Below are 115,343 nucleotides of genomic sequence, written 5' to 3'. Positions count from 1 at the left end.
ATTGAAGCTACGTTCATACCTCCTTTAATACCAAACTGTTGAGCGAATGTTAGTGAACTAACTGCGATTGCCGCTCCTAAAAATAACTTTTTCATAATTTTTAAATTTTAATTAATTTCTTTATCAAATTTTACTGTCTGGATAGTGACAAGGACTGTGCCAAAAATGACTTTTAAGACAAAAAAAATGGCCGAATTTGAAAAATTTAATTGATAAAAAATAGGAAAAATCCTTTATTCATCGGGGTTTGCGTCTTTGTAAAAATTTAAACATTTGTTTATATTTTCTACATTGCATTGGTAGTCAAAGACAGAATGTCCTATAGAATTCAATAGAGAAAACTTGATTTCTCCTGTCGTATTTTTCTTGTCATTCCTCATCACACTCAGAATTTCGGAATTGGAAAATGCAGAGATATTGAGTTCAGGATAAAACCTTCTGAGATGTTGGATGATAATTTTTGAAGTGTTTTCATCAATCAGACCTTCATAAAAAGAAAGCTTTGTTTCGCAGATCATTCCCAATGCAACACACTCACCATGAGGAACAATCTTCCCTGACTTTAAAAACAGGCTTTCTACCGCATGCCCGATCGTGTGGCCAAAATTCAGGCTTTTACGTATATTTTCCTCTTTGAAATCTTTCTCCACCACAGTTTCCTTGATCTGCATCGACCTTGTAATGTAGGGCGATATTGTTATTGGCGTAAGTTTTACAATGCTGATTAAATCATGCCAGTGCTTTGCATCAGCAATCAGGCCGTGTTTCAGCATTTCTGCGAAACCGCTCCTCAATTCCTCAAAAGGCAGCGTTTTAAGGAAGGGGGGGAACACAAATATTTTTTCCGGCTGCGCAAAGGTCCCTACAATGTTTTTCAGAAACTGGTGATCGATTCCGGTTTTGCCCCCAATTGAAGCATCGCACATTCCTAAAAGTGTCGTCGGGATATTGATAAATTTTATTCCTCTTTTATATGTTGAAGCCACAAATCCGCCCAAATCGGTAATAACCCCGCCACCGAGATTGATTAAAAGAGATTTTCTATCAGTTTCAAATTCTGATAATATTTCCCAGAGCTGCACTGCAGTTTCTATATTTTTAAGCTCTTCGCCGGCTTCAATCTCAATAATTTCAAAGGGAACATCGGTTTCCATATTTCCCAGTAGCGTGGGAAGGCAGTATTGATGGGTGTTTTCATCAACCAGAATCAGAATTTTTCCTGGTTTTAAATCAAATATATAATCGTTAAGTGAAGTGAAACTTTCGTCGAGCAGTGAAATCATTTGAAATTATATTTATACAAAAGTAGTAATATGTTATTTTAATATTTTAAGGATTCATCAACTATTAGTAATTTTGATTTTTCAATTTTTTCTAATCAATTATAATGTCAATTTTCAACGATACTCAAATCGCTTTTAAGGATAAATCTACTGACCAACTGAAAAAAGCGCAATGGATGTTCAGAGCCATTGAAAATCCAGCCCTTACCAACATCGGAATTAATCTTTTGAATTTTACAGTTAAGAACAATTTTCCTTTTGTGGAAGGAGTAGTCCGCAAAACTTTGTTTGAGCAGTTTGTAGGCGGCGAAACCCGTGAGAAAAGCATGGAAGTGGTGAAAAAACTTTTCAAGAACCACATTGGGAGCATTTTCGATTACGCGATCGAGGGAAAGGAAGAGGAAGCGACTTTTGATCATACCTGCCAGGAAATTCAGCAGAACATCAAGTTTGCTGAAGGAAATCCTGCCATTCCATTTGTGGTTTTCAAACCAACCGGTTTCGGAAGGCTGGATCTTTATGCAGAAGTGCAACGCGGAAAAGAATTGACCAGCAGTGAAAAAGAAGAGTGGAACCGCGTGGTAAAAAGGTATGATGATGTCTGCAAACTCGCCTACGAAAAAAATGTGGTGGTGATGGTTGATGCTGAGGAATCCTGGATACAGACGGCAGTAGATAACCTGGTAAACGAAATGAAGGCCAGATATAACCGCGAAAAAGCCATCGTGTGGAACACCATCCAGATGTACAGAACCGGCCGTTTGGAATATCTGGCTGAAGATCTGAAACGTGCTGCTGAAAAAGGATATTTCCTTGGCTATAAATTCGTTCGCGGTGCCTATATGGAAAAGGAGCGTGAGCGGGCGGCGGAGATGAATTATCCGGATCCCATACAACCGAACAAGCAGGCGACAGACGATAATTATAACGCTGCGATTGCATTTGTGATCGATAATCTTGACAAAGTTTCAGGATATTTTGGAACTCATAATGAGAAATCTACCGAATTGGTGATGGATAAAATGCGTGAGAAAAATCTTGTAAATGACCATCCGCAGATTTATTTCGGCCAGCTCTACGGTATGAGTGATAATATTACTTATTTCCTCGGCAGTAAAAAATACAACGCATCGAAATATCTTCCGTACGGACCTGTAAAAGATGTGGTACCATATCTTACCAGAAGAGCGCAGGAGAACACTTCAGTAGCGGGACAAACCGGTCGGGAATTAGGTTTGATACAGAAAGAACTGAAGCGCCGCAGAGGTATTAACTGACAATTTTTTTTTTTAGATCATACCAGGAATGCGGGCTTTAGCCCGTTTTCTGTTTTGTTGATGTTGTTGGGCTTTTAATAAGTTCTGGTAAACCCAGAATTAATTCATTATTTTTGTTAAAACAATCAAACCGTTCCATTTCAGTGAGTTTTGCTCAGATCATTTTACCGTTGAATCTTACGGGGACTTTTACCTACAAAGTACCGGAAGAGTTACAGGGCAAAATTGAAGTAGGAATGAGGGTTTTGGTTTCGTTTGGGGGAAAGAAAATTTACACCGGCATCGTGGCTGAACTGCACGACAGAGCACCGGACACCTTTGCTCCAAAAGAAATCATAAATATTCTGGACGATTTTCCGATCTTGCCGAAAGAGCAAATTGATTTCTGGAATTGGCTTTCGGACTATTACTTCTGCAATATCGGTGAGATTTACCGCTTTTCCTTTCCGGGTTCTTTGAAATTGGAAAGCGAAACCTATCTCAAACTGAAACCGCACGCCGTCATCGATTTTCAGAATCTGGATGTGAATGAAATGTACCTCATCCAGGCCTTGGAAGTACGCCAGCTTATCAGTTTATCGGAGATTGAAGCTTTCATTCCAAAAAAGGAAATCGTAAAAACCATCAATTCGCTCATAGATCTGCAGTACATTGAAATTGATGAAAAAATTGCGGAGAAGTACAAAGCTAAAGAAATCGCCTTTTTAAAAATTAATAATGAGAAATCAGTTCTGAATAATCTGCCGGAAATCCTTTTGAAGCTGAAGCGTTCGCCAAAGCAGCAGGAGCTTTTTCTTTTAATTCTTGGAAAACAAACTGAAAATCCAGAACAGCAAATCAGAAAATCTGATATTTTTGAGGAAGGTGATTTTGCACATTCGCAATTGAAATCTCTGATGGATAAAGGTTTAATTGAGGAATATTACCTCCAGAAAGACCGTCTCGAAAGCTATGAAGGTGAAACTGAAGGAATTGAAGAACTTACCGACGCGCAAAAACAGGCAAAAACTGAGATTGACGCAGCTTTTAATGAAGAAAAAAATGTTCTTTTGCATGGGGTCACTTCTTCCGGTAAAACCCATATTTATTTAGAGAAGATTGAAGAAACGATCAATTCTGGGAAAAACGTATTATTCCTGCTTCCGGAGATTTCACTCACCAAGCAAATTACCAAAAGATTAGAAAGAAAATACGGCAAACAACTCGGCTTTTACCACCAAAAATTAACGGATTTTGAAAGGGTAGAAGTCTGGAGGAGAATTCGTAAGAATGAAATAAAAATCCTGATTGGAACCCGGATCGCACTTTTTTTACCCTTCCAAAATTTAGGATTAATCGTGGTTGACGAAGAGCACGACAGTGCCTATAAACCCCGTGAAGTTTCTCCATATTTCAATGCTAAGGACGCCGCTTTGGTATTGGCCAATTTTTATAATGCCAAAGTGATTCTCGGTTCTGCCACGCCTTCTGTAGAAAGCTATTGGCTGGCCAAAACAGATAAGCTGAAATATGTACAGCTCAACGAACGCTTCGGAAAGGTAAAATTACCTGAATTTGAGCTTGTGGATTTCAAGGAAGCACAGGATACCAAGAATGTAAACGGAAATTTTTCTGTAAAAACTCTTGAACAAATCCGCACAGTTGTAGATGAAAAAAAACAGGTGATTGTGCTGCACAACCGCCGCGGCTACGCCAATGTTGTGGAATGTGAAAGCTGCGGATACGTCGCATACTGCTCCAACTGCGATGTAGTGATGACTTATCATAAATTTTCAAACGAACTGAAATGCCATTACTGTGGGCATAAAGCTGCAAAGCCTAAAACCTGCCCCAAATGTTTCTCGGAAAACTTGAATACAAGAGGCGTTGGCGTAGAGCAGATACATGAGGAAGTATCCAGGATTTTCCCGGAATCGGAAGTTGACCGGATGGATGTGGACAGTATGCGCAAAAAATTTGCTTACGAAAAACTTTATGAGAAAATAGAATCCGGCGAAACCGATATCATTGTGGGCACACAAATGATTTCCAAAGGTCTGGATTTTGACCATATAGAGCTGGTGACAATTCCGCGAGCGGATCAGATGCTTTATGTTCAGGACTTCCGGGCAGAGGAACGGGCTTACCAGCTCATCACCCAGGTTTCCGGCAGGGCAGGGCGGGTTTCCGGAAAAGGGAAAATTATGATCCAGACTTTTAATCCGCATCATTCGGTTTTTCAGTTGATTAAAGAAAATGAGGTGGAAAAAATTTATCAGTATTTTTTGGATGAAAGAAAGAAATTTCATTATCCGCCTTATACCAGGACGATATTAATCGAGCTTAAACACCGAAAGGAAGATAAGGTGGACCGCGCCTCTAAATTTTTAAGTTCAATCCTTAGAAAATATCTTCCTCAGGAATGTGTTTTGGGCCCTGAAAAGTCACCGATAGGCAAGATCAATCTGCTTTATCAATACCAGATTTTACTCAAATTTCCGCGTGGTAAAAATTATACATCATATAAAAATTTTGTAACGAAAAGTTTACAGGAATTTGAGGATGTTGCCGCTTACAGGAGTATCAAAAAACTGATTTTTGTTGATTTTTAACTTTTTTTAACACATTTTTGGTAATTTTAAATGAGTCTAAGGCATTGGTTTTCACCAATAATCTTTACATTTGACCGTTTGATTATTCTTTTGATAAAATCTGTTTTAACTTTCACGCAACACAGATCATCAAAAAAGTAAAAGAATTTGAATGAAAAGAGTTAAAAATTATATTTCTGCCCTTGCTGTAATGGTCTCGGGGTTTACCATCGCGCAGTCGAGCAACATACCTTCTCACTACACTTCGATGTACGAGAACCAGGCAAGAACCTATGCTTCCGCGGAACCAGAAAAAATTGCTTTAAGTGTAAAAGACGAGATCGACATCAATATCAACCGGTTAATGAACGATCCTGTTCTACGCAACGCCAGCTGGGGATTTGTGGTGTATGATCCTAAAACACAGAAGATTGTAAGCTCATATAACGAGAATAGTGCTTTCGTTCCGGCATCTACCACCAAACTTCTTACGACGGATACCGCCCTTTCGCTTCTTGGCCCGAAATTCAGATGGATGACGCAGCTTGAGTACACAGGCGATATCGATGCGGACGGTACACTGAACGGAAACCTGTACATTGTTGGCAGCGGCGACCCCTCACTGGGAACGAGAAAAGCAGGAGCCAGTTCGTACACTGATATTGTGACGGATTTTATTTACGCTATGGCCGACAAAGGCATCAGAAAAGTTACCGGCGATATCATCATCCAAACTGCAGTTTTCAAAGAAAACAAAATGGCCTCTTTACCTGCAAACATCGTGTGGATGGAGCACAACAACTACTATCTGCCGGTGGGAACCACACAGGGTGTAGATCCAAGAAACGAAAAACTGACGGTAAAACAGAACAATCCTTTCGAGCAAACCAAAAAATATTTCTACATTTCGCCATATATCAACAAACTGGTTTATGCTGATACTTTTGAAGGTAACTGGATTACGACATCATTACCGGATGCACCGAATTACCTAGCGACAGCTCTAAGGAATTCGATGATAAAAAGCGGAATTCCGGTTACAGGGAAAGTGACTGCCAAAATGGTAGACCGCCAGCCGGAAACCAGAAAAATTATCACAGCTTATAAATCTCCCACGTTGAAAGATATCGTTTACGAAACCAATCAGGTGAGCGATAATGCCCTTGCAGAATCACTTTTGCGTATGGTTGGATTTCAGAAATGGGGTGATCAAACCTTGGAAAGCGGCAGAGCTGCTGTAGTAGATAATTTGAAAGGTAAAAATTTTGATACCTCATCTCTGGTTTATATCGATGGCAGCGGCCTTTCAAGAAGCCACCGGGTGACTCCCATCTCTCAGGCTAAATTTTTGGCTAATGAAATGAATGAGCCTTATTTCAAGGATTTTATGGAATCATTGCCAATTGCAGGTCAGTCAGGAACTTTGAAAAGAATGTTTTTTGGTGAATCTTACGGGCAGATATTTGCAAAAACCGGAACCCTGAACAAAGTAAAAACTTTAGCTGGGTACATTAAAACCAGAACCGGGAGAACATTGACTTTTTCGCTGCTAATCAATAATTACGCAGGATCAGTGGACCAGGTAAAAGACAGAATGGAACAGCTTCTGAATCCCACTGTAAATTTGTAAAGATAAATTTTTGTATATTGAAACTCTCATCATCAGATGGGAGTTTTTTTTTGTTCAATTTCGTAAATTAGCCATCAATAAAAATAAATCTATGATATCTAATAATTTCCTCACAACACTTCAGAACGAACTTCAGAATATTGAAAATGACGGACTTTATAAAAGAGAAAGAATTATTACCTCTCAGCAATCGGCAGAAATCGTGGCCAACGGCAGGACTTTGCTGAACTTTTGCGCGAACAATTATCTCGGTCTCTCAAATAATAAGGAAGTGATAAAAGCGTCTCAGGATGTAATCGAATCGCACGGATACGGGATGTCTTCGGTACGTTTCATCTGCGGTACGCAGGATATTCACAAAGAATTGGAGGCTAAAATTTCCGAATTCCTTGGTATGGAGGACACAATTCTTTATGCCGCGTGTTTTGATGCCAATGGCGGTGTTTTCGAGCCCTTGTTTACGGATCAGGATGCCATTATTTCAGACGAACTCAACCATGCTTCGATTATCGATGGAGTAAGGCTTTGCAAAGCTGCGAGATACCGCTACAAAAACAATAATATGGAAGATTTGGAAGCGCAGTTGATTGAAGCCTCCAAACAGAATCACCGTTTTAAAATTATTGTAACCGACGGCGTTTTCTCCATGGATGGGATTGTTGCCAACCTCAAAGGTGTTTGCGATCTGGCAGAAAAGTACGATGCCTTAGTAATGGTTGATGATTCGCACGCTACCGGATTTATCGGAAAAACCGGTCGCGGAACTCATGAAGCCAATGAGGTGATGGGCAGAGTAGATATTATCACTTCTACGCTGGGTAAAGCTCTGGGCGGCGCTATGGGTGGATTTACTTCTGGTAAAAAAGAAATTATAGATATGCTGAGACAGCGTTCCAGACCATATTTGTTTTCTAACTCACTGGCTCCGGGAATTGTCGGAGCGGCCCTAAAGGTGTTGGATATGCTTTCTGCCGATACCTCACTTCGTGATAAAGTGATGGAGAATGCAGAATATTTCAGGACTGAAATGAAAGCCAAAGGGTTTGATATTCCGGACGGCGACGCTGCGATTGTCCCGGTGATGCTGTACGATGCGCCGCTGGCACAGAAAATGGCAGAAAAAATGATGGATGAAGGTATTTACGTGATCGGATTTTTTTACCCGGTTGTACCAAAAGGCAAAGCAAGGATTAGAGTTCAGCTTTCTGCGGCACATACAAGAGAACACCTCGATAAAGCGATTGCAGCTTTTGAGAAAGTTGGAAAGGAATTGGGTGTAATTTCTTAGATAAAATTTAAACCTTCTTTAACCGGAACGTTTTCCTTTTACAAATTATTTCAACATATGTAGAGTGAGTTTTGAAACTATGAAAAATTCTATATTAATTCTTTTCATGTTTTTTATGATTTGCTGCACACCGAAAAAGGTAAATCAATACGTTAAAATAAACGGTGCACAGCTACGGGATGGGCTTTGGTTAGAGAGCTACGATTCCGACATCGGGAAACTGCAGGCTAAAGGAAGGTACTATAAAGGTGAAAAAGTCGGAATCTGGAAAACGAGTTTTCAAGGTAAGAAATATCAAAAGGATGTGATAAAAGATGGAATTATAAAAACCAAAATATATCATGCGAACGGGAAAATTATGCAGAAGGGTCAAAGCAGAACTGATATTTCGTCAAATGAAAGGCACTGGTATTATTTCGGCGACTGGAAATATTATGATGATAAGGGAAAGATTTTATTCATCAGGAAATATGTTTTGGGAAAGAAAGTTGACAGTATTAATATGAAAAAATGAATATCTGTTGATTTACTTTTTTTAATTTCATAAAATTCTCCAAGATCTCATTACGGAGGTCTCAAAGTTTCTTCGATGTCGAAGGCTTTTGCAGATATTCGTGAGTTGTACGTCATTTTAAAACCACCCTCAAATCTAAATAAGTGACAAAATTTCAAAAAAGCGTAACATTTATTACTTCAATAATTGCGACTATAGGATTTTCGATCTGGTTGTATAATGAGAGAACTTATGAACCAGCTATTGGACTAATAATAAGTTTAGGTGGAATAATAAGTTCACTGACAGTAAATAAAAAATACAAAAACCGTAGAATTAAGGGAGAGATAAAATTTGATTACAGCAACAATAATGGAATATACATAATTGGTGAAAACGAATTAACTTTTGAAACAAAATGGTCAAAAGCAAGCGACCAATCTATACATTTATATAACGACCCTAATGTTATTTCAGGAATTGCTATTGCCAATAGCGTGTATGATATCGAAAATATAAAAGATGCGAGTCAATACGACTTTTCTTCCCGAAGTAGAACCGTAGAAAAACACGGAATTGCTGTTCTAAAAAATAAATATGGAAATTACGCGGTTATTAAAATTTTAGAGATAAAAGATAATTCTCGTGGGGCTCTAAAAGATGAATTGCATTTTAAATATCTGATTAATCCCGATGGTAAAACCGACTTTTCTTAAAATTAATTTGAAAAAATGACGTACAACATAGTATTTCTATATGCGGGGGTGAATGTTAGCAATAGAACTATTTTTAGAAAATTGCTCTAAAAATTGTTACAGAGCTCATGATTATTACGAGGGATCCAACAACGATAAACATTTTTCGTACGGGAAGTTTTGCGGTAAGCATTGCTGAGAAAGGTGCAGTAACAATCCCGCCGATCAGAAGCCCCAGAACTATATTCCAGTGCTGAATTCCTAGGGTGAATACAAAGGTTACGGCACTCGTCACAGTGAGTAAACATTTTGAAAGAGTAGAGCTTCCAACAACATACCGTGGAGTTCTGCCATCCTTCATTAATGTGCCGGTAACCAAAGGTCCCCAGCCACCGCCTGCGAAAGAATCGATAAAACCGCCTGAAAATCCGAGCACACTAAGTTTTTTAGCAGATTTCTGTTTCCTGATATTTTTAGTTTTATTTTTAAAAGCGTTCCGAAGTATATTGATCCCCAGATAAAACGTATAGCAGGAAATAATCGGTTTTACAACTTCGCTGTAATGCTTACCAAAATAGGTGAGTGCCAAAGCACCGATGATGGCTCCGAGAATGGCAGCCGGTGCAAGAGCTTTCACCAGTTTCATATTAACGTTTTTCAATTTATAATGGCTTATACTACCTGCAGCGGACGTAAAGGTTTCAGCAGAATGAATACTGGCACTCACCACCGGAGGCGCAACATTCAGCATTAGGAGAATTGTGGTGCATATTACGCCGTATCCCATACCCATACTGCCTGCCACTACTTCGGCGAAGAATCCTGCTGCAAGCATTTTATAAAAAATGTGATTGTCTTCGCTGAGGAAAGCTTTAATATCGGGCCATAGCTGGAAATTCACAATGATAAACGAGAAGATTGCAAGAAAGACCAAAACGCCAATAATCCCCAGATAGATATTGGCCCGGCGCTGAACTGCTTTGTTTACTTTTGCGAGGTTCTCCAATTCAGCTGCTGAGTCTTTTGGCTTTTGTTTCTGATCGAGATATTCTGCGGTAATCCGGTCTAGTTCCCTAAGCTCATCATCAATATTATTCATCAGAGGGTTTTTCTGAACAAACTTCAGTCTTTCAATCAACCCGTCAATATCGTTGGGAATACTGTTTTCAATAATTCTGTGAAGCCGTGAAGTAACTTCGGGAGAAATATCGTTAGATAAAATGCCGAGGTTAAAACTGCTGGTTTCGATTACCGAAACAGGAGAGAAATCGCTGATTTGTGGTTTACCTGTCACGCAGACCAGAATACTCCTTTGTCGAGAGAGACTCAGTACATATTGCTCATATTCATCATCATTGGTGGCAATGATCAGTAATGAAAGATCATGAAGGTCTTTGGCTTCGATGTTTCTATTGTACAGCTTTATCTGAGGATACTTTTCAGCATACTTTTTCAGCGCCTCTGAGATTTCTAAATCAAAAACCCTGATTATGCTCTCTTCAGAAGTGGTACAGACAGATGTAACAACGTCCAAAACCGTTTTATTGCTACCCACAATAACCAGCGGTAATCTTTCCACATTCAGAAAGAACGGAGGTATTCTATTTAGACGGTGTTCGTTCATAAGATTTAAACAATCATTACTGCGCCAACGGTCGAATTGCCCGTTTCGTCAACTAAAATAGCTGTACCCGTTGCGATATTTTTGTCGTAGGAATCAAAAACTATGGGAGAAGCAGTTTTTATGCGAACGCGAACCACCTCGTTCAGTTTTACAGAATCTGTTACCGCAGTTTTTTCAAGGGTATTAACGTCGATACGGTATTCTATTTCACGAATGACGGCTTTAACCAAACGGCTTTTATGCTGAAGGAAATATTTGTTTCCCACATTCAATTCCTTTTTATCAAGCCAGCATACCACTGCATCAAGTTCATTTTCCACGTTAGGCAGATTATCCGGTTTTACAAAATAATCGCCACGTGATATGTCAATATCGTCGTTAATATGAATCACCGCCGGCTGATGAGCAAATACTTCATCCACTTCTTTACCGCCGGTTTCCACTTTAGAAATGATGGTCTCAATATTCTGTGGAAGAATGGTAATCTTGTCCCCCTTTTTGTATGTTCCGGAAACCACGTGGCCCGCATATCCTCTGTAATCGTGCAGTTCTTCGGTTTGGGGACGGATTACAAACTGAACCTGAAATCTCGGATTTTCGTAATCAATGTCTTCGCTTACTTCAACGTTTTCCAGAAATTCCAATAAGGACGGTCCGTTATACCAATCCATTTTATCAGATTTTTCAACGATATTATCTCCGTTAAAAGCAGAAATAGGAATGTAATTGACATTTTCCAGTCCAAGTGTTGCAGCTGCTTTGGAATAGTCATCTTTAATTTTATTGAAAACTTCTTCGGAATAATCGGCCAAATCCATTTTGTTGACGGCCACCACCACGTGCTTCATTTTCAACAGAGAAGCAATGATGGAATGCCTTCTGGTTTGCTCGATAACGCCGTTTCGGGCGTCCACCAGAATAATGATCAGCTGTGAATTTGATGCGCCCGTAATCATATTTCTGGTATACTGAACGTGTCCCGGAGCGTCTGCTATGATGAATTTTCTTTTCGGAGTGGAGAAATATCTGTACGCAACATCGATGGTGATACCCTGTTCACGTTCGGCCCGCAGTCCGTCAGTCAAGATGGCAAGGTCGATGCCGTCTGCATTTTTATTTTTTGACTGCTTTTCCAGTGCTTCCAGCTGATCCACCAGGATGCTTTTGCTGTCGTAGAGCAGTCTTCCAATCAGTGTGCTTTTGCCGTCATCCACGCTTCCGGCGGTAATAAATCTTAAAATATCCATATTATGGTAGAAAATTTTTCAGAATGAGTTATCAGAGAAACAGCGATTAACCCACCAGATTTTAAATTAAAAATATCCGCCTTTTTTGCGGTCTTCCATTGCGGCTTCGGTTACCTTATCGTCTATTCTGGTTTCACCGCGTTCTGAAATTCTGGATGTGGTAATTTCATGGATTACATCATCCAAAGTTGTGGCGCTGCTTTCCACAGCTGCAGTACAGGTCATATCGCCAACAGTTCTGTAACGGACTTTGCGTGTGGAAATACGGTCGTTTTCATCGATCTGGATGAAATCCGAAACTGCGATCAGCTGGCCTTCGTGCTCGAGGACTTCCCGTTCGTGTGCAAAATAGATAGATGGCAGCGAAATATTTTCTTTTCTGATATAATTCCAGACATCAAGCTCCGTCCAGTTTGAAATCGGAAAAACCCGTACATTTTCACCTTTATGAATTCTTCCGTTATAAATATTCCAAAGTTCCGGCCGCTGCAGTTTTGGTTCCCACTGTCCGAATTCGTCACGTACCGAGAAAAATCTTTCTTTTGAGCGTGCTTTTTCCTCGTCCCGGCGGGCGCCTCCAATACAGGCATCAAAATTAAATTCTTCGATAGTATCCAAAAGGGTGTGAGTCTGAAGCCAGTTTCTTGAAGCAAATTTGCCTTTGGGCTGTGTGAGTTTTTTCTCGCGGATGGTGTCTTCAACTTTTCTCACAATCAGTTCCGCTCCGATTTCTTTGGCGAGATGATCTCTGAAGATTAATGCTTCCTTAAAATTATGCCCGGTGTCGATATGCACCAGCGGAAATGGAATTTTCATTGGTGCAAATGCCTTTTGGGCAAGATGTACCAAAGTGATTGAATCTTTTCCGCCACTGAAAAGCAGCGCAGGGTTTTCAAACTGTGCCGCCACTTCGCGCATAATATAAATGCTTTCGGCTTCGAGCTGTTCCAGATAGTCCAGTTTATATTTTTTCATTGTAAAATTTCAGGGTTTTTAAGGGCTTAATACTGTGCTCTGCAATAAAAATTTACTGCTTACTTTGAATGCAGGCCACATTCTTTCTGAGATTCTTCCCACCACCATCTTCCGGCTCTTGGATTTTCTCCAGGCTCTATGGGTCGGGTACATGGCTTGCAGCCAATGCTGATATACCCCTGCCGGTGAAGTGGCAGTTCCTGCACTTTATTTTCCTCAATATAGTTCAGTACATCGTTGTAAGACCAATTTATCAGAGGATTAAATTTGTACAGGTTTCTCTGCTCATCAAACGCCAGCATTGGCATGTGTTCCCGGTTTTCCGACTGCTCGGCACGTAAACCCGTAATCCATACCTTTGCACCTTCCAAAGCACGGTTCAGCGGTTTTACCTTCCGGATGTAACAGCATTCCTTTCTGTTTTCCAGAGAGTGATAAAAGGCGTTGATACCTTTTTCGTTCACATATTTCTCTACATCATCACTGTTGGGGAAATAAACTTCGGTCTTGATTTTATATTTTGAATTATTGTTTGCCAGGAGTTCATAATGTTCATAAAAAAGACGTCCGGTATCTAAAGTGAACACCTTTACCGGCAGTTCATTCCTGAAAATGACATCCGTAATGACCTGATCTTCCTGACTAAGCGAAGTGGAAAAAACAACACCTTCCGGCAAGAGTTCTGTAATTTGTTTCAAGCCTTCAAGAAGTGAACTTTCCTCGATTTTTCTTATGGTATCAGCTGTGAACATTATAATTTTTTTGCGCAACAAATGTAGGATAAAATTAATAATCCACAAAATTAGTAGACTATTGCGGCAAAAAAAAGGTCAGTCGGTTAAATCCAAAAGAGTTTTCTTTTCTAAAATCGCCAAAGAAGCATCTCTAACCTCAATAAGAACGTCGTGCAAGCCGCAGTGGTCTTCGTTACAGTTTTCACATTTTTCGTAGAAATTAAGGCTCACGCAGGGAATCAGTGCGATAGGACCGTTGCTGATTCTTATGACTTTTGCCAAACTTACATCTTCCGGATTCTGCTTCAGGAAATAGCCGCCGCCTTTACCTTTCTTGCTGTCGAGAATATTGGCTTTTTTGAGTTCAAGAAGAATATTTTCAAGAAATTTTATCGGAATGTTTTTCAGCTGTGCGATTTCCGAAATCAAAACAGGACCTTTGTTTTTATGCTCTGCGAGATAAGAAAGCGCCTTGAGCGCATACTGTGATTTTTTGGAAAGCATTATTTAGAGTACTTTTGCAGGAACCAAATTTAGCAAATGTTTTCAAAACAAGAGGCGCAGCAGCTGAAAAAGGAATTCTGGACGGCTTTCGGGAAATCGTTTCCCAGGAAATGGATTTTGTATGATACCAAGATCAAGGATTTTTCATTTAAATTTTCAGCCGACAACAAAAAAGCCGAAGTTTCACTCGATATCGAGATGAAGGATGAGCTCTTCCGTAATGCCTACTACGAGAAGATTTGGTCGCTGGAAGACATGCTGAAAGATTATGTAGGTGAATTCAGCAAAGATGAATTTTACACTTTAGAAAACGGTAAAATCATCAGCAGGATATGGGTTGAAAAGAGCGGTGTCTCAATCTTCAATAAAAATACCTGGCAGGAAATCTTCGAATTTTTTGTTGAAAAAATGGACGGTTTTGAAAGATTTTATTTTGATTTTGAGGATTTTATTAAAGATGTTTAAAAAGCTCAGCATGACAAAAACTGAAAACCACAACGAGCTTATAAAGTCTTAAAATTATTTACTGAATCTTCTCTTCCTCAACCAGAAAAATAACGCACCTAAAAACCCGATAATCGCCAAAGGCAGAAGGAGATTCAGCCATTGCCATTGCGCTTTTTCTTCGTTAATCCGTTGTCGGTCGAGGAGTCTTGCTTCGATATTCCGGTTCCGGAGTTCCATCAGGTTGCTGTCGTCCAGCAAATAGTCCAGAGCATTTTTTAGAAACTGCTCATTGCCAAACTGCTGGTTTGTAAGCAAATCAAAACCCAATGGCAGCGGTTCGCCTTTCAAAACTTTGTTTCTGCCCACATCGCCGTCGGCGATCACAATCATTTTATTGTTTTCGCTTTCGGGCTTGAAGTTTGGAAACGTATTTCGTTCAGATCTCGCGGCATAACCGGAGCTGAATTTTCCTTCCAGTGAAACTGCAAAAATTTTCGGCGTGGTTGGTTTTTCATTTTGTCCCAGGCTGTCCACGGAAGCTATTTCCTTTAAGTCCACATAGTTAGGGACTTGTTTCAGCAGGGTTTTCTTACTGGATTCATAAAGCACATTCGTTTTGATTCCGGGTCTTCCCAATGTGTCGATAGAGGTAGGAAACTCGAATTTTACGGGATTGATGTTGTTGGTAACCGGATTTTTACTTTCAGCAATACCCAAAGGAAAATACGGCCACGGCAGACTTGTAAACTGCGGATTTCCCTGAACTTCCCCCGTGACCAAACGTAAAAGTGCGAATTTCTGTACATCTTTTACCAGCGCAGGATTGATCCTGAGACCAAAATTGAAAAAGAAATCAGTAAGGTTATTATCAATCGGATACGCCATTATTTTCTTATTTTCGGAAACGTTCAGCGTGTCCATTTCCGCATTCACGGCGTCAATCATCCAAAGGGTTTTGCCGCCATTCATGATGTATTGGTCCAGAATCACTTTTTCGCCGTCGGTAAAAGGCTTTCTGGGTTTCGCGATAACGAGGGCATCAAATTTCTTAAGTTTTGGAATGTCTGGTAAGGTAAGCTCCCCAGTCGTTGTCGGAATTACGGGCCCCACATTGTAATTTTCGAGCGCCATATTGACAAATCCCCGGAATTCGTCGGGCCTCAGTTCTTCCTGATTTACGAGGATTCCAATACTTTTTTTATGTTCCTGGGTAATTGATTTTATGTTTGAAACCAGATTGTATTCAAGACTCTCAATTGATCTGTTAATCTGCTGATCCAAATCTGAACCGGTTTGCTGAGAGATCAGCGAATGCGAGGAACCATAACCGTCGTATTTAAGGACTGCATAAGGAAAAATGATGATTTCTGAAATTTTACCGTCCTTCATATCAGACAGTTTTGAAGGCTGCATACCCATCGCCACCAGCGTGTCCTGAGACATTTTGGTTTTTAAAGGATCAATAAATTTATAATCGATTTTCGGATTAATTTTTCTGAATTCTTCCAGCATGAATTTCGCTTCATTCCTCAACTGTTTGAAGTTTGCCGGGAAGTCGCCTTCAAGATAAACTTCAATGGTCAAAGGTTTTTTGACGGCTTTTAAAACTTTTACCGAAGAATCGGAGAGTGTGTAGCGCTTTTCTTTGGTCAAATCGAAACGTGTAGAAAACAGTCCGGCCGCTCCTAGTAAAAGGACTGCAAATAAAATGATATATGGCAAATGTTTCTTGTTCATTCGTAAAATTCAGAAGTTATTTTTTCTTCTTTACAAAATAGGTTGCCAGGCACAGGCAGATGAAAATGACCAAAGCGAAGTAGAAAACATCCTTCGTATCAATCAAACCACGGGAAAAACCTATGAAATGCTGGTAAAACCCAAGATTTGAAAGCCAGAAATCTGCGCCGCCCAAAAGTTTGTAGCTCGCCAATTGTTCCACCCCAAAGTAAAGAATGAAACACATAAACACGCCCAGCAAATAAGCCATAATTTGGTTCTGTGATAATGCTGAAGCCAGGATTCCGATGGCTGCAAAAGCTGCAATAAGTAAAACCACGCCAAAATAGCTTCCTAAGGTTGCGCCCATATCCATATTGCCGGCGGGCACGCCCAAAACATAAATAGTATAAATGTAAACGAGTGACGGAATAATGCAGAATATCCCCACAATGCAAACCGAGAGAAATTTCCCGGCAACGATTTCAGAAATTTTCAAGGGTTGAGAGAAAAGCCAGTGCAGTGTGCCGGTTTGCTGTTCCTCAGCGAAAGATCTCATCGACAGGGCAGGGATGATGAACATCAGCAGCCACGGACAAAGTGCAAAATAACTTTGCAGCGAGGCAATCCCAATATCGAAAATATTGGAATCGTTATCAAAGAAAAAGATAAAAAGCGTTCCAATAAGGCTGAATGCCCCGATGATGATCCACGCGCTCCAGTTCCCAAAATAGCTCCACAGTTCTTTTTTTAGTATAGCAGTCATTATTTAATCACTCTTTTAATTCCATTTTTCAGGATACTTTCATTAAAATTAAAAATCAACCCCGGTTCTTAATTGCCAAACTTAAGATATATCAGTGTTTTTGTAATATGATTGCTGGTGCTGCTTCAACGGTTTTTGATACTAAAACAATCTTTTCTACAACTAAAACATCAAACCTCTGTCGATGGTATAACCTTCATTCTTTAAAGCGAGGATTTCTTGAGAATTCTGCGGTCTTTGTGCTAATCTTTGCGGCCTTTGTGTGGGTTCTTAGCATTTACAAGTTTTACAATCATCATAACCGTAATCACCAAAACGACAAATCCTAGAATTAATTGCCACCAATATGCAATGACCGCTGATTTTAAAATGACCGTGAAAACCACTAAAAACAAAAGGAAGGTTGCAATCTCATTCGCCTGGCGAAGTTTGATATTGGCACTGTTCAGTGTGCTGCCATTCAGATCTCTGATCTCAATTACTTTTTTCCAGCACCAGTGATGATAGATGAAAAGAGCGGTCAGAAAAGTCAGTTTCAAATGAAACCAAGGCATTTTCAGCAGTCCTGTATTTAAAAATATCAAAGTAAGCCCCGACGCGAGCATAATTACAAACGCCGGTACCGTGATGATATTCCACAACCTTCTGGCCATAAAAACATATTGCCCGCGAAGTACTTTTTGCTTTGTTTCATCAAACTCGTCCGTATCTTTGTAATACACGAAAAGCCTTACCAGATAAAAGATTCCGGCAAAATAACTGACCATGAAAATGATGTGAACCGCTTTTAAGATCGTGTAAAGCATCTTTAAAAATTAGTGATGCAAATATAAGGTTTATTGAAGAAGGTGCTAATCCTCGAATTCCACGTAAACTTTTTCGCCAACATTCATTCCGAAAAGCGTTTTGGCGCCGTTGTTTTTATTGCCTTTGTAAATGCAGAGCTCCAGCAGTGCCGCTTCATTGAATGCTGCAACGGCTTTACCGTGGTAATCCCGTTCTTCTTCCCAGATTTTCACGAAATCGGTGTGGTTGTTATACACATTCGACATCACGTAATTTCTGAATTTTACGGTAAAAGCACTGTGATTGGATTTTATTTTCTCGAAAAATTTCCTGCTGATGTTGGAGACCAGATTTCCAAAATTATCGATATACATAACCTCGCCGATAATCATTTTTTCGCTTTCATTGTGAACCGCCCGGGGGAAGGAAAGATCTTTGGCTGTCGTAATTTTCCTGCCGATAACTTCCGGAACGCCGCCATTCGAAAGGTGAACTGCTGACGGAACGAAGATGTCGATGGTCGTGGAATTCACTTCATCATCAAAACGGTTATTAAGAGTGATTTCGTAAATAGCCTCAGGATTCATATCAAAAAAAATCAGACTCAGCAGTCCATTGTCAGCAGCGATGAAATAGTGGCCGTCCGTTTTATAAATAATACTTTTTACCTCTTTTCTGTAGAAGCTGTCTACGGAAATAATGTGCACGCTGCCCTGGGGAAAATATTTGTAAGCATTCCTTACAATATAAGCGGTTTGCAGCAGGTTGTAGGCCTCAATCTCGTGAGAGATATCGGCAATTACCGCAGTGCTTTTTTGGGTAAGTATACTTCCTTTGATAGCAGCAACACGGTAATCGGTAAGTCCATAATCGGATGTTAGGGTAATCACGGGCATTGGGCAAAAATAACAAATAAAACGCTTTTCTGAAAATCAGAATTTGTGGAAAACTATTTGCTGCAAATTGTGTAAAATATCATAATTTTAAAAACCAAATAACAGAACGGAATATATGTTTGAACTGAATTACGAACTTTCGGGTATTGATACCAAAATTTTCTACGGTGTACAGAACCAAAATTTTAATCTGATAAAATCGAGTTTTCCAACTTTAAAAATAACCGGACGCGACAATTATATTTTTGCAATGGGCAACCAGGAAGCGCTCGATGTGCTGAAGCAAAGACTGGAAGACATTGCAGCCTTCATCTCCACAAACAACTCCATCACAATAAAAGATGTAGAAAATATCCTTAAAATAAAAGACGAAACCGAAAAACAGCTGGTTTTTGATCAGGATATTATCGTAAAAGGCGTAAACGGGAAAGTGATCAAAGCCAAAACGACCAACCTTAAGAAACTGGTAAAAGAAGTTGAAAAGAAGGATATGGTTTTCGCCATTGGTCCTGCCGGAACAGGAAAAACTTATACCAGTGTGGCCTTAGCTGCAAAAGCACTGCGCGACAAGGAGGTTAAAAGAATCATTCTCACACGTCCCGCCGTGGAAGCCGGCGAGAGCCTCGGATTTCTTCCTGGAGATTTAAAAGAAAAGCTTGACCCTTATTTACAGCCGCTTTATGATGCGCTCCGTGACATGATTCCGCACGAAAAACTTGAAGGTTTTATCGAGAAAAAAGTGATTGAAGTGGCGCCTTTGGCATTTATGCGGGGCAGAACGCTGGATGAAGCCTTCGTAATTCTGGATGAAGCTCAAAATACAACGCATTCCCAAATGAAAATGTTCTTAACCAGAATGGGAATGAATGCGAAATTCATCATCACCGGTGATCCAAGCCAGGTCGATTTGCCATTAAAACAAAAATCTGGCTTGAAAGAAGCGATGAGAATCCTGAAAGATGTCAATGAAATTGGATTTGTACACCTCACAGAAGAGGATGTTGTAAGGCACCCGGTTGTGAAAAAGATTATCTTAGCATACAACAACGAAGAAAAAAGGATGCGGGAGGAGTAATTATCAAATCCTCAAAATCTGGAGATTTCAGACCCTGAATCTTTAGTTTAAACGTAGGCGCTCAATAGTCTGTTAGCTAAATTTTTACATCAATTACTTGCTTTTTGTGTTTAATAATGATTAATAGTTTATTATAATCAAAAGCCATATTTTATTATAAAATTCACAATAAAAAGTTGGCTGGTATCACATTAAGTGTTATTTTTGTTTTGTTAACAAGAAAAAATTAACCATTATGAAAAAATTATTTTTAGCCGGTGCCTTTGCACTTTTAGGCGCTGTTTCCTTGAATGCACAGGCTTCAGGATATCCTAAATTGGGATTCCATGTGGGATTGATAACTGGTGACGCTGCTGATGTGTCTAGCTTTAATGCTGGAGCTGATGTTGCTTACCTGTGGAATATGGGTTCAGGGTTTGACCTTGGTCTTACATCGGGTTATTCACATTATTTCGTAAAATCAGATTACAGCGATTATGTTGATGGCGCAGGAGTAATTCCTATTGCTGCTACTGCAAAATACACGGTTGCACCAAATTTCTTCCTTGGAGCAGATTTGGGTTACGCACTGGAGACCGCAAAAGATTCTGATGGCGGATTCTATTATCAGCCAAAAGTTGGTTACGAGAGCGGAAATACAGAATTTTATCTTGCTTACAAAGGAATCAGCAATAACGGATCGATAGGTTCTGTAAATGTTGGAGTAGCATTCAAACTTGGACAATAACTTATCCAAAAAACATGTCATTGAAATCCCGGTTAATCCCGGGATTTTTTATTGAGTTATGTGCTGTTGGCATAAAAAATCCCGAATCAAAGATTCAGGATTTTTCATGTCAGTAAGTTAATTTTCATCTTCCGAAAAGATTGCCGCCCATTCCCGGCATTCCGCCAGGTCCGCCCATTTTCTGCATCATCTGCATCATTTGTCTGCCTTGTGGCCCCTGCATCATTTTCATCATTTTACCCATTTGGTCAAACTGCTTCATCAACTGATTTACATCTTCAAGTTTTCTTCCGGAACCTCTTGCGATTCTTTTCTTGCGGCTCATATCGATGAGGGATGGCTTTCTTCGCTCTTCCGGCGTCATGGAGTGGATGATGGCTTCGATATGTTTGAATGCGTCATCATTGATGTCTACATCTTTAATTGCTTTTCCGACTCCAGGAATCATGCCCATGAGATCTTTCATATTTCCCATTTTTTTGATCTGGTTGATCTGCTTTAGGAAATCATCAAAGCCGAATTCGTTTTTAGCAATTTTCTTGTGGAGTTTTTTTGCTTCTTCTTCATCAAACTGCTCCTGGGCTCTTTCAACAAGGGAAACTACGTCACCCATCCCCAGAATTCTGTCGGCCATCCTTTCCGGATAGAACAGGTCGAGCGCTTCCATTTTTTCTCCTGTGGAAATAAATTTAATCGGTTTTTCCACTACGGAACGGATGGTTAGTGCGGCACCACCACGGGTATCACCGTCTAATTTTGTAAGTACAACGCCGTCAAAATTTAGTGCATCATTGAAGGCTTTAGCGGTGTTCACGGCGTCCTGACCGGTCATGGAATCCACTACGAAAAGCGTTTCCTGCGGCTTGATGAAATAATGCACGGATCTGATCTCGTTCATCATCTGCTCATCAATTGCCAAACGGCCGGCGGTATCTACAATTACGACATCGTGATTGTTTTGTGTCGCGAATTTCACAGCATTTTCTGCAATCGCAGAAGGATTGGTGGCGCCTTCTTCGGTATAAACAGGAACATTCACTTGGCTTCCGAGAACTTTCAGCTGCTCGATTGCAGCTGGCCTGTAAACGTCGCAGGCAACAAGTAAGGGTTTTTTGCCTCTTTTTGTCTTTAAATAGTTCGCAAGCTTACCGGAGAAGGTTGTTTTACCTGAACCCTGCAAACCGGCGATAAGAATGACCGTTGGTTTCCCGGAAAGGTTGATGCCTTCCTGCGAGCCGCCCATCAGGTCAACCAATTCATCATGAACGATTTTGGTCATCAGCTGGCCCGGCGTTAAACTGGTAAGAACGTTCTGTCCCAAAGCTTTGTCCTGAACGCGTTTGGTGAGGTCTTTGGCAACCTTGTAATTCACGTCGGCATCAACCAAGGCACGGCGGATTTCCTTCACGGTTTCTGCTACGTTGATCTCGGTAATTTTGCCGCGGCCGGCAATATTGTGTAATGCTTTATCTAGTTTTTCCTGTAAACTGTTGAACATATAATTTATTTAAGGACTGCAAAAATAAGGAAATATTTGTGTTTTTAAAATGTTCATAGCTAATCCTTTCCGAAGATTGAAGATTTTTCTGTATTTTAAAATATTTGGATTTAAGTTATCTTTGCATAAATCAAATTTAATGTCTGAAAAAGATTTAAAAAAAGACGGTTCTTCAGAAAAAGACATGGCAGATTTTGCCAAAAGCGGAATCCGTCAGTATGGAATTTACTCAGCAATCGTTTTCCAGATGCTGGGAACGATGGGGCTGGCGTTTTGGGGCGGCAAAAAACTCAACGACCATTATGGGATTGAAAATAACCTGCTTACGATTGCCATTGGTTTTATAGGAATGGGTCTGGCTTTTTATAACCTTTTGAGGCAACTGAAAAACGTACAGAAATGAAGCTGAATTTTACAAATAATAACCTGCTGATTGCCTTGTATTTTATAATGTTTGCGGTGCATTTTCTGTTGTGGCAGTGTTTGGGAATCGGTTTTGAAACCACCCTGATCCGCTATTATTTTTTTCTGACCATTCTGTTTATGATGGTGCTTACCATTGTTTCCATCTTTAAAAAAATATATCCTGAGTATCTTGGTTTTGTATTTTTGGGATTGGTAATGTTCAAGCTGGCGATGGTTTTCATCATCCGCAAAAAGCTCAATATCACGGAGATTCCGAACTATAAATTCCACTTTATTCTGCCTTATCTTTTTTCGCTTTTTCTGGAAACTGTTTTCACCGTAAATATGATCCGATCGGCAGACAAAAAAGACCCTGAAAAAGATGAAAAAAATCAGTAAATATTAGTTTTTATATTAGGATTATTTATCCTATTTTTGCAAAACTTTAAAAAGAGATACAGCAATGCTGAAAAGAGTAATACTTTTAGCCGGATTTTTATCCATTTTTTCACCTTCTTTTGCGCAGGATCACGCGGTTGCCACAACCACCACGGCCACAGTTGTCAAAACTGAAACTGCTGCTCCGATGGATGAGAGAGAAATCACCAAGCAGGAAAACAAAGACTTCATCAGCCATCACCTTTTAGATGCGCACAGCTTCGACATCATGGTCGAGAAAAAAGCAGACGGTACGGAACATCACATCGGTTTCCCACTGCCTGTTATTTTTTATGATAAAGCAAACGGGCTGCACTCTTTTATGAGTTCTAAATTTCACCACGGGCAGCAAATGAAAGATGCTCACGGTAAAAAATACAGTGTAGTAGAGAGTAAAGGCCAGAAATATGCGCTTTACCACGAAAAAATCTATAAGACTGATGCCAGCGGTACCATCAATTTAGATGACAAAGACCACGCGACCAATGAAAAGGTTCTTGACCTTTCTATCACCAAAAGTGTGATGATGATCCTGATCACAGGCTTGCTGATGATTTTGATCTTCGGCGGTATGGCAAAAAGCTACAGGAAATCTCTTGTTCCAAGCGGCGCAGCAAAACTTTTCGAACCTTTGATTATCTTCATCAGAGATGAAATCGCTAAACCGAACATCGGCCCGAAATACAAGAAGTACGTCGGTTACCTTTTAACGATTTTCTTCTTTATTTTATTTCTGAATATTTTTGGTTTGATGCCTTTCGGAATCAACGTGACAGGACAGCTTGCGGTAACTGCAGCTCTAGCAATCTTTACGTTCATTCTTACACAGTTCACAGCCAACAGGAATTACTGGCAGCACATTTTCTGGATGCCGGGCCTGCCGTTGCCAATGAAACTGGTAATGATGCCAATTGAGATTATCGGGATGTTCATCAAGCCGTTTGCGCTTCTTATCCGTCTCTTTGCGAACATGACCGCGGGACACATTGTAATTATGTCGCTGATCGCGATGATCTATTTCTTCAAGAATGTCATCGCCGGTATAGCGTTCCCGTTCCTTACTTTCGTTCTTTATTTACTTGAAATACTGGTAGCATTCCTTCAGGCTTATATCTTCACGATGCTTTCTGCGGTTTACTTCGGTATGGCAAATGAAGAACACCACCACGAAGGCGAGGCAGCTCACCATTAAGAAAAAGATTTTAAACAAAAACAAAAAACAAATTTTTTAAATTTTTATATTATGGAAATTCCAAAATTAGTAGGTGCAGGTTTAGTAGTAATTGGTGCTGGTATCGGTATCGGTAAAATTGGTGCTGCCGCTTTAGAAGGTATGGCACGCCAGCCAGAGCAGTCTGGTAAACTACAGACAGCGATGCTTATTGCTGCTGCACTTGTTGAAGGTCTTGCATTTGCTGCTCTTTTCGCAGTTTAATTTTAAGACATTCTTAAAAAACTTCACCTGCCGCAACGGTTGGTTCCGGCAGGTGATTTTTAAAAATTTAAATTAAAACAACTATTTATATCTTATGGGATTATTAGAAAATTTTTCGTCAGGATTATTTATCATCCAATCAGTAGTTTTCCTGATTTTACTATTTGTTCTTGGTAAATTCGCCTGGAAGCCCATTCTTAATGCAATCAACGAGAGAGAAGTTTCTATTCAGGATGCCCTGAACCAGGCTCAGCTTGCAAGAGATGAAATGAAGAACCTGAAGGCTGAGAACGAAAATATCATCCGCGAGGCAAAAGCTGAAAGAGATGCTATCTTGAAAGAGGCAAGAGAGATAAAGGAAAAAATCGTAGCTGAAGCTAAAGACGCTGCAAAAACTGAAGGCGACAAAATGATTGACCAGGCAAGACAGTCTATCCAGGCTGAGAAATCTGCTGCCATGGCTGACATCAAAAGCCAAATCGGTGCTTTGTCTGTAAATATTGCAGAGAACATCCTTCAGCAGAAACTGGACAGCAGCGAAGCTCAGAACGCTTTAGTTGAAAATTATTTAAACAAATCTAATCTTAACTAATAATGCTTACATCCAAAGTAGCAAAAAGATATGCGCAGGGTTTGCTGGATTTCACAGAGGAAACCGGTAATACAGCGTCTGTTTTTGCTGAAATGAAGGACGTGGTAAAAGTGATGAAAGACAGCAAGGAGCTGAATTCTTTCTTCGCAACACCTTTCATCGACAGTAAGAAGAAGACTGCTGCAGCTTCTGAAATTTTCAAAAACTTTTCACCAGTAGCCAAAAACCTGATCAGCCTTGTCATCAAGCAGGGAAGGGAAACCCACCTGAAAGATATTGCCCAGGAATTCATTAATAAAGTGGAAGATATGCAGGGAATCCAAAGAATTACGCTTACCACTGCAGCACCGCTTTCAGACGCGAATATCGATGAGATTATTAAATCTTCCGGTTTGGTAAAATCTCAGAATTTTGACCTGCAAACCAATATCAATCCAGATGTTTTAGGAGGTTATATTCTAAGAGTTGGCGACCAGCAGGTAGATGCTTCGGTGAAAAACAAGCTGAATAAATTAAGAAAAGATTTCCAAGTTAATTAAGAAAAAACAACCAAAATGGCAGAAATAAATCCAGCAGAAGTATCAGCGATACTGAAGCAGCAATTAGCAAATTTTGATACTCAGTCCAATGTAGAGGAAGTAGGTACAGTACTTCAGATTGGTGACGGTATTGCCCGTGTTTACGGTTTAGAGAACGTACAGTATGGTGAACTTGTAAGATTCCAGAGCGGAATTGAAGGAATCGTTTTGAACCTTGAGGAAGACAACGTAGGTGTGGCACTTCTTGGTGAGTCTAAACTGGTAAAAGAAGGAGATACGGTAAACAGAACCAACAGAATTTCATCCATCAAAGTTGGTGAAGGCATGCTGGGAAGAGTTGTAGATACCCTCGGAAACCCAATCGACGGTAAAGGCCCAATCACTGGAGACCTTTATGAAATGCCGCTCGAAAGAAAGGCACCGGGAGTAATTTACAGACAGCCGGTAAACGAGCCGCTTCAAACAGGTATCGTTGCGATCGATTCCATGATTCCTGTAGGAAGAGGACAGAGAGAGCTTATCATCGGTGACCGTCAGACTGGTAAAACTACCGTTGCTATTGACACCATTTTGAACCAAAAGGAATTTTATGATGCTGGTAAACCGGTTTACTGTATCTACGTAGCTGTAGGTCAGAAAGGATCTACCGTTGCACAAATTGTAAAAACTCTCGAAGACAGAGGAGCGATGGCTTATACAACTATTGTTGCAGCTAATGCTTCCGACCCTTCTCCCATGCAGGTTTACGCGCCGATGGCGGGTGCTGCAATCGGGGAGTTTTTCCGTGATACAGGCCGTCCGGCTTTGATCATTTATGATGATTTGTCTAAGCAGGCGGTAGCTTACCGTGAGCTTTCTCTTCTATTGAGAAGACCACCGGGACGTGAAGCTTATCCGGGTGACGTATTCTACCTTCACTCAAGATTATTGGAGAGAGCGGCTAAAATTATCGCTGACGACAATATCGCAAAGCAGATGAACGACCTTCCCGAGTCTTTGAAACCAATGGTAAAAGGTGGCGGATCGCTTACAGCGCTACCGATCATCGAGACTCAGGCTGGTGACGTATCTGCATACATCCCAACGAACGTAATTTCGATTACCGACGGACAGATCTTCCTGGAATCTGATTTATTCAACTCAGGTGTAAGACCGGCGATCAACGTAGGTATTTCGGTATCAAGGGTAGGAGGTAATGCTCAAATCAAGTCGATGAAAAAAGTATCAGGTACTTTGAAGCTGGACCAGGCACAGTACAAAGAGCTTGAAGCGTTCGCTAAATTCGGTTCTGACTTAGATGCGGCAACACTTTCTGTAATCTCTAAAGGTGAAAAGAATGTGGAAATCCTTAAGCAGCCGGTAAACTCACCACTTCCAGTAGAAAATCAGGTAGCCATGGTTTATGCCGGTACTGAAAACCTTTTGAGAAACGTTCCTGTAAGAAAAGTGAAAGAATTCATGAAAGAGTATGTTGAATTCCTTAAGACAAAGCATCCGGAAACTATGGCTGCGATCAAATCAGGAAAAATCGACAACGAAGTTACAGACGTTCTGAAATCAGCTGCGGCAGATTTAGCAGGAAAATATAACTAATTAATTAGTTTCAAGTTTCAGGTTTCAGATTCGGATTAAGAATTTGAAACCTGAAACATAAAAACTTGAAACAAAAATTACAGAATGGCAAATTTAAAGGAAATACGCGGAAGAATTACTTCGATCAGTTCTACAATGCAGATTACCAGCGCAATGAAGATGGTAGCTGCAGCAAAACTGAAAAAAGCTCAGGATGCAATCGTAATGCTGAGGCCATATTCAGAAAAATTGACTGAACTTATAGAAAATGTAAGTGCAAATACTGATCTTGAAGAAATTTCAACCTATACTTTAGAGCGCGAAACCAAAAGAGTTCTTTATATCGTTGTGACGTCGAATAGAGGTTTGGCCGGAGCTTTCAACTCTTCTGTTGTGAAAGAACTGAACCATCAGCTTGCAAATTCGTCTTACGAGAATGAAATTCTTGCAGTTGGTAAGAAAGCTTACGATGCGGTGCGTAAAAACAGAACGGTTTATGATAACCAAAGCGCAGTTTTCGACCATTTGAGCTTTGATAAAGTTGCAACATTTACCGAGCATGTAATGAAAGATTACAGAGAAGGTAAGTTCGACAAAGTTTATGTGATCTATAACAAGTTCATCAACGCCGCTACTCAGCAGGTGATCACGGAGCAGGTACTTCCGATTTCAATTCCCGAAAAGAGAGAAGATACCAATACCGATTATATCTTCGAACCAAGCAGCAAAGAAATTCTGGAGAATTTGATTCCAAAATCAATCAAGACACAGGTTTATAAAGCTGTCCTGGATTCAGTAGCTTCTGAGCACGGCGCAAGAATGACAGCGATGCACAAGGCGACTGACAACGCACAGGCTCTTAAAAATGAACTTGTAATTAATTATAATAAAGCAAGACAGGCCGCGATTACCGGTGAAATTCTTGAAATTGTTTCCGGTGCGGAGGCTCTTAAAGGTTCGTAAAGCCGTTTACAATAAAGATTTAGAAGCCGTTTCACAACCAGTGAAAACGGCTTTTTTTTTGCATTGTTACTTCACCTCCTGATGTAGAGATGTTCGTTTGCCCCATCCTGAACCAACATCATTTGATTTTAAGACATTTTACGGTAAATATCTGATGGGAATTTTGAAACTCTGTCTTTAAAAAAAAGTTTATCTTTGCAGAATATTGTTTATTTAAACCATTAAATGGATTCGGACATACTTAAGCTGTTACTGGCTTTATTTTTAGTATTACTCAATGGCTTTTTCGTAGCCGCAGAATTTTCAATCGTTAAAGTTCGTTACTCACAAATCCAGCTGAAAGCCGCAGAAGGAAATTCTATGGCAAAACAGGCAGAGCATATCATTAAACATCTTGATGAATACCTTTCTGCAACACAGCTCGGCATTACATTGGCATCACTTGCCCTTGGTTGGGTTGGAGAAAGCGCAATGCACCATGTCATCGAAAAGCTGTTCCATTATTTTAATTTTGCAATCGATCAGGCAACCATTACAACGGTTTCCTTAGTACTAAGTTTCCTTTTAATCACGGTGATGCATATTGTTTTTGGTGAGCTTATCCCAAAATCAATCGCGATCCGTAAAGCTGAGCCAACAACAATGGCGATTGCTGTTCCACTGAGGGTCTTCTACACGATTTTCAAACCGTTCATCTGGACGATGAACCAGATGTCAAATGCTTTTTTAAGGCTTGTGAAAATACACCCGGCCTCAGAACAGGAAATCCATTCAACGGAGGAATTGCAGCTTTTGGTAAAGCAGTCGGCTGATTCAGGTGAAATTCAGGAAGAAAACTACGAAATCATTAAAAACGCCTTTGACTTTACAGACCATTCTGCAAAGCAAATCATGGTGCCCAGACAGAACATCCTTTCTATTGACATCGAAGATCCGGTGGAGGAAATTATGACCCGCATTATGGACAGCGGTTACTCCAGAATTCCGGTTTATGAAGATTCGATCGATAACATCATCGGGATTTTATACACTAAAGAAATCATCCGGGAATATATCAGAAGAAAAGGCAATCTGGACCACGATGATCTGAAAGGTTTGATGCGCGAAGCGTTCTTTGTGGTTGGCAGCAAGAAAATCTCTGATTTAATGAAGGTTTTCCAGCAGAAAAAACAGCATTTGGCGATCGTAATCGATGAATTTGGCGGCACTGAAGGAATCATTACTTTGGAAGATATTCTGGAAGAACTTGTGGGTGAAATTCAGGATGAGGAAGATGATGAGGATAGAATCGTCGACAAAGTGTGTGATAATGTATACTGGGTGCAGGCAACGCAGCCTTTGGAAGAAATTAACGAAAATTTGCCTAAAGAATTTCCACTTTCTGAGGAAGGCGAATTCAATACGCTTGCCGGTTATATTTTGCATGCACTGGAAGATATTCCCGAAGAAAATCAGGAATTTGATATGAATGGTTATCATTTCAAGATTCTGAAAATGAATAATAAAAGTGTAGAGCTGGTGGAACTGGTTTATGATGGGCCAAATCTCACTGAAGATGTAGCCGAAGAAATGGGCGATCTTTAATTTTAAAAAAACAAATGAACAGACGATTTTATAATATCCGCGATTACGAAAATCCGCAGCGCGAGTACGAAGAAGAAGTTGCGGTACTGGAAGAAACGGACGAAGAAAATAAACTGGTTTTGTGGAATGACGATGTGAATACTTTCGATTTTGTGATTGAATGCCTCATCGAAATCTGCGGACATACCCTCGAGCAGGCTGAACAGTGCACGATTCTAGTACACTACAAAGGAAAATGTACGGTAAAAACCGGCAGTATGGAAAAGCTGAAACCCATGCATGAAAAACTTCTGTCCCGAGGATTAACATCAGAAATACAATAAAAAACACCGAAAATTTCCGGTGTTTTTCTTTTATTCCCCAACCTTTTTAGAATGGATAACCAAAGGCAAAATTAAGCGTCGGTTTCCAGGTGCTTCCTATGACCCAGCGTTCTCCGAGCGGCTTGTTGGGATCGTGAACTTTCCAGGCCGCGTCTAACCTGAACGTTAAATATGCGACATTGATTCTGAGCCCAACACCGGCACCAACTCCCATTTGCGAAAGGAATTTATTAAACTTGAACTGGTCTCCGAAACCGCTGTCTTTCAAACTCCAGATATTTCCGGCATCCACGAACGCAGCACCTTCGTACATTTTGGTAAATGGGATTCGGTATTCAACATTTGTCGTAAGTTTTACATTATCCATAACGAAAGCACGCACTCTTTCATCAAGTTGGGAATCTGCCGGGCCTAATCCGCCAAAAACACGCCATGCCCTGATGTCATTTGATCCACCATTAAAATATGAACGGATGAATGGCATTTGGGTTGAATTTCCATAAGGAATCCCGATCCCGATGAACTGCCTCAGCGCGAGGGTATGCTTGTTGTCAAAAAACTGAAAGTACTTTCTGACATCAAAATCAAATTTTACAAATTGTGAGTAAGGGACTTTGAAAACCGTCTTTTGCGGGTTTTGCGAAGCGATACCTTCATTTTGTGTAGTTTTTGCAATCAGTCCAAAAATATTCCCGGAGGTTTCAATTTTCCCGTTGAAATAGAAAGGATTAACCTGATCTTTTTTACCGATTTCATTATAAATATAGTTGTAAATCAGTGATGAAATCAGTACATCCTGGGTTTGACGGTCTTTGTTGATAAGCGACTGGCGGAAATTATTGAACAAATCCAGGCCTTCACCCGTAAGCGCTTGCTGGAAACCACTGTCCTGCATAATGATGGAGGACACCTCATCCGATTCTATGCTGCCACTTTGAAACTGCTGCCAAAGTGTTGGCGAATAATATTCGAACATTTTATCTCGGTAAAGCCGGTCATTAGGGAAGAAGTCGTAATATTTATCTTTGTTTCGCGTGAGGCTTAACTGTGTATTGAAAATTGAAAGTTTATGCGTCACAATATCGTTCACATTCGCAAAATAATTAAGCCCTGTATTGAAGTTGAGCCTGCCCATACCGATATTGTCCTGTACCGATACCCCCAAATTGATATTTGAAGTAGGGGAATATCTCTTCGGGATCAGCCTCCAGTAACTGAATGGAAGCAGGAGCCTCGGAAAACTTAAATTACCCTGTAGTGACGCTTCGTATGCAAGTACTCTGCGGTCAAGATTTTTTGAACTTTTCACGCTGCCAACGATGCCTGAAAGACCAACTGTCAGGTTTTCAGCGCCACCAAAAATATTTCTGGAGGTTAAATCCACGGAGGGGGCCAGACCAACATTCAAAATCTGAGAATAAGTCAGGTCACCGGCAATTCTGAAATCATATTTAGCTAGCGGCGCGAGATAGTAGGAAACATCGATGATGCTGTCAGAGCCTTTTCTCAGTCCTTCCTTATAATCAATGATGTTAAAATTATTCATCGAAGAGATGTTCCTTTTGGTAAGGTCAAAATTTCGCTGATCATAAACTTTTCCGGTTTCCAGAATGATCGGCCGCCAGAGGGCCCTCGTCTTATACTGGTCATCCAGTTTATAGAAGGTAATCCCACGAAGTGAGTCCTTCACCGTATCCACGGTATCTGAAAGTTTCTCCAATACGTGAACTTTTATATCACCTATTGTGGCTTTTTTGTATGGTGTGCCCAGCGAATCTTTCCTTACATCCATTACCAGAGGCACATTTTTGCGGCTCAGCAAAGTATCTGCGGTGAAATATATTTCTTCGTTGGAACTATTGAATTTGTAGTACCCGTTGTCACGCATCTGCTGGGTAATACGCCGAACCTCCTCCTCAAGCTTGGTTTGATCCAGAATGTCGCCTGCCAAAATATGACTTTTTTGATATTGACTTTCGTAGATTTCCTTTACTTTAGGATCGGGAATATCGTAGTAATATTCTGATATGATGGTTGGGTCGCGATGTTTAACCAAATAATCAACGGTGGCTTTCTTAGCCGCTGAGTCGAGATTATGTTTAAATTTTACATCAGCATCCCAGTAGCCACGGTACACCAGCCTTTTGCGTATCACGTCGGCGCTGCTTTCTGTTTTCGACTGGTCCAGGATTACCGGTGGTTGGCCAATAGTGTGCAGAAAACGGTCTACAAAAAGGTTTTTACCTACATCTTCCGGCATACCATATTTTATAAGCAGCGAGTCTCTGAGCTCACGGTTTCTTATTTCCCGCGGATAGGTCATATATTCAGCTAACATCGTATCGTATTTGGGATTGGCCGCATTGTACATCCAAAGTCTTACCGGAAAAAGAAAAAATGCTTTCCTGTTGGGTTTCTGGCCTACATAATCCGGAAGTTCATCGCTGTGTGCCTTGCTGTCCTCGTATTTAAAATTATTTTTAACGAGGAGGAAGTCACCATCCGGAACTTTTTTGGTAGTACTGCAGCCATAAAGAACACCTAATGAAGTTGCAACTGAAAAAAATATGTGATACTTTTGAAGATAATTCCTGAAATGCTTACCGCTCATACTATAAAAGTTATACAGTCTCTAGATAAAAAGAAGTTCAGACAAAAATACAATTTGTTTTTGGTTGAAGGTAACAAAATCATCACAGAACTTCATAATTCCAGATATAAAATTAGGGAAATATTCTCCACAAATCCCTTTGATGATAATCTTATAAAATTTAGTAATAATCTGATAGCCGAAATAACACAGCGTGACCTACAAAAAGTCAGTTTTCTACAAAATCCAAAAGATTCAGTAGCGCTTTGCGAACTGCCGGCATCGCATGAAAAAGCGACAGATTTAAATATAGTTCTCGACGGAATTCAGGATCCCGGGAATTTAGGGACGATTATCAGGTTGGCTGACTGGTTTGGGATTGATCAGATTGTCTGCAGTGAAGATACGGTGGATGTTTACAACCCTAAAGTCATTCAGGCCACCATGGGCTCATTTACCCGGGTTAATGTGGTTTATACCAGTTTATCCGAATTTCTTGGCAGTACGGAACATATAAACTTGGGAACAGACATGGATGGCAAAAATATCTACGAATTTAGTTTTCCTGAAAAATTCAATTTAATTCTCGGAAATGAAGGTAACGGCATGCGTCCTGAAACTGAATCGCTCCTGCATCAGAAAATAACCATTCCAAGATTCGGAAAAAATAAATTAACCGAAAGCCTGAATGTATCAATGGCTGCAGGTATAATTCTGGGTGAGATATTTTCAAAGCGCTAAAGTTTTTAGCAATAAAAAAAAACCACTTTCAACAAAGTGGCTTCTATTTATATCAGCTTTTCCATACTGGAGAGGCTGTGCTTTTTCTGAAATTCCTCAGCTTTCGCTCTAATGAATCTTAAGGCATAAGGAAGAAGATAAACGAGCGCTAGACCGATTAAACGTTTTCTCCAGCTGGTGCTTTTAAGATTTTTTCTTGCCATAGTTCCGACGAGGGCCACACCGCCAAGCTTCAGGGTGCTTTCTAACAGATTGCTTTGCAAACCGGTGTTGTCAAACGCTATTATCGAATTTCTTGCACTGTTACGGACTAATTTCTGACCAAGCTCCTTTACAATGTTACCTGTTTTCAGGGCTAATTTGGTATCACCTTCCTCAGTGGTTTTTTCGGTAAGAAAATTGTCTGTGAAACCGTGGGTGAAAGCACTTAAACTCTCTTTGGTGTTCTCGAAAGTCAGCAGGTCTTCCAGATCAGAAACTTCCTTTTTCAGAAGTTCTTTCTTTCTGCGCAGTTCATCGAGGCTGTTATATTTAGTTGCCATAATTAATCGTTTATTGCTTTTATAATACGGTTTGCTACATTATTGGTAATGCTTTTCCTGGCCAGTATCACGACGATTAAGATGAGCAGGTAGAAGCCCGCCATAATCAGGACACCATAAGCATAATTACCCAGCAGTGAGCCAATCCACAATCCTAATCCGATATTAAGTAAAAATATAAAAAACAGCGCCGCAATGGCAGCCAAAACAATAAAAGTAGCCGTTCCGGCACCTACTGATGATTTTTCGGTAGCCTGTAATTTCAGCAGGTCGATGCGTTTTGAAGCATAATCTTTTACAATATCAATCATTGGATTTCAAAATTTTTTGTGAATTTACGAAAAAAGGAAACTTAAGAAATTAAGTTTCCCTTTAGTTTAATTGAATCGGATTAAAAAGGCGAAATTACTTAAGCCCGTCTAATTCCGTTTCAATATCTTTAGAAACTTCAGCTACCGTATTTGCAGCCTGGGTTTTATATTTGTCGTAACCTTCTTTTACAGAAGTTACTACTTTATCCGTTGTTTCCTTTACCTGTGATGAGATGTTGTTGTACTGGTCTTTTACTTTCTCAGTAACCTGTCCGTACTGGTCTTTAGCCTGATTTGCCAAATCATCTGCTTTATCCCTTATTTTTTTTCTGGTTTCTTTACCTTCTTCAGGAGCGTAAAGCATTCCTAAAACTACACCCGCTGCAGCACCTGCTAACAGACCGGCTAATACTGCACCTGCATTGTTGTTACCTTTTTTTGACATTTTGTTTATTTTTTAAAGTTAAATTTTTATTTACTCTTTGGTAAAATATGGTAACAAGGAAAGTGCCAAATCCCCGGAAAAATTATTAAACTATTGTTAAAGTGAAAATTTTGAAAGTTTTTGGTTAAGTCCCTAAAAAGGTTTTATATAAGAGAGAATCAGCGCAATGGTTTGCTCTTTATTAATCAAAGTATTATCAATAAGAATGGCATCGGCTGCCTGTTTCAGTGGGGAGATTTCCCGCTCACTGTCGATTTTATCTCTTTTGATTAAATTTTCCTTTACGGACAGCTCATCTGTAATTTCTCCCATTTCAGTAAGTTCCCGATGGCGGCGCCTGGTGCGTTCATCCACGCTGGCGGTAAGAAAAAACTTGTAATCTGCATCCGGCAGAATCGTGGTGCCGATATCACGTCCGTCCATAATAATGCCGCCGTTTGCAGCGATTGAACGCTGGGTTTGCAGTAAAAATCCTCTCACTTCCGGCTGTTTTGCGATAAAGCTGACGTAATCTGAAACCTCGGGAGTTCGGATCTCCTTTGAAATATCTTTTCCGTTAAGGTAAAGCTCAAGATTACCATCAACTTCTTTAAATTCAAGATTCAGTTTTTCAAGGCAACTGAATAAGGCATCAGTGTCAACAGATTTATCGTCCCTAAGACAGTTTTGTAACGCAAAATAGGTGATACCACGGTACAGCGCCCCGGTATCCAGGTGAATCAATCCCAGTTTCTTGGCTATAATTTTAGAAATTGAGCTTTTTCCTGTGGACGAATATCCGTCGATCGCGATAACCGGTTTTCTGTTCATAATTTTATCTTCTGTTTCCGCCAAGTTCAATCAGATCCATCGTGAGGCCGATCATGTTCATATTCGAGGCGCTGTGGTACCTTACATGAGCATAATCAAACCTGAATGAGGAAATTTTAACCCCAAATCCTGCAGAAATCCCGGCAAAACTTCTTTGATCGAGCACTGCCATCTCATTCCCGCGTTTTACATTATAACCTAATCTTATGTTGAATGCATCTTCCGGGAAAAACTCTGCACCGATGGAAAAATGGTCGAAAATCTTTCTAAAGAAACGAACTTCCTGCCCATTGTTATTGTATTCCGATGAAATGTCGAATTTTTGCAGATCGTGAGCAGTTACCGTAACAGCTACAGGAAACTGCTCCAGAATTTTGGAGTAACCCAAATCGATCTTCAGGGGCAGCCGTTCTCTTGTTCCGTTGTAGGTTTTAAACTGGTAGCCAAAATTTCTGGCAACTAAAGAAACGGTTTCCTTTCTTTTTTTTAAATGATAAGTGATGCCACCCGTAGCTGCAATTGCCATCGATGTGTAGTTGTCAATTTTTGAAGTTACTAAATTCAGATTTCCACCCACGGTCCAGTCATCCTCAAACTGATAGGCGTAACCTACACCCACAGCTGCGTCTGTCGCTGAGAATTCACCGTTAATCTCTGCATTCTCATCAGTCCGTGGCATCTTTCCGTAATCCATATATTTTGCATGAGCGGAAATAAGGTGTCCGTAGCCTAAATCTTTTGCGTAAGAGACCGTCCCGTATTTGGAATCAGCAAGATAAGATGCAAAGCTGATTCCGATCCGGTTTTCCATCTCAAGATTATTCAGAGAAGGGTTCGCAGCCAGAAAATTGACGTCGTAATCCCTTACAGAAATTGCATCACCACCTAAAGCTGCCTGCCTAACTGAGACTGGAGTATTGAGGAAAGGATAGATGTTTTCGCCGTTTTGCGCAAACAGAACAAAGTGTGACAATACCGCAGAAATGGCAAAAAGCGACTTAATTTTCATAGATCTTCTTTGCAAAAATAACTTATTTTAAAATTGGTTAAAAGATGCAGACTAAATTTATTTGTATTAACGAGATTATCGACATTTGATTATATTTGCAAAACCTAAAATTAAACTTTAAATGAAATATAAAAGAATCCTTCTAAAGTTAAGCGGAGAAGCCTTAATGGGAAGCAGGCAGTACGGAATTGACAACGACAGGCTGAAAGAATACGCTGAGGAAATAAAAAAAGTTGTGGATTTGGGCTGCCAGGTTGCCATCGTCATCGGAGGAGGAAATATTTTCAGGGGTTTATCTGGAGCTGCAAACGGTATGGACCGTGTACAGGGAGATTATATGGGAATGCTCGCCACAGTAATCAACGGTATGGCTTTGCAGGGTGCACTGGAAAATTTAGGAATATACACAAGGTTGCAAAGTGCAATAGAAATGGATAAAGTTGCCGAACCTTTTATCAAAAGAAGAGCCACAAGGCATTTGGAAAAGGGTAGAGTCGTTATTTTTGGTGCCGGAACGGGAAATCCTTATTTTACGACAGATACTGCAGCAACCTTGAGAGCCATCGAAATAGGTGCTGATGTCATTTTGAAAGGTACCAGAGTAGACGGAATCTACGACAGCGATCCGGAAAAAAATGAAAACGCAGTGAAGTTCAATGCTCTATCTTTCGAAGATGTTTTTGCAAAAAATCTTAAAGTGATGGATATGACGGCCTTTACCTTAAGCCACGAAAATAAGCTGCCGATCATCGTTTTCGATATGAATAAAGAAAATAACCTTTTGAAAATCGTGCAAGGCGAGCAGGTTGGTACTTTGGTTAATTAAAAATATATTAACTGTAAATTTTAACATCAAAAATAAAATAATGGAAGATTTAGATTTAATAATAGAAACGGTAAAGCAGGAGATGGATTCCGCGATGAAGCACCTGGACCACGCTTTCCAAAAAATACGTGCGGGACGCGCTTCTACAACAATGGTGCAGGATGTGATGGTGGAATATTACGGTGCGCTAACGCCGATCAATCAGGTGGCAAACGTTTCTGTACCTGATGCCATGACGATTTCGATCCAGCCGTGGGACAGAACTGCTGTCAACGCGATTGAAAAGGCCATCATCAATTCCAATCTTGGTTTTGCACCGTCAAACAATGGTGATAATATCATTCTGAATGTTCCGCCTTTAACAGAAGAACGGCGCAGAGACCTCGCAAAACAGGCAAAAGCTGAAGGTGAGCAAACCAAAGTGACGCTGAGAAACGCGCGGCAGGAAGGTATGAAAGAACTTAAAAAACTTGAGGGCATCTCTGAAGATATTATAAAGGACACGGAAGCATCAATACAGGAATTGACCGACAAATACGTGAGAAGTGTCGACGAACACGTGAAAGTGAAGGAGGCAGATATCATGAAAGTTTAATCTGTCCAGAAAACAGAAATAAATAGAAGCCGTCTCACGAATAGTGAAGCGGCTTTTTTTTGCGATTTATCCCGACTATTGATGGAAGAGAATTTTTGTTTAAACCATTCTCCGCCTACATCGTACGGTTTTGAGACATTTAATTTTTATTACTGATACCTGGCGTGCTCCTTAGGTTTCTGGAATTTTTCGATTAGCGGCTTAAAAAGTGTGCGGTATTTTTCAATATCAAACAATTGGGAATCGGTCAGCGCTTTTATGGTCAGCCACAGCCCAAACGGGAATAGAATCAAATTTGGCAGCCAGGCCGCGAGATAGGGATTCATTTTTCCTTTCCACGAAAGGTTTTCCACCGTAAGATTCATCACATAAAAAATAATGAATATCACAATAGCCACCACCACCGGAACTCCCATTCCTCCCTTACGGATGATGCTGCCCAAACTTGCCCCAATCAAAAAGAAAATGATGCACGTGAAGGAATATGCAAAAATCCTCTGCTGGTAAATGATCATCTTGTTGTAGCCCTTCACCATCCCTTTGATCTGCTCTTCTTTTGTCGAAAGTTCGTTTTTCTGAGATTCAATCTTATTGTAAGCAGAGTAGAGTACATCCAGCTTTTTCTGTTTTTTTAAAGTGTCGATTTTATATTGGGCGACAACCTTTTTAGGCTTTTCTTTTGAGGACTGGATGATGTTGACATAGTTGTTCGCATTGCTCACCATTGATGTTCCGAGGCCCTGCATCACTTCATCATTGTCCTTTTTTGTCTTTACAATGGTTTTGTTGATCTGGTTATAAGTCTGGAAACGGTAATCGTCGGTAATCTGCTCTTTTTCGATGGCTTTATTAATAAGCTCGCTCACATCAAAATGCAGCACAAGTGTATCGAATTTTACTGACTGGTTTGGCTGTTTTAACCTTTGGTTGTAATCTTTGTTTCTGTATTCGTCCTCGTACACATAACCGTTATAAAGTAACAGCTTTAAATAGTTTTTGTCGCCGGCCGGGACAAATCTTCCGTTTTTTGCAACAACTGCCTGCTGGTTTTCGTAAATATTAGTGGATTTATGAATGAAAACGCCTTCCACCTTTTCCCCGCCTTCACCTTCAATTTTATCAAATTTTACGGAAAATCCCGGAATTTGATTGATGAACTGTCCCGGAGTGAAATTGAGTGCGGGTTTCGTGGCAGCGATGTTGTAAAGCATGTTTTTTGCCTTCCGCTGAAAATCTGGGGTGATATTATTCTGAAAGAAAAAAAGTATCGTTGCGAGAATGGTGGTAACGATGAAAAGCGGCGTCATCACCCGTGTAAGGGAAATTCCGGCGGCCTTCATTGCGGCCAGTTCATATCTTTCGCCAAATTCACCAAAAGTCATGATCGAAGAAAGCAAGATCGTAAGCGGCATTACCATCGAAACCACGCTAACGCCCATATAAAAAAGCAGTTTTGTAATTTCCCAGTAGGTGAGGCCTTTACCCACGAACTGCGCCATCTGGATCCAGATGATATTCACGATAAAAATGAAAAACAGAACGCTGAAAATGAACAGGAAAGGTCCAAAAAAAGTTTTTATGATATAGCGGTCGAGGATTTTCATTGGCGCAAAAATAAAGAAAAAGTCACAAAGTTTGCACCCTGTGACTTCCCTAATTAAAACCAAACCTCTACAGTTCGGTAATGATATAGTTGGAGTATTGATTTTTGTTGAACTTGAACAGATCTGCAGACAGATTCTGGTTCGTTTTGTAATCTGAAACTGCAATAACAGCTACATCGTTGTTTGTTGCATACTGCTCAACTTTTACCAGTTGATTTTTTGTTGTGTTGACGTAGATGTAAACACTTTTGATGCCGTTGCGTTTTACCGGAGTCAGTTCTATAAGGTCTGCGTTTACGCCATTTACCGTCCTTTTACCAATATATCTTGTGTTGTATTCTTTTTTATAAGAATTTAGGTAATTGGTTGGTGAGAACATCATTTCACTTCCGTTGGTCTTAGCAATCGTCACTTCCTGGTCTTCCGCGCTGATGTTGTAAACTTTGCTTCCGTCAAAAATCTGCTCAATGCCCATGATTTTCAGTTTGTACTGGGAAGGTGTGGTGTAGAAAATTCCCGTCTGCGTCTTTGATACTTTTCCGTTAGCACCAGTTCCGTATGCAAACTTGAAATAAGTGTTTTTATTGGCTTTGTATTTGGCGGAAACTGCATCCAGGATAGATTTTGATTTAGCATCAGCTTTTTGGGCTAAGGCAAAAGTGGCCATGCCGAAAGATAATGCTGCAACTGATATTTTTTTAATCATTGATCTCATCTTTTTAAATTCTTTTATTATTGATTTCTGCTTTTTTGATTTGAATTTTTCTTTAAGGTTAAATGTTTTATTTTAATTTAAACCTTTGTTTAAAAATTTCAAGATTTATTTTTTCAAAAAACGTTCCAAGAATTATTAAAAGGATGTTAAAGTGGAAAGATCAGTTCTTCAAATTTTGAAGGAAATCCTCCAGTGAGGACAAATCCGAAATCATCACTTCTCTGGCTTTGGCACCGTTGAAACCTCCCACAATACCGCTGGCCTCAAGCTGATCCATGATCCTGCCAGCTCTGTTGTAACCGAGTTTCAGCTGTCTTTGAAGCATCGAAGTGGAGCCCTGTTGCGTAGAAACCACAATTCTGGCCGCTTCTTCAAACAAAGCATCTTTCTCATTCGGATCGAAAGCTCCAACGCTGTTTGATGGGTCGTCTGAAGGTGCTTCCGGAAGAATAAATGCGGAAGAATAGCCTTTTTGCGCACCGATATACTCCACGATTTTTTCTACTTCAGGCGTATCTACGAAGGCACACTGCAGGCGGATGATTTCATTACCGTTAAAATAAAGCATATCACCTTTACCGATCAGCTGGTCTGCACCCGGAGAATCAAGTATGGTTCGGGAATCCACACTTGAAATCACTCTGAACGCTGCTCTCGCCGGGAAATTAGCCTTGATCATACCGGTGATCACATTTACAGACGGCCGTTGTGTCGCAACGATTAAATGAATGCCGACGGCTCTGGCAAGCTGGGCCAAACGGGCAATCGGGTGTTCAACTTCCTTACCTGCCGTCATAATTAAATCTGCAAATTCGTCGACAACGAGAACGATGTACGGCAGGTAGCGGTGGCCGTTTTCCGGATTGAGTTTTCTTTCGCTGAATTTCTTGTTGTATTCTTTTATGGTTCGGCAGAATGCGTTTTTCAGCAATTCATAACGCGTATCCATTTCCACACAAAGGGAGTTCAGGGTATTGATGACTTTGTGCGTATCGGTAATAATCGCATCTTCGGCATCCGGAAGTTTCGCGAGGTAATGCCTTTCAATTTTTGAGTAAAGGGTAAGTTCAACTTTTTTAGGATCCACCATTACGAATTTCAGTTCGCTCGGGTGTTTTTTGTAGAGAAGTGAAGTGAGAATCGCGTTAATTCCAACAGATTTACCCTGGCCTGTGGCTCCGGCCATCAGCAGATGCGGCATTTTTGCAAGGTCTGCCATAAAGATTTCATTTGAAATGGTTTTACCGAATATCACCGGCAAATCCATATCAGAATTCTGGAATTTTTGAGATGAAATCACACTTCGCATCGAAACCATCGTCGGCGTTTTTCTCGGTACTTCAATTCCGATGGTTCCTTTGCCGGGCATTGGTGCAATAATCCGGATCCCAAGTGCAGAAAGATTAAGTGCAATATCATCCTGAAGCTTTTTAATCGCTGCCACACGAATCCCGGCTTCCGGTACAATTTCGTAAAGGGTTACGGTGGGGCCGATCGTGGCTTTAATCTCAGAAATTCCAACGTTGAAATTTTTCAGCAAACCAACGATACGGTTTTTATTTTCTTCAAGTTCTTCTTTATTGATTGAGATTTCTTCGTTACCGTAATCCTTCAGCAATTCGATTTTAGGCATCTGGAAATTTGCCAGATCCAGTTTGTGGTCGTACAAACCGTGCTCTTTTACCAGATCTGCAGATTTTTTATCAATCTCATCCAGTTCATCAACTTCCTGTGCTACTTCAACTTTGAAATCGAAATGATCTTCTGTTTTCAGATTTTTTGATGAAGTTGTAGCGGTGGCAACTGCAGCGGCATCGGCCGGGCTTAAATCAAGACTTACAGACTTTGGTTCTTCGGTTTCAAAAGAAGTTTTGTTCGGGGTAGAAATTGTTTCTATCTCGCTAGATACTGTAACTTTTGGGAATTCCTTCGGAGCAATATTATCAGCCGGTTGCGCTGCAGTTGGTTGTTTTCCCGATTCTTGTAAAGGTTTACTTTGTGAAGGTTCTGCATCATTTGCTATCTCCTCAAGTTCCTCGTCAGCTTCAAATTTTTCATTGCTGGGAAGCATGTTTTTTACGCGGCCAATGGTATTTTCATTCAGTTCACCCAGTCGATGACGAACAGCACTCGGACGGAGGTTGAATTCCAGAATAAAATATAAAATAATACCGGCAGCCAGGACCAGCCAAAGACCGATTACACCAATGATCGATTTCAAGAAATCCATCACCTGAAAACCATAAACGCCGCTCAAAACGCCTTCACCTTTTGTAACTGCTCCCAGGAAAATTGGTAGCCAACAGATAAAAAACAGCGAGTGGCCGATCGTTTTCCACGGTTTGAAATATTTTTTCTTTAAAATTAAAGTCCCAACCATGAAGAGGAGAAAAGCTACGATGAATGCAGCAACACCAATACTTTCAAAAATGAAGAAATTTCCCAGCCAGTCGCCGACTTTACCAATAAGGTTTGAAGATTTCACGGACTTTTCGAGCATAGTCCCGGCCTGGCTTTGGTCGGCCTTCCAGTTCAGCAGGTAGGAAATGAATGAGAGGAAGAAGATTATCGCGATAAAGATGAATAACAATCCAAAAAATATACGCGGTTTCGAGAGGGTTTTATTGTTGCTGTCAGGGTTCTGCGCCTGTTTGGTCGTGGTTTTCTTTTCCATAATGTCAGTCTCGGGCAAATTTAAACTTTTTAGGCCATAAATTCAATTTTCATAATAAAAATGAGAATCTGTCCGGTTTAGCTCACCCTGGAAAAAATCATGGGTGCAAATTCGCTTTTTAAATATATAGAATGTATTTTTGCAAATCATCAAATTTATTATGAAGAAAATCCAGGACATACTGATCTCCACCAGAATGATGGCGGTTTTGCTTTTGGTGTATGCCATAGCAATGGGTTACGCCACATTTCTTGAAAACGACTACGGAACCCCTACTGCGAAAGCACTGATCTACGAAGCCAAGTGGTTTGAGCTGATCATGCTGCTCTTAATCCTGAATTTTATCGGGAATATCTCGAGATACAGGCTTTGGAGAAAAGAGAAATGGCCGGTTTTGGTATTTCACCTTTCTTTTATTCTGCTTTTTATCGGCGGGGCAGTTACCAGATATATCAGTTATGAAGGGATCATGCTGATCCGCGAAGGTGAAACGTCAAATGAAATTATTACCGACAAGAATTTCTTTAAGATACAGATTGAGAAAAATGGCGATGTGCTGAATTACAAGGATATACCGTACCTGATGTCGCCGCTTCACAAGAATTTTAAATCTTCATACGATTACCACGGTGAGAAAATTTCTGTGAAAGCCCTTGATTATATTCAACGAAAAAAAGACAGCCTTGTTGCTGATGCAAACGGCCAGGAATACCTGCATTTTGTTTATGCCGGAGATAATGGAAGGGTAAATTATTTCCTGAAAAATGGTGAATCAAAATCGCTGAAAGGTACTTTAGTGAGCTTCAACCGACCGATTGATGGTGCCATTGAATTCAAGTCTGAAAACGGACACCTGATGATTAAAACTCCTGTAGATGCAGAATATATGACGATGGCAACGCAGAAAAAAGACAGCGTGAAAGGAAATGAATACCAGCCGCTGGCCCTTAGAAGCCTTTACACCATTGGCAATGATATCAGGATTGTAGTTCCCGAAGGCATCAGAAAAGGTAAACTGATGGCTTACGAAGGCGACCGCAAGAAAGATCAGGCAGTTCCGGACGCCCTTACAATAGAAGTTCAGGGGCCGAAAACAAAACAGGTTGTAGAATTACCGGTGGAAAAGGGGAACCCGAACCTTTTCAAACAAATTACTTTGGATGGCATGAATATTATGGTAGGCTTCGGTCCGAAGATTTATAACACACCGTTTGCGCTTAAACTCGATGATTTCGTGATTGAAACATATCCTGGAAGTTCCTCGCCGAGTGCTTATGAAAGCCACGTTCAGATCATTGATGAAGGCAGGCAGACACCGTACAAAATTTATATGAACCACGTTCTCAACCATAAAGGGTACCGTTTCTTCCAGGCCAGTTTCGATCAGGACAGAAAAGGGACGCACCTTTCTGTTAACCATGATTTCTGGGGAACTTTAATCACTTATATTGGTTATTTCTTCCTGTTTACATCCATGTTTATGATTTTCTTCTGGAAAGGAACCCACTTCTGGAAACTGAATTCAATGCTCAAATCCATTAATAAAAAGAAAACTGCCGCAGCTGTTGCCCTGGTTTTAACCTTAGGTTTAAATGCTCAAAAAATTGAAACCCACGGCACGGATGACGGAAGTGGCAAAAACAAAACCACAGCACAGCAGGAAATACACACGCACCCGGACGGAAGCGTGCACGACAGCAACCACCAACCCGTAGATGTTCAGCCACAGCAGACACAACCGCAACAAAATTCAGTAGCGAGGTCGTTCCAGACCATGCGGATGATTACGCCGGATGAAGCGATTGCGAGGGTGAAAATTTCAAAAGAGCACGCCGATAAATTCGGTTACCTTTTGGTGCAGAATATTGAAGGAAGGATCGTTCCGATCAATACGCAGGCGTTGAATGTTCTAAGAAAACTTTATAAACACGATACTTTCAAAGGAAAAGACGGTAAGTCTCTCACGGCCGAACAGTGGTTCCTTTCCATCAATACCGACGCGCCAAGTTGGGCGATGGTTCCTTTAATCAAGGTAAGCCAAGGGGGTGACCGGCTGAAGCAAAAGGTGAAAGCCAACGAAGACGGTTATACTTCGCTGATGAATATGTTTCCTTCTGATGCCAACGGAAACCTGACTTATATTCTGGAAGAAGATTACCAAATAGCTTTTAGAAAGAAACCTGCTGAACAGGATATGTATGACAAGGGCGTGATTGAACTGAATGATAAAGTTCAGATTTTCAATGAATTTTTCAGTGGCCAACTGATGCGGATTGTACCGGTGAAAAATGATCCGAACTCAACATGGCATTCATGGCTGGACCAGAATTTCGAACCGGACATGGAATCCCAGGCCGTGATGGGCCCTTATTTTTCAGCCGTTCTTGATGCACAGAATAGCGGAAGCTGGGCAAAAGCTGACGCTGAGCTTAAAAAACTTTCAGAATATCAGCAGACATGGGGCAAAAATGTGGTTCCAGCCAAGCAAAAGGTAGATTTGGAAGTGTTCATGAATAAGATCAATATCAACTTCAAACTGCTTATTTTCTATACATTAATCGGAGGGTTGCTGGTAGTTTTAGGTTTCATTGAACTTTTCAGGCCAAGTCAGGTTCTGCGAAAAATCATTAAGGCCTTGATTATTATCGGCAGCGTGGGTTATTTCCTTCAGTTTTTGGGATTGGCCGGCAGATGGTATATTTCCGGACATGCTCCGTGGAGTAACGGGTATGAGGCGATTGTATTTATCTCATGGGTGGGTATTACGGCAGGTCTGGTTCTATACAAAAACTCGAATACTCTGATTCCGGCGGCCGGATTTATGGTCGCAGTTCTGATGATGGGCTTTGCACACGGCGGTTCAGCACTCGATCCACAGATTACACCTTTGGTTCCGGTACTTAAATCATACTGGCTGATTATTCACGTGGCAATCATTGTGTCGAGTTATGGATTCTTCGGCCTGTCGATGATTATCGCAGTCATTTCGCTTTTATTTTACATCATAACCAATCGGGCAAATTTTAAAATTCACGACAGTACAACCATCAGGGAGCTTACAATTGTTTCAGAAATGTCGCTTACGATTGGGCTTTATGCTCTTACCATTGGTACTTTTATGGGAGGCATCTGGGCCAATGAATCCTGGGGCAGATACTGGAGCTGGGACCCGAAAGAAACCTGGGCCTTTGTTTCCGTGATGGTTTATGCGTTCGTTCTTCACATGCGTTTGGTTCCTGGACTGCGCGGAAGATGGGCATTTCACGTAGCAGCGCTCTTCGCAATCTGCTCAGTGTTTATGACGTATTTCGGTGTGAATTACTATCTTTCAGGGCTTCACTCATATGCCACCGGCGACCCAATCCCGGTGCCAATCTGGGTGTATTTAAGCTTGGCCACGATGTTTATAATTTCGGTGTGGTCTTATTTTAAATATAAAAAGTTTCACAGTAACAAGGCTTAAAACTGTTTTAATAATTTAAAAACGGCTCTCTCATTGAGCTGTTTTTTTTATAATAAATATTTCTATATACCTTTAATTTTTAATTGAATATGTCGAAATATAAAATCCAAAAGTCACCGTTTGCAGTACCAACCACCGACGGAAAACTGATTGAAGAACACTGGGGAAATTCCACCGGTAATTCAAATGTTTCCATAGCGCGCATGGTGGCACCTGCTGGTTGGAGCGAGCCGCATCAAACCCCGGAATTTGATGAATTCACCTATATTATTTCCGGCAAAAAACAGTTTGAAATCGACGGAGAAACGGTAGTTCTTAGGAAAGGGGAAAGCATTTGGGTTCAGAAAGGCGCCCGGGTGCGCTACAGCAATCCTTTTGAAGAGGAATGTGAGTATATGTCGCTTTGCCTGCCGGCGTTTTCGCTGGATTTGGTCCACAGAGAGGAGCGTTAAACCGCGTGGGCGAAGTGGATCACAAAATTCACTTCATTTTCTAAAGAATGTGCTTCGGTATTATGACCATATTTGACATTCTTATTTAAAAGCACCTTCGCCGCCGCAAAATTTGGTGAACTTTGGGCTAAAAACTGTGAGCACCTTCTGCCAAAATTACATTCCAGGCGCCGGAAAATTATGCCGGAAAAACCTCTGTGAAAATCGGCGTAGTGTGTGCGGTTCTCGGGAGCTTAAATCACAACACCAAGTTTTTCCAGTTCTGTCTGCAAGTCCGTCTCCTCCGTCACATGCACCGTGATGAATCCCAAAGTTTTTGCAGCTTCGATATTTTTCGCGTTGTCGTCAATAAACACGGATTCTTCTGCCTTAATGTTGTAGCGATCCAGCAGTAATTCCCAGATTTTCGGATCCGGCTTTATCAGTTTTTCCTCGCCGGAAACCACGATTTTCCCTTTGAATAATTCGAAAAAATCATAATTCGCCAACGCGTAAGGAAACGTTTCGTGCGACCAGTTGGTCAGTCCGAAGAGTTCGTAATCTGTATCGGCCAGTTTTCTTAAAACTTCCACATTTTTAGGAATATCCGAACGCAGCATCGTGGTCCAGTTGTCGTAATAAGCACGAACTTCTTTTTCCCAGTCCGGATACTTTTCAATCAGAATTTCAGTTCCCTCCTTTAAAGTCCTTCCGCGGTCCTGCTCTGCATTCCAATCATCCACGGCGACATTTTTCAGGAAAAATTCCATCTTTTCATCATCGTTGAAATAATCTTTAAAAAAATAACGCGGGTTCCAGTCCATCAGAACTCCGCCAAAATCGAAGATAATGTTTTTAATTGCCATAATATGGGTTTTAAACCACAGCACATGATACCTGTGGATTTTAAGTTTTTTCCCTGTTTAAATTAATCAATATTCAAAACTATAAAATTCGTACCCGTTTTCTGTTAACCGTGCATTAATATGCTGCAAACCGTTGCTTAAAATAATTTCTTTTGCTCCAATTATAGAGTTGTAGCGGGCAGTCTGTTCAAATGTTTTCTCGGTGAGTTTTATTACGGGCGCTTTGCATTCCACTAGAATTTTCGGAAGTGTTTTTTCTGTAATCAAAAGGTCGAGTCGTTTGGTAAGGCCGTTCAGTACTACTTTTTTTTCGCTTACAAGTGCGGAAGCCGAGTAGCCCTTCACGGTCAGGAAATGGTGTATCCAGTGCTGGCGAACCCATTCTTCGGGCGTGAGCAAAAGCCACGATTTTCGGGGTAAATCATAAATAAAAAATTTATCTTTGTCTTTCCTGAATTTAAAATCAAAAGTTTCCGCAAAGTTCAGTTTCGGAAGTTCCATCGGCTATGAAAGAATTGGATTCAATCCTCAAAAGTATTAAAAATAAAGCATTTTTGCCCGTTTATTTCCTGCATGGCGAGGAGCCTTACTACATCGATGTCGCCGTAAAATCTTTTGAAAATGATGTGCTGGAGGAAGACGAAAAAGCCTTCGGGCAAACCGTAACTTACGGAAAGGACACCAATATTGCCGAAATAATTTCTTTGGCGCAGCAGTTTCCGATGTTTGGCAATTATAACCTGATTATCGTAAAAGAAGCCCAGGATTTAAAATTCGGGGAAGATGAATGCAAAATCCTGGAATCTTACATTGAAAATCCGGTTCCCACCACCATTTTGGTATTCGCACACAAGCACAAAAAAGTAGATTCGCGGAAGAAATTTGCTAAAACTCTTCAGAAAAACGGGCAACTTTTCTTAAGCGAACCCGTAAAAGAATGGAACCTTGCCAAATGGATTGCCGATGAATGCTTTGCTCTGGGCATAAAAACTGCGCCCAACATTTCGCATCTTCTTGCCGAATATCTTGGCAACGATTTGTCGAGAATTGCCAACGAACTTTCCAAACTGAAAATGATTTTGAAGGAGGGTGAAATTCTCGACGAAAAACTGGTTGAGATGCACATCGGTATCAGCAAGGATTTCAATGTTTTCGAGCTTCAGAAGGCCCTCGGACAGAAAAACGCCGAAAAAGCTATGAAAATAGCTTACTACATCGGCAAAAACCGCAATAGCACGCCCTTTGTAAAGATGATGGGGAATTTATATTTTTACTTCTCCAACATCATTATTTACCATACAATGCACGGCCAAAGTCAGCAGGCCATCGCCTCAGAATTGGGCATCCTCCCGTTTTTTGTAAAGGATTATGCCGAAGCCGCCCGTTCCTATCCGCTGAAACATGCCACCAAAATCATTTCCATCCTCCGCGAAACGGATTTGAAAAGCAAAGGCCTTGGCGTCAACCAAACCGATGACGGCGAACTGCTGAAAGAAATGGTTTACAAAATCCTGAATATCGATAAAGTAAAAGTTAAACTTTAAAGCGGAAGCAATTAGTAAGGTTCCACAGCCGGTGCAGCAGCGTAATTAGCAAGAATGTATTACCATCACTAAACCATTCAATTACTCAACCACTCAATTACTCAACCACTCAACCACTAAACCACTCAACCACTCAACCACTCAACCACTAAACCACTCAACCACTCAATTACTCAACCACTTATCCACTATATTTTGGGCGCACATTTCCGGCTTTCCGCTCATACTCCTCGTTTCGCCGCTCCACTGCGTTCCGCGGCTGCACTGCGGGGTAACCGCTGCAATCCGGGGCGCATGCAGTCCTAAACTTGCGGTTGGGTTATAAGTACACATACCTTCCTTCTCAGATTACCCAACTTTCTTCGAAAACCCTCATTGACAAAATTCATCACAAAAAAATTCCTCAACCAAAATAAATTCCCGATTTTTGAAGGTCATTTTTCAGAATGAACCTGAAATTTGAAACTCTAACCCCGAAACTAAAATTTTATGGAAAACATACACGACTGCGTCATCGTCGGTTCCGGCCCATCCGGATTTACAGCGGCGATTTATGCTGCAAGAGCAGACCTTAAACCACAGCTTTACACCGGCCTCGAACCGGGCGGGCAACTTACCACCACTACCGAAGTGGATAACTTTCCGGGATATCCTGACGGTGTTACCGGCCCCGAAATGATGATGCAGCTGCAAAAACAGGCCGAGCGTTTCGATACCAAAGTTCACTACGAAATGATTACCAAAGTGGAGTTCAGCAATGAAGCAGGAGGGATCCATAAACTTTGGGCGGGCAACAAGGAAATTCTTGCAAAAACAGTGATTATATCAACCGGCGCCACAGCAAAGTATCTCGGACTGGAGGATGAAAAGAAATACGCCGGCGGCGGCGTTTCAGCCTGCGCAACGTGTGACGGATTTTTTTATAAAGGCAAAGATGTCATCGTAGTAGGAGCGGGAGACACAGCAGCGGAAGAAGCCACTTACCTGGCAAAACTCACCAATAAGGTAACCATGCTGGTTCGCCGTGATGAGTTCCGTGCCTCAAAAGCGATGATCCACCGTGTAAAAAATACGCCAAACATCGAAGTAAAGTTCCACCACGAGCTGATCGGTATCGAAGGGGAAAACGGTTTGGTAGAAAGGGCAGTGGTCATTAATAACCAAACACAGGAAACGTCTAAGATTGACGTTCACGGCATTTTTATTGCGATTGGTCACAAGCCCAATACCGAAATTTTCAAAGATCAGATTAATACGGACGAAAATGGTTATATCGTAACGGTTCCGGGCTCCACCAAAACCAATTTGCCGGGTGTTTTTGCTGCGGGAGATGTTCAGGATCATGTATACAGGCAAGCCATTACTGCTGCCGGGACAGGTTGTATGGCAGCCATGGATGCGGAAAAATATCTGGCAGAATTGCAATAGGAGTGAAGGAGTAATTATGGTGAATGGTAAATTTTTAATTTACAATTTAAAACTTTAACCCCTAAACATCAGAGAATGTCACCTTGGGCCTGCCGAAGGGTTTATCTCGGAAGAACTTACGCTAAAATTGAAACAAATTCTCTACATATTTCTTGGTGGCGGACTGGGGAGCGTCCTGCGCTTCCTCATTTCAAAACATACCCAGAAACTGTGGAATATCAGCAGTTTTCCGGTGGGCACTTTTGTAGTGAATATAATTGGTTGTTTCCTGATCGGATTATTCTCTGCGTATTTTTTTAAAACTGACAGCCAGCTGAAGTTCTTTCTGATTGCAGGTTTTTGTGGCGGCTTTACCACATTTTCTACTTTTTCTGCAGAAAATTATTCGTTATGGCAAAGCGGCAACAGCTTTGTGCTTGTTGCCTATGTACTTTTGAGTGTATTCGTGGGGCTCGCAGCTGTTTTTGTGGGTTCCCATTTAATGAAAAGCTAATTTTTTAACCTGAAAACAAAGGCTTTAAAAGAATTTTGCTAAAATAATTTGCTCAAAATACAAAAGCACCTTATATTTGCACCACTCAAAACGGAAACGTTTTGTTGGAGAGATGGCAGAGTGGTCGATTGCGGCGGTCTTGAAAACCGTTGACTGTAACAGGTCCGGGGGTTCGAATCCCTCTCTCTCCGCAAAAATCCCTGTAAGTGGCTTACTTACAGGGATTTATATTTTGAGGTGCTAAAATAGGTGCTATTATTTTATTTTTAATATTGATTTAATAGTAATGGATTAGATTTTTGGGGTAAGCATTAATTAAGCAGTTACAGAATTACCAATTGATGTATTTCTTTTCCATCAAATATTGACAAATAAATATCTTTTCTACCTAAAATTAGCATTAATAAGAATTTTTCATCAAATACGTTTTCATTATATTGCTCACGAATCATTTTTATATCTTGGGACGAAGGAGTTGGATAATCTTCTGGATGTGAATGCCACTCTCCTAAGTATATAATTTTTCCTTTACTATTTACAAATTCATAATCTATAAATATTTTTGCAGACCTTTTATCTCTTACAAATCCATAACGATTACTTTTATCAAAAGGAGTTGGAATACTTATTCTTAAAATTTCAATTCTGTCGTGAAAAATAGAACCCATTAAAACTCCACCAGCTTCTAATTTTTTACCTGTCTGTTTGAAGTTGTTTAATCCGTCTATTACTGTTTGAGATATGGATATTCTTATATTATTATATTCGAAAATCATATTAAATGTTTAGTTATTTCAAAGCTTTTTAGATTGTCATTAACTTCAATATTTATCGTTTTAGCAAAATCCAAATCTCCTGTCCAAGAAACAACTAAACTTTTATTTTTGCTACTCTGAATTATTTTAAATATCTCTGGATAAATTGCCGAAATGAACAACTCTAAGTGACTAGACGAGTAGGGAGAAAATACACTCTGACATCCAATTTCTTTTTGTATGAATAAATCTCTTCTATTTTCGTACTCAGAATTTTTGATAATAGAATGTTTAAATTTATGATTATCAGTATATAAACTATCGGCATCAAATAAATTATCAGGGGACATATAAATAAAGTGTCCTCCTAAAAGAAATGGTTCTAACCAAATTCTGAAAATAGGTTTCTTAATATTTCCATTCCTTAGTTCTTCCAATAATTCTAATTCCAAATTTGTTTCGCCAGTGCATAGAAATATGAAATCTTGTCCATTATAAATTTCCGAATTATGTTTAAAAATATCTATAAATGAACTTCTTAAAATATCAATATTTTGTGAAGGATTTTTATTAGTTAGAAACTTTGCAATACAGTCTGTTTTATATGAATTTACATCGTGAAATCCTAATAATTGTCTTCCAATATTTGTAACCTCTAATGCATCATAATCAATTAAAGTAAAGTTTGGAAAATTAATGGAATTTAGACGGCTAACCAAATAACTACCAACACTCCCAAGTCCGGCAATTAAAAATTTATGCTTTCGAATTACTTGTAACTCACCGGCAGTTCTATTATTCAATCTTTCCTCACTAACATCTTCTACATTAAATTTTCTAATAATTTCTTTGTGTTCCGGAAAGTTGTTTGAGAACGCAATAAGAAAATCGTTCAATTTATTCGGCCTAAATCCTTTAATATCTTTTTTGTTAAAACTTTTGTAAAGCCAGCCGGATAGAATTTTCTTATTTTTAATTGTTTTTGAAAATAATACTATTTTTTGGGAATCATTTTTATTAAAATAAGCTTTAAATTCAGCCTGTTTATCCTGAGGTAACAATTCTAAGCTTTCTTTGTAGGTGTACTCGTAAGGTGGATATTTTATTTTAGGAATTTCTTGTAAATAGAATAATTCCACTTCTTGATAAGAAATATTATTATTTTCTAAATATTGCTTATAATCTGAAATTAGATTTTCACTGCTGTTGAATATTATATAATTTACTATTTTACCATTTTCATAAACCAAAGCATTTAGAAAATTTTTATCAGTAGGGTATTCATTGATGATATAAAAGAAAGCTCGTTTTAAAATGATCTTGTTCTCTGCTACCCAATATGCAGTAAATTCGTTTTCAAATTCATCTAAATTTTCTTTTTTTATTCCTTTAATCAAAGTTTCTACTGTTCTATCAATAGTTTCAGTGATAATTCCTGTTGGGTTATTTTTGTTAGTAGTTACATAATTGTCAAATAAGCAAATATCAAGGGTTTTTATCGTCAAATGTGGTATTATGCCTACATTTTTGAGATTATTCTTATCTACAAAAACTTTAGGAACTTTATTTGGGAAATCTGACGTGAAACCGATATATAAAACTAAATCTTCAACCAGCCATTTATAATTTTCTTCATCATACAATCCAGTTTCAACTTTCCAAATTTCAACAAAATTATTACCCTTTAAAAATTCAATTTCTGAACTTAAAGGGTAAGATAATTTGTAGTCTCTGTTGAGTGTTAAAAATTGAGAACTACATTCTTTTATTAATTCATCATATTTCAAATTATGCACTTTCAGCATTTTTATTTATAATAGCAGGACTGCTAAAAGATTTAGCTTCATTTGATTCATTTTCTTCTTTAATATTTGAGCAAGAAAACCTTTCACCCAAGTGTTTTTGCCATTTTTTACAAGCTTCTTTTTGACTAGAATGATTTACAGCCTCATTTGCAGATTCTATAAATTTTGACAATCTATCTAAAAAATGAGTTTTATCATAATCTTTTAAAAGCTCTTCATCCTTCTTGGTTGTTGGTCTATAACAAACATAGTTAATATCTAGTTCATTTTTAATTTTTTGTAAAGTCTCTTGCAATGAAATATCATCTCTATCATTTTTTACATAATTATTAGACACTAGAATTGTCAAAATTATTCCAGGTGGTAGAGTTATATCTGAATCTTGCATTTGCTTATCCCTCCATGCTTTAAAATATCTTACAATTCTCCTTAACTGTTCATCTGCCAAATCGTTAAACCATGTTAAAAATTCAATTGGGTCACTTTCTATATAGCCACTTTTTTGAGCTAGTTCTGGAATAACATCTTTTTTATCTTTCTCTTCAAAATATATTGGTAAATCAATATTATGTCCATCAGCATAATTCACTCTAATACAAGAAGCTTTCTTTTCAGCGCCTTTTGAAGTGTGGCATTTTACCGCATCATAAATCCAATTCCTATAAATTTTAGATTCTTTTTTATTCTCTAGCTTATCTATGAAATAAATGCCATCATCTAAATCATAAGGGCGTAGCGTTATGGTATCCCCATCTTCATTCTCAGTAATTATTGGAATGGGATTTACAGTAGTAAACATCATAAATGAACCCTGTGCATGAAAACCTGGCTTGGTTTCATTGGGGAGATTATCGTTAAAATACTTTTCTATTTTTTTTCTTAAAGCGTCTCTATTTTCTCTTAATTCTTCTTTTTTAGTGTCGTTTAATTTGATTGCATCATTAAAAGCAATAAATTGTTCATGATTATTAGCCATTTTATTATATTTTTTTTACGTATATATTCCCATTTCTTGAAGCAACCCTTTGCGAAAAATATTCACCTTGTAAAGATTTTTCTTCTTTATCGTACTTCAGAGTATTAAAACCTGTTGCTTTTGGCACCTCATTATTTATAGTAACACCACCATTTTCATAAGCAAAATGTAAATATGTTAAATTGGCTATTTCTTGCAATAGCTCGACATAACTTTCTGAGTAGGTAGTTTGTTTTTCTTTTTCGTCATCCTTTTCATAATAAAATTTTGAAGATATTTTAATTTTTGAGGGAGTTTGATAAATATTCATTTCACACACCTTTTCTCCGGCATTTTCTGTTCCCTTTGAGTCAATAAATACAAAATTAATTTTACCTTTATACTTTCCACCAATATAAGGTACTTTCATAAAGTACTTCCAAATTGGGGGGCATAAATGAAGCCATTTTTCCATTGTTAAAAATATAAGGCTAATCAATAATGTAATAGAAGGTAGTGATATAAAAGATAAGTTATGTTTTATTAAAAAGCCTTCTACTATTGGAATATTTGAGCTAATCCCAACAACTAAAATCACTAAAAATGAAATTAGCGTTTCTGTTTTGTAATATCTTAAAGAGAAATCCATAATAAAAGTCTTAATTAGAATTTTTTTATTTCGACTCAGTTTCTATTCAACCTCCTGTTCGACAATTTCTTCCAAATCCTATCTGCCTTCTCAACCTCATTTTGGGAAAAACCATAATTGTCTATCAAGATTTTTTTGTTTGTGATTTCGAGTATTGTTTCAATACTTTCATTTGCACGAATCATGGTATCTATTGTATCAATTAGTTCTTCATTTGATTTATGATATGGCAGGAAAATATTTTCTACTTCGCTCGGCATCAGCTCTAAAACACCACCGCCATGACTTCTTCCAGAAATTTCTGCAAAGGCAAACGATAACGAATTGTAATAACTCGCAATAAAAGCACTTAGATTTACATTTTTCTTGATATTTACACGATGCATCGTATCGGTCGTATAAGCATTGGCTCGATTAATTATGAGTTTTGGATACAGGTGATTTCTCCTGATGAATAACGCATCAGAAATCTTAAGCGAAGGGATGATTTGCCATTCGTCACGGATTCCACATTTATATCCTTGATTAATCCCTTGTTCCACACCATAATCCAAATAATCTCTTGCGCCAAGTGAACCATTAAGTTCACTCATTTTCGGAAAGGTTAGTAAATGTGTTCGAGCTTGGCTGTCTCTGTTTTTTTTCCAATCTTCTTCAGTGAAAATTAAACTTGGAACTTGAACGCTTCTTCCCACTAACGGTTTTGCATATTTTTCCAAACTGTAGAATTGGACAGTTGAAAGCGGAACGGTAAAAAATGGATTGGATCCGGTTGTAATACCAACTTCAACATCCGCGTATTTTCCTAATTTCGGGACAGTTTTTAATTCTTGAAGGTTTTCTAAAAAATCTATCTCCTCCTGCTCCAGGAAATAAAAAGTCCATTTATTCGATTTGAAATCAATCGTTTTTTGAGGGTTCTTAAGTTTTGAAATATCCAAATCTCTTAATCCATCGGCATCTCTAAGTTCAAGATGTTCAATTTTATGTGAATTTGTGTCATCTTTTTCACATAGAAGTAAAACTACTTCTTGTTGAATTTCAGGAAACACTAATTTTTCAAAGGAGACAATATTGATTTTATTGTAGAAGTGTGCTAAAAACTCTCTTAATTGTTGTGCGTACGACACCTGCAAAACTTCTGCAGGCAAAACAAAAGCAATTTTTCCTTTGTCTTTTAACAATTGACTAGAACCAACAACAAATGAAACCCAAGCATTTGTAAGTTTTGAATATTTGAGTTTTGATTTTTTGAATATTCGTTCTGCAAGAATTTGTTGTTCTTTGCTGAAATACTGGTATCGAATGTATGGAGGATTACCGATAATCAAATCAAATTTATCCTGAGTTGTCAAACAATAATTATGAAAATCATCGTTTATCAAAACTGAATTTTCTAAACCAATTTCTGCTGCTTTCTCATACTCAACCTGGTCAAATTCAATGGCTGTAACTGAATTAAAAGGAATCTGTTTTTCTTTCATTATGCGCAGAAAAACACCATCACCACAACTAGGTTCAAGTATATCAAAATTTTTATTGCCGTTAATGGCCCATCTCAACATAAAATCAGCGATGTCTTTCGGTGTGTAAAAACCTCCACGTAGTTTTTCTTTACTTGCTTCATTAATCAGTACCATAACTTTCATTTATTTTAGGGATGAGATTGTCGTCTTCGCCCAGATTATACAATTGTTTTAATAATTGATTCAATTCACTTTTCTGTTGTGAAAACTGTCTTTTTAATGGGACTAAACGTCTATTGTTATTTAGTGAATTGTCAATATTCTCCTGCAAGTCAATTAAACTCTGCTGAGCAGCAGCAATTCGATCATGAAGAATGTGCTCATCATTGTTTCTGAAATCTATCTTTCTTATCGGAAGTTTTTTAATAACTTTTGTTCCTCTTGCGATGAAGCCACCTCTGAACACTTCGCCATAAAGAGATGCAAACCATTCCGAATATTTAGAGTTCAATAGTGCCTGTATGTAATAGATTGAATAAGGACTGTTTTCAGGCAGCGTAATCATGCAATATCCTGCGGTTCCACCAGACGAAATAAATGTATGGCTTGTATCTATTGCGTATTTATCTCCTTGTGACAAGACACCAACGACCAGTTTTGCAGGAACATCACACTTTTCTAAACTTTGGTGTCTTCCGTAACGATACCATTCATCGGGTGTTTCAGGAATAGGCTTAATATCTCTCTTTTCCAGTGCTGATTTATAGTTGCCCAAGAATCTGAGAGTTTGCGGATAATTTTGCTGTAATACATTAATGTCCACGAATCTTATTGAACCATTATCATTGATATAAGGGTAGATAACAAATGAATTTGGTTTTAGTTTTCTGTAGGTATTTAGATTGTCGGTTCCGTTTGATGTTTTGAAATAAGGTCTGGTTAAATCTTTTTCAACGCTCCACTCAACATTATCATGATTAAAATAAAAATAATTTTCATCTTCTCTTGTTGCAACTTGAACGTAAATATCATTTTTACTAGTTTGTATTCCATTAAAAATATTGTCGTTCCCAATTAAATCGGCAAGTTCTATACTTTGATAGGAAATGCTTCTGAACGTTTGCTTTAAATGATTCGGTATTAATACCCACGAATCTTCATTTAAAGCGGAAAATTCAACATCATCGTAGTTTACATTGTAATTTCTGACTTTCCAATTGCCTAAATTTTCAACTTCATGATAAAGCAGAGAATTGAGGTGATTCTTTTTCAAAATCAGTAAGCAAGTATAAGTTGTTTTGTCTTTGAAGACTTGATTTGCACCGAAAGAGATAATTTTTTCTACAGCTTTTCTTTCCGAAAGATAGCCACGCAAATTCTTTCCGGCTCCTACTTTAGCAAATTTACTTGGAATGATAAATCCAAGAATTCCGTTATCATTTAATAATTCAAATCCTTTTTCAATAAAAAGAAAATACTTGTCAAATTGCATATATGCAGACTGAAACAATTTTTTGTATAAAGGATGCTCCAATGGAGTAAATCGCTTTATATGTTCAGTTGCCATGTAAGGCGGATTTCCTACAATAACATCAAATTTGATTTCACCAAAATTAAATGGGTTTATTGATTCATGATTTTCATTATTGGTTTGTGAGGGTTCTACCAAGCTATTTCCATAATGAATATTATTATCTAAACTTGGTAGGGCAGGGTGAGAAATGCTCTCGTTATTTTCATCTTCCAAAAGCTTTAGAAGCAATCCAAATTTGCACGCTTCAACAGCATTAAAATCTTTATCAATACCAAAAATACATTGTAAAAGAATCTGTTTTTTGGTTTCAAACTTTAGCTTGTAATTGTTTATCCCGGTCTGAATGAGTTGTGCCTGATTGTGCTCAATAAAATAGTCAACCAAAATATCTTGCAACAACTGGTATGTTTCGAGTAGGAATGCTCCAGAACCACAAGCGATATCAGCAAATTTTGAATTTAGAATCTCATCAGCTGTTTTTCCAACACAATATTGCTTGACGGTTTCACCAAGTATATCTCGCACAATAAAAGTAGGAGTCGTTACAACATCCCGGTCTTCAATTTCAGGTTTCTTTTTTAAGACAACGTGGCTATTTTCAATTTTTAATTGTTCACCAAGAAAAATCTCATATATTTGACCTAAAATATCAGAAGAAAATACTGCAAACGAATACGAACTAGCCGGAAAGTAAAGCTGCTTAATAATTCGCCAAAACACCGAGCTGTCATCTGAAATAATTTCATTGCTTAGTGGTTGAGAGAATAGCCCTGCATTATATTTTAAATCAGCCAACCTGAATTTTTCAATTAATGCATTAAAATTTTCACTTTCTGCTAATGCAAGAAGTGTTTTATAAACTTCTAGATTTCGATCTTCACAAACTCGTAGAAAAACAATACTATTGATATAACTTTGAACAATATCGTTCAGTTGAAACTCGTCAATTTCAGGATTTCGCGTTAGAATTTCGCTTCCCAGTAATAAACGCCATTCATTAATCTGTTCTAAAAATAGATTATCAATGTTATACCTTTGGATTTGAATTTCAATGTCATCCCAATTTTCGTCGAAATTCCCTGAATACACTGATTCTTTACCAATCAGAGACTTTATTTCTTCAAATTTCTCGACATAGTCTAAATAATGATATAATTTTACTCTTCGTTTCGTAACAATATCATCATTCTTTACAGGTTCAGAACAATCATAAATTGCTAAATATTCAAAGTTTGTAAGTACAGAAATTTTCAATTTTGCAGTAAACCCATATCGTCTAACTTGCTTTGCTGGCTGTGGATCATTTTCAATTTTCACAAAAGGTTTTTTGGCTTCAACAAAAAATTTTCTATCCGCAAAAAGCCTAAAAGTGTAGTCCGGTTTCTTGGTATTTTCATTAACATCCCCCCTCAAACCCTCTTCAACTAAAACTTCTCTCTCATTAGTTGGTTTGCCTTGTGCGTTTGTAATGTCCCAACCCAGCAAAGTAAAGAAAGGATCTAAGAAATCCGTTCTGAGTTGGGTTTCATTATAAGAAGGAGAGGTAAAACGCTCACGCTCAGTTTCAAATCTTCTTATTAAATCTTTTAAAATTGTCATTCGAAACTAAGTTTTCCTTGTTGATAATTCTTACTTCTGTAATATTTTATTTTTTCTTCTGCAACTTTTAGAATTTCAGAGGTGTTTTCCTCAGAAATTAAAGATTCAACGACATTATCACTTAACAGACTAAGTGTTAAATCGTGTTCAGATACTGCTAAAATTTCTGCTAAAGCGGGTATCATATCTTTATTTGCTGAACGCTCACCACGTTCTATTTTACTCAAAGTAGAAGTATCTATATCAATATGAGCTGCAACCTTTCTCAAAGGTAATCCCGCATTTTCCCTGTATTCACGGATAAGTTCTCCAAATGATTTTTTCATTTTTCTAAAATATTATTTCTTGAAAATATTTTCAGGACAAATCTTGTCCAAATATACACTTTTATTCTATAATCTCACCTGCTTTCATAGCCTTTCTTAAATTTTATAAACTCTTTTCCTTCTTTCGGATAAGAATCCATCCATTTGTTCATCATTTCCGTATTGTGCTGTAGTTGTTCATAATCTTGAATTTTGTAAATAGATTTTCCATCATTTTTGATTTCGTCCAAGATTTCCTGCCGAATTTCCGTTCTGGTGCGAATGCTTTCTGAATACCATTGTTTTGTTAAAAAAGAAACAACAATGATTGTCAATAACGAAAGACCCGTCATAATTAAAGCGAAAAATTCGCGAAGTGTTTTCTTTTGAAGCAACTCTTTTAAGCTATCGATAGATTCCTGAGTCTCTGGAGAGTTAACAAGTGTAATACTATTTGGAAGTGTATTGACAGATTTCTGTATAACTGTTGCCATTCCTTTCATTTGTGCACATAAATCTTTTAGAAATCCGTTGGTCTCAGTTTGTTGTCTTACATAAAGCTTAGTTTGTGAAATATTTTCATTGTTTGATTCAATTACCTTTCTCAATAATTCAAATCCATCATTTTGTGGGGTATTTTGATTTTCCATTTTATCTTAATTTGCGTTTTTTCTTTTTTAATAATTCATCGTCGGGTGCTGCGGTGTAGGTAGGCTTCATAAATTCTTCGATCATATTTTCAATCTGTTTTAGAGCAGAAGGCGATTTCTTCGATTCGACATTTTGAAAATCACCGTCTGCATTCGGACTGAAACTCCGTGACTTCTCAAAGTTTTCCGCAAGTTTCAGTTTAATGTCCTTTATCTTGAGTTTGTTTGTGATTTCTGAAAGTTTGTATCCTGGCTTATATTCGCGTTCAGTTTGATGATTGATGTCTGCAAACTTCACAATCCGCATTCCTGAAATTCCAGCTTTAACGTTCTGAGAAAGCGTTTCACGGTAACCAAGTCTTTTCATATTCTCAAGTAATTCTTCAAAATTTTTTGATTTTTGAAGACAAAAATTCAATGCTTTAAACATCTGCTGTTTCTTCTCTTTCCCGATTTCTATATCCGTTTTAAGATTAAATTCATTGCAGACTTCCCGAACAGCTTTTCCAAAGTTTTCACCAACCTTGTGCGCTTTGATGGTATTGATTCCGTCTGTATTTACTCTGTTCACGATGAAATGAATATGTTTTTGCTTCGTAGAAGAATGAATATCCAATGCCATCTGATTGTCCTCTGTCACGCCGATTTTTTTCAGCGCTTTTAATGCGATTTCGGTCAGTTGCTGATTGGTGAGTTTGTCTCCAATGGATTTCTCTGGAGAAATATATCCGGTCAAAGCCCAGTTCTTGACATTTTTGTTTCGGTCGGCTACGGCTTTCATTTCCTTGAATTGAAGTGCTGGATCTCGGCTCATCAGGTTATTCTGATATACCCGTTCCGCAGTTCCTTTATCATTGCCATTGTATTCAATAGCTACTTTTGTAATTCGCCGGCATGTTGCACTATTATTCATCGTTATTCCTTTGGCTGTCAATTTTTTCGTACAGATAATCTCTAATCAATTTTGTTACTGTTTCGATTTGTTCCATAATTTCTTTCTTGTTTTCAAACTCTAAAAATTCCCGGTTCCTTAGCAGGTTACTGATACGGATAAAGTGATTTCCGTATTCCAATAGCGTTTGATCTATCTTAAATTCATTAATTTTCAACTCTTTTTCAGTCAATACCATTCTTATATATTCGGAAAGTTTCAGATTGTTCTTACCAGCCTTTGCAGTTAATATCTCGAACTCTTTCCGCGAAAATCGAAGTGAGAATTTCTTGGTTAAATGTTTAGAAGTTTTTTTATTTTGCCCACCTTTTCTGCCGATATTCTGAAAGTATTTTCGCCTTTTTTCGTTTGCAACTTGAATCTTTTTTTGTTCCGAAATTTGCTGAACAAAATCTGTTAAAAAATCATTTTTCATTTTTTGTGGTTTTGATTATACTAATAAAATTATTGTGTTATTTATTTCTATTTTATTTGTTCTCAAAATGTTTTTGACGATAGGAGAAAACCAAAAAGTCTCAATTTCTGGTCGCTTTGCGCAAGACATTGGGTACTTTTTGCACACGCTATCTGCCGATTTTACGTGCACTGATTTTATGCAGGTCTTCATCGTTCCTACATATAGTTCTTTTACTCATGTCTGCACTCTTTAAAAACTCATTCAGGTCTTTATGATTCGGGTAAAGAATGCGGCAGTCTTCGGCTTCGGGAAATCTTCTGTTTATTATTTTGGTGACTGCATTTCCGGTTCGGTCGTTGTCTAAATAAAGTTCAATATTGGAGTACGTTTTAAGCAAATCTGTCGCCCGGTTGATCATCGAAACAGAGTTTAGAATCAGATAATCTGATGGTGATTTTTCAAGATGCTGTTCCAAAATTTTGAAAGAAAGATAATCGGTGAAGCCTTCAAAAATTCTCAAAGTATTGGCGTTATTTTCAATGGTGGTGATGTCTTTTTTACCAAGGCAGATTTTGATGTGAGGGTTTCGGATTTCATAGCCTCCGGAATCATTTTTGAAACCAATTCCAAAGTAATTTCGTCCGTTGAGTTCGTAATGAATTTCCTCCAATTCTGAAATTTGAGATTCGAGTTTTCTGTTTTTCAGGTATTGAATCAGTGCAGGATGTTCCACAGCTCTTACTTCAAGAATCTGATAATTGGATTTTGGAGAATGATTCACGTTTTTTTCAAATCTTTGTATAGGTTGAGAATAATCGAACCTTTCCAGATATTCCAGCGCTTCGGAAACGCTGCACCGTTGGATGGCTTGAACAATGGAGACATTGTCATATTTCTTTCCGGTCCCGAAATCAAACGCTGTGTTTTTGTTATAATCGACCGACAGGCTTGGCGTTCTTTCCTCTCGGTCAAGGGCAAAGTAAAACGCAGTTCTGTGGTTTTCTTTGCTTGGGAAAAGAGAAAAACTTTCAAAGATTTCTCGGATACTGATGTTGTCGTTAGCTTGCTGACAGTTCATAATGTTATTCTTTTTATTGTTATTTAAAATGTTAAATCCTTCTTAGGTGTTTAATGAAAATAAGTTGTGAGTTTATCCTGGAATAGGTTTTGTTGAATTGTTGAGAAAAACAAATAAATTTCTGATTGATAAACATTTACCAACTCAACAAACTCTCAACAATTCAACAAACTGTGATTTTTTCGCTCAACAAAAGCTCAACAAAATACTAGGGTTTAAAGTTTGTTGAGGACTTTGTTGAATAAGTAAGTGGCTGATTTTCTTTTTAATAAGCAATCAGTTCAACAAATCAACATATTTTTCAAGAATGAAATTCTTGGAGATGTTAAAATATCTTCCAACCGAACTGTTTTGGCAGAAATTTCCGGAGTAATCTATATCGTAACGAATGTAAGCCAATCCATTCTTCTGAGGCTCCAATTTCCATTTGTTTTTCAGAATGTTTCTTACCTCATTTCTCGTGTAATAAGTCTGCTTGAACATCCTATTAATCATATTGAGGATATCTTGTGGTACGACATTTATTTCCTTGTCTTCGTTAGACTCAAAGAACTCATAAAGCAGTTCTACCATTTTGCTTTCCAGCCTGTTTCCGTTTTTAAAAACAAGTTTTTGCAAGGCCTTCGTTTTGATGTCAGAGGAATCAAACCACATTCTAGATTTCTTTGGTGAGAAAAAAGGTCTATCAATCAAGTATTTTAAGAATAATGGAATTTCATTTTTAAGATTTTCTAAAAATTCGGTATTTTCCGATATAATGGGGTTGATTTTAATTACCCAAAATCGAATCTCATTTTCATCAATCTGAATGAAATTATCCTCGTTATTGGAGCAAAGAATGAATTTTCCAAAAAAATCTATTTCCTCTCTGTCTTTTCCTTTATTCTCTAATTTATCTTTATTTGTTGTGGAAAGGTATTTAAGTCTTTCTGTGATTTCCTTTCTGTCAAAAAACACTTCATCAATGGCAATAAGCAACATAGAAGCCCAATCCGAATTAAACTGACTGTTGAAAGAGTCTCCTTTGATATAGGTCATATTAAGACCAAAAATTTCTTTAAGCCATTTTAGAAAAGTCGTTTTTCCAGTTGCCCGTTCTTTGCTAACCAAGCAAAGTATTGGTAGTATCTGTGTAGGTCTTTCTAACAATATTTTTAAATAGTCTAAGCCTAAGTCTATTTGTTTTCCAAAAATATGCTGTAGAAAAGAGATGGAGCAGGAAATTTCATCAATGCTGACTTTTGAAAGAGTGGGTTGAACTGGAATTTCTTTATACATGTTGTAGAAATTACCAATCGTCTTCTTATAACCTAAGTGATTGGGAATACAGCAGAATCCATCATATTTTGGTATATCATAAATGTATTTCTTTCCATGATCCTGGATAATGATTTCTCTTGACCATTTAGCAAGAGTCACAGTAGAATCCCCTGAAATTTGTGGGCGCTCTATTAATTTGTAATAAGTTGTGCCAATTCTGATATATGGAACAATTTCTTTCATAGCGTTATCTTTTATATTTTAAAGATTTTACGCTGTGTAACGCGTCCATTAAGTCCTGATGGTTAATTCGATAAAACCTTCCGATTTTTTCTGCTTGAATGTTTCCTTTTAAGACATGCGACCTTACGGTTTGATAATCTAGTTTAAGAATTTCTGCAGCTTCCTTAAAAGAATAGAATTTTTTCTGCAGTTCTAGTTCTGGCTCCTTTTGAATGGAGTATAGAAGTTGCTTGACCTCGCCAAGTTCCTCAAGTATTGTTTGAAATGGATTTGCAGTTTGCATAAAATGTGTTTTAAAAATTTTATGCAATACTAATGATGGGTTTGTATGAAATTTGATGAATCCAGTGGATTTTATGTGGATTCTTTACTTCTTCATAAAGTCAATAAATAATTATCTATAAACAAATTGGCGTTTTTAAAAGCATCGGAATCATTCTGATTCATTTTATTTGTTGCCCATTTTATTTCTGTATTTGTAAAAACTGTTTCAGATATTTCTTTTCCGAAGCATTCTTTAAAGATTTTGTTCATATCTTTTTTGTTGGCAAACTGAATAATGTTTTTTGACTTCATTAAAATTAGAATAATCACTAAATCTGTCTTGTAACGAAAGTTTAATTCAAGATTAGTTTTTCTTGAATCATAAACAATATCGTATTCTTTTAATTTTGAAAAATCAATTTTGTCAAATAACTCTTTATTAATAAACATATTTCTTAGTTCATTTGATAAAGAAAGGATTCCGTCGTAAGTTAGCAGATATGAGGAGCTTATGTCCTCAGATTCATTGTAATTATCCTCAGATTTTTTAGGTTCATTTTCTTCACTAATACGGTCTTCCAAAAGCAAGGGATCAAGAATAAGTCTTTTTGGTTCAATATTTAGATGATTAATAGCGTAATAATGAATTATGATTTTACATAGTAATACATCATGGCAATTTTTATAAAAATCATATTCAATATCAAGTCTGTTTTTGAGTGAAATTCGAGGTGATAAATTTTTATATACCTCCGATATTGTCCAGTCAATTTTACTTTTGAAATCTAATGATGTTATTTTCTCTGCCCGTTCAAAATAATATCTGAAACTACTGTAATTATTATAAAGTCTATCTTTAGCTGTTTCAAAATCAATAAAAGAAATTCCTTTTTCAATCTTGTTATTTGCTTCATAATACACCCTTCTAACTACTTCATAACTATGTTTTTTAAAGCCTCCTTTCCATGAAAATATTTTATATCCTGTGTATAGAAAGAAAGCAGCAAAATCTTTCCAAATTTCATAATTAACGGGGTATTCTTTGTCTAAATTGTAAAATTCAATTTGTTTTGCCATTACTTAAAAACTTCGTTCATATAATTTACTTTATCTTCCTCGCTTGGTCTATAATATGCGTTAAACACCTCCAAACTTGTATGACCGGTATATGACATTATAACCTTGTCCGGAACACGATTATTTTTCATTATTGTTATAAAACTTCTTCGTGCAGTATGACTTGAAATTCTTTTCCAAAATTCAGTTTCTTTTTCAACAAGTTCATCACCATACTTCATCGTTTTTTTTATTTCATCGGTAAACTCCAATTCCTTAAAAACCTCCTTGATATATTCATTCATCTTTTGGTTTGTTATACTTGGTAATTTATATTCATATTTTTCAAGAATAGACTTTGAAATCTTATTCAAAGGAATTGATAAATTTTTAGATTTACTTTTGAGATCAATAACTCTAATAAAATCACCTTGAATATCATTTTTTGAAATGGAAGAATAGTTTCCGAACCGCATTCCTGTGGTACAACCAAAAACAAATAAGTCCCTAACTTTCTCCAATTTCTTATTCTTGCTGAAATCGTGATTGTATATGGCTTCAACCTGTTCCATATTCAATGCAATTTCATCAGTTCTGAATTTTGGAGGTTTTTTGAAATTAATAAAACTGTTATTGTAAGTGTATTTCTTGTTTAATGCCCAATAAAGGAATGTTTTTAATAAACCAACATTTCGGTGTACTGTATTGGCTGAGTGGTCTTTGGTTTCAATACAGTATTTTAAAAACTTGTTATAAACCTTTTCATCAAAATTTCCCAGGCTCAATTTAATCTTATTATTATCTTGAAAATCTTCGAGCAATTTTTTATTATACTCATATCTGTTTTTTGTTGATTTTGAAATGGAATTTCCAGTATAATCGTTTTCTTTTTCTTCAATAAATTCATCATAAATTCTGAAAAAATCATCTTTTACTTTTGTCTTCTTAAATTCTTCATCAAACCTTTGTCTGATTTTATCCACCGTTAATTCTTCATTGATGTTTTTATAGCGATTTACAATCTCTGTGAAGTGATTGCTATAACGGTCTAGTTGTTTTTTAATACTTCTATGATTCTCGGCTCTTTTGGTTCTGCCATTAAGATCGTTAGGCAATCTGTTTTTGAAATCCCATTCAGCTGGCAGAATCTTTTCACCAGTAGAGTAGATGAAATTTTTCTTTTCATTATCAAAATATGTCCTAAAATAAATAAGTGATTCTTTATCAGACTTTGGTTCTTTAAGCTTAAAGGTGAAATTCATAGGTGCTAAAATAGGTGCTAATACTTCTATATTTAGACATATAAAAAACATATATCTACTTATGCAAATATATGTAATTAGTTGAATAATAGAATAATTATATAAAACTATTTATGTTGATTATATTAAAGTTCATTTCCCTCTCTCTCCGCAAATAAGAAATCAAAACTTATCAAGAAGCCGTCTCGCAACTGAGGCGGTTTTTTTGTTGTATATTTGTGATAATTTGGGTATATTTGGGATCAGTAACAAAACTTGGGGACTAGGCAAAAATTTTAGATAATCTGAACAAAAAGAAAGCCTTGTCTTTTACACCTCTAAGTTGCATTCTGAAGTTTTTGATTTTTGCGTTGAACGATTCCGCTGCTGCGTTTGTGCTTCTTTGGTCAAAATAGTTTAGGATGTCGCTGTAGTGGTTCATTATCGTCTTGGTGAGTGTGGAGAACGACCTAAACCCGGAGTCTTCCACCTCCTTGAACCAGTGTGCGAGTTTGAGCATGGCGACGGACTTTTGGATATTTTGGCTGTATATCTTCCTGAGCTTGTCAGATAGTTCGTATGCTTTGTGCAGGTCGGGATATTCTGTAAATAAGATACCTGCCCTGGTGCTTTGCGAGCCGGTCCACTTTTCCCTGCTTTTATATAGCAGGTATCTGCTTCTGGCAAGGAGCTGCTTTCTGGTGTCGCCGTTTTCGAAGACTTCGATATCCATCTTCATTTTTTCTTCTTTTGCTTTCTTGATGGCGTCATTTTCTAGCTCGATGGCTTCCCACCGGTGCCGGATCCTTAGTTCCTGGACTGCCTCAATGGCAAGTTTCTGAACGTGGAAGCGGTCGATGACCTGTACCGCATTGGGGAAGCACCTTTTCGCGATGAGTCTCATGGAGCCGGCCATGTCGAGTGTGACCTCCCTGACCTTCTTTCTCAATTTTTTGCTGATTTTTGAGACGCGCTCAATGACTGTCTCGCTCTGCGTTCCCTTTATGATGGCTATTATGCTGTGCCTTCTTCCCTTTGCTTCCTTAGAGGTGATTATTGTGTAGAGCTCGCCGTCGGAGAGCGCCACCTCGTCCAAGGAAAGCGAGGGTGTGCAGTTTTCGGGGAATAATGCCCAGTCTTCGGCATGAGGTTTCTGTTCCCAGTTTCTAAATTCGCTTATGGATTTTTTATATTGTCTTCGGAATTTTTTGCCGTTTACCCCATACATCTCGCCGATGGTCTCCAATGGGAGCGCCTTAGTATCGGCTGATTTTTTTTAAGAACTCCGCAAAATCCTGTGTCATGCGTGTTCCCTTGGCGATCAGGTTCCAATCTCTCTGCAGTATCGCGCCGTTCTTGGTGTCGGTCCACCTCCTCCGGCTGACGTGGAGCTTCACGGGTTTTCCCCGAAGCGGGAAGTCGTCCACGGTAATCTCGGGAAGAAATCCCTTGGATTGGAGAGTTAGCGAGGAAAACTCCTTTGGTCTTGAACTCTTTTCCTCGAAGTAAATGTGCAATAGGCCGTCTATTTCCTCGAATTTGATAATGTCGAAATGCTCAACCAAATATTCCGGTAGCAATAATTTTAGGAATTCAGTATCATTCGCCATGAGGCAAATTTATCAATTTCAAATTTTTCTCCCCAAGTTTTGAGCATGATCCCTTTTTTTTATTTTACAGCCTAAACTGATTAATGCTAAAATAAATACAATTGTTTTTATTTATAACAGCATTTAAAATCAACAATTATGAAAAATTTTTGGTTATATCCGACGCTAGTAAAAATAAAAAACTTTGTCAAAATATCAGTGAAGCTTACTTGCAAAACAAATATCCTTTAAATTCCTAATTTTCATTAATTTAGACGGACTATTTACAATGTCACATATCGCTTCTCTTTTGAAACGTATTAATAGAGAAGAAGATTATTTTGTTCACTAAAAAAGAATGCATTAAAAAAAGAATTAAAAATGCTGATGTTTCTGATGTTTATTTCAGTATTGTTGGTGCTTCCTGTGGCATTTTACTTTTGGGCGGTGCTGCCGGAATTTTTAACCTGCAATGAGAATACGCCGTCCAATCTGGAAGCAGTTGATTTTTGGTGAAATACGGTGCAGTTTGTCGGTGATAATGCAGAGTGGTACGCTGTATTCCACTGCTGATTATACCTTATGTGGTTATTGTCATTTATGAAAATTTCTTCAGAAAAGAAATTCCTGAAACCAATTCTGAACCCGCAAATTTCCAGCTGAAAAATAGGGAAGTAATTGAAATAGATCTGAAAAAAAGTGTCATTGGGATTTCGGAATACAGCGAGGAAATTCCCGGACTTTCTCGTGCGTATGAAGAAATTTTTTCGGTAAAGGACAGCAGCATGCCGAAACCGGTGCTGCAGCACGAATGTGTGGTATATTTAAAAATAAAGATCGGTTCCAAACACTACCGAAGGGCGGAAGTTTTCCCGTTTTCCGAAGAAAATACAAAAATCTGCATCGCAATGAATCCCGTAACAAAAATATATTATTCCAAGGAAGCGCCCGAAAACTTCATCATCGAACTGAGTTTTATCAACCAATACCTGTAACTGTGAAAAACAAATCCTTACCGCTATTTTCGTTTCTTTTTCCTGTCCGGAAGTTAAGATTTTTTTGATGACAAGCTAGGAATTAAATTCCTAATTTTCATTAATTTAGACAGACAAAATCTGCAACTCACAAATTTTTATTTAAAACAAAACCAATGAAGTATTTTACCTGTTTAATCCTGATTTTCTCCCTGTAATGCTGCCACGACAAGAATTCCGAAAAGAAAATTCCGGCGCCCGTTCCTGAGTTTCAGAAGAAAGAAATAAAAAATACAGAATCAGATCAAAAGCAAATTCCATCTAAAAATCCGCGCGACTTGGTGCAGCACCTCTACATTGCGAACGGCGGAACTATCATGTATCTGAAAAATGGGGAAGTAAAAAATCAGGCGAGGTTTGATACAGACGGCGACTTCGTCACCGAAATGATGAAGTTACCGACTTCGGGGAAATTTAAAGATTTTGGCGACTACCTGATTGATGAGACGCAAACAAAGGAATATTTTTTCGATGAACAGGGAAAAATTTACGGCTCGTGGAAAATTTTAAAAGGGAAAAATATCCTGCATCCGCAACAAATAGTTTCTTATGCCGCTCCCAAAAATCCGGACTCGAATAATACGGAGGAAATTTCTAAATCCTGCCTCATTATTCCGATGCCCGAAACCAAGGCGTTCAAAGATGAAAATTCGCCCGAAGCTGACGTATATTTCACTGCGATGGACGATTGGAATTGGTATTCTGCACATCTTCGGGAAGAATTTGAAAAACTCGGCGTGAAAGAACTCAATGTGAAAAAGCCATATCTTTCATTTAAGACAGCAGCGGAAAGAATAATTTTGGATCCACGGAAAAATGTCAATGGCATAAAAGCTTACGCGTTTCTTTACAAAGAAAACAAGCCGCCAATCTGGATTAATTTAATTCCCGACGATAATGATTGGGATGCAATTAAAGACTATCTTAGAGATTAGCATTTATAGACATCTTGCCCTTTACAGGCATGCCGCAATAGTTAAAACTCACGAGCTGAGGGAGCTGAGCAATCTGGAAATCAAATATTTAAAACTGAATTATCAGTTGAGCGACGGCATTACGCTCATGGAAAAACATTTGTCGTGTTTTCATTATTCGCCCGGTGTGAAGGTGGTTCCATGGAAATATGAAAAAATGGATGAATTAGAAGATTAAACGATCGGGAAAACTGGGTGATAAACAATTAAATTCCTCCGGCTTTAAAATTTTTAAACTTGAATCATAACCAAACTGTTTAAAATTATGAAACTAAAAATGTTATTAGTACTGTTGATGCTCGTTTCGATCGCAAAGTTAAGCGCGCAGGAGGTGAAGACATACCTTTACAAAGGCAGCATTGATAAGTTTCCGGTGACGCTTTATCTTCACAAAGAAGTTTCCGGTTGCGGACCGGTTTTTTATAAAGGAATGTACAAATATGATAAGCTGAGCAAATGGCTTTATCTGGAAATTTCGGATGATGAACAAAGCCGGCTTGTGATGGTGGAAGGCGGTATAACGGGGATTTTAAGCCTTAAAAAGTCGGGCGATACGCTGCAGGGATTCTGGATTTCGCCGGACGGCAGCAGAAAACTGACCGTGCAGCTGAAAGAAACGCCAACCACCAACAAAATGATGGAATCATATGACAGAAAATATGAGGATTTGAATTATGAAATGAATGACTGCTGATCCTGTTTTGCATTTTCGATATAAAAACACACCAAATGATTATGAAAAATATTCTGTTAGCGCTTCTGCTGATATTTTCATGTTCCTGCAAAGAAAAAGCAGTAAACCAGCAACTTACGGAAAAGTTAGGAGCCAGGAAAAAAGTAGTTCAAACGAAAGTTCCGGACAGCATTGCTGAAAAAAGTATTTTTCTGACGAAAACAAAAGAGGGCTATTTCCGGATTTTTGTTCAGTCGAATAAGTTTGAAGGGAAATATTTTTATTCCGATACGGTAAATATTCTTAAAGCCGAAAATTTTGTCCTGGAAAATGACAGGCTGAAAACCGTAAAATCTGCAACGCTGTACAGCGACCATTGGGATTATCTGCATATTGATTCTGCCAATATTTATACTAAAAAGCCATTTCTTTTTATTTCTGCGACAAGCGAATTTCAGGGTACTGCGGTGCCGGGAACCAATGTGTATTTTTGGATGGTGAATACGGAAAACGTTTCGGAAAATTATAAGCTTTTGTATTCCGGCTATACCAGTCCGGTTTGTAAGGGCTGCATTAAAGGTGATTTTGAAGAAAATAAATCGTTAAAAAACAATCCTAAAATCCGAAATGCTCTGTATGAATTTGCGGGTAAATCGAAACTGATTTTTCATCCTTCAAAATCTGAAAAAAGCACTGCGAATTACAAAAATTTTGAAGAAAAATGGGCAGCAGACAACCATGCGGAAACCCATTGGGGCGCAGGTTACGAAGGAGAGATGGATGAGGTAATATCAACCTATTATAAGGAAAATCTTTTTGAGATTTCCGGCGGAACTGAAACCCGCATAGAAAATGAAAGATATGTGATTGCCAGTTATTTTCGCGGAAATTTGATTGGCTACGACAAAATGAAACAGCGGTATTTTCCGATCATAGTGGAATCCTGTGCCGATTTCTGCAACAAAGAAGTAGAATTTGTGAATGACCACACGATAAGAATTACTTATGAAGACGGCAATCCATGGAATTTAGACTTATCGAAAATAAAATTTGATTAGAAAGTCTGTACTTATTTTTTTGAATATTGAGTATGATATTACTTCTCTTCATCGTGATCCTGTTGTTTTTGCTCTTCGCAGCAATTGTTTTCCATAAAAAAGATAAACCGTGGCTGGAAATTCTGTTGTTTGTGTTATACTTTTTTTCAATTCTGATGTTTTCATTCGGATTGGCTTGGCATAAATACGATTATACTGTGGCGATAGATCCTGTTGATGACTGCTATACGCCATTCAGCCGAACGCATTCGCTGACGTTACTAATGTATTTTATATTGTACCATGTTTCGCTGGGAATGATATGGATTCGCGGACGGAAACTTCCTCCGCTTCTGTTGGTGCTCTTCCTTATTTTTATCATCATTGGTCTTGGGATCAATTTTGCCAATATTGTCCAGTTTTCCGTTCATAAAGATGTTCCTTATGAATTCCACTCCGCGCGCGACGATGTTTGGATCTTGTTTTTTCCTGCCACCATTTTCAGTATTATTATTGCTTTTTTGATGATTTCAAAAATAATCAGGGAAGAAAAGGATCTCTCCGAAGAGCGGCATTTCCGTAATCGTTTTCTGGAAAAATGCAACCGGTTTTTGTCTGAGAAATATTCGCCGCTGTCGTGGGCGTTTATATTTTTATTACCGGTTTTTGTTGTGGTCACGATTATTCTGATTCTTCTTGGGCAGGATTACGGTTCGCTTGTAAAGGTGTACACGGAAACCACGACCTGGGTGTTTTCGCAGAAATAGCATCCGCCACCGCTCGATCATCGCGGCCATTATCTTTGTACCGTTTCGGCTTGCGGAACTCCCCGAATAGTGAAACCGATACTGATTGGCAAACGCCATGGCAGAGCTATCATTGTGAACCGCCAACTGCAGATTGCCAACGCTTTTGAAGAAATGATCAGCGATGTTTCGCCCAAAATTCACAGCGTTATACGCAGAAATTACGACAGATACGGCTACAATCTTTCGCTGAAAATTAATACGGAAAAACGAAGCAACCTGACTTATCTCCTGATAAAACATTTGGAATGGCTCTTTCTGCTTTTTCTTTATCTATGCTGCGAAAAACCAGAAAAGAAGATTAAAAACCAGTATGTTTAAGTTTTATAAAAGTGAAGTTCTCTAAAGTTAATTTAAAAATACTTTTATAACTATGAAAATCACAAAAGATGAATGACACAAAAGATCATCAAGTTCAAATAGAGCTTTTTTACACTTAAAAAACAGTAACGGCAATAATCTTTTGTGTCTTTTGTGGTTGAATTATATAATCAACAATTTCAATATGAAAAAACTCCTGCTTCTAAGCGTCCTGTTTTTGTGGTGTTGCGAAAAAACAGATAAAACTATAGTTCCCCCCAAAGTTTGGACAGCAAATCTTAAAAGTTAAGTTTGATTTTGTGTGTTTTTGAAGGTAGCAGTTTTGCATATTTCCACATAGGAAAAATCCTTTCAAAGATTTTTCCGTGTAGTGTGGGAATGTGTAAAACTGCGTGAACTTTCATTATGCTGCTTTTTTCTCCTTTTGGTTAAACATTTGTGCAGGAACTTCGTAACCTAAGCTTTGGTGTCTCCTGCTGTGGTTGTAGTAGGCAAAATACTTGTTCAAACCAATATAGCACTCTTTTCCGTCTTGATAGGCATAAAGATAAACATTTTCATATTTTACGCTTCGCCAGAGCCTCTCGACAAAGATATTGTCCAGTGCCCGGCCTTTGCCATCCATACTCTGGCGGATGGTTTTGTGGGATTTCACATATTCGGTAAACAAGTCTGAAGTGAACTGGCTTCCCTGATCGGTATTAATGATTTCAGGCTTTCCGTAGGTTTCGATGGCTTCATCCAGAACATCGCGGCACCACTCCGCGGTCATCGTGTTGCTCAGGCTCCAGCCCACCACATAGCGGCTGTAGAGATCGATGATGGCAACAAGATACAGGTATCCGCCCCTTACCGGGATATAGGTGATGTCCATCGCCCAAACCTGGTTGGGATGGGTTATGGGCAGGTTCTTCAGCAAATACGGAAAAATTTTATGCTTTTTTCCCTTCCCTTTTTTGCTGGTGCTGGGTCCGGGAGCAGAAGCGCTGATGCCCATCAGTCGGTAAAGCCGCTCCACACGCTTTTTATTGACTAAAAGCCCACAATCTTTATTGAGCCACTGCACCATTCTGGGAACGCCCTTCCAGGGATGTTCCATAAACTCCCTGTCTATCATCTCCATCAGCTTCAGGTTCAAATCGCTCTCCGGAACTTTTTTGTAATAATGGCTGCTGCGAGAGATCTGTAAAAGTTCGCACTGCTTCTTTACGCTGATTTTTTCCCCCTTGCCGATGTGTGTTTTTCTTTCCGAGACACTCTGCTTCATGACAAGGCTTTTTTTAAAAAATCAATCTCCATTTTCTGCTGGCCGATCACTTTGTAAAGCGATTCTACATCTTCTTTTTTCTCTTCTGAAGCCTTCTCCTTACCGAAAATCTCCGCTCCGTTCTTGAGGAACTCCTTTTTCCAGGTTGTAATCTGATTGGGATGCAAATCGTGCTTTTTGGCAAGTTCGTGCAGTGGAAGACGCTCCGACAAGGCTTCTACGACAACCTTGAACTTAAACTGCGAATTGAATTTTCTTCTCTGTGACATATTGTAAATTTAATAGGTTTTTTCCAACTAAACTTACTGTCCCATTTTCGGGGGGAACTATAAACAAATTCGGTAGCTCAAAATTCAACAGTAGAAAAAGTCTCGAAGCCAAAATCTGAAGATCATTCTCAAATTATTTATGATTTTTACAAAGAATATTTTGCAAATGGTAAAAATTCAGAACAAATACTTGAGAAATACACCACCAAACAGTTGCGGCAAATTCTGAACGCTTACACTTCTGATGGCGAGAATCTTGTACTGGATTATGATCCGTTTATCGATGGGCAGGATTATGATGAAGAAACTTTAATTAAAACTTTAAAAGTAAAACCATTAGGCGGAAATCTGTATCAGGCAGATTTCTGCCTGTTTCCCGATAAAAATTCCCACGACAATCACCGAACAGTCACTTACAAACTGGTTCCCGAAGACGGTAAAATGAAAATCGCAGAAATTCCTAGTGATGCTGTTCTGAAAGATCTAAAATATATCGATAATAATCCGCAGAATAATCGAGCTGCTATAGCCGCAGCCATAAGATTTGGCAAATGGTATCTTCATAACCGCAGTAATTTTTTTGATACCGTGCGCGGCGGAGTGTCGGAACCTTCTGAAAATCCTGCAAATTATTACGTAGATTTTGCCAAGGTCGATAAAGAAATCGCTTTCCTTCGCCGCATCAATTTGTTTACCGAAAACTTTCTTAAGAATTATTATGAAAACTATAAAATCGGCGAAGAAAATTTCAGGAAACACCCTACCAATGATGGTACGCCGGAAGGTTTTGATGCTGATTACTTTTTCAGGACACAGGAAGATTTTGAACCTGACTTAAAAAAAATTGACAAAATTCAATTTCAGGCAATACCTTTTAACAATAACCAAATTTTTCTGAAATTCCGTTTGCCAACGACAGGAATCGATTATCTGTGGACGATGAAAAACGAAAACGGCTGGAAAATTGATCAGGTCAACAGGGAAGATAATTGAGAAAATAACCTTAGGACAAAAATTTTTTGCAGCGGTATTTTTCCCGTTTTAAGATAAAAGTGAAAATCGTAGAATTACTACACTTTTCAAAATAAACAGTTTTTGATGCTTTGTTGTTGTTTTGTGGCTATATATTTGGAGTATCAAAATCAAACAAATCACTAACCCAAAAATTTTCACATCATGGCAAACAATGCAAGAGCCGTCCTAAAATTCAACGGCGGAACAGAACAAAAAGTAATGAAGCTGAACTACAGCGTATCGAGAAACACAGACGTATCCGGGAGAGTAGCTTCGGATCCTTCCAACGCGCTGATCAAAATCTCTGTGGAGGCTACAGAAGATTCAGGAATCCTGGAAAGCCTTCTGAACGGCAAATACAAGCCAACAACCGGTGAAGTAACCTTCAACAAGTCCCACGAAGAGGGAACGCTTACTACCCTGAAGTGGAACAACGGCTACGTAATCAACCACGAAGTAGAATACGACGCCCTGAACAACGACAACATGTTCATCACCTTTGTTGTAAGCGCAGAACTTATCGATTACGGTAATGCTTCTTACGATGGAATCTGGCCAGTAAAATAGTCTGAATTTTTCATCTTGAAATCATCTTGATGAGGGGCTTGCAGGTCAGGTTCCCTCATCGGGGTTTTAGCTTATAAGACAGAAATTTATTTTTTCAAATCCTTTTAAGGCATGCTTAAAAAAATCAAGTTTATTTTGATTATGAAAGAGTTACCCCTTTTTATATAGATTTTTTTTCTATATTTAATACACAAAAACACAAAATATGGCTTCCCCGATAAAAAATGGAGCCCGCCCTGTCTTTAAGGCAGACCGGAGCTCGAAATCCATCTCAGACAGTCAGATATTCGGCATCAACAGGCTGGTGAAATTAAATATTGTGATTGAGGGCAGGGTGATATCCCACTTCAAACAGTTCTCGCTTTCCCAGCACTGCGCCACGCACCACCGCTTCGATCTTGTGCTGGACCACGACACGCTGGGAAGCGCCGAAAACCACACGCTGCAAAACTCGAACGACTTTCTGGGTAAGAGGATTACCGTAGTACAGAGTTATAAAGGGATCAGCGACAGCCCGGAGCGCACCTTTGTCGGGGTTATCACCAAGGTTGGATACGTTCAGGAAAAAGGAAATCTTGGCAACATCGTGCTTTCAGGATACAGCCCTACCGTTTTATTAGACGGCGCCCCCAATATCCAGAGCTTCGGCGGCGAGCAGCCGGTAAACATGAGCATTATTGCAGACCAAGTAATAAGGCAGGGAATTGATACCTCCAAATATGATGTCCGCATCGATGCTAACGACTACTCCGAAATTCCCTACTCCGCCCAGTACAACGAGACCCACTACAACTACCTCGCCAGAATGGCGGAAGCTTACGGCGAGCAGTTCTATTACGATGGCGAAGTGCTCCACTTCGGTACGCTGCCTCCACAGAACGAACCCCTGGAACTGATTTACGCCAGCAATGTGAGCGACATCCGTGTAGAGATGAACGCTGTACACACCAAACCGGAATTCTATGGGTACAACAGCAGCCAGAACGCTCCACTTACTTCGGGAGAGACCCCTGTAAGGCATGTGGGCGATTTGGCAAAGACAGCCTACAGCCATAATAAAAATATCTACAAGACCAGAGCACTACAGGTCGCGCCCATTAAGGCACAGACCGACAAGGATGTGGTAAACTCCCAAAAAAGCACGGCAGGAAGTGCGGGCGTAGAAGTCTTCACCGTGAGCGGCAACACTTCCATACCATTCCTTTATCCGGGGTGCGTGGCAGATCTGCAGATGCGCAAGCCGGACAGCAACGAGACCTCCTATTTTACCAAAATTATGGTTATTGATGCCACCCACGATGTGGATGCCATAGGGAACTACAAGGGAACCTTTAAAGCGATTGCTTCCGACACCGGTTTTATCCCAAGGCCGGAATTTACGGTTCCGGTTGCACAACCACAGATTGCCACCGTAGTAAGCAACAGCGATCCGAAGGGACAGGGCTGCGTAACAGTGCGTTTCGACTGGCAGCTGCACGACACTACGAACTTCATCCGCATGATGGCTCCCGACGCCGGCGGTACCGATCAGGTAACCCAAAACCGAGGATACGTAGCTATCCCCGAGGTCGGCGACCAGGTAATGGTGGGCTTCCAGTTCAACCATCCGGACCGACCGTTCGTGATGGGCGGGATGTTCCATGGCGGAACGGCGCTGGGTGGGGGAAGCAACAACTCCGTGAAGTCTATTATGACCAGAAGCGGCCACAAAATTATTTTTACCGAGGACGAAAGCATTATCATCACGGACAAATCTGGCAACGAGATACATCTGGATACTACGGGAAGCAACATCAATATAACCGCTCCAGAGACGATGACCTTAAACTGCAAGAATATGTTCATCAATGTGGGTGAGAATATGTCCACATCTGTTGGGCATAACCAAAGCAACAACGTAGGGCAAAACCGTGATGAAAGCATCGGAATGAACAGCAGCCAAAGCATCGGGATGAACTCCACGCAAAGTGTAGGCGCCATGAAGATGACATCGGTGGTAGGCGATGCAAGTGTCTTCATTACCGGAAAACTGACGGAGATGATTGAGGGGGATGTGCATAGTGAAACGAAACAGGGAAAAACAGTTGTGAATAGTGAAAGTGGAGTTGAAACAAGTTCAGGATCTACAATTTTTCAACATGCAAAGACTGAGGTTCAGAATAACAGCGGAGAAAAAAGTAAAAATTACTAAGGTTAAAAGATGAGCAGAACTAGAATAATCAAAGGAAAGCTAACCGAGATAGTTGCAAAAGATTACAGTATTTTTTCTGAAAGTAATATTGTTTATAATGCGACGGAAACCATAAATGCAAAAGGCGAAGAAAAAGGAGTTAGTTATGGATCTCCCAAAAGCCCTCCTGCTCCGGTCACAAAAGCAAAATGCGCAATACATTTTAGACCTGATAATAAATACAAAGACAATCCTTCATTTGGATTTGATTGGATAAAAATATCGGATACTGGGTATCCTGGCGATGTTTGGTATTTAAATCATATTGGTAAATATCGTGATGCCTCTGACTTATCAAAATTGCGACAAATTTATCACAAGCAAAATCCAGGAGTATTTCGAAAAGATTTAAATGAATATAATAAAATTTGCAATACTTTCGAAAAGCTAGTACTAGAGGCAAAGAGGGCTGCTGGTAGCAGTAATTATATTTACTATGTGCCTAAAATGACGCTGAGAAAAAATACTGAAGCGAATTTAATTTTAAAAATTAAAATTGATCAATCACCTAAAGAACTAAAGTTTCACTATGACAAAGCTCTATTTGAAATTAGTGATTATAAGAACGATGAAATTCAAAATAAAGCTAAAGGTAATAGAACAATACCAATTAAAATTAAATGCAAAAGTGTTTTTAATGTTAAAAAGGATATTACAATATTAGCTGACCAACAAGTTTGCGGTAAAATAAATATTTTACCAAATAATTTTTCTTATAATATAAAAGTTGTTTTTGTATCCATTACGACAAAACTTGAAGGTAAACCAAAGGTTGGAAAAGTAAATAGTAATGAAAAAGTAAAACTCCAACAAGTGCTTTCACACTCTTATGTAAAAGCTACTATAGAAGAGGAAAATTTGGATTTATCAGGTTTTTTCATTTCTAATTGGTTCAATTGGTGGTACACACAAAATGGGCAAATCAAGACTCATGAGCTACATAAATATTTAAATGATAAAATCCACTCAAAAAACAGCAAGTACACGGAATATTATAAAATTTATGTTTTCGGTGACACTTCAGATGGACTGAATGGCATTGCAGAAGATGTGGGTCATGTTAAAAGTGCAATCGTTTTTCCAGGTAGATTAACTAGTGACCCAAGCATGGGAACTTCCGTTCACGAAATCCTACATGCTATTGGCTTGCATCATACATTTGATAATAATTCAAAATATACATTTGAGAGAGCCGTGCTTGACAATGTTATGGATTATTCACATTGGAATAGTATTAACAGAATTTCTACAACTCATTGGCAATGGAAAATAATTCAAAGTAATCTGAATAGCCACAAAACAGCAGTAAAATAATGAATAAAATAACCTTACTAATCATATTTTTTTGTCTTCTCAATTGCAGCGGACAGGATAAAAAAGATATAAACAGCAAAACAATGACAACAGAAAGTTTCGATATTATTAAATTTGATAAAGACCGTTCAACGGTTTTTGAAGGTGAAATTATAACTTCTAATTCTGTAACGGATACGATAAAAGAAGGGGTAAGAACAAGAACAATATATGACGAAGGATATCTTGAATACATAGAGATTAACAATTCTTTCTTTGGAATATATAAAGAATATTATAAAAATGGGAACATAAAAAAACTATGGACTAAAGACTTAGTTGAGTATGTAAAGGGTTACGCTCCTTGGGGAAAAGAATATCAATACGATATAAGTGGTAAATTGAGTAAAGAGATTAATTATGAAAGTCTGTATCAGAATGTGAAAGTTAACCCTGAAATTCTTTTTGTAATTTTAAACGATGAAAACATATTTGAAAAGAATAATCCTGCAAAATATAGGCTTTCAATCTGGTTTCATGATGAAAAAGTAAAGTCCGAAGAAAAGATTTGGAATAGGCTAAAATATAATGATGGAGATAATCCTTTTTGGGAAATTGTAAGAGATTATCGCCAGCATGATGAGGAACCAGTTATTGAAAAGGTGTTTAAAATTGATGCCAAATCAGGAGAAATACAGGAAGTAAAAGGAAGATAAAACATTAGCTTTTTTTATTTTTACATCACCGCGCCGGAAACCATGACGCTTAACTGCAGGAACATGAATATTAATGTGGGTGAGAATATGACTACGAGCGTAGGGATGAACAGCAGTGAGACCATTGGCATGAACAGTTCACAATCAATCGGAATGAATGCTACCCAAAGCATCGGTGCCATGAAGATAACTTCTGTACTGGGAGATGCGAGTGTGTTTATCACCGGAAAACTGATGGAGATGATTGAGGGAGATGTTGAAACTGAGGTAAAAAAAGGGAAAACGGTTTTTAATGGAGAAGGCGGATTGGAAACCAATTGCCTTGGATCTATCCTCCGCTTCGCCGAAAAAGAAATAAGACATAATAGTCAAGAAAAAAGCAAAAATCATTGATTGTATTATGGCTAGACACAAATATGTTAAAGGAAAAACGGTTGAGACTGTTCATGGAGATATAAATTATTTTTCAGAATCTAATATTGTTGATAATGGTCAGTTCGTTAATCATACTGGCAAACAAAACGGTATTTTTTATACAGATGAAAATTCAGACATAACAGTAAATGACCTTGTAGTAGATGGTTACTGGTCGGATTCACGAAATAATAAGATAACAAAAGCCTTACTGGGTGAAACGGTTAGATTTCATATTGAGACGAAAAATGTTCCTAATAAAATAAATCTCTTAATAAGGGTATACGAATGGAATAGAATAAACAATATTAGATTAGGAAGTATCAAAAGTGTAACAATATTAAATAATACTGGATATTTTGAATTTTATTTAAATAAGAAATATTGGAAAAAACTACTGAAAAATACAGGCGAAGGTAAAGAATTGGAATTATTTTGTAAAATTAATGGTTGGGGGAGTAGTATTGAAAAAGGTAAATATTTAAATGTTGAAAACAATGATAAAGCAATCGCTTTCTTGTTAGGAGGAGCGGGGCAGATAAGGAGTCCTATTATTTTCAAGGTCCTTTTAGAAATATTCAGGATGCAAAAATAGTATTTGAAAATATATTATACCAAAATCCAAATTCTACAAAATATTACTCAAGTTACTATTTAGATTATAGCGACGCTTTCGATGAATTAAATGAAAAAATCAAAAGTAATATTTTTGATAAAACTACACCACTCTTTATAATTGGTCACAGTTTGGGAGGATGGAATGGCGCACACTTATCCCAAATTTTAACAGATGCAGGCTACAAAGTCAAAATGCTCATTACTTTAGATCCAGTTGGCGAGGGATTTTTAGTATATGTGGGTTCCAATATATACCGTAGAAAACCGATGCCAAAAGCAGACTTTTGGATTAATTTAAAAGCGGTTCCAAATAAACCTGATCAATCTGATAGCGTTGCTGAATTTGGAGAAAGATGGAATATCAAAAGTGGGCCAAACATTAATAATGAAGCTAATTTGAATCATTACAATGCAAAAAAGATGTTTACAATAAATTTATCAACTGGTAAATCCGCCTGTAAATATTTATTAGATGCTGTAAATCTCTTAATTAATCAGTAGTTTCATGGAAAAAAACACAATTTATTTTTTAGGATTTGGTTTATATATGATCGTGCTAATAATTAGTATAATTATATTTCGGAAAACTAAAGGAAATAGCTTCAAATTTCTTTTATATTCAGGATTAATTTTATTAAGTGTAAATCTCATATATTTGCTGTTAGTTAAAATATTCAATAATTCTTACAGCGGAGTTCTTTTAATATACGCTTCAATTATTTTGAACTTATTATCGATTCCTACAATAGTAATGCTTTTTATCTTAAAACTTATTAAGAAATAATCTCCTTGTCACCTTTGGGCACATGCAAAAGAGTAGCTAAATTCTCGGAGGTTGGCGACCAGGTGATGGTGAACTCCCAGCAGAGCGCCGCAGGAAGCGCGGGCGTGGAGGTCTTCACCGTTAGCGGCAACACCTCCATTCCTTTCCTCTACCCGGGCTGCGTGGCAGACATCAACATGCGCAAACCCGACAGCAACAAGACCTCCTACTTCACCCGGATCATGGTCACTGAAGCCACCCACCAGGTGGATGCCATAGGGAACTATAAGGGAACCTTTAAAGCGATTGCTTCCGACACCGGTTTTATCCCAAGGCCGGAATTTACAGTTCCGGTTGCACAACCACAGATTGCCACCGTAGTAAGCAACAGCGATCCGAAGGGACAGGGCTGCGTAACAGTGCGTTTCGACTGGCAGCTGCACGACACTACGAACTTCATCCGCATGATGGCTCCCGACGCCGGCGGTACCGACCAGGTGACGCAGAACCGCGGCTATGTAGCTATCCCCGAGGTCGGCGACCAGGTAATGGTGGGCTTCCAGTTCAACCATCCGGACCGACCGTTCGTGATGGGCGGGATGTTCCATGGTGGAACGGCGCTGGGTGGGGGAAGCAACAACTCCGTGAAGTCTATTATGACCAGAAGCGGGCACAAAATTATTTTTACCGAGGACGAAAGCATTGTCATCACGGACAAGAGTGGCAATGAAATCCATTTGGATACAACAGGAAGTAATATTAACATCACTGCTCCTGAAACCATGACGCTCAATTGCAAGAACATGAACATTAATGTCACGGAGAATATGACAAGCATCATTGGTCAGGACCAGAGTACATCTGTTGGAGCGAACCAAAGCAACATGGTTGGGCAAAATATCACAGAAAGTGCTGGCATGAACAAGACGACAAGCGTGGGAATGCTCAACATGCTTTCCGTGGGTACTGACTTTATTACCAATGTGTTAGGAAAAATGACGGAGTTTATACAGGGGAATAAGGAGAGCCATACAGAGAATGACAGGACGAGGGTTGCCAGCGGTAAAATAAGCGTTCAGAGTAACGATGTGTATGAACAGCATTCGCAAAAAGAAGTGAAGAATGCATCCGGTGAACAATCTAAAAATCATTAGTATATGAGCAAAGAATCTTATATCGGAGGTGATTACATCGAAACTACAGGTGGCTCTACAAAGGTATATGCGCAAGGAAACATTGAGAATTCTTCTGCTAAATACTTTGCCCAGAAGGGTGATGAAACTGGGGTTCATTATATTAAAGCTTCGAAACCAGAAAAATGTAAAGAAGGTGAAATCAACGTTGCAAAAAAACTAATTGGTCAAGCTAAAAGATTACCTGGCTTTAATTATGATGGAACAGTAGCAGAAGATATGCTTTTTAATGATAAGCCTGCAAAATCCAGATCAATCACACAAGACCCTGTTTTCAAAAAGAATAACGCAACATTAGGTGCCTATCTTGATCAACTTATGACTTCTTTATCAATAGGACAAATGGAAACGGTTGCCTTGGAGATGTCAGCCAGATTTCAAAAAGGTAGTGGTGGAACTTATAAGAGTGATATTTTAAACTCTGAAATAGCAAATCATGGAGCATTCGTTATTTATCATAATGAATTTTTGGGAAAGCTCCAACACGAATTAGCGAACCATAATTATGATGTAGAAAAAATAACGCCTATATCTATGAGGCTATTGAATTTTTCATCATTTTGGGATAAGGTGTCAGGACTAGGAATCACTATCCATCAAGTATGGAGCGTTAAGGCTGAGCTTATAGAATACAAATACAACAAATGCAGCAAAGTTTGGACAGCAAATTTGCTTTATACATTTTATGATCATTTCGGGCTGGACTGGGACGATATTGTAAAACATGGAAAAGACAGAATTCCACAATATCACACAGGGGATTTCTTTAAAGCGTGGTATATACTTCAACATTATCGAAATGCAAAGCCATTTATCACAGAGATAACACGTAAGGTATTTATAGCAGGACATTCAAACCATACATTATCAAATATTTATTATTATTCACCTTGTTAGTTTTTCAATTTTGTAATCAAAAAAAAAGTATGGATTCTCAAAGAAAATTTGAACTGAAACCTTTAAACTCTATCACATACGAATTTTCCGTGGACGGTAATAATAATAGGATTGATTATTTCTTTATTGATGGCAATTTTTTATATGAAAAAGAATATTATCATGAAATTGAAAAGAAAATTCGAAACTATTATCCTTCTGAAAAAAAACATCTATATTCTATTTATATTTATAACAAAACCGATGAAATTAATGATTCCTTTAACAAAGAAAGGAAATGGCTAGATGGGGAAAATAAAAACTTGATATCATACATCAGACTTACAGAAGGGGTGCCAGATATTTTTTATATATTGAAAGATGGGAATGTAGTTTACGACAATATTAAAAATAAAGAAATAAATTTTGAATTTGATCAATAGGTTTATACACTAACTCAAATTCAGTCATTAGCATCAAGCTGGAGAAAGGCTTAATGCAAAAGCAGCGCCGAGCCCTGAAGGAGTACCAGCAACAATGATGACATTTACACCGAAATAATGATGAAGATTACCCCGGTATTACAATTTAATTCAATTATATCTTTAGCAGTATTTTCTGCTTTAGTTTTCGTTTTCTTTAATTACATTTTGGCAAACGCCGTAGAAATAATTGATCCCTGTTCTTCTACACCTGGGAAAGAATATACATGGTGGCTAATTTTTGGTGCCATTTTTTGTTGCTTTTCTCTGGTTTTTTCTTAAAAAAAATCCAAGTTTAACTATGGAGAATAACAAAAACATTTATGTGTTTACGACGCTGTTTATCGTTCCCATGATTTCTTTCTTTATCGCTTTTACTGTTCTTAGCAGCCCATTGATTCAAAATTACTTTACAAACATAAATCTTACAGATTCAATTTATGAGAATGATTGTTATGGAGATTTGGAGATAAATTCCGTTTTTTTGAACGGCTTATCAGCTTTATTTGTTTTTTTATTTCATTAATAGTTTTTGTATTATTTATGAATAAAAAAAGAAGTGATAACAAGTTGTTATTTTAAGATATGCACAGCCATCCGGACCGGCCTTTCGTGATGGGCGGCGTGTTCCATGGCGGGACAGCGCTGGGCGGCGGAAGCGGCAATTCTGTAAAATCCATCATGACGCGCAGCGGCCACAAAATTATTTTTACCGAGGACGAAAGCATTATCATCACGGACAAATCTGGCAACGAGATACATCTGGACACTAGCGGAAGCAATATCAATATCACCGCGCTGGAGACGATGACCTTAAACTGCAAGAATATGTTCATCAATGTGGGTGAGAATATGTCCACATCTGTTGGTCAAAACCAAAGCAATAATGTAGGGCAAAACCGTGACGAAAGTATAGGAATGAACAGTAGCCAAAGCATCGGGATGAATTCAACACAGAGTGTTGGCGCAATAAAAATGACTTCAGTTGTTGGTGATGCGAGCGTATTTATCACCGGGAAACTGACGGAGATGATCGAGGGTGATGTGCATAGTGAGACGAAACAAGGAAAGACGGTTGTTAACAGTGAACAAGGCATTGAAACATCAACAAGTGGTCAAATAAAAAAGGACGCACAGGGAAATATCGATAACAGAAGTGGAGAAATTGGTAAATCACATTAAAAACTTTAACTATGAGCAGAACGAGAATTGTAAAAGGAAAGATTACCGAGATCATTGGTGGAGATTTGCGCTATTATTCTGAAACTGACATCGTGGAAAGTGCAGCGGAGGTTTATTCTGAAAAAAGTGCTGATAAGATTTTACATGGTGATAATCCTAGAAAACCACCAATTGGCGAAATCATTGCGAAGTGTTTAGTGAAATTTAGACCAAGTGAAAAGTATGTTGGACAATATGGGTTTGATTGGATAAGGATCGGAGACACAAAATTAAGTGGTGATTGTGCTTATAAGAATATTATTTGTAACAAAAGTGGCAATGTGGATAAAAATGAATTTACATTATTGAAGAATAGATTTGACAAAATTTTAATTAAAGAAAGAAAAATCTCTTATATAGTTCCAGAGTTAAATTTATATCCCGGTTTTGAATCACAATTAATAATGTACATTGATATTGAAGAAAAACCAGAGAAAATAATTCTAAAATATGACAAAAAATACCTGGATTTGAGGGGGAAGGATGAGATTACAAATGTTTCCGTGACGTCAAAGGGAAATCCAAGAAAAGAATATTTAACAGTTTATTCTAAAGAAGCTTCGCCCAAAACCAATTATATCGAAGCTTACGCCGTTGATAAAAATAAGGTTGAACATTTGGTTGGGAAAATGAAAGTTCTTCCCAATATCTATGTTTACAGTTTGCCTGTAATTTTAATTGGAGTAACAACAAACCTATCTGGAATAAAAGGAAATTCTAAAACAGGTAATTATATCGGTGAATATAAAAATTTATATAAACTTTGTAGGCAAGCACTAGTAAAGCCAAATTTAAAATATCTTCAAAAATTTGACGTTTCAACAAGTGCAGAGGTGAGCTCTTTCAAAACAAGTGGCGGTATTGCTTATCAAAAAAATGTAGGTGGTAATACCACATACGTGCATCATACACTTGAAAAGTTATTTAATGCAAAATATCCAGAATTTGTAAATTTTTACAAAGTGTTTTTCCTTGCAGATTCTTCGCCAGGAACGGCCGGCGTTGCATTATTAAACAATAAACTAACTATTGTATTTACTCCTCGAAATTCTGCGACAACAACTCATGAGTTACTACATGCAATTGGTTTGCCCCATTCTTGGGAAAAGAAAAACAAAGATACTAATATTAATGGATTCATTTTTAGGAAGCAGCAAACTGATAATGTTATGGATTATTCAACAAATAGATATTCTTTATGGAAATGGCAATGGAAAAAATTACAGAGTAATTGTACTAAACAAAAATATAAACCCTAAAATGTAAAATTATGTACAGATGTTATTTGATTGCTTTTATGTTAATTGTATTTTCATGTAATAGTAATGGTCAAAATCAAAATAGATCAGATACGTCAAACCCCAAAAAAACTCAGAAAGGTATGCAGAATATTGATTTATATTACTGGAAAGAAAAAGCAAATAATTATCAAAAAAATAATAATGGAGAAGGTGAGGTAATTAGTACAACCCCTAAGTATTATTATTTAAAAGAGGAGAAAAACAATATTTTATATGAATTCACAGGTGATGACTCAGAAGGATTTTCTCTAGTGGAAACCAAAAAAGCCCCCAACATTTATAGTAATGTAAACTTCTATAGGAGCAATGGTAATTTACTTTATAAATTTTCGACATTAACAGTAAATCCTAAGATAGTTGTTGGGGAACATTTGGAATTTAGCAATGATGGTAAAGTAATAAAAAGAATCAATTATGATGAAGGATTTGTGAGAACACCAGAGGAAATCTTAGCATTTATAAAAAATAAAAAAGGAGAAATTTTTAATGACTTGACCATAATTGACAGGCATAATATTGATGGCAAGCGATTTTGGCATTTAGAATTTTTGACAACTGGGACAAGAATTGTACAAATTTATAAATTGGAAGATAAAACCTTACAAATTTTGAGTAAACAGGAACGCGATTCAGATTTTTTAGAAGATTAAGGGTTATTTCTTATTTTTTTTTAACTCGCTTGAAAAAATATTAACATCACGGCACCGGAAACGATGACGCTGAACTGTAAGAATGTGTTCATCAACGTCGGAGAAAATATGTCCACAACAGTCGGGTCAAACCAAAGCAATACGGTCGGTCAAAACCGCGATGAAAGCGTTGGGATGAACAGTAGCCAAAGCATCGGGATGAATTCAACACAGAGTGTAGGAGCAATGAAGATGACATCGGTAGTGGGAGATGCAAGTGTTTTCATTACCGGAAAACTGACGGAGATGATCGAGGGGGATGTGCATAGCGAGACGATGAAGGAACGAAATGAAGTGAGTGAAGGAAAAATCACATCACAAAGTTCTGGAACACACGAACACCATTCTGAAAAAATTGTTAAAAATAATAGTGGTGAAAAAAGTAATAACTACTAATAACTTGACAAATGAGCAGAACAAGGATTGTTATATAGTTCCCCCCAAAGTTTGGACAGCAAATCTTAAAAGTTAAGTTTGATTTTGTGTGTTTTTGAAGGTAGCAGTTTTGCATATTTCCACATAGGAAAAATCCTTTCAAAGATTTTTCCGTGTAGCGTGGGAATGTGTAAAACTGCGTGAACTTTCATTATGCTGCTTTTTTCTCCTTTTGGTTAAACATTTGTGCAGGAACTTCGTAACCTAAGCTTTGGTGTCTCCTGCTGTGGTTGTAGTAGGCAAAATACTTGTTCAAACCAATATAGCACTCTTTTCCGTCTTGATAGGCATAAAGATAAACATTTTCATATTTTACGCTTCGCCAGAGCCTCTCGACAAAGATATTGTCCAGTGCCCGGCCTTTGCCATCCATACTCTGGCGGATGGTTTTGTGGGATTTCACATATTCGGTAAACAAGTCTGAAGTGAACTGGCTTCCCTGATCGGTATTAATGATTTCAGGCTTTCCGTAGGTTTCGATGGCTTCATCCAGAACATCGCGGCACCACTCCGCGGTCATCGTGTTGCTCAGGCTCCAGCCCACCACATAGCGGCTGTAGAGATCGATGATGGCAACAAGATACAGGTATCCGCCCCTTACCGGGATATAGGTGATGTCCATCGCCCAAACCTGGTTGGGATGGGTTATGGGCAGGTTCTTCAGCAAATACGGAAAAATTTTATGCTTTTTTCCCTTCCCTTTTTTGCTGGTGCTGGGTCCGGGAGCAGAAGCGCTGATGCCCATCAGTCGGTAAAGCCGCTCCACACGCTTTTTATTGACTAAAAGCCCACAATCTTTATTGAGCCACTGCACCATTCTGGGAACGCCCTTCCAGGGATGTTCCATAAACTCCCTGTCTATCATCTCCATCAGCTTCAGGTTCAAATCGCTCTCCGGAACTTTTTTGTAATAATGACTGCTGCGAGAGATCTGTAAAAGTTCGCACTGCTTCTTTACGCTGATTTTTTCCCCCTTGCCGATGTGTGTTTTTCTTTCCGAGACACTCTGCTTCATGACAAGGCTTTTTTTAAAAAATCAATCTCCATTTTCTGCTGGCCGATCACTTTGTAAAGCGATTCTACATCTTCTTTTTTCTCTTCTGAAGCCTTCTCCTTACCGAAAATCTCCGCTCCGTTCTTGAGGAACTCCTTTTTCCAGGTTGTAATCTGATTGGGATGCAAATCGTGCTTTTTGGCAAGTTCGTGCAGTGGAAGACGCTCCGACAAGGCTTCTACGACAACCTTGAACTTAAACTGCGAATTGAATTTTCTTCTCTGTGACATATTGTAAATTTAATAGGTTTTTTCCAACTAAACTTACTGTCCCATTTTCGGGGGGAACTATACCATAAACTCCCTGTCTATCATCTCCATCAGCTTCAGGTTCAAATCGCTCTCCGGAACTTTTTTGTAATAATGGCTGCTGCGAGAGATCTGTAAAAGTTCGCACTGCTTCTTTACGCTGATTTTTTCCCCCTTGCCGATGTGTGTTTTTCTTTCCGAGACACTCTGCTTCATGACAAGGCTTTTTTTAAAAAATCAATCTCCATTTTCTGCTGGCCGATCACTTTGTAAAGCGATTCTACATCTTCTTTTTTCTCTTCTGAAGCCTTCTCCTTACCGAAAATCTCCGCTCCGTTCTTGAGGAACTCCTTTTTCCAGGTTGTAATCTGATTGGGATGCAAATCGTGCTTTTTGGCAAGTTCGTGCAGTGGAAGACGCTCCGACAAGGCTTCTACGACAACCTTGAACTTAAACTGCGAATTGAATTTTCTTCTCTGTGACATATTGTAAATTTAATAGGTTTTTTCCAACTAAACTTACTGTCCCATTTTCGGGGGGGAACTATACCATGATTTCTTTCTTTATCGCTTTTACTTTTCTTAGCAGTCCATTCATTCAAAATTACTTTACAAACATAAATCTTACAGATTCAATTTATGAAAATGATTGTTATGGAGATTTGGTGATAAATTCTGTTTTTTTGAACGTTTTATCGGCTTTATTTGTTTTTTTTATTTCATTAATAGTTTTTCTATTATTTATAAATAAAAAAAGAAGTGATAATATGTTGTAAATTTAAAATATGCACGACCGTCCGGACCGGCCTTTTGTAATGGGCGGGATGTTCCATGGCGGGACGGCGCTGGGAAGCGGGAGCAACAATTCAGTGAATATATTATGACCAGAAGCACGCATAAGATTATTTTCACAGAAGACGAAAGTATCTTGATTACCGATAAATCTGGAAATGAAATACATCTGGATACGACGGGTAGCAATATTAATATTACGGCACCGGAGACGATTAATATTAAATGTAAGAGTTTCAATATCGATGTGGATGAGAATATGAATACTTCCGTAGGTCAAAATCAAAGGGTCTCCACCAAACTGCAAAGAAGGAATAATAACCATAAAAAAAATTCTTGTAGGAAGCCCAAATTCAAAAAGATTCCGCAATAATTTAAAATTTATTGTAATTCTATGTTTTTTATTAGAATTTTTTTTATAAATTTCCCCAATAAAAAATATACTATTTTTACCTTATCCAAATCAAAAATAAACCAAAAAAATATTAATATTATGGCAATGTTCGAATATGGCGTTGGCGGAAACGAAGTAAAAGTAGATGCTAATGAGGCAATACATTTCATTCAGGAGAATCGCGCCCTTCTTGTGAGCAAACTTACCATTGATGAACCTTTCGTTCCTGAAGTCGTAAAAGGGCTTAAAAACGAGGAAGACGTTTTCAGACATTTTCAGCCTTCCGTTGGCGTTCAGCATGAAACAGAAGACGGTACCATCATTGACGAAGAATTCAGATTTAATAATTTAGGTGATTTTACTCCTAAAAAGTTAACTGAAAATTCCGAATATTTAAAAAAAATCCAAATTGAACAGGAACAGTATAACAAAATTTTGCGTCAGTTGAAAAACAACAAAATTCTGAAGACTATTTTAGAAAACGAACAAACCAAAGGTGCTCTTGTACAGGTTTTAAAGGATGTTGCAAAGGAATTAGAAAAATAAAAACACAAAATCATGGAAAATAATCAACAGGCGGCACAATCCCAGCAGGTGCAACATATGCAGGAGCACCATCAGCAAAAAGGAAATGCGCTCAACGAGCTGAACAAAGTTGGAGGATTTAATTTTGTAGAAACTGTGGTAGATGGTATTGCCAATATGAATCCTACCAGGAAAGCCAGAAAAGAAATTTTTCTTAATGATAATAACAAGCAGGGCGAAAGAAAAGAACTGGCACAAAAACTTAACTTATGGATTTCGCTGCTCGAAAATCACGCCACTGCAGACCAAATGGCAGAAACCTGCAAAAATAAAGCCCTTTCTGCCGAACAAAATTTGAAGAAAAACCTAAAAAACACTTTAGATACCACTCGCGAGCTGGAAACCAATTACAGAACTATAGCTCAGTTCTTTAAGAATACAGAATTGGATAAAGTGGATAATGTTAGTATCGTAAATGCTTCTATGGAGCAAATGACAGATATTGACAATCCTCTTTTCATTGATGCAATTGCCAATGAGTTCAAACAAAATTATGACCGCTTGGATTTGAGGGATAATTATTCAATTCTTGCAATTCCTGGTTATTTAGGATCAAATAAAGTTGTTGAGAAATGGGCGAAAATCTGTAACGAAAATAAGGTTATGTTGGTTACCGACTTTGCAAATCTTGATAAACCTGATGATGTGGTAGATTTATTCCACTCTGCAAACCTTACCGGTGGCGAATTGCATCGAAGCAACGTAATTATGACGACCAATTGGCTCGTTGGAAGAGGAAGAGCAGAAGAAGTGGGCGAGGAAGAGAACGTCGATTTGCCGCCTTCAACTTCTTTGGCAGGAAAAATTTACAAAACTTTAATGTCACAGGTTGCCGCAGGTAAAAAACATGGCAACATCAATGAAGTGGATGCTGTAAAATTCGACCTAAAAAAAAGTGAGATTTCCCAACTTGAAAAAATGGGATTGGTCCCAATGGTCAACGAATACGGAAAAATAATGGCGTTTTCTGCAAAAACTTTATTTACAGGAGACAATATTGGCTTGCAAACGTATTCTGTAGTGCGGGTGTTCGATTATGTTACCAAAGTTTTACTAGATTTTCTTAATAGGAGGGCTTTTGAAAACTGGAACCCGAGAAATGAAGACGATTTAAGAAGACAGATCGTTGCTTTTCTGGATGGGATTAAAGGGCCGGACAAACTTATTGAAAAGTTCAAAATTGTTCGTTTTGAGCAGGATAAAGTCAATAAAGACCGGGTTTGGCTTGATATCCGAATGACACCATATTTCCCTACAAAAAGTTTTGTCATCAAACTAGACGGGCACAAAGGAGACGACGGAAACGAATGGGAAGCTGAATACCAGCAGGAGTAACATTTTTTTCAGTTAATAAAATAGCCCGGATGCATTATTCGGGTATTTTTTTACTTACGAAACCATTATAGGTTTTTACTATTCTTTTTTTTCTGCTATTTTTTTGATTTTACTTAAGATCAATTGTTCATAATCCTATATCTAAAACCATAAAAATTGAGCTTATGAGCGTAGTGATTACTAACGAAACCGTAAAGGATCTTTTCCATATAGCGCAGTCTGTAGCGCGCGAAAATTATAATGTAACATATGGTGCTCCACATCTCTTACAGGCACTCATGCATAAAGATATTGGGCTTAGGGATTTCCTTACTAATATAGATAAAGATCCGGGCTATATTTACGAATGGGCAGAAGTCCGCATTGAAGAATATCCTAAAACTTCCTCGCTTCCTGAAGAATCATCAAAAGATGACACGGTAAACAAAATTTTGGATGAAGCAGATGATATACGCCTGAAATTGGGTTTGGATGAAATTGCGCCCGTCTGCATCTTGGCGGCGATTACCAAGGCCGGTGTTGCATTCAGCGTGCAGGAACTTAAATCGCTTCCCATCCGCGAACACGAAATCATAAATATTTATTCCGGAGAAGGCAAAAAAATTGATTTACAGCAAAACGCTTTATTATCTGAATTTGCTGATATCAAAGGCAATTTTCCGGCAATCAGCAGTTATTGTATTGACCGGACACGAGACGCCAGAAACGGAAAACTGGAAGAAATTGTTGGCAGAGATAAAGAACTAAGGATGTTGATCGAAATCCTGTCCCGAAGAACAAAACCCAACGTTATCATCGTAGGAGAGCCGGGAGTTGGAAAAACCGCTTTGCTTGAAGGATTTGCCAAGCAACTCATTGATGGAAATGTGCCGGAATTGTTGAAAGAAGCAACACTTTTGGAACTGAACACCGGTTCATTGCTTGCAGGGACTTCATATAAAGGCGAAATAGAGGACCGTTTGAAAAAGGTCATTAATGAATGTAAGAAAATAAATAAGGCTATTTTATTTATCGACGAAATACATTCGCTGTTAGATAGTAAGGGAAGTGCAGGAAATGTTGCCAATCTGCTGAAACCCGAGCTCGCCCGTGGAGAAATTACCGTAATTGGTGCTACAACACAGGAAGAATACAGAAAAATAATTGAGCCGGAACGTGCGTTCGACAGAAGATTTGAAGTGCTGCATGTGGAAGAACCCGACGAAATTGCCTGCGTGAAAATGATCAATAAAGTACTTCCGGCTTATCAGGAACATCATAAAGTAGAAGTGGATCATACGTCCTTGCCTGATTGTGTAAAACTTGCCAAGCGCTATTCTAAAGGAAAAAAACTGCCCGATTCCGCAATAGATCTGTTAGACAGAACCATGGCTTCCATCAAAATGTTGGACGAAATGTCTAAAAATGATTTAAAGATTTGGAGGGATAATTATATTAAAATCATAGAAGATATTGAAGAAACAGATCCATTGCTGGTGGATGAACTGATTTGGAATTACAACCTGCTCAAAAATAAATTAAGCCCTATTCTCTGGGGCTCACTTTCAGAACAGCAGGAACTCGATAATTCTATGGGAATTTCTCAAGTGAAGAAAGTAATCGATAATACTTTTGATGAATTGACAGAACTCGCTTCTGTAAAAAGAGAAAAAGTTGGAAAGCTGGAGCTCGCCGCGGTGATGGCATCCAAAACAGGAATCCCGATCGGTAAAATTCAGGCAGGCGAAAAAGAAAAGCTCCTGAATATGGAAGACCTTCTCAAAAAGCGGGTTGTAGGGCAGAACCATGCGCTGAAAATTCTGGCAGATGCCATAGTAGAAAACCGAAGCGGATTGGCAAAACCCGGGCAGCCTATTGGTTCATTTTTCCTTTTGGGACCAACTGGAACCGGTAAAACCGAACTCGCAAAATCGATGGCAGAACTGCTTTTCAATGACGAAAAATCCATGATCCGTTTTGATATGTCAGAATTTAAGGAAGAGCATTCTGCAGCCTTGCTTTACGGGGCCCCTCCAGGATATGTGGGTTATGAAGAAGGCGGCATGCTGGTAAATAAAATCCGTCAGCAGCCTTATGCGGTGGTGCTTTTTGATGAAATTGAAAAAGCACACTCTTCGGTTTTCGATGTATTCTTACAGATCATGGACGAGGGAAAAATTTCGGACAAATTAGGGAAAGAAGGAGACTTCAGTAATTCTTTGGTTTTGTTTACCTCAAATATTGGAAGCGAGGAAATTGTTCAATATTTTGAGCGAAATGAAATTCCGGTTTCGAAAGACCTCATGAGAATTATGAACGAGTCGGGGCGTTTCCGTCCGGAATTTTTAGCACGGATTACCGAGATTATTCCGTTTTCGCCTATCACCGAAGAAATGGCAGAAAATATTTTCAAAATCCAGTTGAAAACCCTTAAAAATTCATTAACAAGGCTTGGGATTGGTTTGGAAATCACAGATGAGGCTGTAAAAAACCTTGCTTTGAATGGCTTTAGCAGTAAATATGGAGCAAGACAAATTTCCGGAGTGATCCGTTCACAATTAGCAAGACCTATATCCAAAAAAATTGTTAGAGAGGAAGTGAAAAGCGGACAAAGAATAAATATAGACTGGGACAACGAGAACAGTGCATTGGCTTGGGAAATTGTCTGAGTTGTTACTTTAATAGCAATACTTCAAATATAATTATTATGAAATACTCGATTATTTGGGAAATGAAAACTTAAAATTTCAACATCAAAACACAAATGAAAACAAAGAAATTAAAATACATCATCACCCTTTTTTACCTGCTCATTTCGCTGATTGCAGCTGCACAGGATTTAACTGCAACCGACACTTCTGAAAGCACAATACGACGCTACCAAAACATCATTAAGAACAACCGGCAACTGGTGAAGTTTGTGGAATATACCTTTGCGAGCAGAGGGATCCCCAAACATATGCGCAATCTTGCGATTATAGAATCTGGGCTGGATCATCAGATTGTTTCCCATGCGGGCGCAAAGGGAATGTGGCAATTTATGGTGGAACACGCCAGCCAATACGGGCTTTCTGATGAAGAGCGTTCCGATATCTATAAAAGCACCAAAACTGCCGCGGTTTCACTGATCAATCTCTACAATAAATATGGGAGCTGGATTACTGTTGTTGCTGCCTATAACTGCGGCGAAGGTAATATTAAAAAGGCGATGGACAGGGCAGGTTCCAAACAGTACACAGCATTTGCGCCTTATCTTCCTTTGGAGACCCAAAACCATGTTAAAAAATTTCTGAATGCATGTTACGCAACCAACGAATTGAACCAGGTTTTAGGCAATCATTATAAAATGCAAACTCAAGCAATGATTTCCGGTGCTGCGCCGAAAAAGTCAATCACATATGCGCATGCACCTACGAAAAAATTTAAAAAATCGAGTGGTAAAGGACTAAGCGAGACAACTATCAATGCAGCGTATAAGCTAAATATCATTGCGAAATTCATTAGCGTTTCTCCTGAAAAAATTTTAGCTTGGAATCCCGGGATCGAAAAAAAACTTGCAGAAAAAGGGGAGAGTATCTTTTACCTTCCGGATGATAAAATGGTAGAATTTCAACTCAACCAAAATAAGATTTTGACATCTTCCTTAAATAATTAACAATGGAGCAGCCCAACTACAAAATGCCTTTTAACCCTAAATCTGTTATGAGCAGTAATGGGGTTTTGCAGACCTGTGATATGGGAGAAAGCATTGCGCAAAACATTATGTTGCTCATTACCACAAAAAAAGGTGAAAACCGGTATGATGAAAATTACGGTAATGAAGTTTGGAACACCGAATTCGACAATGGAATTTCGCCTTCTGTCTGGGAAAGTATATTTATTAAAAGTCTGCGCCGCCAAATTCTGGATTATGAACAGCGCCTCGTAAATCCTGAAGTTGAAGCTCACATCAGTATCGTAGAGCACACCTATGAAACAAGAAATTTAACTGAGATCAAAAAAAAAGTACGCGTAACCATACGCGCAAAATTAGAAGCCACCGGCGAAAATTTCAATTTTGCTACAGAACTTTTTCTCAGTCCAATGTCGATCGATTAAATAAAAAGAGATGAACCTTAATAACCATACTTACTCTAAAGAAGCCATAAAATCCAGAATGCTTCAAAATGCTACCAAACTTTGGGGCGTGAAGAATATGCAGCTGCTGGATCCGTTTGTGAAACTGCTTATAGACGCTTTCAGTACTGAAGTTTTTAAGGCAAATAACGAAATTCAGGCTATCAATGGCAGAATTTTAGAGAAACTTGCGAAGCTGCTTACACCGTCACAATATTCGCATCCTATGCCGGCGCATGCCATTGCGTTTTGCACACCGGAAGAGGATAACGAAATATTGATGGAGCACTCGGAATTTTTCCTGAAGAAACAGCTGAATTCTTTACGGAAAAATCAATCTGATACACAGGTAGAAGTGTCGGTAACTCCAGTAGAAAATATTGCCCTCATTAAAGCACAGACTGCGATTATGGTGGTTGCAAACACGGTGTACAGCATCGACGGACAGCTGAACAAAATTCCGATCGCAAGGTTGTCGCCTGATGTGGAAAAATATAGGAAAATAAAAATTGGTATAGATGTGAGCCGATATTCATCTGAAATTTTTCCTGAAAAACTTACCTTTTATTGTTCCAACCCGACCTTCGAAAATATTGATTTTGTTTACAACTTACTTCCACATATCAGTATTTCCCATAACGGAATTCCGCTGAATGTGAGTAGGGGGATGGTTGAAGTGAACGCGCCTGATGATGATAGTTTTGAAAGTATTTTCGAAGAGCAATCCATCCGCCAAAAAATTAAGCAAGATATAAAAAATATTTACAACAACCGCTTTATAGAAGTGGAAGGCATCACGCCGCAAATGTTTAAAGAAATAAAGACGGGTCTTCCTGAAAATTTAGATGATGGAAGTGCGGTTTGGGAACCTCACAGAATGAAAAAATATCTGTGGCTCGATTTGGAATTCCCTCCGCAGTATAACGCCGAAATTTTAGAGAACTTCCTCTTTGTTCTCAATGCATTTCCCGTTTATAACCGCAGCTGGAAAAAAACCGAATATGCACTGGATATTATGGGGAATAACATTCCGTTGGAAACTTCAGAAAACGAGTTCTTCCTGTATGTGGATGAAGTGATTGACGGACAGGGCAAATCCTATGTGGAAATTCCTTTTACTCCGGCGAGCCATATTGATAGAGGTTTATATACCATCCGAAAAGGAGGTATGGAGCGGTTTACAAGCCGCAACGCAACCGACCTAATGGCGCATATTATGGAACTGCTGCGTGATGAGGTTGCTGCGTTTTCCATCATCAACAGAGATAAAGTGAAGGAAATTTTGGGAGAGATTTCTGAAAAAATGAAAACATTGATGAAGAAGGTGGAGGTTGCCAACCGCGAGCTTCGGGAGGATATTAATTATGTCATCATCGAGCCTCTGGAAAATGCCGCTCATACCTATGCCACTTTTTGGGTTTCCCACTGTACTTTGGCAAATAATATAAGGCCAGGTACTGAGCTCTACTCACAAAAAAGATTGCAGTATATCACTCTAATTACCGAAATCACCGGTGGAGCAGAAGAACAAAAACAATCAGATACCATTTTGGCTTATAAATATGCGCTTACCACCCGCGACAAGATTATTTCGATGGAGGACGTAAAAAATTATTGTAGGCTGATCCTTAAGAGCCAGTTGAAAAGCATCAGCGTAAAACGCGGCGTTATGATTAGTGACAGACCAAAAGAAGGATTCATAAGAACGGTGGATGTGAATATTACTATTCAGGATTATGCATTTTATGGAAGCAACTACTGGAAAAGTATGCAGGAGATTTTGAAAAATAATATTAAATCCAAAGCCATTGACAGCGTGGAATACAGAGTCATCATCAAAGAAGAGGTAGCTAACTCCGAGTTAAAAACAGTGTAAATGAAAACGGATACGACCTATATTGCAGAGCTCAACTACAATACACTTGGAACGGATTTCAAGCTGGAGATCGTCGCTGCCAATCTTCTCAAATATTACCGGATGAGCTCCAATATGTTCATTAAACGAATTGGAATAAACGACCGCCCTTTCCTGAAAGACGTAAGAAATATTTATACCAACAGTTATGGTTTTGAAGATGAAACTTTGGTGTTGGAAACCTATCGCGAAAGTATTTATGATTATCTTCCTGAAGGACTTTTTCATCCACCTTCATTGGGGAACTACAATAAAAATGTAGAAGGTGTTGTAAACGAAATCCGGAAGCAAAGGCAGGTAGAAGAAAATGCAAGGAATTTTTTCCAACCCTTTGAAATCGAAATTTTTAATACAGAAGTTGCCGCGCTGATCAAAGAAACTGAATTTGATATCGCTGACAAGTCTGATACTTTAGTGAATACACTTTCTGAACTTTGGCCTTTGCTGAAAAAAGTGGATAAAGAAACTGCTCGCACATTTTTTTATATTCTGCCGTTTCTGCATGAAGTTAGAGGTAACAGGCGGTGGATAGAGCGGTTTCTTAGTGCATTTTTAAGAGTAAAGGTTGAAATCGGTTACCGCCCAAATGTAATTGATCATAAAGATGATGAAGAGGGCTTTACAAGATTGGGAAAAACCAGATTGGGGATTACTTTTATCCCCAACGGTCAACATATGGATGGCGAAAGAAACTGGCAGCTCAATATTGGGCCGCTACCTTACAATCAAATCGATAAGTATGTTCCGGGGCATCCGTTCAGGAAATTGCTTCAGGCGATTTATGATTATTTAATCCCTATATCGGTAAAGATCTTTGAAAATTTTATCACTGTGAAAACCGAACAGTCATTTCTCTTGAACGACAGGGGTGAAAGTTCGCATTTAGGTTATAGTACTTTTATCTAATATTTAATATATTTATTGCATAGTAAGATTTTATGGAGTTTGCTTCAATCAAAGGCGTTTTTTTAAGGTATTTGTTAATGCCTCTTTTTGCTGCGGTTATGATTTTTATGCTGGGAGCCATCCGAAAAGGTCGGCCTGCCATAAAAATTAAAACGATTATAATTTATGTGCTGGTTTGTGCGCTTGCCATCGCATTGCCGGGATTTTTGGGTTTTTCGGGGAATCAGTATAATCCTTATTGGTATCTCTTCGCAATGTTATTTTATCTGGGTATAGGAATTTTGCATGTAAATATGCTCCACAGATATTTCAGAAAGCATTATAACGTTATGTGGAAGGCTATTCTTTTTGAAGCCGTTCTCACTATTACCTGTCTTGTGGCAGGTGGATATTTATTCGCCGTGATTTTCAAATGGGTGGGGAAGGGACTTGGAAACGAATATTGGGCTGCAACCAGTGCAATGATCTTTATCATCCCACTTCTTTTTTATTACACTTATATCCAGTTCATCAGTATTCCATTTGATATTTATAAAACCTGGCAATATGATGCGGAACAGAAACCTCACGATTTTAAAGGGATTGATTTTGACAAGCTGATGGTTCTGAACGTAGAACTGAGTAAAAATGCCGAAGACCCGCAAAGGTTTAACATTAAAGCGAAAACATTACCTACCGGAATTACTTTTGGAGACTGGTTTTTCCGCGTGGTTGATGATTATAACTTTAAAAACGCAAACTCACCGATCCAACTGGTTGATGATAACGGAGTCCCATATTTTTGGATTTTCTATGTGAAGAAATCCTTTTTTAGTATGAGAAAGTACATCGATTTTGAAAAGGAAATTAGCGAAAACTCACTCACCGAAAACGAAGTAGTGGTTTGTAAAAGAGTCCTTAATTATCAGGAAGAAGGCAGGTAAAAAACAAAAAAAACATAAAAATGATAGAACCAATTAAACATTTTGCAGTAAACTGGGTGGACGGAATGAAAATCTCCCGCGAACATTTTGTACAGCAGGAAAATTTTGTGATCGATTCCATACGGGACGCCAATTCATTGCCGGTTAACAAGTTCAATTACGGATTGTTACCGGTTCATGACCATTATTCGGATAAAAATATTTATGAAATTCATAACACTGCAACCAATGATGCGCAGTTGATCATAAAAAAATTAACCGCGATAACAGTGGCAGGACACCGCATCGAAATTTCTGACCATAAAGCCAATATCAGAAGTTTAAACAAGAATACTGCTAACGATCAGGAAGATAGTGATGGCCAATTCTATATTCTTGCTTCAGTAAATCCTTTCGAAAAGATACCTTTCGGAGAAATAGATGCAGAAGAAATTCCGCCAAGGCATCCTTATTCAAAGCCCAATTACAGGATAGAACTTGTAGAAACTTCAATTTTGAACAGCAGCTATTCCGGGGGAAATTACTTGATTCTTGGGAAAGTAGCCATTAAATCCGGAATTGCACAAATTGACAATAATTTTATCCCACCGTGCACTTCGGTTGAAAGTCATGTAAAACTCGTGGAATATTATAACAGTTATTCCCATTCGATGAGCAATTTAAGGCATTTTGCTTTTAAAATTTTGCAAAAAACAGCTCATAAAAACCAGAACAACGAGTTGGCAAATAACGTAAAAACAATTTGTAAAACAATAATCGACCATGTAAGTGAAAACTATTTTAGTTTCAAAAATGTGGTGATACATCAGCCGCCAATTTTTATGATGAATATTTTCTCAAAATTGGGACTCTACATTTACAATGATACACAATTGATGATACCCGCCGAGATGGAGGAAATGCTGAATTACAGCTTGGAATGGAGCGAGGTCGCACCGCACACATTGCTAAACCAGCTTTCTGCAGTCGCTGAAATAGATTACAGCCACCATGACAGCGGCGATGTTTTTTTTAATATCCAAATGATGCTTAGGAGCCTGGAACAAATTTTAGGAAAATTAAGCGAACTGGATTATATAGGACAGCGCAAGGAAAATATCATTGTAAATGAACAGGAGGTAAGATCTACCATCGACCCTAAAAAAGGATGGAGCGTGATCGATTAGGGGAAGTACCTGCAAATATTATTCAGCTAAAAAACTAATGGTTATGGTAAACAATTCAAATACAATTACCCGTTTCTCCATTGCTGAAAACGATTACTATTTCAAGCAATTTTTACTGAAAATGTTGCTCGAGCACCCTTTGTACAGGATTGTGAACGATTGCAATAATGGAAATGAGCTTATCAACAGGCTTTACCGCAAACAGGAAGATGTTTTTATCATCAGTTTATTCATGCCTATTCTTTCGGGTCTGGAAGCTATAAAATATATACGCCAAACAGATCAGAAAACGCCTATTCTAACCTATTCCGCAACGTATCAGGACGATATGGCAGAAATACTGAACAAAATCCCCAACGCGTTTTATTGCCAGAAAAACAGCATCATTATGAGGGATATACTGCGGAACTGTATCCTCTCCAAAACATCCAGCTATGAAGAGTATAAGCGAGAGTGGGCATTGCAGTCACAAAATGTGCATGAATACATGGAGCGGCAGAAACGGCAGCAACAGGAGCTTACTGTCACCGAAATTCAGATCATAAAGCTTTGCTACGAAGGCTACAGTAATAAGGAAATTGCAGACCGAATCAGCCTAAGTTCAAGAACCATCGATACTTATATCACCCGGCTAACAGAGAAACTCGGACTGAAAAGCAAACTGGATTTAGCAAGATTTTGTGTGGAAAACGGATATTACAACTCAAGTATTTAATAAAAATGATTTCATACGGACAAAAAACACTCAACAGGAAAGATGTAAGGAAGGCAACATGGCGTTTCATTACCTCGTTTTTGGTTCTTACACTGGCTGGTTTTCTAACGGTTTTTCTCTTTTTCAAAAGCTCTAATCAGCAGAATAAGAATATGCGGAAAGATCTTGATGCCTACCACAATGTCATCGGTAAAAATGAAGCCCTCAAAATAAAAATGGACAGTATTTACTACAAATTGTCATTGCTCAATACTGACAGGGTAAGCAATCAGATCGAACTTAGAAACCAAATTTTTGAAGATTTAAACGACAGCAGAAATTTTATTGGTGAGGACAGCTTGGTTGACCTTAAACATTATACCAAGTTGCTACATGATATTGAACCCATGATTTCATTCAAAGATGAACTGATGAAGCTCAACAGCCAGGAGAACGCGGTTTACAACCAGCTGCAGGACTGTTTGGGAAAAGTGGGCCGCGCCAATGCCCAAATCGTTGCAGCGCAGCAACGGGAAACACCGAGAGGAAATTTGTTTAAAAGGTAAATTTTAATATTATGCAGGTTAGTATTACATTATCAAATAAGGAAAAAAGGCATTATTTTATCTATCTGTTGGGGATGCTTTTGTTAGCTGTCTCTGTTATTTCCTATATTGTTTTAAGCAAAGCCGGAAATCCTTTTTCAGAAGCAGATATGCATTCAGTTATGATCCTTCAGGACAAAACTAAGTTTAATGAAGCTGCAAAATCGGTTCATAAACAGATGGACAGCACTTTTGTTAAAATTAATAAAATGGATCCCGAAAAAGCTACGCCTGTCGAAAAAAATAATATTGAGGTAGGGATCACCAACATCAACCGCACTTTCGAAGGTACTACCTCTACCGACCCTCGCAAAAGTTCTTATCAGCAGATTGCAAAATTCTACGAAATGTATTATCAGGATAAGAAAAGCATTGTTACAACCAAAGAGAATCTTCAGCAGTTCGACAAGCAGCTGCAGGATTGCATGATAAGGTTCAATGATAAAAAACAGCAGATGAACCAACGGTAGAAATTCTGCAAAAAAAATTAAAAACCAAAAAATAGATGAAATATGAATTATGTACAAAAAAACAGAAGAAATATCCTGCTGATTTCCGCCGGGGTCGTGCTTTTGGTGGCACTCATACTTTTGGCGACCCAAAAAAAAGAATTCAGTTCAGATGATATTGTGGCGACAGTATATCCTATTTCGCTCAATGTTGGGGACACCCTGAAATTTGAGGACAATTCACCGTTTGGCAAATCGCACAAGTGGGTTTTTAGTGATGGATATCAGTCACTTAACAAAAAGGGACATCACGCGTTTGCGAAGGCCGGTTTCTACCCGGTTACATTATTTATTGATGATAAGTACAACAAAACTTTCAATGTGGTTGTTTCTGGGGCAGGACAGATAGTGCAGGAAAAACTTCGCCAGCCAACAATAATTGATGCACCGACACAGGCAATGCAGTTCAGCAATGTCTTTTTTAGAGCAGAAACTACAGATGCTAAAATGTTTACCTGGAAATTTGGGGAAAGCGGCGGTGTTGATGCCAGAACACAAATGGCTAGCTATGCCTTCAAAACTCCTGGAAGGTACATTGTGACGCTCATTACCGATACCGACCAGGAACCGGTCATTCACCACATCAATATTTTGCCGGCATATCCTGAAATTGAAGAAGTTGTAGCACCGCCTCCACCGCCTCCAACCGAAGCTGAAGTTTTCAGCAAGATTAATGACGATTTCCGTTATCACCTTCAGCAGATTGCCAATGGAAACAATTTTAATTACCATTATAACTATTTAAAAAATACGTATTTGTGTGGTAAGAACAATGTTTCGGTCGCAGCGAATGATAAGAATAATTCATTTTATAACTATTGCATGGGTCTGCAGTTCGACAAAAACAACCTTATCCAGGAAGTAAAAACTACTGTAGATACGGGGCAAAACTGTGTGACGAAGGTCGAAGTGAAACAGAGCAAACAATAATTAAGTAAAACGTTATGAAAATCAATTATAAAAACCCGATACTTTTCTTAGGAGCCGCATATTTACTCACTGCCTGTACGGTAAAACTGCCGTCAGAAAAGACACCGAAATCATCCTATTATGGCGTTATCGACAAAATAACGATGAACGATGGCTACCCGGCAAACCAGGAAGCGTGGATTGTTATTTCAGACCGTCACAACAATACCGTTTTTATGGATAAGGGCAGCGAAAAATCTCAAAAAGAAATAAAATTTTTAGAACCGTTATTAGTCGTTAAAAGTAAGCCATCAAAAGGACTGGTCAAAGTTGCAGAGTACAATGCAGACGCTTTGATGAAAAAACTGCCGTCAAACTCCATTAAAACCTATGGCTGGATCCCGGCCAATCAACTGTTGCTTTGGACTAATGCTGTTAAAAACAGCCAGAGTGGATTCAGTATTAAGGCTGCAGTTGTCCCTAATAGTTCAGATGTGCTGAAAAACAGCGAAAAATATTTGAAAAACGACTCTGTTTTGGTATTTACCTCACCCGACCTCAGCAAAACTACCAAAACCAAGCTGCCGGTAGGACAGCTTGTGTATATTTACAAGCATGCCGAAAATGCTAAGAGATATCTGATTGGAAAAACGCCTACAATAAAAATTGATAGTATTGATAAAAGCGTTTACGGTTGGGTGAGTTCCAATATGGTCGCGGCATGGGGAGACAGGACAGCACTTCGGGTTTCCCCGGATTACCAGTATACCGAAGAAAATAACCTGGCTATAAATAAAACAGGTGCTGCAGATTCCACAGCGCACTCTTATTTCAGACTTTCTGACTCTTACCACAGAACACCGGTAGAGAATCTCATCGCGGTGTCACCCGCCGAATTAGACAAAGAAAATAAGGCCAGATTTTTCTCCAACGCGTTGGATTACCGTAAAAACTTCGTGTATAATGTGGCCGGCAATTCACTGTATTTTGAAAGATATAAGGATATCATCAATAAAAGCAAAAATCTCAACATTGTCTTTGTAATGGACATCAGTAACGAAAATTCCCAGAATACGGCAATGGCAAAATCTTCGTTTCAGGATATCCAGCTGAAACTTAAAAATATTGAGTATTATAAAAGTATGAATTTCGGCGCTGTTTTATATAAAAACAATACTTGCGGTGAAAATGTAGCAGTTTCACCATTCACCAGAGATTTTGAAATGGTTTCTAAATTTATAGAAGAGCGCCTGAAATACGAGCAGTGCAACAGCTATGGCGGACAGCCTATGCAGGAAGGATTAAGCGTGGCGGGAGATTTACTTGCACCGTTCAGTGATGAAACCAATATAGTTGTTTTAGTAGGTTCTACGGCGGGCAATGGCTATATCAATAGCGCCGTGAGCAGCCTTTCTGCCGCCAGAGCAAAAATTATTTCTTACCAGACCATTTCCGGAGCTTCGGACACCTACAATAATTTTGTGCTTCTGTCCGAAAATCTCGTGACCAACACTGCCAAAAACATTGCCGAGTTAGAAAAAGAGCGGTCTGCAAACCAGAGTATCGTTCGAAACCGGAACAATTATAATCTGCAGGAAGGAGAAGAAGGCATATTTTCTTTGGATTATCCTAAAACCAGCATGTCGCAGGGATTTGTAATTTTTCCTAAAAAGGGGGAGATGAATTCCAGCGCATTGTTGGCAAAAGCTTTGGACAGTTTAATTTCACAGGTTACTTACCAAAACAGGGAAAGTGAAAGAACGCTGACCAGCTACTTTAAATCCGTAGTGGGTGCGTCAAAAACCGAATTCAGACCCGATTTCAGAGGTCAGTTTCCGGATGCACCGGCTAAAATACCGGTGGAAACCGCATCACAGCTCATTACTTACGAAAACCCTTTCCTTACTGATGGAACGTATGACAATAACTTTAAAGATTATTTTCCGGCGGTGCAAAAAGGAATTTTGCTTTCTGAGGAGGAATACGATAAGCTGAGAAAACTTTATCTGGAAATATATCAGCAGACAAAGCCTTTTAGTCCGGATTTTTCACAAAGCAATGCAGTGAACGCATATCTGGAAGTATTAAAAAAGAACAATATCTCTACTGACGGCTTTAGTAAGAGCAATTTCAGAAGAAGATCGATGGCTTATTCTGTAGCACATTCCACAGGTTTTGATAATGCCAATGAAGAGATGCTTTCCAGATACGAGCTTAGAGGCTGGAAAAGGTCCAAAGTGTTGTCTCAGGAAGATGTAAGATCTTACTTCAAACAGTACATGGTTTTGGCTAACCGTCTTTTGGACAATAAAAACAGTCCGAAGGTGATGATTGAGCAGAACGGAGAAATATTTTATTGGCTTAATGAGTATTTTATGCCGATGATTAACCCTAAAGAAAGTTTATAAAACAATCGGCCGAAACTAAGAAGTTTCGGCTTTTTTAGACCTTTTTTTGCTATGAAACAAGGATTTGAAATATATAAGGTTTCTCCAAATGAAACGTTAGAGAAGATAGCTGACAAGTTCGACATGAACGCTGATCAATTGCGCAGTTTTCATAACCTGTATTGCAATGAGGCGGGTTTATTGTGGTTTAACAGTTTCGTAGGAATTGAAAAAATATTGGTGCCTAAAAACTTTAAATCGGCTGCAGAAAGAAAAAAAGAGCACGAAAAATATTTCCCGCGCAATCTCCTTTTCGACGGATTTTATCATGAAACTTATCAGGTAAGGGAGGTTTTTGAGGATTATGGTAATAAAAGACTTGAAATAGAATACCAGCTTGAACTTAAGATACAAAAAGAAGAAGAGGACCGAGTTGTATATGTTCATACTGAAAATCATAGAAAAAACTTGCAGCCCGCTGACGATAAAATAAGTTCGATTTCCATTGCTTGTATGGAGGCCATAAATCCTGTAGGTTTTTTATTGGATAAAGAAGGGAAACTGAAACAGCTTGCTCATCCTGATCTCTATTTTAAAAGGTTTTCGGAAAAACGAAAAGATATTGAAGACTTTCATACTGGAGAAATCGCAGTTCTGCTTTTTGATAAATTTCAGGAAAATCTTAAAGATGAGCATTATATTTTTGAAAAGTTCAGTTCTACACTATTATTTCAATCTCTCTTTTTCGGAATGAACTGGTTTCATAAAAATAATACGTGGCTAGAAAAAAAGATTCTGAACATCAATTCATTTCCAGTAGAGATAAAATTTCAAGCCGTTTATGAACATGAAGAATCCGAATTTGCCAAAACAAAAATTAGTGGAACAGTGGCCGAACAGCTTGATATGTTGTATTTTTTGGTTGGAAAAAGAAGGAGTGAAGAAATACAAAATCCTGTTAAAGCTAATTATAATGTCACTTATTTGACAGATAAACTGCAGAAAACACTGAATTCAGTTGAAGCAAACATTACCTTTTTCGTGGATGACCGTCAGTATTCTTCTCACACACTTCATATTTCATCTGAGATTAACTGAATCGTAGTTTTACTACAATTCGTGAAATCGTTTGAAAATCCGAGTGTCTCATTTAAAATTTTTCTAATTTTAAAGTACCAAATCCTAAATAATATAAAAATGGCCGATAATGAGCACGACGGAAAATATTTCGTAATTCCACGAGGAAAGGCGAAATGCAATCAGGGCGTTACCTTCCCAAACTTCAAAGTAACGAGCCACCAGAAGCACTACTGGAACGATGCGGACGGAAATGCTGATTATCTCGCAGTTACTGAAGACGACACCACGTTTAATCCTTCAGCACAACCTTTTGGAACACAGTGCAAATTGCAGCCAACATCCAGCGGCTACAAACCCTGCAGCTACGCTCCGGCTGGAAAGTGGCAGAAATGCTATGATAAGGTGAAGGTAATGGGCAAAAGCTGCGTTACCGAAATTTCGGAACTACAATGCGTCATCGGCGGAAAAATTACTGTGATGAAACACGGTCAGCAAAGCGAGACAGGGAAGGGAAATGTAAAAAATGCCGATCCAAGGGAACAGCATGTGTATAATCCTTTTGTGGATTTCGAAGAGTTCCGGGAGGAGGTATTAGGAAAAGAGGGCGAAGCTTGGTAAAAAAAACCTTAAAATTATGGGAAAGAAAGGCGTTTCATTAATCAAGGGTGCTACCAGACCCACGGTGGGGAAACTTATCACCTACAATATTGCAGACTGGTATCCGGATACACCTGCATCGGAAAGAAGGCCACAAAATGTGACCTGGGAGCTTTTCAAGAAGCGTAAGAGTGGTAAATTTACCACGACAACAATCAAGAAGAAAGGTGTAAACACTTTTACTTTTGGTGAAGGAGCTGTGGGCAGTACCTATCTTTTACATGGATATCTGTATCATCCTGAAGGGGATGGGCTCATCATTACCCCACAACCTGCTGTGATTCCCAAGATCGAAAAAGTAGTTTTGCAATATATTGACGATACTCCTGGAGAAAAATTCAGTTTCAAGGAGAAACTGCGCTGCAAGGCATTCTGTACTAATATGCTGAATAAGGAGCTGGTCTTCACACTATGGGAAGACGATGCGAAGGATAAAGGACACGATCCAAGCAATAAAGCTATTGCCAGCAAAAAAGCAAATGTGAAAACCGACGGTATTGCTACAGCCGAATTCACGCTCACGGAGGCATTAATGAAAAAGGCGATGGAGGGTGAAGTTGATGTAAAACAACTGGAGTTTTACGTAACTGTAGAATATTTCAAACACAAAAAACATCCAACAGGAAATGTGTACGTAAATAATCCTGAAGCAAAAATTTATCCCGAGAAGAAGAGCCAGAAGAAACCTGCGACACCACCCGCTGCTCCAGGTTCACCAGCAGAGCAGAAGGGCAAGAGCCAAAAAGTAGAAAAAGGGATTTTAGACAAGATAGGAGAGACATGGGATGAGCTTTGGGATTGGTGGGAAACAAAGGGGACCGCAAAAAAAGACCAACAACCAACAGTGCAAAAGCCTAAAAGTACGAAGTCGGCGGCGAAGGTTGAAAATAGTAAAGCAACGTCGCAAACCTGCGGAGGTAAATACTGCATCAAAAAAGGAGATAAAAGCGAACTCATCAGAGAAATCAATATACGGCTTGCTGGTTTTGGTGGAAACGTTCCAACGGATGAATTTACGGATAGGACTGAAAAAATGATTAAACAGTTCCAAAAAGATTATATGAAAGTCCCCGAGACAGGGAAAATCTGTGGAAATGTTTTAAGAGCTATTGATGAGTTTCAAAGCAAGTATCCATTAAATTTCGATGAAATAAGATGTAAATGTGGTTCATGTAATGGATTTGGAAAAGAAAGAAATAGTGAAGAATATCAAAATGCTAAAATATTAGAAAAACATAGGAAATTTGAATATCCAGGTGTTCATAGAAGTTTACTTTGGTGTTATCGAGCAACATTATTTTACGTAAATAGAGATGCTCATTTAAATTTTAAAACAAAATGGGTTGAGTCTGGTTATAGATGTCATAATCACTATATTTATATTAGAGATAAAACCACCAACCATTGTGGTAAAGCATTAGATATTCATTATAATATTCTCAGTACTGGAAAAAGGACTAAGAGTAATAGTGACATGAATAAAATAAGAAAAGAAATCTTTAAAAAATATACTGGAGCGAAAGAAGATTGGAATTCAGGTAAAGATATCTTTTATTTAGAATCATTTGCAACAACATGGATTCATGTTGATGTTAGGGAATTTTCTCAAGAATATTTGGTTAAGAAGTATTTTGTGAAAAATACTTCAGATTTAAATGGCAAAAATATCATAACATTAGCAAATGAGCTTGGGTATGGGAATATGTGTTTATGTGGTGGTAATTTTAAATCTACACAACAACAAAAACCAACAAAAAATGAGAAATCTAAGTGGTCACACACAGAATTTGCAAATTTAATTGCTAAAGAAGAATCAAGAGATAATTATAATATTTGCAATCAAACAAAGGGAGGTTTGAAAATAATAAATAATTTAAAAATTGTTGAGCTAACAATAAAAGAAGTACAAGAAAAACAGAAAAATAGAGATGTTTTTGCAGTTGGTAGATATCAATTAATTCCCGATACATTGAATAGTGCAATTAGGAATTTAGGACTTGATACTAATGAAAAACTTAATGAAGAAATCCAAGATAAAATTTTCGATGAATATCTAATTAAAGTAAAGAGATCTAAAGTTATAGATTTCCTTGAAGGAAATGGAAATGTTGAAGATGCAATGTATTCATTGGCACAAGAATGGGCTAGTATCGGTGTTGAAAAAGGTAAACGCATAAGTGATAAAATTATTAAGAAAGATAAAAAAGTGGTAAAAAGAATTGTAAGACATGCAGAAGGAGGCGAATCTTATTATGCGGGAGATGGACTTAACAAATCACATATCACACCTGAACAAATGAAAAACGCACTAATTAATTCTAAAAATGAAAACAAATAATATTTTAATTCTATACATTTTATTCTCCCTATTTATAGGATGTAAAAAAAATGAAAAAAACCAAAATACAACAAGTGTTTTGGATACAAAGAAAGTAAGAAAAACTGATGCTTTAAATAATAAAATTAATGCCGTAGAGAAAATAAGGGATAAATCATTTGTTATTAGCTGCGGAACAAGTTGTGCAATGACCTACAGTGCAGAGCAAATTATAAAGAACAACTCTATTTTTAAAGTCAAATTTAATGTAGACAACTATATTAATGAAGAGCTAGCAGATACATACAAGGAAACATACTCATTTATATATGATAAATCTAATAATATTGATAAAATCCTTCTTGAAGGAACAAATCAAAATGCATTAGAGACACTTCCATATGGAGCAAAAGAATCTTTTATAGAATTTAGTAAACAGTTATTAAAACCTACAACAAATACTGGTAATTATTTTAAATTTTCAAGTTCAATTTTGCCTTATAAAAAGAAAATTGACATAAATAAAATTAATTATAATTCAATGTTAGTAAGCAATGTAAATGGTTTATCTAAATTTGCTTGTGGTGAAAAAGAAGTAAGATATATTCCATTAGATAAAAGAGAAAAAGTAAATATTATACTAGTTCCCCAAGATTGTGGTGATATGCCATATCGATTTTATTTAGTTTGTATTTATAACAATTCTGTTGTTTCAAATTTATATGTTGAAGGTGAATCTCATGAACCTGAAAGTGATGGACCTGCTGAAAAAACAAATTTTACAATAGATGAAAATTCTATATTAATTGTAAACACAATAAATAAAAATTTTGAAATCGGAGTAAATGATGAAAAAAAATACCAAATCCAAAATGATGGTAATATTGTAAAATTGTAAAGGTGTTTCATTATTTTGGAAATTTAATGTAACATATAAGAGTTGAAAACAAGGCTATGTATAGTTCCCCCCAAAGTTTGGACAGCAAATCTTAAAAGTTAAGTTTGATTTTGTGTGTTTTTGAAGGTAGCAGTTTTGCATATTTCCACATAGGAAAAATCCTTTCAAAGATTTTTCCGTGTAGTGTGGGAATGTGTAAAACTGCGTGAACTTTCATTATGCTGCTTTTTTCTCCTTTTGGTTAAACATTTGTGCAGGAACTTCGTAACCTAAGCTTTGGTGTCTCCTGCTGTGGTTGTAGTAGGCAAAATACTTGTTCAAACCAATATAGCACTCTTTTCCGTCTTGATAGGCATAAAGATAAACATTTTCATATTTTACGCTTCGCCAGAGCCTCTCGACAAAGATATTGTCCAGTGCCCGGCCTTTGCCATCCATACTCTGGCGGATGGTTTTGTGGGATTTCACATATTCGGTAAACAAGTCTGAAGTGAACTGGCTTCCCTGATCGGTATTAATGATTTCAGGCTTTCCGTAGGTTTCGATGGCTTCATCCAGAACATCGCGGCACCACTCCGCGGTCATCGTGTTGCTCAGGCTCCAGCCCACCACATAGCGGCTGTAGAGATCGATGATGGCAACAAGATACAGGTATCCGCCCCTTACCGGGATATAGGTGATGTCCATCGCCCAAACCTGGTTGGGATGGGTTATGGGCAGGTTCTTCAGCAAATACGGAAAAATTTTATGCTTTTTTCCCTTCCCTTTTTTGCTGGTGCTGGGTCCGGGAGCAGAAGCGCTGATGCCCATCAGTCGGTAAAGCCGCTCCACACGCTTTTTATTGACTAAAAGCCCACAATCTTTATTGAGCCACTGCACCATTCTGGGAACGCCCTTCCAGGGATGTTCCATAAACTCCCTGTCTATCATCTCCATCAGCTTCAGGTTCAAATCGCTCTCCGGAACTTTTTTGTAATAATGGCTGCTGCGAGAGATCTGTAAAAGTTCGCACTGCTTCTTTACGCTGATTTTTTCCCCCTTGCCGATGTGTGTTTTTCTTTCCGAGACACTCTGCTTCATGACAAGGCTTTTTTTAAAAAATCAATCTCCATTTTCTGCTGGCCGATCACTTTGTAAAGCGATTCTACATCTTCTTTTTTCTCTTCTGAAGCCTTCTCCTTACCGAAAATCTCCGCTCCGTTCTTGAGGAACTCCTTTTTCCAGGTTGTAATCTGATTGGGATGCAAATCGTGCTTTTTGGCAAGTTCGTGCAGTGGAAGACGCTCCGACAAGGCTTCTACGACAACCTTGAACTTAAACTGCGAATTGAATTTTCTTCTCTGTGACATATTGTAAATTTAATAGGTTTTTTCCAACTAAACTTACTGTCCCATTTTCGGGGGGAACTATAATCGCTGAAGTCTGGAGCAGGGTAAACGAGATCAACTTTGCTTATATCCAGCCGGGGAAACCTACACAGAATGCCTATATCGAACGCTTCAACCAAACCTACAGAAATCAGATCCTGGATGCATATACATTTGAAAGTTTGGATGAAGTAAGGAGCGTGACAGCGGAATTTGTAAGGGTTCACAACTATGAAAGACCCCATGATTCGTTGGGTGGCCTCTCACCTGTGATGCGGAAAAATGGACAGCAAGCACAGGCTAATGCCAGCACTTTTCCTGCCCGCTTTTCCACATCCGACAGCAACAGCTGTAAAATATCAAGAAAAAATTCTACTTTTGAAGAGTACTGAAAATGGGGAGTCTACATGGTGAGTCGTGAATCTGAATTTTTACGACTCACCAAAATGTTCAAAAGACGCCTGTTCATCGGAGTGTACATATTTTGAACATCTTGTGATGTGGTGCGTTTTAGAATAAATTGCTAAACCTTAAAACTCCACATATTTCGAACTACAATTTGAGTTTCTTTCTTAAAAAATTAAAGAGCAAAGACCAGAACACCATCGTTGACGCGCTCATTAACAGCGGGTACATACGGCTATGGCTGCCATTACCGACATCTTAAGATGTTTTCCTGCTGATATTCACTAAGATGTGATTCGTATCCCGTAGGACGTGCCCGCCTTCGTGGAATTATCCACAAAAGTTGCAATGTAATTTTCTGATTTTAAAAATAAATTGATATTTTTACCCTTCGCGAAATTACTTTAACTATGAAAAAAAGATTTGTCCTGCTTTTCTCTGCAGGTTTGCTCACGAGTTGTGCTGTCAATTTAGGTTACGAAGGAAAAGCTTTCAAAAAATCTTATGAATCCATTACCGTTGCAGATTTGAAGAAGCATCTTTATACCATCGCTTCTGATGAAATGGAAGGCCGCAATACCGGTAGCGAAGGCCAGAAGAAAGCCGGCAGATTTATAATCGGCGAGTATCAAAAAATGGGAGTTTCTTATCCGAAAGCGCTGGGAAGCTTTTACCAGAAAGTTCCGTCTGCTTATCTTGGAACACGTAGGGGAAATGCCTATCCCGATTCCGAAAATATCCTTGCTTATATTGAAGGGACTGAGAGGCCTCAGGAGCTGATCGTGATTTCTGCACACTACGATCACGTGGGTAAAAACGCAGCGGGAGAGGTTTACAACGGTGCTGATGACGATGGCAGCGGGACAGTGGCGCTGATGGAAATTGCGGAAGCTTTTAACAATGCAAAAAAAGCCGGGAAAGCCCCAAAACGCTCTGTGCTGAT

The 115,343-nt window shown here is 38.4% G+C and carries 118 protein-coding genes, 1 tRNA gene and 1 pseudogene (2 of these 120 cut by a window edge); 71 read left to right on the top strand and 49 right to left on the bottom strand.

All coding sequences use genetic code 11. The features are described from left to right. Together CKV81_RS02265 and aroB are read right to left on the bottom strand one after the other, a co-directional pair. Positions 1-95, bottom strand: the 5' end (the start) of a protein-coding gene (locus CKV81_RS02265; RefSeq protein WP_095070001.1) for a porin family protein. Its footprint begins 526 nt before the window's first position; only the first 95 of its 621 coding nucleotides appear in the window; the start codon lies at positions 93-95; its stop codon lies off the left edge, out of view. Positions 96-233: 138 nt separating this feature from the next. Then, complete coding sequence (aroB, locus tag CKV81_RS02260; RefSeq protein ID WP_095069999.1) at positions 234-1,283, bottom strand: 3-dehydroquinate synthase; 1,050 nt, start codon at positions 1,281-1,283, stop codon at positions 234-236. 104 nt (positions 1,284-1,387) lie between these two features. Here aroB and CKV81_RS02255 point away from each other — a divergent pair, with 104 nt between their 5' ends. The 6 genes from CKV81_RS02255 to CKV81_RS02230 all read left to right on the top strand — a co-directional run bounded on the left by CKV81_RS02255 (position 1,388) and on the right by CKV81_RS02230 (position 9,257). Further along, positions 1,388-2,560: a proline dehydrogenase family protein gene (locus CKV81_RS02255; protein ID WP_095069997.1), complete on the top strand. Its 1,173-nt coding sequence runs from the start codon at positions 1,388-1,390 to the stop codon at positions 2,558-2,560. A 143-nt stretch (positions 2,561-2,703) separates the two neighbouring features. Beyond that, the gene (gene priA, locus CKV81_RS02250) at positions 2,704-5,151 is read left to right on the top strand and encodes a replication restart helicase PriA (RefSeq protein WP_095069995.1); all 2,448 of its coding nucleotides are present in this window, start codon (positions 2,704-2,706) and stop codon (positions 5,149-5,151) included. A gap of 151 nt (positions 5,152-5,302) precedes the next feature. Further along, entirely contained in the window at positions 5,303-6,760 is a 1,458-nt protein-coding gene (dacB, locus tag CKV81_RS02245; protein ID WP_095069993.1) for a D-alanyl-D-alanine carboxypeptidase/D-alanyl-D-alanine endopeptidase, read from the top strand. Positions 6,761-6,851: 91 nt separating this feature from the next. Then, positions 6,852-8,048, top strand: a complete 1,197-nt coding sequence (gene kbl, locus CKV81_RS02240; RefSeq protein ID WP_095074151.1) for a glycine C-acetyltransferase — start codon at positions 6,852-6,854, stop codon at positions 8,046-8,048. 79 nt (positions 8,049-8,127) lie between these two features. Continuing rightward, positions 8,128-8,562 carry a toxin-antitoxin system YwqK family antitoxin gene (locus tag CKV81_RS02235; RefSeq protein WP_095069991.1) on the top strand — a complete coding sequence of 145 codons (435 nt, stop codon included), beginning with the start codon at positions 8,128-8,130 and terminating at the stop codon, positions 8,560-8,562. A gap of 143 nt (positions 8,563-8,705) precedes the next feature. Further along, positions 8,706-9,257 carry a hypothetical protein gene (locus CKV81_RS02230; protein ID WP_095069989.1) on the top strand — a complete coding sequence of 184 codons (552 nt, stop codon included), beginning with the start codon at positions 8,706-8,708 and terminating at the stop codon, positions 9,255-9,257. 73 nt (positions 9,258-9,330) lie between these two features. On the opposite strand, the gene CKV81_RS02225 is transcribed toward CKV81_RS02230, so the two are convergent. From CKV81_RS02225 to CKV81_RS02205, 5 genes are all read right to left on the bottom strand, one after another. Continuing rightward, the gene (locus tag CKV81_RS02225; RefSeq protein ID WP_095069987.1) at positions 9,331-10,860 is read right to left on the bottom strand and encodes a TSUP family transporter; all 1,530 of its coding nucleotides are present in this window, start codon (positions 10,858-10,860) and stop codon (positions 9,331-9,333) included. Positions 10,861-10,865: 5 nt separating this feature from the next. Next, positions 10,866-12,107, bottom strand: coding sequence for a sulfate adenylyltransferase subunit 1 (locus CKV81_RS02220; protein ID WP_095069985.1), 1,242 nt, complete (start codon positions 12,105-12,107; stop codon positions 10,866-10,868). 66 nt (positions 12,108-12,173) lie between these two features. After that, positions 12,174-13,082, bottom strand: a complete 909-nt coding sequence (gene cysD, locus CKV81_RS02215; RefSeq protein WP_095069983.1) for a sulfate adenylyltransferase subunit CysD — start codon at positions 13,080-13,082, stop codon at positions 12,174-12,176. A 59-nt stretch (positions 13,083-13,141) separates the two neighbouring features. Next, complete coding sequence (locus tag CKV81_RS02210) at positions 13,142-13,834, bottom strand: phosphoadenylyl-sulfate reductase (protein WP_095069981.1); 693 nt, start codon at positions 13,832-13,834, stop codon at positions 13,142-13,144. Positions 13,835-13,912: 78 nt separating this feature from the next. Continuing rightward, positions 13,913-14,320, bottom strand: coding sequence for an RrF2 family transcriptional regulator (locus CKV81_RS02205; RefSeq protein WP_095069979.1), 408 nt, complete (start codon positions 14,318-14,320; stop codon positions 13,913-13,915). A gap of 36 nt (positions 14,321-14,356) precedes the next feature. Here CKV81_RS02205 and CKV81_RS02200 point away from each other — a divergent pair, with 36 nt between their 5' ends. Next, a complete protein-coding gene (locus CKV81_RS02200; RefSeq protein WP_095069977.1) occupies positions 14,357-14,785 on the top strand; it encodes a DUF4268 domain-containing protein in 429 nt (142 codons plus the stop codon). Positions 14,786-14,839: 54 nt separating this feature from the next. Here CKV81_RS02200 and gldG read toward each other — a convergent pair whose 3' ends face one another. The 4 genes from gldG to CKV81_RS02180 all read right to left on the bottom strand — a co-directional run bounded on the left by gldG (position 14,840) and on the right by CKV81_RS02180 (position 18,931). Further along, positions 14,840-16,504 (bottom strand): gliding motility-associated ABC transporter substrate-binding protein GldG, encoded by a 1,665-nt coding sequence (gldG, locus tag CKV81_RS02195; RefSeq protein ID WP_169842760.1) that lies wholly within the window; start codon positions 16,502-16,504, stop codon positions 14,840-14,842. Between the two features lie 16 nt (positions 16,505-16,520). Then, complete coding sequence (locus tag CKV81_RS02190; RefSeq protein ID WP_095069973.1) at positions 16,521-17,249, bottom strand: ABC transporter permease subunit; 729 nt, start codon at positions 17,247-17,249, stop codon at positions 16,521-16,523. A gap of 242 nt (positions 17,250-17,491) precedes the next feature. After that, positions 17,492-18,055: a CopD family protein gene (locus CKV81_RS02185; protein WP_095069971.1), complete on the bottom strand. Its 564-nt coding sequence runs from the start codon at positions 18,053-18,055 to the stop codon at positions 17,492-17,494. 45 nt (positions 18,056-18,100) lie between these two features. Continuing rightward, positions 18,101-18,931: an SAM hydrolase/SAM-dependent halogenase family protein gene (locus CKV81_RS02180; protein WP_095069969.1), complete on the bottom strand. Its 831-nt coding sequence runs from the start codon at positions 18,929-18,931 to the stop codon at positions 18,101-18,103. 115 nt (positions 18,932-19,046) lie between these two features. Here CKV81_RS02180 and CKV81_RS02175 point away from each other — a divergent pair, with 115 nt between their 5' ends. Then, on the top strand, positions 19,047-20,006 hold the full coding sequence (locus CKV81_RS02175) for a PhoH family protein (protein ID WP_095069967.1): 960 nt from the start codon (positions 19,047-19,049) through the stop codon (positions 20,004-20,006). A 235-nt stretch (positions 20,007-20,241) separates the two neighbouring features. Next, entirely contained in the window at positions 20,242-20,733 is a 492-nt protein-coding gene (locus tag CKV81_RS02170; protein WP_095069965.1) for a hypothetical protein, read from the top strand. 124 nt (positions 20,734-20,857) lie between these two features. On the opposite strand, the gene ffh is transcribed toward CKV81_RS02170, so the two are convergent. Further along, positions 20,858-22,231, bottom strand: coding sequence for a signal recognition particle protein (gene ffh, locus CKV81_RS02165; protein WP_095069963.1), 1,374 nt, complete (start codon positions 22,229-22,231; stop codon positions 20,858-20,860). A gap of 139 nt (positions 22,232-22,370) precedes the next feature. On the opposite strand from ffh, the gene CKV81_RS02160 reads away from it, so the two are divergent. The 10 genes from CKV81_RS02160 (at position 22,371) to CKV81_RS02115 (ending at position 30,082) form a co-directional block, all read left to right on the top strand. Then, positions 22,371-22,634 carry an AtpZ/AtpI family protein gene (locus tag CKV81_RS02160; protein ID WP_198409826.1) on the top strand — a complete coding sequence of 88 codons (264 nt, stop codon included), beginning with the start codon at positions 22,371-22,373 and terminating at the stop codon, positions 22,632-22,634. Next, positions 22,631-23,035 (top strand): hypothetical protein, encoded by a 405-nt coding sequence (locus tag CKV81_RS02155; RefSeq protein WP_095069961.1) that lies wholly within the window; start codon positions 22,631-22,633, stop codon positions 23,033-23,035. The genes CKV81_RS02160 and CKV81_RS02155 overlap by 4 nt, the downstream gene beginning before the upstream one ends. A 64-nt stretch (positions 23,036-23,099) precedes the next feature. Next, positions 23,100-24,266, top strand: a complete 1,167-nt coding sequence (gene atpB / locus CKV81_RS02150) for a F0F1 ATP synthase subunit A (RefSeq protein ID WP_095069959.1) — start codon at positions 23,100-23,102, stop codon at positions 24,264-24,266. Between the two features lie 51 nt (positions 24,267-24,317). Further along, a complete protein-coding gene (gene atpE / locus CKV81_RS02145) occupies positions 24,318-24,509 on the top strand; it encodes an ATP synthase F0 subunit C (protein ID WP_095069957.1) in 192 nt (63 codons plus the stop codon). A 94-nt stretch (positions 24,510-24,603) separates the two neighbouring features. Further along, complete coding sequence (locus tag CKV81_RS02140; protein WP_095069955.1) at positions 24,604-25,101, top strand: F0F1 ATP synthase subunit B; 498 nt, start codon at positions 24,604-24,606, stop codon at positions 25,099-25,101. A gap of 2 nt (positions 25,102-25,103) precedes the next feature. Next, the gene (atpH, locus tag CKV81_RS02135) at positions 25,104-25,640 is read left to right on the top strand and encodes an ATP synthase F1 subunit delta (RefSeq protein WP_095069953.1); all 537 of its coding nucleotides are present in this window, start codon (positions 25,104-25,106) and stop codon (positions 25,638-25,640) included. A 15-nt stretch (positions 25,641-25,655) separates the two neighbouring features. Then, the gene (atpA, locus tag CKV81_RS02130; protein ID WP_095069951.1) at positions 25,656-27,233 is read left to right on the top strand and encodes a F0F1 ATP synthase subunit alpha; all 1,578 of its coding nucleotides are present in this window, start codon (positions 25,656-25,658) and stop codon (positions 27,231-27,233) included. An 84-nt stretch (positions 27,234-27,317) separates the two neighbouring features. Further along, positions 27,318-28,175, top strand: a complete 858-nt coding sequence (gene atpG / locus CKV81_RS02125; protein WP_095069949.1) for an ATP synthase F1 subunit gamma — start codon at positions 27,318-27,320, stop codon at positions 28,173-28,175. Positions 28,176-28,400: 225 nt separating this feature from the next. Further along, positions 28,401-29,759, top strand: coding sequence for a hemolysin family protein (locus CKV81_RS02120; protein ID WP_095069947.1), 1,359 nt, complete (start codon positions 28,401-28,403; stop codon positions 29,757-29,759). Positions 29,760-29,773: 14 nt separating this feature from the next. Then, complete coding sequence (locus CKV81_RS02115) at positions 29,774-30,082, top strand: ATP-dependent Clp protease adaptor ClpS (RefSeq protein WP_095069945.1); 309 nt, start codon at positions 29,774-29,776, stop codon at positions 30,080-30,082. A 46-nt stretch (positions 30,083-30,128) separates the two neighbouring features. Here CKV81_RS02115 and tamL read toward each other — a convergent pair whose 3' ends face one another. Beyond that, positions 30,129-32,693, bottom strand: coding sequence for a translocation and assembly module lipoprotein TamL (tamL, locus tag CKV81_RS02110; protein ID WP_095069943.1), 2,565 nt, complete (start codon positions 32,691-32,693; stop codon positions 30,129-30,131). On the opposite strand from tamL, the gene CKV81_RS02105 reads away from it, so the two are divergent. Then, positions 32,679-33,413: a TrmH family RNA methyltransferase gene (locus tag CKV81_RS02105; RefSeq protein ID WP_095069941.1), complete on the top strand. Its 735-nt coding sequence runs from the start codon at positions 32,679-32,681 to the stop codon at positions 33,411-33,413. The genes tamL and CKV81_RS02105 overlap by 15 nt on opposite strands. A gap of 47 nt (positions 33,414-33,460) precedes the next feature. Here the strand turns inward: CKV81_RS02105 and CKV81_RS02100 are convergent, their stop codons facing one another. From CKV81_RS02100 to porQ, 5 genes are all read right to left on the bottom strand, one after another. Continuing rightward, positions 33,461-33,955 carry a phosphoribosyl-ATP pyrophosphatase gene (locus CKV81_RS02100; protein ID WP_095069940.1) on the bottom strand — a complete coding sequence of 165 codons (495 nt, stop codon included), beginning with the start codon at positions 33,953-33,955 and terminating at the stop codon, positions 33,461-33,463. A gap of 2 nt (positions 33,956-33,957) precedes the next feature. Then, positions 33,958-34,266 carry a phage holin family protein gene (locus CKV81_RS02095; protein ID WP_095069938.1) on the bottom strand — a complete coding sequence of 103 codons (309 nt, stop codon included), beginning with the start codon at positions 34,264-34,266 and terminating at the stop codon, positions 33,958-33,960. A gap of 94 nt (positions 34,267-34,360) precedes the next feature. Continuing rightward, the gene (locus tag CKV81_RS02090; RefSeq protein ID WP_095069937.1) at positions 34,361-34,711 is read right to left on the bottom strand and encodes a YtxH domain-containing protein; all 351 of its coding nucleotides are present in this window, start codon (positions 34,709-34,711) and stop codon (positions 34,361-34,363) included. Positions 34,712-34,843: 132 nt separating this feature from the next. Beyond that, complete coding sequence (gene cmk / locus CKV81_RS02085; RefSeq protein WP_095074147.1) at positions 34,844-35,521, bottom strand: (d)CMP kinase; 678 nt, start codon at positions 35,519-35,521, stop codon at positions 34,844-34,846. Between the two features lie 4 nt (positions 35,522-35,525). Then, complete coding sequence (gene porQ, locus CKV81_RS02080; protein ID WP_095069935.1) at positions 35,526-36,530, bottom strand: type IX secretion system protein PorQ; 1,005 nt, start codon at positions 36,528-36,530, stop codon at positions 35,526-35,528. Positions 36,531-36,651: 121 nt separating this feature from the next. Between porQ and pyrH the strand changes: the two genes are divergently transcribed. Further along, positions 36,652-37,356 (top strand): UMP kinase, encoded by a 705-nt coding sequence (gene pyrH, locus CKV81_RS02075; protein ID WP_095069934.1) that lies wholly within the window; start codon positions 36,652-36,654, stop codon positions 37,354-37,356. Positions 37,357-37,396: 40 nt separating this feature from the next. Then, positions 37,397-37,951, top strand: a complete 555-nt coding sequence (gene frr, locus CKV81_RS02070) for a ribosome recycling factor (RefSeq protein WP_095074144.1) — start codon at positions 37,397-37,399, stop codon at positions 37,949-37,951. Positions 37,952-38,100: 149 nt separating this feature from the next. On the opposite strand, the gene CKV81_RS02065 is transcribed toward frr, so the two are convergent. The 3 genes from CKV81_RS02065 to CKV81_RS02055 all read right to left on the bottom strand — a co-directional run bounded on the left by CKV81_RS02065 (position 38,101) and on the right by CKV81_RS02055 (position 42,944). Beyond that, the gene (locus CKV81_RS02065) at positions 38,101-39,555 is read right to left on the bottom strand and encodes an LptF/LptG family permease (RefSeq protein WP_095069932.1); all 1,455 of its coding nucleotides are present in this window, start codon (positions 39,553-39,555) and stop codon (positions 38,101-38,103) included. A gap of 67 nt (positions 39,556-39,622) precedes the next feature. Beyond that, positions 39,623-40,270, bottom strand: coding sequence for a LolA family protein (locus tag CKV81_RS02060; RefSeq protein WP_095069931.1), 648 nt, complete (start codon positions 40,268-40,270; stop codon positions 39,623-39,625). Positions 40,271-40,430: 160 nt separating this feature from the next. Further along, positions 40,431-42,944, bottom strand: coding sequence for an FtsK/SpoIIIE family DNA translocase (locus CKV81_RS02055; RefSeq protein ID WP_095069929.1), 2,514 nt, complete (start codon positions 42,942-42,944; stop codon positions 40,431-40,433). 160 nt (positions 42,945-43,104) lie between these two features. On the opposite strand from CKV81_RS02055, the gene ccsA reads away from it, so the two are divergent. Both ccsA and CKV81_RS02045 read left to right on the top strand, forming a co-directional pair. Continuing rightward, a complete protein-coding gene (ccsA, locus tag CKV81_RS02050; protein WP_095069927.1) occupies positions 43,105-46,407 on the top strand; it encodes a cytochrome c biogenesis protein CcsA in 3,303 nt (1,100 codons plus the stop codon). Between the two features lie 89 nt (positions 46,408-46,496). After that, the gene (locus CKV81_RS02045) at positions 46,497-46,859 is read left to right on the top strand and encodes a cupin domain-containing protein (protein ID WP_095069925.1); all 363 of its coding nucleotides are present in this window, start codon (positions 46,497-46,499) and stop codon (positions 46,857-46,859) included. Positions 46,860-47,092: 233 nt separating this feature from the next. On the opposite strand, the gene CKV81_RS02040 is transcribed toward CKV81_RS02045, so the two are convergent. After that, positions 47,093-47,704: an HAD family hydrolase gene (locus CKV81_RS02040; RefSeq protein WP_095069923.1), complete on the bottom strand. Its 612-nt coding sequence runs from the start codon at positions 47,702-47,704 to the stop codon at positions 47,093-47,095. A gap of 66 nt (positions 47,705-47,770) precedes the next feature. Continuing rightward, the gene (locus CKV81_RS02035; RefSeq protein WP_095069921.1) at positions 47,771-48,205 is read right to left on the bottom strand and encodes a type I restriction enzyme HsdR N-terminal domain-containing protein; all 435 of its coding nucleotides are present in this window, start codon (positions 48,203-48,205) and stop codon (positions 47,771-47,773) included. A gap of 5 nt (positions 48,206-48,210) precedes the next feature. On the opposite strand from CKV81_RS02035, the gene holA reads away from it, so the two are divergent. Continuing rightward, the gene (gene holA, locus CKV81_RS02030; protein WP_095069920.1) at positions 48,211-49,248 is read left to right on the top strand and encodes a DNA polymerase III subunit delta; all 1,038 of its coding nucleotides are present in this window, start codon (positions 48,211-48,213) and stop codon (positions 49,246-49,248) included. A 165-nt stretch (positions 49,249-49,413) separates the two neighbouring features. On the opposite strand, the gene CKV81_RS13275 is transcribed toward holA, so the two are convergent. After that, positions 49,414-49,581, bottom strand: coding sequence for a hypothetical protein (locus tag CKV81_RS13275; protein WP_157727345.1), 168 nt, complete (start codon positions 49,579-49,581; stop codon positions 49,414-49,416). Between the two features lie 156 nt (positions 49,582-49,737). Between CKV81_RS13275 and trxB the strand changes: the two genes are divergently transcribed. The 3 genes from trxB to CKV81_RS02015 all read left to right on the top strand — a co-directional run bounded on the left by trxB (position 49,738) and on the right by CKV81_RS02015 (position 51,360). Beyond that, positions 49,738-50,676: a thioredoxin-disulfide reductase gene (gene trxB / locus CKV81_RS02025; RefSeq protein ID WP_095069918.1), complete on the top strand. Its 939-nt coding sequence runs from the start codon at positions 49,738-49,740 to the stop codon at positions 50,674-50,676. Positions 50,677-50,803: 127 nt separating this feature from the next. Next, on the top strand, positions 50,804-51,169 hold the full coding sequence (crcB, locus tag CKV81_RS02020; protein ID WP_095069916.1) for a fluoride efflux transporter CrcB: 366 nt from the start codon (positions 50,804-50,806) through the stop codon (positions 51,167-51,169). Positions 51,170-51,275: 106 nt separating this feature from the next. After that, positions 51,276-51,360 (top strand) — tRNA-Ser (locus CKV81_RS02015). A gap of 132 nt (positions 51,361-51,492) precedes the next feature. On the opposite strand, the gene CKV81_RS02010 is transcribed toward CKV81_RS02015, so the two are convergent. The 17 genes from CKV81_RS02010 to CKV81_RS01930 form a co-directional block, all read right to left on the bottom strand. Further along, positions 51,493-51,945 (bottom strand): Mov34/MPN/PAD-1 family protein, encoded by a 453-nt coding sequence (locus tag CKV81_RS02010; protein WP_095069914.1) that lies wholly within the window; start codon positions 51,943-51,945, stop codon positions 51,493-51,495. After that, entirely contained in the window at positions 51,942-53,729 is a 1,788-nt protein-coding gene (locus CKV81_RS02005) for a ThiF family adenylyltransferase (RefSeq protein ID WP_095069912.1), read from the bottom strand. The genes CKV81_RS02010 and CKV81_RS02005 overlap by 4 nt, the downstream gene beginning before the upstream one ends. Continuing rightward, complete coding sequence (locus CKV81_RS02000; RefSeq protein ID WP_095069908.1) at positions 53,713-54,705, bottom strand: CBASS cGAMP synthase; 993 nt, start codon at positions 54,703-54,705, stop codon at positions 53,713-53,715. Before CKV81_RS02000 ends, CKV81_RS02005 begins: the two co-directional genes overlap by 17 nt. A 4-nt stretch (positions 54,706-54,709) precedes the next feature. After that, the gene (locus CKV81_RS01995) at positions 54,710-55,333 is read right to left on the bottom strand and encodes a hypothetical protein (RefSeq protein ID WP_157727344.1); all 624 of its coding nucleotides are present in this window, start codon (positions 55,331-55,333) and stop codon (positions 54,710-54,712) included. A 35-nt stretch (positions 55,334-55,368) separates the two neighbouring features. Beyond that, positions 55,369-56,982, bottom strand: a complete 1,614-nt coding sequence (locus CKV81_RS01990; protein WP_258454462.1) for a class I SAM-dependent methyltransferase — start codon at positions 56,980-56,982, stop codon at positions 55,369-55,371. Continuing rightward, positions 56,960-59,932 (bottom strand): Eco57I restriction-modification methylase domain-containing protein, encoded by a 2,973-nt coding sequence (locus tag CKV81_RS01985; protein ID WP_095069900.1) that lies wholly within the window; start codon positions 59,930-59,932, stop codon positions 56,960-56,962. Before CKV81_RS01985 ends, CKV81_RS01990 begins: the two co-directional genes overlap by 23 nt. Beyond that, on the bottom strand, positions 59,929-60,258 hold the full coding sequence (locus tag CKV81_RS01980; protein WP_095069896.1) for a helix-turn-helix domain-containing protein: 330 nt from the start codon (positions 60,256-60,258) through the stop codon (positions 59,929-59,931). The genes CKV81_RS01985 and CKV81_RS01980 overlap by 4 nt, the downstream gene beginning before the upstream one ends. 74 nt (positions 60,259-60,332) lie before the next feature. Further along, entirely contained in the window at positions 60,333-60,887 is a 555-nt protein-coding gene (locus CKV81_RS01975) for a hypothetical protein (protein ID WP_095069891.1), read from the bottom strand. Position 60,888: 1 nt separating this feature from the next. Next, the gene (locus CKV81_RS01970; RefSeq protein WP_095069888.1) at positions 60,889-61,800 is read right to left on the bottom strand and encodes a relaxase/mobilization nuclease domain-containing protein; all 912 of its coding nucleotides are present in this window, start codon (positions 61,798-61,800) and stop codon (positions 60,889-60,891) included. Continuing rightward, positions 61,793-62,254, bottom strand: a complete 462-nt coding sequence (locus CKV81_RS01965) for a plasmid mobilization protein (RefSeq protein ID WP_095069886.1) — start codon at positions 62,252-62,254, stop codon at positions 61,793-61,795. The genes CKV81_RS01970 and CKV81_RS01965 overlap by 8 nt, the downstream gene beginning before the upstream one ends. Before the next feature lie 148 nt (positions 62,255-62,402). After that, positions 62,403-63,314, bottom strand: coding sequence for a toprim domain-containing protein (locus CKV81_RS01960; RefSeq protein ID WP_095069884.1), 912 nt, complete (start codon positions 63,312-63,314; stop codon positions 62,403-62,405). A gap of 276 nt (positions 63,315-63,590) precedes the next feature. After that, entirely contained in the window at positions 63,591-64,817 is a 1,227-nt protein-coding gene (locus CKV81_RS01955; RefSeq protein WP_095069882.1) for a primase-helicase family protein, read from the bottom strand. 4 nt (positions 64,818-64,821) lie between these two features. Further along, positions 64,822-65,100 carry a helix-turn-helix domain-containing protein gene (locus CKV81_RS01950; RefSeq protein ID WP_095069880.1) on the bottom strand — a complete coding sequence of 93 codons (279 nt, stop codon included), beginning with the start codon at positions 65,098-65,100 and terminating at the stop codon, positions 64,822-64,824. A 92-nt stretch (positions 65,101-65,192) separates the two neighbouring features. Beyond that, a complete protein-coding gene (locus CKV81_RS01945; protein ID WP_095069878.1) occupies positions 65,193-66,158 on the bottom strand; it encodes a hypothetical protein in 966 nt (321 codons plus the stop codon). Continuing rightward, positions 66,158-67,399 carry a tyrosine-type recombinase/integrase gene (locus CKV81_RS01940; protein WP_095069876.1) on the bottom strand — a complete coding sequence of 414 codons (1,242 nt, stop codon included), beginning with the start codon at positions 67,397-67,399 and terminating at the stop codon, positions 66,158-66,160. Before CKV81_RS01940 ends, CKV81_RS01945 begins: the two co-directional genes overlap by 1 nt. 262 nt (positions 67,400-67,661) lie before the next feature. Further along, complete coding sequence (locus CKV81_RS01935) at positions 67,662-68,624, bottom strand: ISAon1 family transposase (RefSeq protein WP_456064381.1); 963 nt, start codon at positions 68,622-68,624, stop codon at positions 67,662-67,664. Between the two features lie 10 nt (positions 68,625-68,634). Next, positions 68,635-68,988: an ISAon1 family transposase N-terminal region protein gene (locus CKV81_RS01930; RefSeq protein WP_095069874.1), complete on the bottom strand. Its 354-nt coding sequence runs from the start codon at positions 68,986-68,988 to the stop codon at positions 68,635-68,637. A 527-nt stretch (positions 68,989-69,515) separates the two neighbouring features. On the opposite strand from CKV81_RS01930, the gene CKV81_RS01925 reads away from it, so the two are divergent. The 7 genes from CKV81_RS01925 to CKV81_RS13725 all read left to right on the top strand — a co-directional run bounded on the left by CKV81_RS01925 (position 69,516) and on the right by CKV81_RS13725 (position 73,812). Continuing rightward, positions 69,516-69,962 carry a hypothetical protein gene (locus CKV81_RS01925; RefSeq protein ID WP_095069872.1) on the top strand — a complete coding sequence of 149 codons (447 nt, stop codon included), beginning with the start codon at positions 69,516-69,518 and terminating at the stop codon, positions 69,960-69,962. Between the two features lie 320 nt (positions 69,963-70,282). Beyond that, a complete protein-coding gene (locus tag CKV81_RS01920; RefSeq protein ID WP_157727343.1) occupies positions 70,283-70,936 on the top strand; it encodes a hypothetical protein in 654 nt (217 codons plus the stop codon). Continuing rightward, the gene (locus tag CKV81_RS01915) at positions 70,908-71,153 is read left to right on the top strand and encodes a hypothetical protein (protein WP_095069869.1); all 246 of its coding nucleotides are present in this window, start codon (positions 70,908-70,910) and stop codon (positions 71,151-71,153) included. Before CKV81_RS01920 ends, CKV81_RS01915 begins: the two co-directional genes overlap by 29 nt. A 99-nt stretch (positions 71,154-71,252) precedes the next feature. Next, a complete protein-coding gene (locus tag CKV81_RS01910) occupies positions 71,253-71,669 on the top strand; it encodes a hypothetical protein (RefSeq protein WP_157727342.1) in 417 nt (138 codons plus the stop codon). A gap of 41 nt (positions 71,670-71,710) precedes the next feature. Further along, positions 71,711-72,706 carry a hypothetical protein gene (locus CKV81_RS01905; RefSeq protein WP_157727341.1) on the top strand — a complete coding sequence of 332 codons (996 nt, stop codon included), beginning with the start codon at positions 71,711-71,713 and terminating at the stop codon, positions 72,704-72,706. 32 nt (positions 72,707-72,738) lie between these two features. After that, positions 72,739-73,452 (top strand): DUF6688 domain-containing protein, encoded by a 714-nt coding sequence (locus tag CKV81_RS01900; RefSeq protein WP_258454461.1) that lies wholly within the window; start codon positions 72,739-72,741, stop codon positions 73,450-73,452. A gap of 69 nt (positions 73,453-73,521) precedes the next feature. Then, on the top strand, positions 73,522-73,812 hold the full coding sequence (locus CKV81_RS13725) for a DUF6688 family protein (protein WP_258454460.1): 291 nt from the start codon (positions 73,522-73,524) through the stop codon (positions 73,810-73,812). A gap of 403 nt (positions 73,813-74,215) precedes the next feature. On the opposite strand, the gene CKV81_RS01895 is transcribed toward CKV81_RS13725, so the two are convergent. Continuing rightward, the gene (locus CKV81_RS01895) at positions 74,216-75,079 is read right to left on the bottom strand and encodes an IS3 family transposase (RefSeq protein WP_095069800.1); all 864 of its coding nucleotides are present in this window, start codon (positions 75,077-75,079) and stop codon (positions 74,216-74,218) included. Next, a complete protein-coding gene (locus tag CKV81_RS01890) occupies positions 75,076-75,348 on the bottom strand; it encodes a transposase (protein WP_095069798.1) in 273 nt (90 codons plus the stop codon). Before CKV81_RS01890 ends, CKV81_RS01895 begins: the two co-directional genes overlap by 4 nt. 132 nt (positions 75,349-75,480) lie before the next feature. Between CKV81_RS01890 and CKV81_RS01885 the strand changes: the two genes are divergently transcribed. The 15 genes from CKV81_RS01885 to CKV81_RS01810 all read left to right on the top strand — a co-directional run bounded on the left by CKV81_RS01885 (position 75,481) and on the right by CKV81_RS01810 (position 89,121). Further along, on the top strand, positions 75,481-76,341 hold the full coding sequence (locus CKV81_RS01885) for a DUF3828 domain-containing protein (RefSeq protein WP_309300030.1): 861 nt from the start codon (positions 75,481-75,483) through the stop codon (positions 76,339-76,341). 183 nt (positions 76,342-76,524) lie between these two features. Further along, on the top strand, positions 76,525-76,929 hold the full coding sequence (tssD, locus tag CKV81_RS01880; RefSeq protein ID WP_095069862.1) for a type VI secretion system tube protein TssD: 405 nt from the start codon (positions 76,525-76,527) through the stop codon (positions 76,927-76,929). A 205-nt stretch (positions 76,930-77,134) separates the two neighbouring features. After that, complete coding sequence (locus tag CKV81_RS01875; protein ID WP_095069859.1) at positions 77,135-79,120, top strand: type VI secretion system Vgr family protein; 1,986 nt, start codon at positions 77,135-77,137, stop codon at positions 79,118-79,120. A gap of 9 nt (positions 79,121-79,129) precedes the next feature. Beyond that, positions 79,130-80,473, top strand: a complete 1,344-nt coding sequence (locus tag CKV81_RS01870) for a zinc metalloprotease (RefSeq protein ID WP_095069856.1) — start codon at positions 79,130-79,132, stop codon at positions 80,471-80,473. An 83-nt stretch (positions 80,474-80,556) separates the two neighbouring features. After that, positions 80,557-81,168 (top strand): hypothetical protein, encoded by a 612-nt coding sequence (locus CKV81_RS01865; RefSeq protein WP_220096591.1) that lies wholly within the window; start codon positions 80,557-80,559, stop codon positions 81,166-81,168. A gap of 87 nt (positions 81,169-81,255) precedes the next feature. Beyond that, positions 81,256-81,561, top strand: coding sequence for a hypothetical protein (locus tag CKV81_RS01860; RefSeq protein WP_220096590.1), 306 nt, complete (start codon positions 81,256-81,258; stop codon positions 81,559-81,561). Between the two features lie 7 nt (positions 81,562-81,568). After that, a complete protein-coding gene (locus tag CKV81_RS01855; protein ID WP_095069850.1) occupies positions 81,569-82,177 on the top strand; it encodes a hypothetical protein in 609 nt (202 codons plus the stop codon). Positions 82,178-82,329: 152 nt separating this feature from the next. After that, entirely contained in the window at positions 82,330-82,701 is a 372-nt protein-coding gene (locus CKV81_RS01850; protein WP_095069848.1) for a hypothetical protein, read from the top strand. Between the two features lie 297 nt (positions 82,702-82,998). Beyond that, positions 82,999-84,117 carry a phage baseplate assembly protein V gene (locus tag CKV81_RS01845; protein WP_309300020.1) on the top strand — a complete coding sequence of 373 codons (1,119 nt, stop codon included), beginning with the start codon at positions 82,999-83,001 and terminating at the stop codon, positions 84,115-84,117. Between the two features lie 3 nt (positions 84,118-84,120). Further along, positions 84,121-85,053, top strand: a complete 933-nt coding sequence (locus tag CKV81_RS01840; protein ID WP_095069846.1) for a DUF3289 family protein — start codon at positions 84,121-84,123, stop codon at positions 85,051-85,053. A 29-nt stretch (positions 85,054-85,082) separates the two neighbouring features. Next, a complete protein-coding gene (locus CKV81_RS01835) occupies positions 85,083-85,475 on the top strand; it encodes a hypothetical protein (protein ID WP_095069844.1) in 393 nt (130 codons plus the stop codon). A gap of 624 nt (positions 85,476-86,099) precedes the next feature. Beyond that, positions 86,100-86,696, top strand: coding sequence for a bacteriophage T4 gp5 trimerisation domain-containing protein (locus CKV81_RS01825; RefSeq protein WP_185116909.1), 597 nt, complete (start codon positions 86,100-86,102; stop codon positions 86,694-86,696). Between the two features lie 11 nt (positions 86,697-86,707). After that, positions 86,708-87,994: a zinc metalloprotease gene (locus CKV81_RS01820; RefSeq protein ID WP_095069840.1), complete on the top strand. Its 1,287-nt coding sequence runs from the start codon at positions 86,708-86,710 to the stop codon at positions 87,992-87,994. A gap of 122 nt (positions 87,995-88,116) precedes the next feature. Continuing rightward, entirely contained in the window at positions 88,117-88,686 is a 570-nt protein-coding gene (locus tag CKV81_RS01815) for a hypothetical protein (RefSeq protein ID WP_157727340.1), read from the top strand. Positions 88,687-88,749: 63 nt separating this feature from the next. Continuing rightward, positions 88,750-89,121, top strand: a complete 372-nt coding sequence (locus tag CKV81_RS01810; RefSeq protein WP_095069836.1) for a bacteriophage T4 gp5 trimerisation domain-containing protein — start codon at positions 88,750-88,752, stop codon at positions 89,119-89,121. 190 nt (positions 89,122-89,311) lie between these two features. Here CKV81_RS01810 and CKV81_RS01805 read toward each other — a convergent pair whose 3' ends face one another. From CKV81_RS01805 to CKV81_RS01795, 4 genes are read right to left on the bottom strand one after another with little or no spacing between them, the layout of a single operon-like run. After that, complete coding sequence (locus CKV81_RS01805; RefSeq protein ID WP_095069800.1) at positions 89,312-90,175, bottom strand: IS3 family transposase; 864 nt, start codon at positions 90,173-90,175, stop codon at positions 89,312-89,314. Then, on the bottom strand, positions 90,172-90,444 hold the full coding sequence (locus CKV81_RS01800) for a transposase (RefSeq protein ID WP_095069798.1): 273 nt from the start codon (positions 90,442-90,444) through the stop codon (positions 90,172-90,174). Before CKV81_RS01800 ends, CKV81_RS01805 begins: the two co-directional genes overlap by 4 nt. A 57-nt stretch (positions 90,445-90,501) precedes the next feature. Beyond that, on the bottom strand, positions 90,502-90,678 hold the full coding sequence (locus CKV81_RS13270; protein ID WP_157727339.1) for a hypothetical protein: 177 nt from the start codon (positions 90,676-90,678) through the stop codon (positions 90,502-90,504). Next, positions 90,675-90,947 (bottom strand): transposase, encoded by a 273-nt coding sequence (locus CKV81_RS01795; protein ID WP_095069798.1) that lies wholly within the window; start codon positions 90,945-90,947, stop codon positions 90,675-90,677. Before CKV81_RS01795 ends, CKV81_RS13270 begins: the two co-directional genes overlap by 4 nt. Before the next feature lie 394 nt (positions 90,948-91,341). Between CKV81_RS01795 and CKV81_RS13265 the strand changes: the two genes are divergently transcribed. From CKV81_RS13265 to CKV81_RS01700, 19 genes are all read left to right on the top strand, one after another. Then, positions 91,342-91,626, top strand: a complete 285-nt coding sequence (locus tag CKV81_RS13265; RefSeq protein ID WP_258454459.1) for a hypothetical protein — start codon at positions 91,342-91,344, stop codon at positions 91,624-91,626. 126 nt (positions 91,627-91,752) lie between these two features. After that, on the top strand, positions 91,753-92,193 hold the full coding sequence (locus CKV81_RS01785) for a type VI secretion system contractile sheath small subunit (protein WP_095074140.1): 441 nt from the start codon (positions 91,753-91,755) through the stop codon (positions 92,191-92,193). A 12-nt stretch (positions 92,194-92,205) separates the two neighbouring features. After that, positions 92,206-93,567: a DUF5458 family protein gene (locus CKV81_RS01780; protein WP_095069832.1), complete on the top strand. Its 1,362-nt coding sequence runs from the start codon at positions 92,206-92,208 to the stop codon at positions 93,565-93,567. A gap of 164 nt (positions 93,568-93,731) precedes the next feature. Next, positions 93,732-96,215: an ATP-dependent Clp protease ATP-binding subunit gene (locus tag CKV81_RS01775; protein ID WP_095069830.1), complete on the top strand. Its 2,484-nt coding sequence runs from the start codon at positions 93,732-93,734 to the stop codon at positions 96,213-96,215. 95 nt (positions 96,216-96,310) lie between these two features. Beyond that, positions 96,311-97,201 (top strand): lytic transglycosylase domain-containing protein, encoded by an 891-nt coding sequence (locus CKV81_RS01770; protein WP_095069828.1) that lies wholly within the window; start codon positions 96,311-96,313, stop codon positions 97,199-97,201. Positions 97,202-97,203: 2 nt separating this feature from the next. Then, positions 97,204-97,644 carry a GPW/gp25 family protein gene (locus CKV81_RS01765; RefSeq protein WP_095069826.1) on the top strand — a complete coding sequence of 147 codons (441 nt, stop codon included), beginning with the start codon at positions 97,204-97,206 and terminating at the stop codon, positions 97,642-97,644. A 10-nt stretch (positions 97,645-97,654) separates the two neighbouring features. After that, complete coding sequence (locus tag CKV81_RS01760; RefSeq protein WP_095069824.1) at positions 97,655-99,538, top strand: type VI secretion system baseplate subunit TssF; 1,884 nt, start codon at positions 97,655-97,657, stop codon at positions 99,536-99,538. Beyond that, positions 99,539-100,483: a hypothetical protein gene (locus CKV81_RS01755; RefSeq protein WP_095069822.1), complete on the top strand. Its 945-nt coding sequence runs from the start codon at positions 99,539-99,541 to the stop codon at positions 100,481-100,483. 77 nt (positions 100,484-100,560) lie between these two features. Next, entirely contained in the window at positions 100,561-101,406 is an 846-nt protein-coding gene (locus CKV81_RS01750; RefSeq protein WP_258454457.1) for a TssN family type VI secretion system protein, read from the top strand. Between the two features lie 20 nt (positions 101,407-101,426). Next, positions 101,427-102,572, top strand: coding sequence for a hypothetical protein (locus CKV81_RS01745; RefSeq protein WP_095069818.1), 1,146 nt, complete (start codon positions 101,427-101,429; stop codon positions 102,570-102,572). Positions 102,573-102,615: 43 nt separating this feature from the next. Beyond that, positions 102,616-103,287: a response regulator transcription factor gene (locus tag CKV81_RS01740; RefSeq protein ID WP_095074138.1), complete on the top strand. Its 672-nt coding sequence runs from the start codon at positions 102,616-102,618 to the stop codon at positions 103,285-103,287. A gap of 5 nt (positions 103,288-103,292) precedes the next feature. After that, positions 103,293-103,832 carry a type VI secretion system TssO gene (gene tssO, locus CKV81_RS01735; RefSeq protein WP_095069816.1) on the top strand — a complete coding sequence of 180 codons (540 nt, stop codon included), beginning with the start codon at positions 103,293-103,295 and terminating at the stop codon, positions 103,830-103,832. Positions 103,833-103,843: 11 nt separating this feature from the next. After that, positions 103,844-104,341, top strand: a complete 498-nt coding sequence (gene tssO / locus CKV81_RS01730; protein WP_095069814.1) for a type VI secretion system TssO — start codon at positions 103,844-103,846, stop codon at positions 104,339-104,341. Positions 104,342-104,383: 42 nt separating this feature from the next. After that, the gene (locus CKV81_RS01725; protein ID WP_095069812.1) at positions 104,384-105,310 is read left to right on the top strand and encodes a PKD domain-containing protein; all 927 of its coding nucleotides are present in this window, start codon (positions 104,384-104,386) and stop codon (positions 105,308-105,310) included. Between the two features lie 14 nt (positions 105,311-105,324). Continuing rightward, a complete protein-coding gene (gene tssR, locus CKV81_RS01720) occupies positions 105,325-107,697 on the top strand; it encodes a type VI secretion system protein TssR domain-containing protein (protein ID WP_095069810.1) in 2,373 nt (790 codons plus the stop codon). 51 nt (positions 107,698-107,748) lie between these two features. Beyond that, entirely contained in the window at positions 107,749-108,774 is a 1,026-nt protein-coding gene (locus CKV81_RS01715) for a LysM peptidoglycan-binding domain-containing protein (protein ID WP_095069808.1), read from the top strand. 99 nt (positions 108,775-108,873) lie between these two features. After that, positions 108,874-109,374 (top strand): DUF4280 domain-containing protein, encoded by a 501-nt coding sequence (locus tag CKV81_RS01710; protein ID WP_095069806.1) that lies wholly within the window; start codon positions 108,874-108,876, stop codon positions 109,372-109,374. A gap of 16 nt (positions 109,375-109,390) precedes the next feature. Beyond that, positions 109,391-111,751: a peptidoglycan-binding protein gene (locus CKV81_RS01705; protein ID WP_095069804.1), complete on the top strand. Its 2,361-nt coding sequence runs from the start codon at positions 109,391-109,393 to the stop codon at positions 111,749-111,751. Continuing rightward, positions 111,738-112,628, top strand: coding sequence for a hypothetical protein (locus CKV81_RS01700; RefSeq protein WP_095069802.1), 891 nt, complete (start codon positions 111,738-111,740; stop codon positions 112,626-112,628). The genes CKV81_RS01705 and CKV81_RS01700 overlap by 14 nt, the downstream gene beginning before the upstream one ends. Positions 112,629-112,844: 216 nt before the next feature. Here the strand turns inward: CKV81_RS01700 and CKV81_RS01695 are convergent, their stop codons facing one another. After that, a complete protein-coding gene (locus CKV81_RS01695) occupies positions 112,845-113,708 on the bottom strand; it encodes an IS3 family transposase (protein WP_095069800.1) in 864 nt (287 codons plus the stop codon). Beyond that, positions 113,705-113,977 (bottom strand): transposase, encoded by a 273-nt coding sequence (locus CKV81_RS01690; RefSeq protein ID WP_095069798.1) that lies wholly within the window; start codon positions 113,975-113,977, stop codon positions 113,705-113,707. Before CKV81_RS01690 ends, CKV81_RS01695 begins: the two co-directional genes overlap by 4 nt. 104 nt (positions 113,978-114,081) lie before the next feature. Between CKV81_RS01690 and CKV81_RS13540 the strand changes: the two are divergent. After that, positions 114,082-114,264, top strand: a pseudogene (locus tag CKV81_RS13540) (integrase core domain-containing protein); the annotation flags it as partial. A 546-nt stretch (positions 114,265-114,810) separates the two neighbouring features. Next, positions 114,811-115,343, top strand: the 5' portion of a protein-coding gene (locus tag CKV81_RS01680) for a M28 family metallopeptidase (RefSeq protein WP_095069794.1). It continues 487 nt past the right edge of the window; only the first 533 of its 1,020 coding nucleotides appear in the window; it begins with the start codon at positions 114,811-114,813; its stop codon lies off the right edge, out of view.

It is taken from the genome of Chryseobacterium taklimakanense (assembly GCF_900187185.1).
In the GTDB taxonomy this organism is placed as follows: domain Bacteria; phylum Bacteroidota; class Bacteroidia; order Flavobacteriales; family Weeksellaceae; genus Planobacterium; species Planobacterium taklimakanense.
This window is presented reverse-complemented; position numbering and strand designations above follow the sequence as displayed.

Bases quoted from the DNA above. Each gene is read 5' to 3' on its own strand.
- CKV81_RS01795 (WP_095069798.1), bottom strand. From the start codon at position 90,947: ATGTCACAGAGAAGAAAATTCAATTCGCAGTTTAAGTTCAAGGTTGTC.
- CKV81_RS01975 (WP_095069891.1), bottom strand. From the start codon at position 60,887: ATGGAAAATCAAAATACCCCACAAAATGATGGATTTGAATTATTGAGA.
- CKV81_RS13270 (WP_157727339.1), bottom strand. From the start codon at position 90,678: ATGAAGCAGAGTGTCTCGGAAAGAAAAACACACATCGGCAAGGGGGAA.
- CKV81_RS02140 (WP_095069955.1), top strand. From the start codon at position 24,604: ATGGGATTATTAGAAAATTTTTCGTCAGGATTATTTATCATCCAATCA.
- cysD (WP_095069983.1), bottom strand. From the start codon at position 13,082: ATGAAAAAATATAAACTGGACTATCTGGAACAGCTCGAAGCCGAAAGC.
- holA (WP_095069920.1), top strand. From the start codon at position 48,211: ATGAAAGAATTGGATTCAATCCTCAAAAGTATTAAAAATAAAGCATTT.
- atpB (WP_095069959.1), top strand. From the start codon at position 23,100: ATGCTGAAAAGAGTAATACTTTTAGCCGGATTTTTATCCATTTTTTCA.
- CKV81_RS01740 (WP_095074138.1), top strand. From the start codon at position 102,616: ATGGTAAACAATTCAAATACAATTACCCGTTTCTCCATTGCTGAAAAC.
- CKV81_RS02255 (WP_095069997.1), top strand. From the start codon at position 1,388: ATGTCAATTTTCAACGATACTCAAATCGCTTTTAAGGATAAATCTACT.
- CKV81_RS02000 (WP_095069908.1), bottom strand. From the start codon at position 54,705: ATGGCTAATAATCATGAACAATTTATTGCTTTTAATGATGCAATCAAA.
- CKV81_RS02115 (WP_095069945.1), top strand. From the start codon at position 29,774: ATGAACAGACGATTTTATAATATCCGCGATTACGAAAATCCGCAGCGC.
- gldG (WP_169842760.1), bottom strand. From the start codon at position 16,504: ATGAACAAGAAACATTTGCCATATATCATTTTATTTGCAGTCCTTTTA.
- CKV81_RS01930 (WP_095069874.1), bottom strand. From the start codon at position 68,988: ATGGCGAATGATACTGAATTCCTAAAATTATTGCTACCGGAATATTTG.
- CKV81_RS01870 (WP_095069856.1), top strand. From the start codon at position 79,130: ATGAGCAGAACTAGAATAATCAAAGGAAAGCTAACCGAGATAGTTGCA.
- CKV81_RS01710 (WP_095069806.1), top strand. From the start codon at position 108,874: ATGGCCGATAATGAGCACGACGGAAAATATTTCGTAATTCCACGAGGA.
- CKV81_RS02225 (WP_095069987.1), bottom strand. From the start codon at position 10,860: ATGAACGAACACCGTCTAAATAGAATACCTCCGTTCTTTCTGAATGTG.
- CKV81_RS02005 (WP_095069912.1), bottom strand. From the start codon at position 53,729: ATGCTGAAAGTGCATAATTTGAAATATGATGAATTAATAAAAGAATGT.
- CKV81_RS01945 (WP_095069878.1), bottom strand. From the start codon at position 66,158: ATGGCAAAACAAATTGAATTTTACAATTTAGACAAAGAATACCCCGTT.
- CKV81_RS01985 (WP_095069900.1), bottom strand. From the start codon at position 59,932: ATGACAATTTTAAAAGATTTAATAAGAAGATTTGAAACTGAGCGTGAG.
- CKV81_RS01800 (WP_095069798.1), bottom strand. From the start codon at position 90,444: ATGTCACAGAGAAGAAAATTCAATTCGCAGTTTAAGTTCAAGGTTGTC.
- CKV81_RS02205 (WP_095069979.1), bottom strand. From the start codon at position 14,320: ATGCTTTCCAAAAAATCACAGTATGCGCTCAAGGCGCTTTCTTATCTC.
- CKV81_RS01940 (WP_095069876.1), bottom strand. From the start codon at position 67,399: ATGAATTTCACCTTTAAGCTTAAAGAACCAAAGTCTGATAAAGAATCA.
- CKV81_RS02180 (WP_095069969.1), bottom strand. From the start codon at position 18,931: ATGCCCGTGATTACCCTAACATCCGATTATGGACTTACCGATTACCGT.
- CKV81_RS02155 (WP_095069961.1), top strand. From the start codon at position 22,631: ATGAAGCTGAATTTTACAAATAATAACCTGCTGATTGCCTTGTATTTT.
- CKV81_RS02200 (WP_095069977.1), top strand. From the start codon at position 14,357: ATGTTTTCAAAACAAGAGGCGCAGCAGCTGAAAAAGGAATTCTGGACG.
- CKV81_RS01895 (WP_095069800.1), bottom strand. From the start codon at position 75,079: ATGAAGCAGAGTGTCTCGGAAAGAAAAACACACATCGGCAAGGGGGAA.
- CKV81_RS02235 (WP_095069991.1), top strand. From the start codon at position 8,128: ATGAAAAATTCTATATTAATTCTTTTCATGTTTTTTATGATTTGCTGC.
- ccsA (WP_095069927.1), top strand. From the start codon at position 43,105: ATGAAGAAAATCCAGGACATACTGATCTCCACCAGAATGATGGCGGTT.
- CKV81_RS02220 (WP_095069985.1), bottom strand. From the start codon at position 12,107: ATGGATATTTTAAGATTTATTACCGCCGGAAGCGTGGATGACGGCAAA.
- CKV81_RS01745 (WP_095069818.1), top strand. From the start codon at position 101,427: ATGATAGAACCAATTAAACATTTTGCAGTAAACTGGGTGGACGGAATG.
- atpA (WP_095069951.1), top strand. From the start codon at position 25,656: ATGGCAGAAATAAATCCAGCAGAAGTATCAGCGATACTGAAGCAGCAA.
- CKV81_RS01705 (WP_095069804.1), top strand. From the start codon at position 109,391: ATGGGAAAGAAAGGCGTTTCATTAATCAAGGGTGCTACCAGACCCACG.
- CKV81_RS01875 (WP_095069859.1), top strand. From the start codon at position 77,135: ATGGCTTCCCCGATAAAAAATGGAGCCCGCCCTGTCTTTAAGGCAGAC.
- CKV81_RS02120 (WP_095069947.1), top strand. From the start codon at position 28,401: ATGGATTCGGACATACTTAAGCTGTTACTGGCTTTATTTTTAGTATTA.
- cmk (WP_095074147.1), bottom strand. From the start codon at position 35,521: ATGAACAGAAAACCGGTTATCGCGATCGACGGATATTCGTCCACAGGA.
- CKV81_RS02105 (WP_095069941.1), top strand. From the start codon at position 32,679: ATGCTTACCGCTCATACTATAAAAGTTATACAGTCTCTAGATAAAAAG.
- CKV81_RS01955 (WP_095069882.1), bottom strand. From the start codon at position 64,817: ATGAAAGAAATTGTTCCATATATCAGAATTGGCACAACTTATTACAAA.
- CKV81_RS01715 (WP_095069808.1), top strand. From the start codon at position 107,749: ATGAAACAAGGATTTGAAATATATAAGGTTTCTCCAAATGAAACGTTA.
- CKV81_RS02055 (WP_095069929.1), bottom strand. From the start codon at position 42,944: ATGGAAAAGAAAACCACGACCAAACAGGCGCAGAACCCTGACAGCAAC.
- CKV81_RS01915 (WP_095069869.1), top strand. From the start codon at position 70,908: ATGCAATTAAAGACTATCTTAGAGATTAGCATTTATAGACATCTTGCC.
- tssR (WP_095069810.1), top strand. From the start codon at position 105,325: ATGAAAATCAATTATAAAAACCCGATACTTTTCTTAGGAGCCGCATAT.
- CKV81_RS01990 (WP_258454462.1), bottom strand. From the start codon at position 56,982: ATGAAAGTTATGGTACTGATTAATGAAGCAAGTAAAGAAAAACTACGT.
- CKV81_RS02185 (WP_095069971.1), bottom strand. From the start codon at position 18,055: ATGCTTTACACGATCTTAAAAGCGGTTCACATCATTTTCATGGTCAGT.
- CKV81_RS01910 (WP_157727342.1), top strand. From the start codon at position 71,253: ATGTTATTAGTACTGTTGATGCTCGTTTCGATCGCAAAGTTAAGCGCG.
- aroB (WP_095069999.1), bottom strand. From the start codon at position 1,283: ATGATTTCACTGCTCGACGAAAGTTTCACTTCACTTAACGATTATATA.
- CKV81_RS01815 (WP_157727340.1), top strand. From the start codon at position 88,117: ATGCAGAATATTGATTTATATTACTGGAAAGAAAAAGCAAATAATTAT.
- CKV81_RS01775 (WP_095069830.1), top strand. From the start codon at position 93,732: ATGAGCGTAGTGATTACTAACGAAACCGTAAAGGATCTTTTCCATATA.
- tssO (WP_095069816.1), top strand. From the start codon at position 103,293: ATGATTTCATACGGACAAAAAACACTCAACAGGAAAGATGTAAGGAAG.
- CKV81_RS01810 (WP_095069836.1), top strand. From the start codon at position 88,750: ATGACGCTGAACTGTAAGAATGTGTTCATCAACGTCGGAGAAAATATG.
- CKV81_RS13275 (WP_157727345.1), bottom strand. From the start codon at position 49,581: ATGTGTACTTATAACCCAACCGCAAGTTTAGGACTGCATGCGCCCCGG.
- CKV81_RS02060 (WP_095069931.1), bottom strand. From the start codon at position 40,270: ATGAGATCAATGATTAAAAAAATATCAGTTGCAGCATTATCTTTCGGC.
- CKV81_RS01820 (WP_095069840.1), top strand. From the start codon at position 86,708: ATGAGCAGAACGAGAATTGTAAAAGGAAAGATTACCGAGATCATTGGT.
- CKV81_RS02190 (WP_095069973.1), bottom strand. From the start codon at position 17,249: ATGACTGCTATACTAAAAAAAGAACTGTGGAGCTATTTTGGGAACTGG.
- CKV81_RS01805 (WP_095069800.1), bottom strand. From the start codon at position 90,175: ATGAAGCAGAGTGTCTCGGAAAGAAAAACACACATCGGCAAGGGGGAA.
- CKV81_RS02010 (WP_095069914.1), bottom strand. From the start codon at position 51,945: ATGATTTTCGAATATAATAATATAAGAATATCCATATCTCAAACAGTA.
- CKV81_RS13265 (WP_258454459.1), top strand. From the start codon at position 91,342: ATGACCAGAAGCACGCATAAGATTATTTTCACAGAAGACGAAAGTATC.
- CKV81_RS01890 (WP_095069798.1), bottom strand. From the start codon at position 75,348: ATGTCACAGAGAAGAAAATTCAATTCGCAGTTTAAGTTCAAGGTTGTC.
- CKV81_RS01865 (WP_220096591.1), top strand. From the start codon at position 80,557: ATGACAACAGAAAGTTTCGATATTATTAAATTTGATAAAGACCGTTCA.
- CKV81_RS02170 (WP_095069965.1), top strand. From the start codon at position 20,242: ATGAAAAAATTATTTTTAGCCGGTGCCTTTGCACTTTTAGGCGCTGTT.
- CKV81_RS02045 (WP_095069925.1), top strand. From the start codon at position 46,497: ATGTCGAAATATAAAATCCAAAAGTCACCGTTTGCAGTACCAACCACC.
- kbl (WP_095074151.1), top strand. From the start codon at position 6,852: ATGATATCTAATAATTTCCTCACAACACTTCAGAACGAACTTCAGAAT.
- CKV81_RS02175 (WP_095069967.1), top strand. From the start codon at position 19,047: ATGTTTGAACTGAATTACGAACTTTCGGGTATTGATACCAAAATTTTC.
- atpH (WP_095069953.1), top strand. From the start codon at position 25,104: ATGCTTACATCCAAAGTAGCAAAAAGATATGCGCAGGGTTTGCTGGAT.
- CKV81_RS01770 (WP_095069828.1), top strand. From the start codon at position 96,311: ATGAAAACAAAGAAATTAAAATACATCATCACCCTTTTTTACCTGCTC.
- atpG (WP_095069949.1), top strand. From the start codon at position 27,318: ATGGCAAATTTAAAGGAAATACGCGGAAGAATTACTTCGATCAGTTCT.
- tssD (WP_095069862.1), top strand. From the start codon at position 76,525: ATGGCAAACAATGCAAGAGCCGTCCTAAAATTCAACGGCGGAACAGAA.
- tssO (WP_095069814.1), top strand. From the start codon at position 103,844: ATGCAGGTTAGTATTACATTATCAAATAAGGAAAAAAGGCATTATTTT.
- CKV81_RS01970 (WP_095069888.1), bottom strand. From the start codon at position 61,800: ATGAATAATAGTGCAACATGCCGGCGAATTACAAAAGTAGCTATTGAA.
- CKV81_RS02100 (WP_095069940.1), bottom strand. From the start codon at position 33,955: ATGGCAACTAAATATAACAGCCTCGATGAACTGCGCAGAAAGAAAGAA.
- CKV81_RS01950 (WP_095069880.1), bottom strand. From the start codon at position 65,100: ATGCAAACTGCAAATCCATTTCAAACAATACTTGAGGAACTTGGCGAG.
- porQ (WP_095069935.1), bottom strand. From the start codon at position 36,530: ATGAAAATTAAGTCGCTTTTTGCCATTTCTGCGGTATTGTCACACTTT.
- CKV81_RS01700 (WP_095069802.1), top strand. From the start codon at position 111,738: ATGAAAACAAATAATATTTTAATTCTATACATTTTATTCTCCCTATTT.
- CKV81_RS02160 (WP_198409826.1), top strand. From the start codon at position 22,371: ATGTCTGAAAAAGATTTAAAAAAAGACGGTTCTTCAGAAAAAGACATG.
- CKV81_RS01980 (WP_095069896.1), bottom strand. From the start codon at position 60,258: ATGAAAAAATCATTTGGAGAACTTATCCGTGAATACAGGGAAAATGCG.
- pyrH (WP_095069934.1), top strand. From the start codon at position 36,652: ATGAAATATAAAAGAATCCTTCTAAAGTTAAGCGGAGAAGCCTTAATG.
- CKV81_RS01960 (WP_095069884.1), bottom strand. From the start codon at position 63,314: ATGAACTGTCAGCAAGCTAACGACAACATCAGTATCCGAGAAATCTTT.
- CKV81_RS01785 (WP_095074140.1), top strand. From the start codon at position 91,753: ATGTTCGAATATGGCGTTGGCGGAAACGAAGTAAAAGTAGATGCTAAT.
- CKV81_RS01765 (WP_095069826.1), top strand. From the start codon at position 97,204: ATGGAGCAGCCCAACTACAAAATGCCTTTTAACCCTAAATCTGTTATG.
- CKV81_RS01825 (WP_185116909.1), top strand. From the start codon at position 86,100: ATGCACAGCCATCCGGACCGGCCTTTCGTGATGGGCGGCGTGTTCCAT.
- CKV81_RS01760 (WP_095069824.1), top strand. From the start codon at position 97,655: ATGAACCTTAATAACCATACTTACTCTAAAGAAGCCATAAAATCCAGA.
- tamL (WP_095069943.1), bottom strand. From the start codon at position 32,693: ATGAGCGGTAAGCATTTCAGGAATTATCTTCAAAAGTATCACATATTT.
- CKV81_RS01695 (WP_095069800.1), bottom strand. From the start codon at position 113,708: ATGAAGCAGAGTGTCTCGGAAAGAAAAACACACATCGGCAAGGGGGAA.
- atpE (WP_095069957.1), top strand. From the start codon at position 24,318: ATGGAAATTCCAAAATTAGTAGGTGCAGGTTTAGTAGTAATTGGTGCT.
- CKV81_RS01965 (WP_095069886.1), bottom strand. From the start codon at position 62,254: ATGAAAAATGATTTTTTAACAGATTTTGTTCAGCAAATTTCGGAACAA.
- CKV81_RS01905 (WP_157727341.1), top strand. From the start codon at position 71,711: ATGAAAAATATTCTGTTAGCGCTTCTGCTGATATTTTCATGTTCCTGC.
- CKV81_RS02035 (WP_095069921.1), bottom strand. From the start codon at position 48,205: ATGGAACTTCCGAAACTGAACTTTGCGGAAACTTTTGATTTTAAATTC.
- trxB (WP_095069918.1), top strand. From the start codon at position 49,738: ATGGAAAACATACACGACTGCGTCATCGTCGGTTCCGGCCCATCCGGA.
- dacB (WP_095069993.1), top strand. From the start codon at position 5,303: ATGAAAAGAGTTAAAAATTATATTTCTGCCCTTGCTGTAATGGTCTCG.
- CKV81_RS01780 (WP_095069832.1), top strand. From the start codon at position 92,206: ATGGAAAATAATCAACAGGCGGCACAATCCCAGCAGGTGCAACATATG.
- CKV81_RS01750 (WP_258454457.1), top strand. From the start codon at position 100,561: ATGCCTCTTTTTGCTGCGGTTATGATTTTTATGCTGGGAGCCATCCGA.
- CKV81_RS01995 (WP_157727344.1), bottom strand. From the start codon at position 55,333: ATGGATTTCTCTTTAAGATATTACAAAACAGAAACGCTAATTTCATTT.
- CKV81_RS01840 (WP_095069846.1), top strand. From the start codon at position 84,121: ATGAGCAAAGAATCTTATATCGGAGGTGATTACATCGAAACTACAGGT.
- CKV81_RS02065 (WP_095069932.1), bottom strand. From the start codon at position 39,555: ATGAAAATCCTCGACCGCTATATCATAAAAACTTTTTTTGGACCTTTC.
- CKV81_RS01690 (WP_095069798.1), bottom strand. From the start codon at position 113,977: ATGTCACAGAGAAGAAAATTCAATTCGCAGTTTAAGTTCAAGGTTGTC.
- CKV81_RS02090 (WP_095069937.1), bottom strand. From the start codon at position 34,711: ATGTCAAAAAAAGGTAACAACAATGCAGGTGCAGTATTAGCCGGTCTG.
- CKV81_RS02040 (WP_095069923.1), bottom strand. From the start codon at position 47,704: ATGGCAATTAAAAACATTATCTTCGATTTTGGCGGAGTTCTGATGGAC.
- CKV81_RS02095 (WP_095069938.1), bottom strand. From the start codon at position 34,266: ATGATTGATATTGTAAAAGATTATGCTTCAAAACGCATCGACCTGCTG.
- CKV81_RS01900 (WP_258454461.1), top strand. From the start codon at position 72,739: ATGATATTACTTCTCTTCATCGTGATCCTGTTGTTTTTGCTCTTCGCA.
- CKV81_RS01860 (WP_220096590.1), top strand. From the start codon at position 81,256: ATGACTACGAGCGTAGGGATGAACAGCAGTGAGACCATTGGCATGAAC.
- CKV81_RS01835 (WP_095069844.1), top strand. From the start codon at position 85,083: ATGGATTCTCAAAGAAAATTTGAACTGAAACCTTTAAACTCTATCACA.
- CKV81_RS02210 (WP_095069981.1), bottom strand. From the start codon at position 13,834: ATGTTCACAGCTGATACCATAAGAAAAATCGAGGAAAGTTCACTTCTT.
- frr (WP_095074144.1), top strand. From the start codon at position 37,397: ATGGAAGATTTAGATTTAATAATAGAAACGGTAAAGCAGGAGATGGAT.
- CKV81_RS01725 (WP_095069812.1), top strand. From the start codon at position 104,384: ATGAATTATGTACAAAAAAACAGAAGAAATATCCTGCTGATTTCCGCC.
- ffh (WP_095069963.1), bottom strand. From the start codon at position 22,231: ATGTTCAACAGTTTACAGGAAAAACTAGATAAAGCATTACACAATATT.
- CKV81_RS01855 (WP_095069850.1), top strand. From the start codon at position 81,569: ATGGCTAGACACAAATATGTTAAAGGAAAAACGGTTGAGACTGTTCAT.
- CKV81_RS01755 (WP_095069822.1), top strand. From the start codon at position 99,539: ATGAAAACGGATACGACCTATATTGCAGAGCTCAACTACAATACACTT.